Source organism: Trichocoleus desertorum AS-A10 (genome assembly GCF_039962155.1).
GTDB lineage: Bacteria > Cyanobacteriota > Cyanobacteriia > FACHB-46 > FACHB-46 > Trichocoleus.
The window spans coordinates 170,087-285,429 of record NZ_JAMPKN010000003.1; the positions used below are offsets into that span (position 1 = coordinate 170,087).

A 115,343-nucleotide genomic window follows, 5' to 3' on the forward strand; every position below is an offset into this window, starting at 1 on the left:
GTCGGCTTCCCGGGGGAAACCGATGAGCATTTCGAGCACCTGTTGCAGTTCGTCGAGCGGCATGAATTTGATCACGTCGGTGTGTTTACCTTTTCAGCCGAAGAGGGCACTCCTGCCTATAGCCTGCCAAATCAAGTACCGCAAGCTATAATGGATCAGCGTCGTGATGCGTTGATGGCTCTTCAACAACCCATTTCCTTGAAGAAGAATCAAGCTGAGATCGGGAAAACCGTTAACGTTCTGATTGAGCAAGAAAATCCTGAAACTGGCGAGTTGGTTGGGCGTTCGGCTCGCTTTGCTCCAGAAGTTGACGGTGTTGTCTACGTTCAAGGCGAGGCAGCACTGGGAACCTTAGTTCCAGTTACGATTGTCGACGCTGATGTTTACGATCTTTATGGTTGCGTTGCACCCTAACAAAAATTAAGGTTGGACAATTTTGTCACTTAGGTCGTAAAATTTCTTAATATGACAGCTATTGACCAGGTGCTCATAAGCGCTGGTTAGTTACAAGAACCTTGGCAAGACCAAGTAGAGGGTTCTAGCCGCAAGTCTTTAATGGCAATGTACCTGTTTAGGAGGGTACAGCTTGCAAATTGCCGAAGTGGATAAAACCTTCTAGATCAATACGCTCAGTCTTTGGCAGGGTTCAAACGGCGGACGGCATCCCGTCGAAGCTCGTTGAGGGTGAAGTCGACTCGACTCCCTACGATACGAGAAAACTGCGACCAAGCTTTTCATGCTTGGGGCGGGAGTATGCCATGCGATTCATGACCCTTATTTACTAAACTGCATGACTCTTTCGTTTCAAAGTCTCGGCCTCTCTGAAGCCCGCGTTCAACATCTAGAAAAGATCGGTTTTACCACTCCCAGTGCAATTCAAGCCCAAGCCATTCCCCATCTGTTGGCAGGCCGTGACGTAGTAGGCCAAGCCCAGACGGGTACAGGTAAAACTGCTGCCTTCTCGCTGCCCATCCTAGAGCAGATTGATTTGAATGCTGTAGGGGTGCAGGCCTTGATCCTAACTCCCACTCGTGAGTTGGCTGTTCAAGTCAGCCAAGCCATTCGTACCTTTAATGATGAGCGACGACTGCACATCCTACCGATTTATGGTGGGCAAGCAATCGATCGCCAAATTATGCGCCTCAGACAAGGCGTACAGGTAGTGGTAGGAACTCCGGGACGAGTGTTAGATTTGCTCGACCGTGGCGACCTCAAACTCAATCACCTGCGTTGGTTGGTGTTGGATGAAGCTGATGAAATGCTCAATATGGGCTTCATCGATGACGTGGAAAAAATCCTGACTCAGGTGCCCACAGAGCGTCATACTGCTTTCTTCTCGGCCACCATGCCCCCTTCGATTCGCAAGTTGGTCAACCGATTCTTGCGATCGCCCATCACAGTCACGATTGAGCAGCCCAAAGCCGCTCCTTCTCGGATTAACCAAGTTGCTTATATGGTGCCCCGTGGCTGCACCAAAGCTAGAGCTTTGCAACCGATTCTGGAACTAGAAGATCCTGAATCCGCGTTGATCTTTGTGCGGACTCGTCGCGCTGCGGCGGAACTCACTAGCCAACTGCAAGGCGCAGGTCATAGCGTGGATGAATATCACGGTGACCTGAGCCAAAGCCAACGGGAGCGCCTCCTACATCGCTTCCGGGAGACTCAAGTTCGTTGGGTTGTGGCTACCGACATTGCCGCTCGGGGTATCCACGTCGATGACCTGACTCATGTCATTAACTACGATTTGCCCGATAGTGTCGAAAACTATGTTCACCGGATTGGTCGGACAGGTCGTGCAGGCAAAGAAGGAACCGCAATCTCTCTGATTCAACCCCTGGATCGTCGCAAACTGCGCGATATTGAGCGTCACATCCGCCAATCTCTGGAAATTCGCTCGATCCCCACTCGGGCTATGATTGAAGCGCGTCACATTGAGAAGCTGCAAGCGCAATTGCGTGAAGCACTAGCTGGTGAGCGGATGGCTTCCTTCTTGCCTATCGTGGCGCAACTGGGTGAAGAGTATGACTCCCACGCGATCGCTGCTGCTGCCCTGCAAATGATTTACGATCGCAGTCGTCCTACTTGGATGCAATCTGAGGCTTATGAGGATATCGTGACTGACGACAAGCCTCGTCTCAACTCTGGTTCTAAGCCCAAGCCAGTTAAGAAAGTAATCAAGACTTCTCCTGCGCCTCAAGCCTCTGGTTCCAAAAACGGCTAATCTTCTCCGCGTTCAAACATGAATAGATTTCCCCCTTGTCCCAAGTTAGACAAGGGGGTTTCTTTTTTGAAGATATCTCCACAAATTAACCCCGTAGCGTGTGTTAGGCGAAGCCGTAACGCACGAACTCCAAATATGTGGTGCGTGATGCTAGCGCTCACGGCACCCTACGAATTATTTGGTATTGCTTGAACTGCTGATTCAGGGATTAAGGCTGTCTCCTAAGCGAGCTACCATTTCGGTGCGAGTGGAGACGTTGAGCTTTCGGAACATGCGTTTTAGGGCTTGTTTTACGGTGTTCTGAGTGATCCAGAGCTTTTCACCGATCTCTGCATTTGTCAGTCCTTGGGCGACTAGTTCCGCAATTTGTTGCTCCCGCTCGGTGAGGCGATCGCTAATCGAGGGCTGCAAGCGGGGTGGGGTTTGGGGTCGGAAAACGGCCAAACGGGCTGAAAGATGCAAACATAGACCACTCAAGCTAGCCAAATCTTGCAAATTAAAGGCAGGAGCATCACTGGCACGGGTGAAGTAAGCGCCACCAATTAAGCGGCCATGATTGACGATCGGTCCCATCATCACATGCTCTTGGTCGTAGTAGGCGTAGCAATTTTGGTATAGCTCCGATTCTTTCCAATCGTTGCCCGCAAACACTACTCCTTCGTGAGTGGGCGCATGGTGCTCAAACACATAGCGCAACACGGGATCAGTGCTGCGACCAATTTTCTCGTAGCGCTGCACGAAGGCATCTACATTCGGGCCGCCTTGAATATCTACTTCTGCTGCTTGAGATTGCTCATTTAACAAACACAAGCCCCAACATTCGGCATCGAAATATTCCCCTGCTTCTTTCATAAAAAGCAGGCGGAGCGCTTTTTCATCGGAGGCGGCAGCGATCGCTTGAAAGAAGTTATGGGGAGATTTGCCCATTAATCAAGGTGTACCCACTTGAGGTCTATGCAGTCTGAGTGCCTGCCTTCTATCTTAAGAATAAGAAACAAAAGCAGAAGACGTAGGAAAACTCATGACAGTCGCACAAGTATCCGCTCCAGAGCTTTTTAGAGCTGCTTACGAAAATCGCTACACCTGGGATAAGAGCTTCCCTGGCTACACCGCTGATGTCACCCTAAAGCACGACGGTCAGGTATTTACTGGCAAAGCGCGAGTCAGCGCTGGCTTTAAGCCTGAAGTTGAAGGGATCGAGAATGAGGACGCTAAGCAGGCGATTCACGGCCAGTTGTTCGAAATTGCCATCCACCGGGTTCGCCGCACCTTTGAAGAAACCCACGGCAAGAACAGTTTCTCCTTTGGTAATACCGATGAGACGGGTGCTGTGGAAATTCTGATGGGGGGCAAGGCAGAAGGCGACCGCTATAAAGTGCGGGATAACGAGGTGTGCTTGGTGCACCGTCACATCCACGGCGTTGTGGTCACGATCAACACGTTTAGCAGCCACGACACGGGTGAAGGCTACCTGTCTCACCGTTATGACTCGGTTTACCACGATCCCCAGACGGGTGAGCAGAAAGGTGGCAAGAGCCTATTTGAAGATGAATACGAGAAGGTGGGTAACTTCTATATCCTGAGCCGTCGAGCAATTTCTACCGAAACCGATGGTCAGACTTCTGTTCAGGAGTTCCTCTTCTCAAATATTCAACTATTAGAAGCAACTGCCTAAGCAGTCACATTAGGTTGAGGTCGGAAAACCCAACCTACAAAAGCCACAGGAACAACAGATAGGGGCGGGCTGAGTAGAAAAGCGATTAGTAAAATCAGCATTTTAAGCAAAACCCGCCCCTACCACTAATGCAATCGAACGACTGCAATTAAACGGCTCCGTGAGCCTGACGCTTTAAGTTTTTGGTTTGTAAGTAGAGGCGACATGCAGCTCCTTGAGTTGCTTGTCATCCACGCCCGAAGGCGCACTGGTTAGCAGACAACGAGCTTGCTGCGTTTTTGGGAAGGCGATCGCGTCTCGAATCGATTCTTCACCCGACAACAACATCACCAAGCGATCGAGTCCATAGGCAATGCCACCATGAGGCGGAGTGCCGTACTCAAACGCTTCGATTAAGAAGCCAAACTTACTTTGAGCTTCCTCTTCGGGTAAACCAATGGTCTCGAAGACTTGGGCTTGCAAATCAGGTTGATAGATCCGCAGGCTACCACCCCCAACTTCAAAGCCGTTGAACACCAAGTCGTAGGCTTGAGCGCGAGCTGTTTTTAGGTCATCGCGGTCGTCTGGGTGGGGTGCGGTGAAGGGATGGTGCAGCGCTTCGAGGCGCTTCTCGTCAGCATTCCACTCGAACATGGGGAAATCGACGATCCAGAGTAGATTGATCTTTTCGGGATCAATTAGATTCAGTTCTTGGGCAATTACTTGGCGGAGGCGATCGAGGGTTTTGTTTACCAAGTCGGTTGGACCAGCACCAAACAGCAACAAATCACCTGCTTTAGCGCCAGTACGGGCCAGTAACTCTTGCTTTTGCTCAGCAGTTAAGTTGTCCTTAATCGCGCCAATGGTGTCAATTTCGCCATCTTCGCGCACGCGGATGTAAGCTAGCCCCTTAGCTCCAGCGTTGCAAGCTTCTTGGAATAAGTCACCACCGGGTTTAATCCGCACGTTGGAAATAGCGTCGTTGCCACCGGGAATCGGCAGTACTTTGACAATGCCGCCGCTGGCTACCGCTCCAGAGAACACTTTGAAGCCAGAATCCTTGACCAAATCGGAGACTTCTACTAGTTCTAGGTTGTAGCGGGTGTCAGGCTTATCAGAACCATAGCGATCCATCGCCTCTTTATAGGTCAGACGGGGGAATGGTCTAGGCAAATCAATCCCTTTAACGGTCTTAAACAAATGGCAAACTAAGTCTTCGTTTAGGGTCAGAATTTCCTCTTGCGACATGAAACTCATTTCCATGTCTAGTTGAGTAAATTCAGGTTGGCGATCGGCCCGTAAATCTTCGTCCCGGAAGCAACGAGCCACTTGGTAGTAGCGATCGAACCCTGACACCATCAGCAATTGCTTGAACAACTGTGGCGACTGCGGCAGCGCGAACCAATCTCCGGGGTTGACGCGGCTGGGCACTAAGTAATCCCGTGCACCTTCCGGGGTGGAGCGAGTCAGGATTGGCGTTTCAACTTCGATAAAATCTTTGGCATCTTCTAGGTAGCGCCGCAATGTTTTGATGATTTCATGACGTAGCCGCAGATTGCGATTCATGCGATCGCGCCGCAAATCTAAGTAGCGATATTTCAGGCGCAAATCTTCTCGTACAGCCTCGTTGTCTGCCGTAGAAACCTGGAAGGGAAGTTGCTTGCGAACCGCATTCAACAGCTCGACCTGATCAGCGTAGATTTCAATTTCTCCCGTGGGCAGCCGAGGATTGAGCGAGTCATCAGGGCGGCGAGTCACCCGACCCGTGACTTGGATGACATACTCGTTGCGGAAATCACCCGCTGGCTCGTAAGAATTGGGGGTGCGTTCCGGATCGCTGACAATTTGGACAATGCCAGTGCGATCGCGTAGGTCTAGAAAGATCACACCCCCGTGATCGCGGCGACGGTCTACCCATCCACACAGCGTGACAGTCTCTCCAATATTTTCTGCTCGGAGTTGGCCGCAATAATGGGTTCGCATAGCTAATGATTCAGAGTTCTTGCTTTTCAGAATTAATGAAATTGAAGTTGAGGCTCAGGAGAAGCTGCCAAAAGCGCAGTACGTCCTAGGGATGTTTAGCGAAACCTTCCCATTATCCAGCATTTTGCTTGCGCTTCTATCACTGAGTCTGAGCTGAATGAGATGCAGGGTTTGTCTGGAGTGCCCAAGGCTGGATAGCTCAATCAAAGCTAGATCCTGTTCAACCCCATTCATAAAAGTAGGGGCACGAAAAAACCGTACCCCCGAAATTTGCGGAACGTTGGACTGCCACGTAGCAATCCTATCGGTCATGCACCCAAGCCTGAACAGTTCGCTTTACTTAGGACGAGTAGCCATTAAGCTATTCCAAGCGAGTCTAGCTGCATCTGCAAGTTGAAAACCAACGGACTCAATTTCACCTAGAATGACGTGCCAGCTTTTATCAGCTTCTTTTTGTAAGGTTTGAATCGTCTGCTCCAAATGCTGGGGATCGATCATCAATTGGCTTTGTTCGACTGCTGTTCTCGCTTGGCGGACGGCGTTGAGGTAAGCATCACGGCTGAGATCGCCCGCAGATTGCACTTCCGCTTGAGCGCGCTTCCGAATGGCTGCGATCAACGCTTGAGTTTCACGTTTAATTTCGTCATCTTCCTCAGTTAGTTCAACGGTCACGATCGCATCGGTTTGGGAATTGACCAGCGCCGTATTTTCGCCAGAAGTGGATGGAGGATGGATTTCGACAACGACGGTTTCTGCGTTCGTTGGTTCATCAGAACTCATAAAGGGCCTCCAAAGCGGGTAAGGCTAAGTAATTAGGATGGCTGACGCAATTAGTAATGATGCGACAAATCCAATCTAACCAGTTTGGCGAGATTTGGCAGGTAAACAGGACACAGAATCATCAGGCAGCCAATTCATGATGATCGGTCGCTGGGTACCTTGGGACTGTTGCCTTGTTCTAAGTGCCAAAGATGTTGGACCCGTGGTACTCGCTGAGAATGGAATGCTTGCTGGGTTAATGTTTCTCGCAAATTTCGTGAAGGCTCTAGCAAAAAGACATCACTGAACTCTTGGATTACTTGCTGAGAAACGATCGGTTGCTGAGGTTCTAAGGTTAGTCGCAATTTCACGTCCGGTTCTAGAAGATGGCTTAAAGCAAGTACCTCACCAAAACTAGAATCGCTGATCACGAGAGCGTGAGGAGACTGATTAATGACTCGTGCGATCGCTGGATTTGCATTGCTGCTGTATTTGTGCCACCAAGTGGTTGCCGACGTACTAGTAGCGCAAGAGATAATGCCAAGGCCCGCAAGAATAGCTAATAGCGATCGCCAAAAGTAGGGGAAGTCGCTTTTAGGGGCGAAAATCTTGACGCTCAACAAGTAAGTAACCGCAAGTTGAATGGCGATATAGCAAGGAATCAAATAGCGGTTGATCAGCGATCGCCGTCCTCCACCTATCAAATCCGGTGCTGTAAAAGCAAATAAGGTAACACCTAGTAGCGTGACAATAAACAACCAAGTTGGCTTAGGAGCGTTACGGATCACAAAGTAAAGTGAGTAGGCCACTAGTACCAAAATTGGCAGTATCAGGTAGGTAAGCGGGTTTTTTAAGCTAAACTGCACATCTAAAAATAAGCGACTGAGGTTTAAGGCCCAAATTTTAATAAAAGCTGACAAAGGAATAGGTGTGGCAGTCCAGCCTACTCCATCAATTTGCTTAAGGTATGGCAGCCAGGGTAGGAAACCGACAAAGGCTATCAGAGAACTAGCTAAGTAAGCTTTCCAAGTTTTGTTCAGCCGCCAACCCTGGGTAAGCAAGACGTAGAGTCCATGACTCACAACGACTAATCCTTGGAGGATGCATGAGTAGAATCCAAGGACGATGGTGAGGCTATATACTCCCCAACTTACTTTAGTTTGCTGTCTTATAGCACTGAGTAGAGCGGCACTACAGAGCACAACTGTTGCGGTCCATAAGCTATACTCCCTGGCTTCCTGGGCATAAAGCACATGAAAGGGAGATACGGCAAATAAGGCGATCGCAGTCCAGCCTGGAACTGCCGAGCCAAACAATTCTCGACAAAGCCAATAAAGGCTTGGAAAGATTAATAAACTTAGAAACGCAGATAAACTTCTTAAGGTTGCAATGGAAGTGCCAAATATCTTGAGCCAAAACCAACCTAGCAAATAATAAAGTGGTGGATGCTGAGGATCATTTGTTGCAAGTTGTTTGACAGTATCTAAAGCGTTTCTGTCAGGGCTAGAGAATTGATATTTGGAGATATCACTAGCTCTAAGAGTTTGACCATTAAAAATATTTGCAATTATTTCAGTTCGAGAGTGACCTGAAAGCCAAAGCGAAGTGTAAGCCTCATCTTTCCAATAAACTTTTTGTCCTAGATTGACAAATCGGAAGCAAATGCCTAGCACTAGCAAAAAAATACACAAAAATTTTAGCCAGTGGGAAACTGTGCTTGAGTTTGCCCATGTCTGTTTGGTAAAAGGTTTAGCGTTCATTGAGGAGTATTGGATGAAAAAGAACAAAATTGAATCTGAGTTTGCTCGTTATTTCTGTAAGAAAGATGACGGAGTTGCGCTTTAAAGGTTAGATATGGCGCTGACGCAGGTTTGCTCTGACTGCTACACATCCTAATCCTTGTTAAGTGTTTTGCTTCCTTAATAGGCTGACCCGAGAATAGTGTTGACACGAGTGTTGTACTTTATGGGGTTGTTAGTGTTTCAAGACCCTGCACTTCGAACTCCGATCGCAATTAGTTTAGGGGCGATCGCGGGGGCTCTCAGCCGTTACTACTTGACAGTTTGGTTTACCCAACGCTTTGGCACAAGCTTTCCTTATGGAACGTTTGTCATTAATCTAACGGGTTGCTTGGGCATGGGATTTTTCTCGACTCTGGCTTTAGAGCGGATTGTTGCTATTTCGTCCGAGCTGCGCTTGTTAGTGGCCACTGGGTTTCTCGGTGCCTACACCACCTTTTCTACCTATGGTTTGGAGACGGTAAGCTTATTGCGGAACCAAAATCTGTGGTATGCGGGTTTATATGGGGTGGGCAGTGCCGTGCTGGGAGTGATCAGCATTCAGCTAGGTACAGTTTTGGCTCGTGGGCTGAAGTAGAAGCAGGCTATACCGATTGCCTACCACTGACCCGTAGACTGAAGGTAGCAAGTGACGTACTCCTAAGTTGAGGAAATCCGCCTTGACTGAATATCTCTCCTCTCCGTTGCCATCTACTTCGCGAACTGAACTTCGACAGTTGGTGCGATCGCAACTCCAAGCCCTGCTAGAACAAGGAAATTTGCCAGGGGCCAAAGCGTTGTTGGTGCCTGTGCAAGCCCCTGATGCTGCCGAGGCGATCGAGGGTTTACCTGAAACCCTGCAAGTGATCGCCTTTCGCTTATTACCCAAAGGTGAGGCGATCGAAGTTTATGAGTATCTAGATTCTTCGGTGCAGCAAGCTCTAGTTCAGGAGTTTAAGCGTCAGGAAGTCTTAGACATTGTCGATAAAATGTCTCCTGATGATCGAGTGCGCTTGTTCGATGAATTACCCGCTAAGATTGTCACCCGCCTGCTGGAGCAGCTAAGTCCTTTAGAGCGCCAATCCACTGCTTTGCTATTGGGTTACGAACCAGGCACAGCAGGGCGAATTATGACACCTGAGTATATTTCCTTAAAAGAAAGCTTTACGGTTTTCCAAGCCTTAGAACGGATTCGCAGTCTCGCCAAATATACCGAGACAATTTATTACCTTTATGTAACGGATGCAGCCCGCTGTTTGACAGGTACTCTGTCACTGCGAGAATTGGTAGTGGCACAACCCCAACAAACGATTGGGGAGATCATGACTCGTGATGCGCTCTCTGTGCAGACAGATACAGACCAAGAAGAAGTAGCTCGACTGATTCAACGCTATGACTTTTTGGCGGTTCCCGTGGTAGATACGGAGCGGCGGCTGGTAGGGATTGTTACGGTCGATGATGTGCTCGACATTTTGGAGCAAGAGACGACCGAAGACATCTACGCGCTAGGTGGCGTGCAGTCGGATGGCGACAACTATTTCCAAACTAATTTGTTTACCGTAGCGCGGCGGCGAGTTGTCTGGCTCTTTGTCCTGCTGCTCACGAATACGGTGACTGGCACGATTATTAAAGCGCAAGAAGAACTGTTGCAGCAGGTAGTAACGTTGGCTGCCTTTATTCCCTTACTCACAGGCACTGGGGGCAACGTCGGGGCTCAGTCTTCTACGGTGGTGATTCGAGGCTTGAATACAGAGGATATTCGGCTGAAAGAAGCGCTACGAATTATTCGGCGGGAGGCGATCGCAGGGATTTTACTCGGCCTAATTTTGGGGAGTATCACGATCGTCTGGGCCTATTTTCTCCAGGGCAATTTAATGGTCGCCATAGCGGTAGGGATCAGTTTGCTCGCGATCGCGCTATTGGCTTCCGTGTCTGGCTCGGCTCTACCCTTTCTGTTTCGTTCTCTAGGGCTTGATCCAGCTCTGATGTCAGCTCCTTTCATTACTACTGCCGTAGATGTACTAGGCGTACTGATCTACTTCAGTTTGGCGCGGCTAATTTTGCGGCTGTAGAGTGTGCCCGTCAGTAAAGACAAAATAAAAATGAAGGCTGGGTTAGCAAGCCTTCACTTAAATCTCAAGTATTCATGACTATCAACCTTGCAACAAACAGCTCCTGGCTATAAGCTTCCGACTATAAACTAAAGACATCTCAGTTCTCAATCAAATCCACCAGGCAGGCTCTAGTTCGGAGCTGTTGTTTAACAGGTTTGTATCTATGCAGCCTGCTTGGTTTTCCGACGAGATGCTGCTAAAGCTGCAGCAGCGAAACCTAAACCAGCTAAGGTCGCAGGCTCAGGAACACTAGCAGGGGGCTGTTCAACTGGAGGACGACCCACATGGTTGAACTGGCCAGTGCCAGTTAAGCCAGCCGCAACCAGCGTGCCATTCATTTGACCATTATTAAACTCAAACTTGGCTTTGGGAGCTAGGATGCTACCTTCAATTCCTACCGCAGAAGCCGTAATGTTGGTTGCTTCAAAGAAGTTGAATAGAATATTTTGCTTGTCAACGCCTTTTAGCGAGAAACCAAAATTCTGGAAGGAAACATTTTTACCGCTGACGTTAACAATGAAGTTACCGGAGCCTTCGAAGCTCAAACCTGTAGCGTTTGCTAAATCAGTGCCTTCCAAATCAAAGACATTGGTAGAGCCTGTGCCCGCTAAATTAATTCCGCCCCAGGATGTCACTTCTGCATCAGTTGCAGTGCTAGACAAATAGGATTGCGACAGATTCACTAGAGATTGACCCGCTTTGCCAAAGTCGATGGGGTTGCCTGACTTCAGTGCACCACCTTGGAAGTCAACGCTAGTTAGATTTGCGCTGCCACCCACAACGGCATTGCCGTACACTGTGCCATTTTTGAAGTCAAGATCGTCACCCACTACTAGGGCATCGCCACCTTGGTCCTTAAGGCCAACACTATAGTTACGCAGGGTGGCATCACCAGCGATCGCCATTTTGCCTTCAGTGTCTGAATCTAGATTCACATCACCCAAAACAAAAACGTTATATCCGGTTGCAGCACCTAAGTTGACGGTAGCAGCACTGACCTGGGTAGAAAAACCAAGAACTGCAGTGGCTCCTGCAGCCACTACGGGCACCCATGAGAAGAAAGCTTTAGTGTTCATAGCGGTGGACTACGAAAGGTTACGTAAGTTACAAACTCATCCTATTCAGGGAATCTACGGAAAACAATCTCAAAAAACGGTTGTCTATACACTCTTTATAAACAAACGTTGTTTTATAAAGCTGATATAAAAAATGCTGGCCTTTAGAGCTTGTGATATTGCTAGATATACGGTGATATAAGGATTCTCGGGATTCCGGTAGAGGAAAATAGCTTATAAATGCCTCTAATTTTATTAATTAATGTACTTAACCAAACTTGGCTAAAAAGCGAGCTATTTTACTTTTTGAATTTGAATTTTTTCTAACACTTTGGGCGTACTTCTGAAGAAGGAGTAAATAAAAACTTAGATAAGCTGGCGATCGCTGAGTGGATAGAGTTTAATGGCTATTCAGAGAGCGAAGGGCGAATTTTGCCCGGCTAGCTGGTGCTCAACTTGCGATCGCTCAGTCAAAATAGGAAAGAAAACTTTCGATAACCGCTAACACCTAAATCCTGATTAAGATAGGTTGTGGTCGGTGGCATAAGTGCTGGGTTGCCAGTTGAGCCTTTGCCGCCAGCCTGAGCGCTAGATTGCCTCTCTAGAGCTATAGCGTGGGAATTAGGCGCAGTCTATCTCAATACCGCTCTCCCGTGGATTGTGTCCCGCCTGGACTGATAAAAACCTGAATGAGTACCCATACTTCCGTGCTGGAAGCTCTGCTACAAGCCCTGCCCGAACTAAGACCGCAACTATACTTCAAGTCCTCCTTGACAGCGTTGTCTCATGCAATGGAAGACCAAGTTTTGGCGGGAACCGAACGGCCTTTGGTGATTGCTAGCTTCCAGCGAGAGCGTTTCTATCGGCAGGAAGCACATCGTTATCTACGGATTGCTGAACGCACCAATCAGGTCTATGTCTTAGCAGCACCAGAAACCGATTTTGCCAATCGTTCAGGCAGTTACGAAACCATTGCTTTTGAGCCGCCCGATCAACTGACCCATGAGTGGCATTTGGTGGTAATTGGGCAGCAGTATGCTAGCTGTTTGGTTTGTCGCGAGCGTGAAAGCCCGACTACCAATCCAATCAGGCTCCGGCGAGATGCGCTACCGCCACCTGAGCAACCCGCGATGGATCAAACCCGGCGCTTTGAAGGGGTATGGACATTTGACCGTCAAGTGACCTGCCAAGCGGCTGAACTCCTGCTAGATCGAGTGTTGGAGTATCGACCTGAATTAGCAGACAAAGTAGCGCAAGCCAAAGCTGAGTTTTTGGGTAAAAAGCCGTCTGGGTTGCAAGGGATTGACCCTGATCCCTTTGTCGAGCGGCTGTTGACCTATCTGCAAGCGGGCCAGTACAAATTGCTCAAAACCTATCGCTCGATCGCGGCTCAGGAACGCAAAGAGCGGTTGGTTAACTCGATCAGTTCAGCCATTCGGCGATCGCTCAACCCAGACGAAATCTTCAAAGTAGCAGTGCAGGAACTAGGGCAAACCCTCCGCGTTTGTCGCTGCCTAATGTATCGCTGTCGCGCCACAGATGCGACAGCCACAATTCAGTATGAGTTTCTCAGTCCCAATGCCATTTGTGCCGACTCAGCGGTAGATGGGGCAACAGCTACAGCAGCGATTACCGCGCCTTCTTTAAATGGTCAAACTTGGCCGTTGCAAAACAATCCTTTATTTCAGGAAATTGCTCAGAAGGGCGAGTTGATCCACATTGAAGATACGACCAAGGATGCCCGCATCACTGGCAACGCAGACTTGCAGGCACTAAGCGATCGTTGGCAGATTCGTTCTTGGCTAATGGTGCCCCTGCTGTATCAAGATCGCTTGATGGGCATGGTAGAACTGCATCACTGTGGCGCTTTACCTCATCGCTGGGCTGATGATGAGTTGTCTTTAGTAGAGGCGATCGCTACTCAAGTGGGAGTGGCCTTGATTCAAGCGGAAGCCTACGCCAACTTAGAAGATTTAAACCAACAGCTCGAAGCGTTCGATCGCACCCGTAGCAACTTAATTGCCATCACAGGCCACGAACTCCGCACTCCCCTTTCCACGATTCAAGTGTGCCTAGAAAGCCTTGCTAGCGAGCCGGATATGCCGTTGGAACTGCGGCAAGTCATGCTCAGCACCGCCTTAAGTGATGCAGAGCGCATGCGTAAACTGGTACAAGATTTTCTCACCCTCTCGCGCTTAGAGAGTGGACGAGTGCAGTGGAACTTAGAACCGCTGCCTTTGCAGGAATGTGTGGATCTAGCTCTGAGCAGCATTCATTCTCGGCAATCTCAAGAACAGTTGCCCCAGATTGCGGCCCAAGTGCCTCCAGAATTACCGTTGGTACGAGCCGATGGTGAATGGTTAGTCGAGGTACTCTCAAAGCTACTGGAAAACGCTTGCAAATTTACTGAGCCTGAAGGCCAAGTCACCATTGAAGCTCGCCGGAATGGTAGACAAATGCTGGAGGTAACGATTACCGATACAGGCCGAGGCATTGAACCGAATCGGCTGGAAGCGGTGTTCGATCGCTTCTATCAAGAGGAAGGCGCATTGCGCCGCACCACAGGAGGCACAGGTTTAGGCTTAGCCATTTGCCGCCAAATTATTACGGGCTTGGGGGGGCAGATCTGGGCGGAATCAGCCGGAAGAGATCAAGGCAGTCGTTTCCACTTCACGATTCCGATTAGTCGAGAAGGACGAGAGACGCGATCGCCTAATGTCCAAACGGGCAATTCCAAGATGCGGCATAAGCGGATCACTACGCGTCCTTAACAATTTAAAGAATTGTCAAGCCGTAATACTGAAGAACTGTAACAGTTCCTGACAAAGTAGATAGACGGGTTCCGTCTCAGTGATAGGATGCCGTAAAACGTTCAGACGTTCAGAGAGAAATTCATGGCAGAAACCCTTACTGGACAAACTCCTTTATTTGGCGGCAGTACAGGTGGCCTACTAACCAAAGCTCAAGTCGAAGAGAAATACGCCATCACTTGGACTAGCCCCAAAGAGCAAGTGTTTGAAATGCCAACGGGTGGAGCGGCAGTTATGCAGCAAGGTGACAACTTGCTGTACCTAGCTCGTAAAGAGCACTGCATCGCCCTCGGAGGCCAGCAACTGCGGGCAAAATTCAAAATCACTAACTATAAGATCTATCGGATTTTTCCGAATGGCGAAATGGAGTACCTGCATCCTAAGGATGGTGTGTTCCCTGAGAAGGTGAATGCAGGCCGTCCTTACGTGGGTAAGAAAGAACGCCGTATTGGTCAAAACACTGACCCCTCTAAAGTCAAATTTAGCGGTGAGTCAACTTATAGCGTCTAGGGCTAGCTGCTTGAGTTCTCATCTCGAAGCTTGATGGAGTTTTTGAATTTTCAAAAATTCTTTCAAAGTGTTCGGATGGTTGCTTAGTGCAGTTTAATTGATTGACAGGACAAAGACAGTTGAGTCTCGGATGGCTTGCTCCCTCCGAGGCTTTACTTTTTAAATCAATAAAGTGTTTTGATTTATTTGCATCCCTTCAACCTCAACCAGCATGACTCAGGTCAATCCATTTCGCCAGTAAAGTGTTACTTGAGTCCCTCCCAGACTGAACCATACAGCCATGATTTTCCCGGATTTTTCGCAATTTTCAGCCCTCGCTCAGCAAGGTAATTTCATTCCGGTTTACCAGGAATGGGTGGCAGATTTAGAAACGCCTGTTTCAGCCTGGTATAAAGTTTGTGCAGGGCAACCCTATAGCTTTTTGCTGGAATCTGTAGAAGGGGGTGAGCAACTCGCTCGCTACAGTTTGTTGGGCTGTGATCCGCTGTGGATTTTGGAAGCGAGAGGCGATCGCACCACTCAAACTCATCGTGATGGTTCCGTTCAAGAGTTTTCCGGCAACCCATTAGATATTTTGACGAGTTGCTTGCAACCTTACCAACCTGTCAAGTTGACAGAGCTACCGCCGGGTATTGGGGGATTGTTTGGGTTTTGGGGCTACGAATTGATTCGTTGGATTGAACCGCGCGTTCCGGTTTATCCCGCTACAGAGGCAGACCTGCCAGATGGTTTGTGGATGCAGGTAGATAACCTGTTGATTTTTGATCAAGTGAAGCGCAAGATTTGGGCGATCGCCTACGCGGACTTACAGTCGCCAGGGGTAGATCTGGCCCAGGCCTATGAGCAAGCCTGCGATCGCGTCCGGCAGTTAGTCAGCAAGCTACAGCTACCGTTATCTGGCACCGACACCGTTCTTGAATGGACTCCACCTAGCAGTCTCAAAGCCGCTCCGCCGCTAAATTACACCAGCAATACCTCACAAGCTGACTTCTGCGCCAACGTAGAGAAGGCTAAAGAGCACATCAAAGCAGGGGATATTTTCCAGGTCGTCATTTCTCAGCAGTTGGCGACAGAATACCGTGGCGATCCTTTTGCTTTGTACCGCTCCCTGCGTTTAATTAATCCCTCGCCCTACATGGCTTATTTCCACTTCCAGGACTGGCAAATTATTGGCTCCAGTCCAGAAGTAATGGTGAAAGCTGAACGGACCTCTGACCCCCAAGGCCCCTTAACTGCAACTCTGCGCCCGATCGCTGGTACTCGTCCCCGTGGCAAGACTACGGCAGAAGACTCAGCACTAGCCACAGACCTTCTGCAAGACCCCAAAGAGATTGCCGAGCATGTCATGCTGGTCGATTTGGGCCGCAACGACCTAGGGCGAGTCTGTCAAAGTGGTACGGTCAAAGTCGATCAGTTGATGGTGATTGAGCGCTACTCCCACGTCATGCACATCGTCAGCAATGTCATTGGTGAATTGGCCTCTGACCAAACGGCTTGGGATTTGCTCAAAGCTTGTTTTCCCGCTGGAACGGTGAGCGGAGCCCCAAAGATTCGGGCAATGGAAATTATCCATGACTTAGAGCCTTGTCGGCGGGGGCCTTACTCCGGAGCTTATGGCTACTACGATTTTGAAGGGCAGCTCAATACCGCGATCGCCATTCGGACGATGGTGGTTCGTAGCCAAGGCGATGGCAAGTACCGAGTCAGTGTTCAAGCAGGCGCTGGCTTGGTGGCGGATTCGGAGCCAGAACGCGAGTACCAGGAAACCCTTAATAAAGCTAGAGGGCTACTAGAAGCGATTCGTTGCCTCCATGCTGATGTAGGTTGACTGATAAAGTTGACTGACAAAGTTGATGGGCAAGGGCTGGCTGACAAAGTTTGGCTGACAAAGTTTGGCTGACAAAGTTTGGCTGGCAAGGGCTGACCGAGTTAACTCTAGTGTGAGCTAGCATACTTGACCCTACTCTAGGCAGCAGTTAACCTAATTGAGCCATACTGCTGTCTGGTAGTTTGTCTTGTGAGCAAGATCACAAGCGGCATAACCAAAATTTAACCGGGCGTAAACCCAGCAATTAACTTCCCTTGAGCTCGAACCTCTAAATTAAGGGAAAGATTTAGCCTGGGTAATTGGTATGCTCCATTCTTTTGCCTCTGAGGCAGGCTCTCAGCCCGATTTACGTCAGTTGCTGGAGGAGCTTTACGAAGGCCGCAGTTTATATCCATATAGCAGTGGTCAGTCCATCCGCATGGCCCCCCAGGAAATTTGGATTGTCTGTCGCGGGGTGGTGCAGCTCAGTACCCTCTACCCCAACGGCGATGAAGCTTTGCTGGGTTTAGCGGGACCTTCCATGCCTTTTGGGTTGCCATTGACGCTGACCCATCCTTATCAAGCCACCGCTTTATCTAATGTTGATTTAATGCGGCTAACCGTGGCTGATGTGGAGCAATCTTCCACTCTGACGAAGGGAATTCTGCGCCACGTCAACCGCCGCTTACGGCAGACGGAAGCAATTTTAGCTTTGGTGGGGCATCGCCGAGTTAAAGATCGGTTGTGCCATTTGTTGTTGTTGCTGAAGCAAGAAATTGGCTTGCCTACTGCCGAAGGCACTCGCCTAGGCGTCCGGTTGACTCACCAACACTTAGCCAATGCGATCGGCACGACGCGGGTTACTGTGACTCGCTTGCTGGGTCAGCTAAAAGAAGAAGGATGGCTGAATGTAGATCGGAACCACCATATTGTGATTCCGTCCCAGACCACCCTATAAGTCAGCCACCCTATAGGCCAGCTCTAAGTTGTGAATTTGCGGCAATGCTTTGAGGAGCATTGGGTTGCATAATCACTGCTTGGAAGGGAATGACTCCTGCGTCTTCGCTGTTGATTTGGCGAGCGGCTTCGCGCGATAAGTCTAAAATGCGGTTGTCTACATAAGGACCGCGATCGTTAATTCGCACCACTACCGAATGGCCACTGTTGAGGTTTGTCACTTTGAGATAGGTGTCAAAGGGAAGTGAGGGATGGGCTGCAGTTAACTCATTTTGGTTAAATGTTTCACCCGTCGCCGTCAGCCGACCATGAAAATAGGGGCCGTACCAAGAAGCCAGCCCCTGAATCTTTTGGTCAGTTTCCACCAGACCGTACATTTTGGTTTGGGCTTCCGCCAAGGTTAAGGGTGGAGTTGCCAAAGCAATGCGTAAGTTGTTCACCCACTCAACTGCTAACAATTCGCGCGTGCGCTTCAAGTGAGCGGCGATCGCTGGGTCAACCACAAACAGAGTGCGATCGCCGACTTTGCCAGCCGGGTTCCCTTGGGCCATACCAGGCTGCAATTTAGAGGCATCAAAGTGAGGATTCTCTAAGGTTTGTTTAAACTGTGACCCTACCCATTCCGCTTGGTCGCGAGTCGGCAGCTCAGCAATGAGATAGCCTTTCACCCACACTTGAAACACCGTGCGATGAGGAGACTGAGACGAGAAATTTTGGATAAAAGCAGTGTGTCGGAAAGCAGACCACTTCTGCTGTCTTCTAGCGAGGCTACTACCCTCTGGCGTAATAGCCCGATTAGCTCGGACTATCACCACTGCTTTAACGGCATTCAGGCTATTTTCCTGACCTTGCCAAGTAAACAAATCCTTAAATAGCCGCAGGACTTGACCCGGATAGTGGTCCATGAAGTTCTTGCTAGCGGTCGTTGTAATCGCTAGAGAACGAGTAGCCCAAAGTTGAGGTTCTAATTTAATCGCCGCAATACTAGCAGGGGCAGTTCTTAATTTAGGGTGAAAAAGTGAATTTTCGACCGGATTGAACCAACTAGAGGTTGAAGAAGAGATCAAAGCACTCTGGCGCTTGGGCTGCGGTGACACGCTTAGCAACGCTAACTTAGGCGAATAGGTGCTGTAAAGATTGGAGGTGACTGCGGGTTGGAGCCAAGCTGTAGTGGATTTGGAAGGTCTACTCACTGCCGAAAGAATCTTGGCAGGAAAGGTGCTGAATAGACGCTCAGGCGCTTTAAGCAAACCTGGTCCCGAAGAGAAAAAGTACTCAGCTTGGGATGCAACCCAGACAAGACAAAATAGCAACATGTATAGATAAATGCTTGAGAGGATGCACAAAATGTCGTATACAGTAGTGCTGTATACAACCTCTGGTAGCTAGGTAGTAGAGTATACTAACTCTAACCGCGAAATAATCCACCTATAGGGTGAAACCCCCTACTGACCCTAAGTAGAAAGTTTTGTCATGAAAACCTTCCGCTAAGCGCAGCCATTTTTTCTTGGTAAGTTGCCACTACCGTCTAGTGGAATGGAAGTTTTAGGTGGAGTTAAAATCTCGATTAAACCAGCATTTAACTCAAGTCGCTCGCGATCGCGATCCTTACTTAGCCACGGCTGGACACTTTTTTGTTCAACAATACATCCGCCAACAGTTAGAACAATGGGGCCAGGTGGAGGTCCAAGAGTTTCAGGTTCAGGGCATGAACTTGAAGAATTTGATTTTGGATTTGCCAGCGATCACTACAGCAAGGCGCAGCCCCAGACCGCCGATTTTGATTGGGGCTCACTACGATGCTGTAGTCGGTTCACCGGGAGCAGACGATAACGCCACAGGGGTAGCAGTGCTGCTGGAGCTAGCGCGGGCTTTTCACCAGGCACCTGCTCGCTATCCAGTACGGTTAGTCGCCTTCGACTTTGAAGAAACTAGCTACAACCTCGCAGGCAGCACTTATTACGCAACTTCCTTGCAACAAGCGCCTCTGCGCTTAATGCTGGCTCTAGAAATGCTGGGGTATTGCGATCGCGCCCCTGGCTCTCAACAATATCCACCAGGCTTAAAATATTTCTTTCCCAACCAAGGCAACTTTATTGGCCTCATTGGCAATCTGAAAACAATTCCCGACTTAATGCACCTCAGCCATCATTTGCGTCGGGTGGGCGTGCCTTGTCGCTGGTTGCCTGCTGGCAAAAGAGGATTAGTTTTGCCAGATACCCGTCGCAGCGACCATGCTGCCTTTTGGGACCGAGGCGATCGCGCCCTCATGGTGACCGATACGGCACATCTACGGAATCCGCACTATCATAAGCCCAGCGATCGCATTGAAACTTTAGATTTAGATTTTTTAACGGGTGTCTGTCGTGGCCTAGAAATGGGCATTCGTTCTTTATAGATGAGTTGCCCACCCGTTTTTCAGGAATTTAACCATGACCCATAGCCAGCAGCCCACAGAAACTGTTTCCCCAACAGGTGCTAGCGGGGCGATGCCAAATTACTCCGCAGACATTCAAGCAGAACCTGGAGAAGTGACTGACCACACCTCTTTAATTCTGACATTGCTCCTGGCAGAGCGAGCCCCAGAAGCACAAGGTGTCTGGCTGTCAGTGCTCTCGCAACAAAGTGCTAGTCAGCAACAAAACAGCACGCTTGAATTGATTCAATTCTTGGCGACTACAGCTGAGCAATATGAACAGAATGCCAATTGGAAAAATGCTTGGTTGATTCGTTCTTACATTGCCCAATTCCTTCCCAACGATATTAATAATTCGCTAATCCTAATTCGACTTGCTATAGAGTTGAAAATATTTGAGCAAGAGGGAAGACGGTTCTTAGCATCGGCAACCCATTCACTGGCATTTGCCCAAGGCTTTGAACAAGTAAATCTCAACCTTTTAGAAGGAGTGCTACAAAAACTAGCCGCAATTCATCCTTTTCATGAATTGTTTGATATTTGCTTTCTAAACGACAATATTCGCCAGAACCCCCAATTTGATGCCGTCAGAAATCAAGTGGCGATCGCTCATAACAACCTGGGTTTAGTGTTTCATCAGCAAGGATCTTTAGACCAAGCGTTTGGGGCATTCCGTAGATGTCTGGAAATCCAGGCAAGTATTAGTCCTGTCCATCTTTCCAAGATATTTCTCAATTTAGGAGTCACCTCTGCTCAAAAGCAGCAGTTTCAACCAGCAGAAACCTACCTAAAACAGGCTTTAGAGCTAGATGCAAATAGTGCTGATGCTGCAAGAAGATTAGTTGATGCCAGGTATAAACTCCACACTGCGGCCAAAAGCTACACATTTACATCAGATTGGTTTAGCTTCAATATTCCAACGTGGCAAGTACATTTGCAGCAGTTCGTAGGTCAACCCAATTTAACTGTTCTAGAAATTGGTAGCTGGGAAGGCCGCTCCACTTGCTGGCTATTAGAAAATGTCTTGACGCATCCCTCGGCAACCATCACTTGTGTAGATACTTTTGAAGGTAGCTTCGAGCATCAATCTTACGACCCTGACTACATCAAATCTCTCGAAGACCGTTTTGATTTCAATATTCAACAATCTGGTGCTTTTGAAAAAGTCAAAAAGATAGTGGGCTCGTCTCATCAAGTGCTCAAAAGCTTGCCGCCCAATACCTATGACTTCATCTATATTGATGGCTCACATCTTGCTTGTGATGTACTGATTGATGCGGTGTTGAGCTGGCCCTTGGTCAAAGTCAAAGGACTACTGGTATTTGATGACTATGACTTTAGGTTCCCTAACCAGCCCAACCAAAACACCCAGATTGGCATTGACGCATTTGTTAGCAGCTTCTCACCCAAAACTGAAATCATTCACAAGGGTCATCAACTAATTCTGAGAAAACTAGCCGAATAGTAGCCTCTGCAACTGGCGATTTCTTTAAGTGCTTTGGCTCAAAGCGTAGACTTGCGCTGACCAGGGATAAATGGGTTCTCGGCCAATGCGATCGCCTGGCACCCATCGCTCCTGTGTAACTTCTTGCCAGCGATCGCCCTCAGAGATTTTTGGCCAGTTGGGAATAAAATACTCAGCATTCGGTTCGGTGGGGTTGGGGGTGCCGTAGTCGGAGAAGTTGGCTACTACTACAACTAGATTGCGGCCATAGCCTCGTTGCCAAACCATTACCCGCTTATCGTCGCTAAAATCGCTGTGGATAAACTGAATGTCGTTGGAGGCGATCGCGTCAGAAGCCGTGCGCAAGCGTACCAATCGAGCCACATAACCAAAAATTCGCTGTCGCCAATCTTCGCTGGCACGGCTGTAGTTCACTGGGTCAACTTGTTTGTTGGTATCTCCCTGACCTGGGTAGTTGAGGTCTAAATCTTGCTGGTCGGCAAACTCATCGCCAGCCAAAATCATGGGAATGCCCACCGCAGTGAGTAAGCAGGCAAAGGCCAACTTGATGCGCGGTTCTGTGTCGGCGACGCCGTTGTTAGCCAGCCAGTTGTAGAAGCGCTCATTGCCTAAGCCGCCGATGTCGTGGGAGGTTAAATAGTTGACCGCTTGGGCACCATCCGAGAAGCCTAATAAACGGCAGTCAAGCAGTTTGCGAACACTGCCCTCAAAACTAGGATCGCCATACCAGTTACGGCCTAAAATCACCTGGCGAATGATTTGCTTGAACTTCTCATTCCACAAGCCGTCCAGACGGTTTTGCTGCACCAGCTCTAATGGAACGCTGAGTTCTTCGCCCACCACTAAAAAGCGATCGCCTGTCCCGCCCCGTTGTTGCCAAAGCGATCGCGCATAGTCCTTGAATTCTTGCAAAAAGTCGTAATTGGTGACGTTGTTGACGCTGTCTAGACGCAACCCATCCACGCGGTAATAGTCCATCCAGTGAGCAATGTGGGCTTTCATGTACTCACGGGTAGGCACCAAGCGCGATCGCTCTCCGGTGATCGGGTGATAGCCCTCGACGGTGTAGTTGTACTTGAACAAATCGCCACCAAAACCATCTCGATTGGTTTGCTCTGGATCGCTGCTACCAAACTGGATGTAAAAATCAAGGAAATTCATGTTGGCGTAGGGATTGTTGCGAGAAAACGCCATCACCGCGTCGTAAAAGAAGCGCAGTCCGTGGCGATGACAGGTTTTGACTAAGCTCGCTAAATCAGTTGAAGCAGTGGGAGCACCTTGATGATCAGGGCTGCCCAAGTCGAAGTCGGCGGCGAAATAGTTGGCGGTGCCGTAACCCCAATTCAAATTGTCGTCACTGTCGGCAGGAGGCAGCAGTTCTAGGGCATTAACGCCGAGTTCTAGTAAGTGAGCGCGACCTAGTTGCAGAGCTGGCACATCTGGGAAGTCTGGAGCAGCTTCCGCAGGTTCTAAGAGAGATTCCACATCTCGAAAGGCCCCCTTACCCACAGTGATATCCCCACTACTATCTATCCGAGTCCAACGAGTGGGTAGCTCGTAAATCACTAAGCGATTGTTGGGAGGTAGATCTAAGAGTGGGCGATCGCCTGTCCAATCCACCACCTGCCCTTCTGGATCGCAAGGAATTAGTTGTCCAGCTTGATACAGCACGACACTCACCGGATCACCACTGGCTGCACCGTCTGCTTCCTTAGGACTAGGGGCGGCAAAGCGGCGATCGATGGTGTAGGCAGTGGGGTCTGTGCAATAAAGGAGGGGACGGGTGGAGTTGTAGGGATTGGTGTCACGGATTTTGAACCAATAGCCGTAGACCTGCCCATCGCTAAGGTTGCAGTCTTGTGCTTTCACTTCCCATAAATCGGGAAACTGCGGCGATCGCTGGAGCGGGATTTCGCGAAATTGCTCAAACTGAGAGTTTTTAAGGTCAGCATAAGAGCCAATGTAGAGCGCTGGAATCGGGTCAATACTGCCAGGACGCCACAGTAGAAAATGAGTTTGCTTGCGATTCAGCAGATCGGCTTGCATAACCAACTCTCCCAAGATAAGCAATGGTTTTTGTAGCGCAGTAAGAGAGGAATAATGGCAACTGATGGGTCAGCCATTCAATTCACAAAGTATTCACGCTGGGACAGGGCTACCCTCGGTTCTTAATCAATTTCAAATAGTTCTAAACACTAGCCGAGGTCGAAGTGGAACTGGAGTTGTAGTAAGAACTCTGGCTAGGCTGGTAGAGGGCGATCGCTTCGTAGTCAGGCTGCCAAATTCTTGATGCTTCTAGATGGGCTTGGATGGGTCTACCAATATAGCGAGTCACTTTGACGCGATAACCAGGCATCCCATCGGCGTTAGGAGCAGGCGTTTGCTCTAGCGTCTCAGCAGTGACATTCACCGCAAACGGACAGGGTGTAACGCCCCAAACACTTGAAGTTACTTCGGCCCGCTCTGGATCAACGTCTAGCCTTAGTTGCAACGGGATACCACTCGTATTTCTCACCATCAGATCCTTATAACCGTAGGCAACCGTGGCATCTCGCCCTAGAGGAAAGAAACGCTTGCTACCGTAGGGGTCGATGCTGTGGTGATGCCGTTCTAGAATCTCAAATCCAGCCAGCAGAAAAGTATTGAATAAATTCGTAGAAATCAGGCAGAGTCCACCGCCAAAATCCAGCTTGACTTCACCTCTCACAAAAACTGGTCCTTCCCGAAAGCCACTAAAGCGAGTGGGACGCGGGACTCGATGCCAAAAGCTGAAGATTTGTTGGGGTTGTATGGTCAAGCCATGAATTTTTCGAGCCGCCAATTGTAGATTCCACAGCCGATTCTCACTCACCTGCGGAGAGTCAGGACGTGGGGGAATTGGAGTTGTAAATTGGCTCCACAGATACGAATAGCGCTCAGCCGCCTCTGGCTGTTGGAGCCGAGCGTAGTACCAGGGATACCCTTGCTGCCAAGCAGTGCTATATTTCAACCCAGACTTCAACGAAGTTTTGCAGGCTTGCCAGATTTGTTTCATGCTGTTGAGAGGAAGTTTTAGTGAATGCAACGCCCTGAACAAGGCTGATTCCTAAAAATCCATAGAATTTGTCTCTCAAAAACATTCCTAGGGTTCGAAAAGTTAAGCAAAATTACAGCAGCACGAGTGTGGCAATGGCTGGGGGCAGAAATGTCTGGTGAGTCTAATTCGGGTTGGCAATTTTGGATCGATCGGGGTGGCACCTTCACCGATATTGTGGCGCGACGATCAGATGGGCAATTGGTAGTTCACAAACTGCTGTCAGAAAATCCGGAACGCTATGCAGATGCTCCCCTCCAAGGCATTCGCGAGATTCTCGATCTAGCGGTTGAGGCACCCATCCCAGCAGAGCAGATTGCAGCGGTGAAGATGGGAACAACTGTGGCCACCAATGCCCTACTGGAGCGGAAAGGCGATCGCACCCTACTCCTCATCACCAAAGGCTTTCGGGATGCGTTGCGAATCGGCTACCAAAACCGCCCCAATATCTTTGCCCGTCAAATCATCTTGCCAGAAATGCTGTACGAGCAGGTGATTGAGGTGGAAGAGCGCTACACGGCTCAAGGTGAAGAATTAACTCCAGTGAATCTGGCAGCAATTCGTCCTACCTTGCAAGCAGCTTATGACAGTGGCATCCGAGCTTGCGCGATCGCCTTTCTTCACGGCTACCGTTATCCCAACCATGAGAAGCAAGTTGCTGAGCTAGCGCGAGAGATTGGATTTACACAAATTTCGGTATCCCATGAAGTTAGCCCGTTGATGAAGTTAGTAAGTCGAGGGGATACGACGGTTGTGGATGCCTATCTCTCTCCAATTCTGCGGCGCTATGTCGATCGCGTGGCAGGCCAGCTAGGCGATACGCAACTCATGTTTATGCAATCCAACGGGGGACTAACTGACGCAAAATTTTTCCAAGGTAAAGACAGTATTCTTTCGGGGCCAGCGGGAGGAATCGTTGGTGCAGTCCAAACCAGCAAGTTAGCAGGGTTTGAGCAAATCATCACGTTTGATATGGGCGGCACTTCCACCGATGTGGCGCATTACAACGGCGAATATGAGCGCACCTTTGAAACTGAAGTTGCGGGTGTGCGGATGCGATCGCCAATGATGTCGATTCACACGGTCGCAGCAGGTGGTGGTTCGATTCTGCAATTTGACGGGTCACGTTACCGAGTTGGCCCAGAGTCAGCAGGTGCAAACCCTGGTCCTACTTGTTATCGCAAAAATGGCCCCTTAACCGTGACCGATGCCAATGTCATGGTGGGCAAGTTGCATCCTCAGTTCTTCCCCAAGGTCTTTGGCCCGAACGGAGATTTGCCGTTGGATGCCGAAGTAGTGCGAGAGAAATTTGCCGCACTCGCCGCCCAAATTCGCCAAGCCACCGGAGACAAGCGCACCCCAGAACAAGTGGCTCAAGGATTTCTGGCGATCGCAGTAGAGAAAATGGCGAATGCAATCAAGAAAATCTCTGTTCAACGGGGTTATGACGTTTCGGAATACACGCTCTGCTGTTTTGGTGGTGCGGGCGGACAACATGCCTGCGCGATCGCGGATGCTCTAGGAATGACACAGGTGCTTATTCATCCGTTTGCTGGCGTGCTGTCAGCCTATGGAATGGGCTTGGCGGATCTGCGAGTGTTGCGAGAGCGATCGGTCGAGGCGAAGTTGACGGATGGGTTGATGCCTGGGTTGGAAAAGCTGTTGGCTGAGATTGCTGATGATGCTAAAGCTGAACTGATGCAGGCCCTCCTAACCCCCCAAAATTGGGGGGAATCGGAGTTTTCAAATATTCAAGTTCTCTCTAAAGTGCATTTGCGCTATGAAGGAACCGATTCTGCGCTGATTGTAGAGTTTGGCAGTATCCCAGATATAGTAGCTCGGTTTAAAGCGGCTCATCGACAGCGGTATGGCTTTATTACACCAGACAAGGCACTGATCGTAGAAGCCGTTTCTGTAGAAGTGGTGGGAGTCACTGAGATTCCTGAAGAGGCGCTAATTGAGAGGCAGAGAACTGGAGACCTAGAGGCGATCGCGACTGTCCAAATATTTACATCTGATACCTTGCACGATACTCCTGTTTTCGATCGCACTCATCTACAACCTGGCGATCGCATCTCAGGCCCAGCCATCATCATCGAAGCCACCGGAACTAATGTGATTGAACCCGGATGGCAAGCGGAGGTCAACGAGCGGAATCATTTGGTATTAAAGCGCATCCAACCTTTGACGAGGCAGCAAGCGATTGGCACGAATGTTGATCCGGTGATGTTGGAGATCTTCAACAACTTGTTTATGGCGATCGCGGAGCAGATGGGGTTTACGCTGCAAAACACCAGCTATTCGGTCAACATCAAAGAACGTCTCGATTTCTCCTGTGCGGTTTTTGATGGGCAGGGTCAACTAGTGGCGAATGCGCCTCATATCCCGGTGCATTTGGGGTCGATGAGTGAGAGTGTGCAGAGTTTATTAGCTGCAAAAGGAGATCAACTAAAACCAGGCGATGTCTATGCCATCAACAATCCCTACAACGGCGGGACGCATTTACCAGATGTGACGGTGATTACGCCAGTTTTTGCGGCGGAGGGCAATTCAGATCATTCCTCTCCCCTCTTCTTCCTCGCTTCTCGCGGTCATCATGCGGATATTGGCGGAATTACACCGGGGTCGATGCCGCCGAATAGTACTTTGGTGGAGCAAGAGGGAATTCTGATCGATAACTTCCAAGTGGTAGATCAGGGGCAGTTTCGAGAGCAAAAGCTGGCTGAGCTGCTAACTTCTGGGTCTTATCCGGTGCGGAATTTGACGCAGAATTTGGCGGATTTGCAGGCACAGATTGCGGCGAATGAAAAGGGAATGCAAGAGCTGCATCGGATGGTGGAGCATTTTGGCCTGGAGACGGTGCAAGCTTATATGCGCCATGTGCAAAATAACGCCGAAGAGTCGGTACGGCGGGTGATTGCGGTGCTGAAGGATGGCAGCTTCACTTACGAGATGGATGATAGTAGCCAGATTCAAGTGGCGATCGCCATTAACCACACCGCCCGAACTGCCCGAATTGATTTCACTGGCACTTCCCCCCAGCAACCCAACAACTTCAATGCACCTTTGGCTGTGACGAAAGCAGCGGTGCTTTATGTGTTCCGCACCTTAGTAGAGGATGACATTCCCTTAAACGCTGGGTGTCTCAAGCCTTTGGAGATTCATATCCCAGAAGGTTCTATGCTCAATCCACAATATCCAGCGGCAGTGGTAGCGGGAAATGTAGAAGTGTCGCAGGCGATCGTGGATACGCTGTATGGGGCGTTAGGTGTGTTGGCGGCTTCTCAAGGCACAATGAACAATTTTACCTTTGGCAGCGATCGCTATCAGTATTACGAAACGATTTGTGGTGGTTCCGGCGCTGGTCCTGGTTTTTCGGGTACTGATGCCGTGCAAACTCACATGACCAACTCTCGTCTCACAGACCCGGAAGTGTTGGAATGGCGCTTTCCGGTGTTGTTAGAAGCTTTTGCGATTCGGCCTGACAGCGGTGGTGCGGGCAAACATCGCGGTGGCAACGGCGTGATTCGTCGCATCCGTTTTCGGGAAGCTATGACAGCGGCAATTCTTGCTAATCGTCGGCGGGTTCCACCTTTCGGTTTACAGGGAGGTCAACCGGGGGCGATCGCTCGTAACTGGGTAGAACGGCAAGACGGCACCATTGAGCCATTAAACAGCAAAGCCGAGGTCGCAATGAACCCCGGCGATGTGTTTGTGATTGAAACCCCTGGTGGTGGAGGTTACGGTTCGCTTTAACGGCGATTGCGACGGCGCAAACGGTCGATCGTCACAGCCGCGATAATCACCAAACCTTTGACTACCAGTTGCCAGAAATAAGACATATTCAGCAAGGTCAGGCCGTTGTTGAGCACTGCGATAATCAGCGCACCCACTAATGTGCCGACGATGGTGCCAATGCCTCCAGTAAAGCTGGTGCCACCGAGAATCACTGCTGCGATCGCATCTAACTCATAGCCGTTGCCCAACATCCCTGTGGCGCTGTAGAGGCGGCTGGCGCTCATGATGCCCGCTAAACCGGAGAGCAAGCCACTGACGCCATAGACAAACAGCAGTACCCGATTGACTTTAATCCCGGTTAAGCGAGCCGCTCGTGAGTTGCCGCCCACTGCGTAGATCTGCACGCCCAATACAGTACGCCTGAGGACGAACCAGCTCGCCGCCACTGCCAGTAACGCAATCACCACTAGCCAAGGTATAGGGCCAAGATAGTTGTTGCCAATCCAGGCGAAGTTGAGGTCACGGTTGATCACGGTCGTGCCGTTGGCCACTAAATAGGCAGTGCCTCGCCAAGCTGTCAGTGCACCTAAGGTGACGATAAACGGTGGCAGATCCAGGAAGGCAATTAAGGCACCGTTGGCTAATCCCATTCCCAACCCTGCCAGTAGAGCTGCGGGAACAGCCGCCCAACCTAGCGCCGGAATCAGGGAGACTAGCACCGCGACGACCGCAGACACCCCCAGAATTGAGCCGACAGAAAGGTCAATCCCTCCGGTCAGAATTACGAAGGTCATCCCGGTGGCTAGCACAATGTTGATTGAGGCTTGCCGAATGATGTTGACCAGGTTGCCAGGGGTGAGAAAGGTAGGCGTGAGAAACGTAAACAGAATGCCAATAATCAGCAGGATGGGCAGAATCCCTGCCACTTGAAGTAAGTCCTTGGCTCCTTTGCGTTTCTGAGCGTGGGGTCGAGCGCTCGTCTGATCTTTCGGCGGTCTTAATTCTGTTCGGCTCATGATCCTGCTACCTCCGCTGCGCCAGTGGCGTAAGCCATGATGTTTTCTTGTGTAATCTGTCTGCCAGTGGAGCCACCCAGTTCGCCCACCAGCTCTCCTTCTCGCATCACTAAAACGCGATCGCTCATTCCCACCACTTCCGGCAGTTCGCTAGAAACCATAAGGATGGCGACTCCTTCTGCGGCCAAGTCGCTAATAATGCGGTAAATCTCACTTTTTGCGCCGATGTCTACCCCACGCGTCGGTTCATCCAGCAATATGACTCTGGGTTTAATCGCCAGCCACCGAGCTAGCAATAGCTTCTGTTGATTGCCCCCCGATAGGTCTACGGCTCGGATTTCCAAGTTGGCGAGACGTATATTGAAGTTCTCTACCGCGTCCGTCGCCACTTGATTGACTGCACCCCAATTGACCAGGCCAGCATGGGCGTCTTGCTTCAGCCGATTCAGGACGATGTTTTTGCGAGAACTCATCTCTAAAAACAGCCCTTGATCTTTGCGGTCTTCTGGGACATAGCCAATGCCTGCGGCGATCGCATCACCGGGGGAGTTGATGTTCAGCTTCTGACCGTTCAGAAAGACTTCGCCATTGGTTTTAGGGTCAGCGCCAAAAATCAGCCGCGATAGTTCCGTCCTACCCGCACCAACTAGACCAGCCAGCCCCAGCACTTCTCCCGCATGGACCGAAAAACTAGCAGGTTTCACCTTACGCCCATTACTCATGTTTCTCACTTCCAGAACCACCGGACCTGGCGTACTTTGCCGTTGGTGCTCGTAGAAGTCCTGCATGGCACGACCGACCATCATCTGCACTAGGCGATCGGGAGAAATCTCGCTGCGAGTCAGGCTACCAATGTATTGCCCATCCCGCAAAACGCTGACCCGATCGGACAAAGCATAGATCTCTTCCATTCGGTGACTGATGTAGATAATGGCAATGCCGTCACTCCGCAACCGTCGAATCACCTCAAACAGGTGTTCGGTCTCCCTGTCAGACAGAGCTGCTGTCGGCTCGTCCATCACCAAAATGCGGCTGTTGTCCTTGAGGGCGCGGGCGATTTCTACCTGCTGTTGTTCGGCGATCGCCAGATCCCCAACGATGTCGTGAGAGTTAAAACTGGCTCCTAAAGTTCTGAGGACTTGGGCTGCTTCTCGTTCCATACCGTCGCGATCGAGAAATGGCCCTCGCCGCAACTCCCTGCCCATGAACATGTTTTCGGTCACGGTCAAGTTGGGCGCGACATTTAACTCTTGATAGATCAGGTTGATGCCCGATTGTCTGGCGATCGCTGGATCGGTAATGTTGACCGGGCGACCGTTGATCAGGATCTCGCCTTCGTCCGCGATATAAGCGCCCGCCAGGATTTTCATCAACGTGCTTTTGCCTGCCCCATTTTCGCCCATCAGGGCATGAACTTCTCCGGCATAAATGGTGAGGTTCACACCTTGAAGGGCAGGGACACCGTGAAATCGTTTGGTGATGCCTCGCATTTCCAGGACTGGAGTGGCGATCGCTCCTTCTGGGGATGAGGCTCGGATGTCGGTGGTCATCAGTAGCTCCTAAATCAATCTCACTGCCAGCCTGGATATTCGCTGACGTTCTCGCGCGTGATTAGCTTGACTGGAATCAGAATGTCGGGGTTGGCAGGTTTCTTGCCATGCAGAATGTCATTACCAACTTGAACGGCCTTGCGGGTCATGCCTAAGGGGTCTTGAGCCGCCGTCGCGACAAAGAGACTATTGGGGTCTTCGATCGCTTCTTTAGCTTCCGGTGCGCCATCCACGCCCACAATGAAAAACTCACTGCGTTTGGCTTGGCGAGCTGCTAACTCTGCCCCGACTCCCGAAGGATCGTTAATCGCAAACACGGCATCGATTTTGGGGAAAGAGGTGAGCAAGTCACTCATCACCCTCAGCCCACCATCTCGACTGCCTTCAGCGTTCTGGTCTTTGGAAAGAACCTTGATACCGGGATATTTGGCTAAAACTTCCTCACAGCCATCGACTCGCTCAAACACAGAGTTGACCGGGGGGCCATTGACGATGACGATGTTGCCTTTCCCTTTCAGGCGATCGGCAATGTATTGGCAACTCACTTGTCCCGCTTGGACGTTATTAGAGGTGATAGTGGCATCTACACCTCCCTCCGCCCCTGTATCTACCGCAATCACCGCGATGCCCGCTTGTTTGGCCTTCTCTACGGCTGGAGCAATGCCTTTACTGTCACCTGCGTTGAGGACAATCACATCGGTATCGGAAGCAATGAAATTTTCGATCTGGTTAAATTGCTGGTTCAGGTCATAGCCACTAGAGACCAGCGTGACTCTGACATCTTCACCGCCAATTTTTTTGGCTTCCGCTTCCGCTCCTCGCCCCATCAGAACGAAAAAAGGATTACTCAAATCGCCCACGGTGACAGCCACAGATTTCAGCTTTACCGCTTCCTTGCTTGGGTTGCCCTGATTTCCCTCGACCGCTAATCGGTTATTTGGGGTAGTCGGTGAGCAAGCCACAAGCGCACTACTGGCGAGACTCAAAGCGCCAGCAGCGATCGCTACTCTCTTCACGTTCATCTATTTCCACCAACTCACTAAGAGAGCCAACAGAATATAGATCTGCGAATTAATCAAAAGCGTGAGCTAGCTCTAAATCATTCAGACCTAACTGAGAGGCATTTGAGCTTCTGCAATTTCAACTCTTCCTAATATTTTGTTTTTGATTTAGAGAAGAGCGCTATTAGCTCCAACTAACTGAATGCCTTAACTGGATGCAGAATTATCTCTGCACTTCAAAGCATTAAGTTATTTACTTATGTTAAAACACGTTTAGAAGTGTTTAATCTCGAAATAGCCTTTAGCTAAAACTGCTAGAAGATGTTGATATTAAACTGACAGATTTATATTCGAATGACTCTTTACTATGTTTATCCTCCGCTTTTATAAAAACAAACCACATCTATCCAATGGCTTAGTTAGTATCACTAACTCAATTAATAATTTATTTATCTTTAATGTAATTTTATTTAAGCTTAAAGGTAGATCAGTTCAGCAACCGCTCTTTCTTTGAGTTAGAAATCAAGCGATCGCTGAACCTAAAAACAAACTTGAAATCGATGGGGCTAGGTAACATTTTTGCTGCCAAAAATTTTGGTGTTATCAGCTATGGTTCATCAACAGTTACTATGACTTCGCTGTCAACTGTTTCATCGGGTAGAGCAGCGATCGCGGCTAGAACACTTGCGGCATTTCCTTTTGGAGCACTAGCGCCATTCTTAATTATCACGACTTGTACTTCTGTACCCTCCGGTAGCTCAACAGGCTGAGTAAGCCTTAAAACACCTTGCTCATAAATAGCTGTAATTGTTTTCATACTTCTCCAAATTTCTAATTGGCTGTTTCAAGTGGTGGGTGTTCGCCCGTTGTATGTAAAATCCTTCGCAAATCAAAAAGCCCCTCTCGATTCAGCTGCAAAGCTTCTACAAGCACGCTCAAAAATCGCTTGCTTTTGTTGGCTTTAATGCGGTTATCAGACATAGCTAGCTGACTGAACCTCTAAGTCACTCATTAGATTAGCGAATGAAACACCCCAAAGTTTTGCAAGTTCTGCTAAGGCTTCTACTCGTTGAAATTCTAGCTGCTCAAACTGAATAGTTAGGTTTAACAGTTCACCATATTCATCTGATGTTAAGATTTCAGCTTGTCGCCTACCAATTAGCTCGGCATACCGTTCATAAGTTTCTGGATAAAGAATACCATTAATTTGGAGTAATAATTCCATCTCTACCTGAAAAATACTGATAGCTTTACACCATTCTTGCTGTATTAAAACTTGTGCAGCGAAGCATTTTAAGCTAACTGATTTATGATATCCAATAAATCTTCTGAAGATAGCTACACTTCAAGTTTAACGGTTCTCATATCTCACCTACTGCTTGTCATTAAATAGGAATTCTACTTAGACATGAACAGAGCTGCTATACCAGCAATAGCACTAATGAAACTAATGCCGCTGACTATCCAATTCTCTTTGAGAAATTCGCCAACAACATCAGGATAACTACCATAAATATCTTTCAAGTTTGCGTTAGTCTCTAATGAGTCATCATTTGCTCGCTCAGCAATATTTGCAAGAATATTTACTTTTCTAAGAGTGGATTGATGTAATCTTACATAATCTTTATTTGTAAAAGCAGCAGCTTCAGCCTCACCTTCCAAAAAGTCTTTATGATCCATTTTGTTCTTCTCTACTAGTTTTGGTAGTCTTCGATGACCAATATAGTTTTCACCATATATTTCGATCAAGATTCTTGATAGATTAAATAGGTTTGATTCATGAATATATGTGGGCGAACCTTTCAAAGCTTTATAACGGTGAGCAATTGCCTGAAATCCGTAATTTACATCCCTCATATTCCAGTGCAACCACTTGTGATTTATATGAGTTTGGACATAGTCATAGAACAGATCAAGCATTTCTTTTTCAAGAGAGTCGTAGTTTAACTCTATTTGATCCCTAGGAATTCTTTTTATCTCTGCTATTTGATGAATTGAAAAAGAAACAGTTTGTCTTGAACCCAAGTTGCATATGGCAATTGATGTAATTCGAGGAGATGAACCGTCAGCTCTGTCATAAAAACTTTCACAAGAGTAGTGAATAGTAACAACGTGATCTGATTGACTCATTAATTCAGATAGTTGGTTTATTGCCTCTTTTCGTCTCTGAATTCTTTTTAAGGGCTTCTCCATTTATTCTTCTCCTAATTAATCCAAAATTTGGTCGTCCCCGTACTCAGCCATCTTTTGAAATGCTGCCTCCCAGCCTTGTCGTGTAGATCGAGCGGGACGAATGATGAGTTGGTTTTGCTGCACCTCTAGTTCCACTTCGTCACTGAGATGCAACTGCTCTATCAGTAACTTGGGAATCCGAATTCCTTGAGAATTGCCGATTTTGATGATGCGAGTTTTGACAACTGGGTTCACTGAAATACTCTGTTGGCTGTCAGTAAGTACAGTGTACGTACAGAAATAGAGCTACGACAACGCAAGAACGCACCTCAAAAATTAGCGATCGCCCCTCTCCATCAGAAAAGAGCGATCGCCTAATATCACGAACTAATTTAGGAATGAAGTCTTAAGCAGGAATTACAATGTCGGGCTTGGTGCTTTGAACGATCGCAAATAGCTCAGCTTGCTCCGTAGCAGGGACGGCAAATTTGTCTAGCGTTTGTTGAAAATCGTCTAGAAAAGATTCCCATTCTTCTGCCGTAATTTTCAGGTGAGCGTGGGAATCGTGCATCGAGCGACCGCTATATTGTTGGGGGCCACCTGTTGCCCAGCAGACCATTTCCGTCACCAAATATTTGAATCCAGATCTGGAAACGCGATGGTGAGCTTCATCGACTAGTGGGTTGGAGTTGAGGCGTGGATCGTCCATGATGCGATCGATAAAGTCATCTACAACCGTGGCGATGCTGTACACACCACCGAGCCGCTCGTAGAGAGAAGTTGCTTGAGATTGCATAGTTGGTTCTCCTGGGGGTTGATGCTTATTGTTCCCGACAGCAAAGGCAGGTATCCGAACGCTTCAAGCAATGCAACAAGCGATCGCCTTAGGACTGCGGGTAATATTCTCGCTGGATTTCTTCTAGGGCTTGGCGCAGATCATCGGCATGGAGCCAACCAACGAACCCACCATAGAGGCATTGCCCTCTCGGACTGGCGACAAAGACGTGATCCACACCAAAGGGATTTTTCCAGGTGCGAATTGTGGTGCCATCCTCAAAGGTGAAGAGGGTTTGTGATCGCTCAAAGTCGCGACGGTGAGCATCAGTCATACCCGCCACCAAACGCAAGCGCTGAATCAGGTGTCCGCTCAATTCAGATTCCTCAGTTGCTTCGCCCCAGAAGTCACGGATCGCAGCAGCAACAGCAGGGTGATTTTTCAGCGTGGCGTGGGGCAAGCCGTAGATGCAGACAAATTTGGCATGGCGAAATTTACTCGACTCGACGGGAATCGTGCCATCGCTCCCACCGTCATAATCTCCCGCGATCGTCAAAGTCGGAATTACAGCCGCGATCGTCTCAGCAATAGTTCGACGGTTTTTGCCCAAGTCGCGAGCAATGCCCAACCCAAACTCTAACGGATCAAAAATACGGCCTAAATCTGAACCACCCACAGGAGAAGCAACCAGCACTAAAGAATCAACCTGTGACCACCATTCAGGATGACGATTCAGCACTTCTAGCCAGATCAAGCCGCCCATTGAGTGCCCAATAATTCGGATGCGAGTTTCGGGGTAGGTCGCCAACATATCGATCGCAACCTGTTCTACATGGTCAATCAATGGCTCGATCCGCAGCCAAGTTTTCACAAAACCAAGATTCGGCGTGACGACTTTGGTATTGGGCGAGGCGAGGCTCTGAGCTAAAGCCGTAATTTCTCGGCTACTATCGGCCCAACCATGCTGAGCATAGAGAATAAAATCCGGTGTCTCGCTCACCCAACACTCCTATTGCCATTCGGAGAGATTTTTACTAACGCTGCGATCGCACACTCTTACCTGCGTAAAGGCTTACCCACGCAAGGGAAGCGCCAGCAAACAGCCACCCAGTAAACCCAAGGCAGTAGTACCACCAAAAGTCCAAGCGGTTTGCCTCCTACTGTAGCCTGTCCCCAACATCTGGCCCCAAGCAACAGCTCCCAGCCCTGCTCCAGACACTCCCAACAGCAACAAAATCGCGAAGGGAAACTTGCCAGATACCAGGATTGCGCCAGTTCCTTCATTATCCGCAAATAGCCAACTTGCGGTTATAATCGCAACTGCGCCAATCGCGCCCACCCAAAGACTGTCCTTGACAGCCGCTCGCCAACTCCAACCCAGAAATTTGAGCATTACTAACAGAGTGAAGGTGACTACGCCACAGACTGCCAAAAGCACGACCGAAACCCCCGTCGCTGCCATAACTGCGATCGCGCCGACCAACGGTGCAAACCAAGTCAGAGATTCCTCAAACAGCCAGGCGATCGAGCCAAGCCAAGCAATCACCCAAGCCAACCCTGCCCCTGGATGCATACCAATCAAAAAACCAAAGCAACAGTATCCTACCCCCAGCAACAATAAAGAGGGCCAAGGTAAATCAGATTGAAACTCTTTAACCGTGGTTCGTCGGGGTCTTGCAGGAGTTGACAGCGCTGGAGTTGCTACCAGTTCAGGAGTTTCCTTCCCGGCTGCTTCACTGCTCATCACTGCTGCATCTTCTAGTGGTGTGTCGGTTTCAGGCTCAGGAACAGCGATCGCCTCAAACATGCTGCCATCAGGCAAGGTTGCCCCTGTCCAATCAACGGCTTCCAATATCGCCCCTGCAAGAATAGCCCCGGTGAAGTTGGCTTTACGACAGGTAGCTCCTGTGAGGTTAGCCCCGGTTAAATCAACGTTGCTGAAGTTGGCTTTGGTTAAGTTAGCTTGGCTTAGGTTGGCTTGTTTAAGATTCGCCCCTGTCAAGTTGGCTCGGTTTAAATTACTTTGCGCTAAGTTGCTACCTGCTAAATCAGCTCCCTGCAAATCTGCCCAAGCAAAGTCCCGCTTCCCTACCGCATACCGTTGTAGGAGTTCATTTACATCCATACTGCCCCCCGATTCTCCGCGATTTTGGCACAGGAGGCTTCAAGAGAGCGAGAAAGTGTAATTAAATTAATTTTGCTTGGCGGTAATCAACTGGCGAATCATCTGAGCCGTCGCAGGAGCGAGCAAAACGCCATTGCGGTAATGCCCTGTAGCCAGCAAAACGTTGCTGTAACCTGGCAGCGGCCCAATGATGGGGGCAGGACGTCCTTCCGGACGTGGGCGCAAACCAGACCAAGTTTTGAGTACAGTGGCTTTAGCTAAGGCAGGACAAAAGGCGATCGCTTGCTCCAAAACTATTTGCAATTGCGCTTCATCCGCCACCACTTCCTCACCAGCTGCAAATTCGACCGTTGCCCCCACCCAGCAATGATTCGAGCCTAAAGGCACAATATGCACATCGTTGCCTGTAATTACAGGTTGCTTTTCCAGAATATCTAGGGGTTGGTCGAGTTCCAGATGTAGCGCTTGGCCTAAAACTGGACGAATTTCTATTGATTCTTGGAGAGCCGCAGTTAGGGGTGTGGAGCCTAGCCCTGCCGCCACCACTAGCCAATCAATCTCAAAGTTTCCTGCTGTTGTTTGTAACTGAGAGCAAATCTGTGAATTGTTGGAGTCAGGGCTACAAGGGACGGTCTCTACAGCAGCATTAAAGTGAAACGTCACACCGTTGCGTTCGGCAGCCGTGACCAAGGCGTGTGTGAGAGCCACCGGATCGACTTGGCGATCGCGAGGTGAGTAGATGGCCGCGTTGATCGAATCTTGGTTAAGGAAGGGATACTGAGCTTGAAGCTGAGCTGTATCCAGAATCTCTAACTCCCAGCCTTGACTTTTCCGCGTTTCAGCCAAGGTTTGCCATTTAACGAGGTCTTCCTCGGCAAAACACAGCTTCAAAATACCGTTGCGATTCCAGGGAATGGTGCAGCCTGCAATCGCCTCTAGTTCCGGAATCAGAGTTTCGTACCGCTGCATACTGGCAAGCCGCAACTGCCAAGCTTTACCTTTCACTTTGTGGCTAATGATGCCCATCAGCACACCCAAGGCAGCTCCCGTTGCGGCTTGAGCCGGAATTTGGCGATCGAACACAGTGACCGTCAATCCTGGTATTTGGCTGAGTTCGTAGGCGATCGCAGCTCCCACGACCCCACAACCCACCACAGCAACACGACTCATAGATTTCGCTTCAAAATTAAGAGCCTAGGATGCCACATTCAAAACCCCTCTCCCACGGGAGAGGGGTTTGGGGAGAGATCTTTTTTCTAGCTGTTGGGCACGAGTTGGAAGAAAGCGTCAAAGTCTTTCAACGCTTCCGCATAGTTGCGAATCGCTTGACGATAATCGCCGTTCTGAGCCGCTTCATCGATTTCTTCTAGGTGAGTAAAAATGTCTTGAGCAGCTTGCCGCGCTTGCCCTTGAGCATCGGGCAGTAAGTTGCGAGCCAAATTTCCCATTCTGATCCGTAACTCTCCTAGAGGACCGTGAATAAAGCCGCGAACATCGATCCATTCACGATTTTCGATTAGAGTTGCCAACTCTGGCATCCGACCGCGAAGGGCAGTGATACCAGAGGCATAACTTTGGATGCGCTCGACTTGAGTGGGGCTGTAAGTCAGGGTTTTGGTGCTGGTGGGGCTACTGCAACTGACGAGAAACGCTGTGACGAAGGCCAGTGCTAGAGCCAAAATTGACCGATAGTGTCTCATAACTCTACTTGTTTACCACTTGCAAAATTAATTGCCTTGTTGATTAGAACCTATCCCAAAACTCAAATCAGTTTTTAGAGAGGCGCTTAGGGGGCGACCATTTATAATTTTCGTAAAGAAATATATCTCAAGACTGTACTCAAAGTCTTCTTCCTAAATAAAGACTGCGAGATCTTAAGGCAGCGATCGCCTAAATCTAACTAGCATCTCAATCCTAGCTAGGCTCAATGACTTTGACGACGTAGGAAAGGTAAGAGCACCTCATTCACCTTTTCATACCAGTCTTCTTGCGCATAGTGTCCCACCTCTTCTAGTTTTACTAGCTCTGCATCAGGAACCGCTTTAGTAAAGTTTTCGGCCATGCTAAACGGCAACCAAGGATCGGACATGCCCCAAGCTACCAAGATAGGCCGCTCCCAGTTAGCAAAGCCTGGCTCAATTTCTGCGGTGGCTGTTGGCAGTTGTAAGTTGCGTAGCGTATATAGCAGCGATCGCCCCGCATCCGAGCTTTTGAGAAAAGGCCGCCGATACACATCCAAATCTTTGTCAGCTACCTGGTAAGGCCCACCTCCTTCTAGCAACCGATCGACCAGCAAGGGGTCTTGCGTCATCATGTCACCCACCAAGGGTAATCCCATTTGTTGGATCTTCCAAGGCAGCTTTGCAGTGGTAGAGAGCGGCGTATTGAAAATAGCCAAGCGCTCGATTCGGTCAGGATTCTGTAAAGCGTAGCGGAGCCCTACGGCTCCCAAAAAACCTTGCACCACCAGGGAAAACCGTTCAACTTCCAGCGCTTGCACTAGGTCTGCCAAAGCACCGACAAAAGCATCAGGTGTGTAAGCAAAATCTCGCTTATCTGGCTTGGCAGAAAAGCCAAACCCAGGCCAATCTGGTGCGATCGCCCGGAAACCTTGCTCGGCTAAAGCAGGCAACACCTGCCGCCAACTGTAACTTTGGGAAGGAAAACTGTGCAGCAGCAGCACTGGCGGCTTATCCGTTGAGTTCATCGGGTTTGCTTCTCGGCAAAACCATTTCAACGGCCCTACTTCAACCAAACGCTCCTCAACTGCCACAGCTTTTCTCCCACAAGCTCAAGTGGTCTGAGCTTACCGCTGAACGGTAGCCTAAACAAGCTGACGTTCCTTGGAGATGCGCGCTTATCGAAACGCCTCCTAGCCTGCAAAGACTTTTGGTTTCCTCTATTTGTAAAAAAATATTAAAAATATGGCATGTAAAGCGTTTTGTAACTTTAGATACAGAAAATTTTGTTATATTGATTGAACAACCCATAAATGCTCAGATCGATTCATCTAATAGGAGAACTATTTATGTCTGCTCAAGATCAAGCTCGTGCTTTAATGATGCGCCATCACCACTTGATCAAAAATCGTCAGCAATCGATGCTGGGTCGTGCCGCGGCAGAAGTAGGGATGCCTGCTGAAGCATCAGAGTACTGGAACCATATTCAAGGCAAAGCTCATCCCTCTTTCCGAGCTTCCTACGATCGCAGTCACGCTTCCCTCAGTTAATTGACGCCAGACGGCTCTGTTTCCTGTTTATTTGGGCTTTTGTTGATTGTTTATATAAGTAGAAACACTTGGTTGAGGTCTAAGTTGATTAGCCTTCAGCTAGTGAGTTCCTATTAGAATGACTGCATCAAACTTAAAAAGGGCGCTTTCCTCGGTGGGAGAGCGCCCTTAAAACTGTTATAAATTGTAGCTGTAAAGCTGAGCACACAGACATGAATTCAGGAAGGCGATCGCTTCACTCAAAAGCCCGCATCAGAATTCTGCATTTATTAAGGCTGGTCTTGCAGAGCTTTCAAGTCATGCTCTACCATCAATTCCACCAACTCCTGAAAAGAATGCTGAGGCTGCCAGCCTAGTTGATTGCGGATTTTGTCGATACAGCCCATTAACTGGACAGGCTCATCAGGTCTGTAAAAGGCAGGATCAACCGAAACATAATCTTCCCAGTTCAAATTCACACAGCTAAAGGCGCATTCCACCAACTCACGCACGGAATGAGTTTCACCGCTAGCAATAATGTAGTCATCTGCTTCTTGCTGTTGCAGCATTAACCACATCGCATAGACGGCATCTTTGGCATAACACCAATCTCGTTTCGCATCAAGATTCCCCAGCTTCAGCTCATTTAGCAAGCCCAGTTTAACGAGGGCTGCTGCTCGCGTGATCTTGCGAAACACAAATTCTGCTCCCCGCCTGGGAGATTCATGCGTATACGTAATGCCGCAGCAAGTGTAGAGATTGTACTGCTGACGATAATTTACGCTCATCCAGTGAGCATAGGCTTTGGCTACCCCATAGGGATTCCGAGGCCGAAAAGCTGTGCGCTCTGTTTGCGGAGATTCATCCGGTTGCCCGAAGACTTCGCTACTAGAAGCTTGATAAAACCTAGCATCCGGTTTGCAGCGACGAATGGACTCTAGAAGCCGAGAAACGCCTAGCGCCGTATACTCAGCCGTCAAGGAAGGCTGGGTCCAAGAAGTAGGAATATAGCTTTGAGACGCAAGATTATAGATTTCGTCTGGTTGCGCTTCAATAATGGCATCCATCAAGGAGCACTGGTCTAGTAAGTCTCCAGAAAGGATTTTGATGTCATCGGAAAAATGACTAATACGACTAGAATTACCAGAACTAGAACGACGGACCAAGCCGAAAACTTGATATCCCTTAGTTAAAAGTAGCTCGGCAAGATAGGAACCGTCCTGTCCTGTAATGCCTGTGATTAGTGCAGATTTAGAAGACATAAATGAGGCGATTGCTGCTGTTTGTGCTTCAGAATACGAAGAGTGGAGCTGTATTGTTAGTAGCTACTAATCTATTACACAATCTGCAAGGTGCTTAAGTTCAAAGGCGGTAATCTTCATATTCCCTTGTTAAATGAGGGCTATAGCAGGGGTCATGTTTAATGAAGCTTTGCCATTTAGCTCTGAAATAAGCTAAATCTGGTTCGCAAACTTTCTCTTCCTTCGACTCATAATGGTATAGAGAAACGTGAGGCAAATATATGTTTCTATATCCTTGCTCTACCATCTTTAAACATATGTCTACGTCGTAATATTGATGGGTTAATTTTTCATCAAAGCCTCCAATTTGCTCATAAATTTCTCGCTTACACATGAGGCAAGCACCAGAAACAGCAGAGAAATTATTGATGGCTTGAATTTGAAACATATAACCTGAAGCTGTTGCAGGCAGATACTTGTGGTTACAGCCTACAGCATCACGAATGCCGACAATTAAGCCAGCATGTTGAATGGTGTCATCGTCATATCGCAATAAAGCTCCAACTGCGCCAATAGATTGTCTCTGTGCTTGTTCCAGCATGGCACCAATCCAATCTGGAGTAATCACTGCTGTATTGGCATTTAGAAATAGTAAATAGCTGCCTTGAGCTTGACGGGTTCCATAGCGGCTGAGGCTAGAACTAGAATAAGGCTTAGAAAGCTGATGATGTTTGAACTTTGTTGGTTCTTTAGCTTGCCACTGAGCAAGAAGGCGATTTGTATCTTGAGAAACAGTGCGATCGCTAACAACAATCACTTCATAGTTTGGATAAGTACTTTTTGCAAAAATAGATGTTAGACAGTTTTTAATAAAAGTTTGGTGCTCACTGGTTACTGGAATGATAATACTAACTGGATATTGCTCTGGTAGCTGATAACGAACATGATAAATTCCTAAAAAGCCAGGTGCATCTAAAACTTTTCCAGGCTCTCCACGCCGCTCAATCGATTCTTCTAGGGCTTTTTGAGCTGCAATGTAAGCGTAAGGTTTGACACCTTCCTCACCAGTGGCTGTAGATTCGGGATGGATTCTCCAGCAGTAAAGCACCTTGGGAATATGAAAGACTTGATTCGTTTTTTCAGTAAATCGTAGGACTAAATCATAATCTTGGCTGCCTTCATAACCCACACGGAAGCCACCGATTTGATCGAGTAAAGAGCGCCGATAAACTCCTAAGTGACAGGTGTACATGCGAGACAAAAAGGAGTCTGGACACCAGTCAGGTTTAAAGGCAGGTTCTAGCAGTTGGCCTTGCTCATTCAGCTTATTTTCATCTGAGTAGATCATGTCTGCTTCAGGATGCTGATTGAGCAACAGAGCTACTTCATATAAAGCATCTGGCGTTAGCAAATCATCATGATCAAGAAGTGCTACAAACTCTCCTGTGGCTATTTCTAAGGCTGAATTAGAGGAATGAGAAATGTGGCCATTTTCGCTTCTAAAGACCACTTTAATCCTGGGATCTTGAGCAGCATATTCTGCCAAAATCTCTTTTACATGAGGCTGTGTAGAGGCATCATCGGCAATGCACAATTCCCAATAAGGATAAATCTGGTCAATAACTGAGGCGATCGCCTCTCGCAAAAAAGTTTCTGGCGTGTTGAAAACGGGCATCAGCACGCTAATGGTTGGCTGATAACGAAACACCTCGAATGTCTCAGCCATTTTGGTTAGGTCAGCTGCTCGCGGAAAGTTCTTATTCAGCCATTGCTGATAAGTAGGGTTAGCGCTCAGAGGCACTTCTACGGCAGGTTGCTGCGATTCAGCCAAAAGTGAGGTGCTAGCAAGCTTGAAATGAAGCTTCCTAAAAATTCTCGCTAGGACCGGATTCAAGCCTTCAGTTTTGAGCAGGAAGAGTAGGCGGGGAACTCGCTCTAGCACACGTTTAGAACGTAGTACAGAATTTTTTAGCATTGGTCTAACCTCTGCATTTGGTTTATTCCTTCGTCAGGATTTCTTGTAGCTTGGCAGTAAATGCTTCCTTAGAACCTTCTGCTTCGATCCTGCGTAAAATATTAAACCTCAGTTTCTCCCATAACTCAGCGTCGGTATATAACTGGACGCACTTTTGAGCAAACTCATTAGGGTCGTCTGCAACTAGCAACTCTATGCCGTCTTGCCAACCTAGCTGAGCGGCAATCAGTGAGGTCGTGACCACTGGCAGTCCATGAGAAGCGGCCTCATAGATTTTCAAGGGAATTCCGGCAGCAAAGCGAGTGGGGACAACAAAGAGACGAGCGCGGTTGTAATAGCTCTCCAAGTTATTCACTCGGCCCATCACCTGGATGTGGTCATTAGCTAGGTTGAAAACCTTTTCAGAGCTGTTAAACCCAACAATTTTGAACTTTAAGTCTCCGTCTAGCTGCGCTTGAATTTGTGGAAATACTTGATTGGCAAACCAAATCACTGAGTCTGCATTGGGACTGAAATCATCATGAATAGCCCCAACAAATAAAATGTCAGACCGTTGCTTAAAGGAATTTTCAGTGGGACGTAAAGCTACTGTGTGGCTCAATGTATGAACGGTAGGAAATCCACACTCAGCAAATTTCTTACTTTCCGGTTCTGAAACCGAAATAACTGAGCTAACGCCTGCGGCTAACTTGACTTCATCTTGAATTAAAGTGTCAATCTCAGCTTCAGAAACTTCTTGGCCATTCAATCGGCGATAAGCCACTTCACGTAAGGAGAAGAGCGCTTCAGCATCGTAAATAACTTTGGTACTGCTGAATAGTTCAGGATGCCCTGTGAAGATGGGTTGAAAGATTTGCATGTTGTGAGGACGGCTAATAATGATGGCCTCATAGTAGCCAGCTCGTTGCTGCAAAAATTCTGCCAGCTTGGGCCTACCGTGCTCGGTCATCACCTCTACGACTTTAGGGATGTCCCGATAAACTGTATCCCAGTCTCCTTCATCAATTAGATCATTGAGAGGATAAAAAGTGACAGTGTAACCTAGCTCAATTAGAGATAGAAGAATTTCTCTGGCTCTGGGATAACCAGCACCTAAGAAGGCATGGGGAACTCGGTCATCAATGAAAAGGACACGGGGCTGCTTGTTAGCTGTGGTGCGAGCCAACAAGATATTAGCGGGGTCTGGTAAGTGGTGGGTTTGCAAGCGATCGCGATGATTGTTGACAAAAATCTCACGATTTTTAGCCTGTAACTGTAAAGCAGCATCACTTGATTTTGAACTAGCAAATTCGAAGTGTAGGATTACCGCATCGGGGTCGTAAACTACACGTTTGCCTGAGCGCCATAATCGTAAACAGTAATCTGCTTCTTCGTAGTAGGCAGGCTTGTAATCTTCGTCGAAGCCCCCCATTTGCAAAAAGAGTTCTCGACTAGTGAGGAGAAATGCGCCAGAGCAATAATCTACGTCGCGCCCAAACATATACTCGGGAGCAAACGGAGAGTCGCCTCGGCCATAGCCTAAACAAGAGCCATCTTGCCAGATAATACTTCCAGCTTCTTGCAAGCTACCATCAAGCAGCAAAATCTTGCCACCTACAGCGCCAATGTCCTCTGCACTCTCAATCGTTTTAACCGCAGAGGCAATGCTGCCGGGGAGGACTTGGGCATCATTGTTCAGGAATAATATGTATTTTCCTTGAGCGACTTTAGCGGCTTGATTACTTGCTAATAAGAAGTGATGATTTTCACTATTGCGAATAATCCTGGCACCTTGAATGCGATCCAGGAGCACGCTAGTGTCATCAGAAGAAGCATTGTCAACGATGACAACTTCAAAGGAGTTATAAAAGTTTTCGGATAAAGACCGTAAGCACTGGAAAGTTAGCTCGGCTCTATTATATAAAACTAAAATAACTGTAACTAAGGGAGTTTGGCTGGTAGGAAGGTGTAGCTTTGCTCCTGATGCTAAAAAGCTCTTTAAGACATGCTTGTATGTAGTGGTTATAGTCTGTTTGTGGCGTTCTAACTCTAAAGGAACGACTGCTTTTGGTGCGGACTGAGTCGTTGAACCCAAATTTAATCCAGGAAGATTCTCGATCGCGAATTTGAACTCTTCGGAGGGTTCAACCCGCAACGTTTTCTTAAGGTTCATCCAGCGATCACGCAATTTCCAGAACTTGCTGGTTTGCATGGCCGCAATAACGGTCTGGGAGTATTCCAAGCGGCCATGAGTTTGTTGGAGCTGCGATTGTAACTGATCTAAATCAGTTTCTAGCTGTTGAATTTGGGTCTGCGATCGCTGCTTTTCTGCCTCAGCGTCTCGGATTTGAGCCTGCGATCGCACGAGTTCTACTTGAGCTTCTTGAAGCTGAGCTTGGGCCTGCTCTAGTTCAGCGTAAGTGGCTTGTTGTGCTTGTAATCGGCTGAGTTCTGCCTGAGCTTCCTGAAGCTGAGCTTGGGACTGTTCCCACTGAGCATAAGTCTCGTGTAGATGTGTCTGCGATCGCTCTAACTCTGCTTGGGATTGCTCAAGTTCTGCCTGAGTTTGGCGTAGTTGTGCTTGGGACTGTTCCCACTGAGCATAAGTCTCGTGTAGATGTGCCTGCGATCGCTCTAACTCTGCTTGGGATTGCTCAAGTTCTGCCTGAGTTTGGCGTAGTTGTGCTTGGGACTGTTCCCACTGAGCATAAGTCTCGTGTAGATGTGCCTGCGATCGCTCTAACTCTGCTTGGGATTGCTCAAGTTCTGCCTGAGTTTGGCGTAGTTGTGCTTGGGACTGTTCCCACTGAGCATAAGTCTCGTGTAGATGTGCCTGCGATCGCTCCCATTCTCCGTAGGTGTGATGCATCTGAGCTTGCGACTGCTCTAGCTCAATTCGTAACTGCTGTAGCTGAAGTTTTGATTCACTTAGCTGCTCCGTCAACGTAGAACACCTTTGAACCAAAGCTGAGTTTCTACCCTCTAGGGAAAGCGGATATGCTTTCAAAACAAACTGTAAAGTATCTGATTCTTCTGCTTGCTCAACGATTTGTAACGTGCTTTCGTCAAACTCTTCTCTCACTACCTGAGGGATGAGAGGGGACGGAAAGAAAACCGGAAGTTTTGTGCGCTCAAGACAATCTACAAAATATCCCGTATCTTCAAACAATTTTTTGACTGTTTCATGGGTAAAAAATCTAAGATGAGTATCATCCAGGATGCCAAGCTGGCTATATTCAAATCTCCCTTTTAAGAGTGCTAGTCGAATTGCTCCATGACTAATGTTTGGAATCGAAGCAACAATATAGCCATCTGGTTTTAAGAGCTGGATTGTCGCTTTTAGTAATTGCCAAGGATTTCGGAGGTGCTCTAAGACATCTCCAAAAACAGCTACGTCAAACTTCTTTTCAGGCAGAATCTCAGCTAGAGAAACTAGATCTAAATCGGCGACAATAACCTGTTCACAATAATTTTCAGCCGTTTTTGCCGCTTCTGGGTTAACTTCAATTCCTGTGACTTTGCAGCCTCTCTTCGAAAGAAATTGAGCTAAGTATCCTGTGGCACAGCCAAAATCTATAACATGTTTATTGTTGCCAATTAACTGCAACATCTTTTTGTGGCTGTTGTTCTCATCCAAAGCTTCTTCAGTGATCCCTTTCACAGCAGGATAATCTTTCGCCCAACCACTACTCATATAACCTATCACCTTAATTCTTTTAAGATATGAATTTTATGACACAACGACAGGTAGCTTTTTCTGAATAACGCTAACAGCCATTGGTTGATCAACTAAGGCATAAATCTGCTTACCTGTATTGGGAGGTAGTACTTGAAAAACTAGAGCATTATCGATCCAATCAAAAGTGATTGATGAATAGTTTTCTGAGCCTGCCACAGTCAAACTATAAGAGCCTGTTCTCAATGGCAATTTAAAGCGAAACTTGATCTTTAATTCCTCTCCTGCCTCTAGTTTGCCAATGCGTAAATCTTCCTCAAAGGTGTTACTACCGATAATTTCATTGCCATTTTTGTCGCATATATAAAAGCCAACAACACAACCCTGGAGGGGCTCATATACCTTCAATCCGATCAGCAAAGTTACTTCTTCGTTAAAGCCAAGGATAGGAACTTCACCAGCGTATTCTTCAAATTGATCTAACAACTTTATTTCTTCGATCAAAGCTTTGCGATTACCGCGACGCGCTGCTTTCTTCTTGGTACTTTCATTAGCCTCAATTACACTTTCGCTCTCAACCGGAGTACTGCATTCCCTGACTGATTCCACTTCAGGTGGAACCTCTGTAGCTGGTGAGTTATCAAGGTCGGAAGGAAGATCATCTGACCTTAGCTCAGGCTTATCTGGAGCTAGATTCAGCTCCAGCTCAGTCACCAGCTTCATGTAGTCGATAATGACTTGATTAGGAGAACCTGAGGTGTACATCTTGCCATCATGAACCATAATGGCTGAGCTACATAAAGTTTTGATGGCACTGGCATCATGAGAAACGAATAGTGTTGTGATGCCAGATTCCATAAGAGCTCTCATGCGGCGGATACACCGATGCTGAAAGACAATATCTCCCACCGCCAGCGCTTCATCAACAATTAAAATATCAGGGTCAACGTTAACAGCTACTGCAAATGCCAAGCGTACAAACATACCACTAGAGTATGTTTTGACAGGTTGATCAATAAACTCACCAATGTCTGCAAATCTAGCAATTTCATCAAATTTGTCTTCGATTTCCTTCTGACTCAACCCTAGAAGTCGACCATTAAAAAAAACATTTTGTCGGCCTGTGAATTCTGGATTAAATCCACTCCCCAGTTCTAAGAGAGCTGAAATGCGACCATTGACTTGCACAGCTCCGGTTGTTGGAGTCAGTGTCCCAGCAATAATTTGGAGCAATGTACTTTTACCAGAGCCATTGCGCCCGACCACGCCTAAAGTTTCGCCTTTAGGAACTTCAAAACTAATATCCTGTAGGGCCCAGAATTCCTCAGCTTTGCTCTTGCCGGGCAACAAAATCTCTTGCAGTCGGGCTACTGGATGAGGATATTTCTTAAAGCATTTAGAAACATTTTTGACTGAAATTGCAATTTCATTCATCGGGATGAGGGCTGCAAAAGCTACGAAAAGGGTTAGTTAGGTTGGGTACTTTGGAAAGCTGCTTAAGCTTTAAGCGGCCTTAAAGGACATCTGCGAAAGCTGGACGTAGCCTCTGGTAACACCACAGACCTCCCAAAAAAACGACCAGAGACACCAGTGAAGCAGTGCCCCATTCACCCCAGTGATGGACTTCTCCGACTAGGACTAAATCTCGGTAAACCTCAACGATCGCAGTGAAGGGATTTAGCCAAAAAATCCAAGCTCGCCATTGTTCGGGAATAGCAGAGGCTGGATAGATAATGGGTGTTACGTAAAACCAGAGATTGAGGATCACTGCCAGCGTTTGAGGGATGTCTCGCAGAAAAACGGTGAAGCCAGCAAACAGGTACCCCAACCCTGCTGTTAATAGCAGTTGAGGGATCCAAACCAGTGGTAATAGCCATAACGTGCTATGTATCGTCTGAGAAGTTATGGCAACCATCAAGATTAAGGCCATCAGGCCCAAGGTACTCTCCAAGAAGAGGGATAGAACTGGAACCAACGGTAACAGCGCTAGAGGAAAGACGACCTTTTTGACTAGGTTAGGTTGAGTAATCACTGACGCTGCACCTTGGGCGACCCCAGTGGAAAAGGGAATCCAAGGAAGTAGCCCTGCGAACAACCAAAGGCCGAAGGTTAAATTGTTGTCAGGTAATCCTTGTATGCTCAGCTTGACCTTGAGGACAATTGAGAAAACATACGTGTAAATTAGTAGCTGAGAAATTTGGTTCAGCAAAGGCCACAAATTTCCCAAAACAGAACCTTTGTAGCGAGCTTCTAGATCTCGTTGCACCAGTGCTTTAAGCAGGTCTAGCTTGGCCCACCACTTGGGGGCAATTGGTAACCAACGAGCTAGGTTGCTAACTCGTCGAACTACTCCTTTCATTGGTCTGATCAACTTTCACGTCCTCACCCACTGCCTACACACCAAACATTGCTCAGCTCAAGGCTCTCGGTCTGTTTATGTTGCTAACTACGAAGCAATCTGCATTAGATCAAGATCGAATCCGTAATTCACTTCTTACCTATGAAGGTAGATCAAACGTCTGAGTTCCTGTCGCTGCGTGAAACACAGGGCTGGATAATTTGATCTAGGTTCTTGTAGCCTTGATCTGTGGTCCCGATAACATACCTTAAGTTAAGATTTTATTCAAATTCTGCCTTAAGTACATCTAAAATTCTGAGGCCGAGTATGGGCTTGGTGATGCAATTACGCTAAGGCTTGCTGGAGAACCTGCTGAATGACTTGACGCTGCTCCGTGTCATAGCCCCAGCGATCTAAAAAGCTTTGGTATGGGCCTTGGCCAGCAGTGATGCTATGGATCAAGCTTTGGCCTTTGACTTGCACTGCGGGTAATTGTAGTAGCCGAATTAAGCGCTCAGTGCGCGATCGCACGCGGTCAGACTCTTGGGCAGTCGCTTCATTTTGCTGGCGGCGATGGAATACGGCCATTGCAGCAGACATCGCTAAGTTCTTGATCAGCAACTCAGCCACTATTTCTGGGGCAGAGCGCAGAGCCGTCAGAACTGCTGTATCCGGATTATCTGCTATGGTTCCGGAATCGGTGAGATAAGTTACGAAAAAGCCACGAGCCCCTGCTTCGCTGCTGACTAAAGCGGCGATCGCCCGCTCTACTTCTGCGGCTGACAGGGTACCCTGTTCCATATGAGCTAATAGCGATTGTGTCAGGGCGATCGCTTGCTCAAACGTCATTCCTTCGGGAACTGTAAACACAGATGTCATTGTTTTGAGCGAATCTCTGAGTATGATGATACTCAACTATGGCAATTATCTCTTCTAAACAACAGCCATCGGAACCAGATCGGCGAACGGAAGGTAAGCCCCGTTCTCGTCAGGTTGCTGTTAGTAGTGGTCCCCTCTTGGCCACTGCCACGCCAGAGTCGCTGGTGCAGCCTGAAGCTTGTCCTGAAGAAGCTGGCAAGCAGGAAGAACGGTTACGACCTCAGTGCCTGTCTGAGTATGTCGGGCAGAAAGATCTCAAGGAAGTGTTGGCGATCGCGATTCAAGCGGCCAAGGCTCGCGCCGAGACCTTAGATCACTTGTTGCTCTACGGGCCACCTGGCTTGGGCAAAACCACGATGTCGCTGATTTTGGCATCAGAGATGGGAGTCGCTTGCAAAATCACCAGTGCCCCCGCTTTAGAGCGTCCACGTGACATTGTAGGGCTGTTAATCAATTTGCAGCCTGGAGATATTCTATTTATAGATGAAATTCATCGCTTGCCTAGGGTGACAGAAGAGATTCTCTATCCAGCAATGGAAGATTTTCGGCTAGATGTCACGGTGGGCAAAGGCCAGAGTGCCCGAACTCGTAGCATTCCGCTGCCACCCTTTACCTTGATCGGCGCTACGACACGAGTTGGCGCGTTAACTTCTCCGCTGCGCGATCGCTTCGGTCTGATTCAACGACTGCGCTTCTACGAATTGGATGAGTTGACTGAAATTGTGCGTCGAACCGGTCTGATTCTTCGCACGGATATTACCGATGAAGGGGCGGCTGAAATTGCTCGCCGTTCTCGGGGGACGCCACGAATTGCCAATCGACTGCTGAAGCGAGTGCGTGACTATGTAGAGGTCAAGGCAGCAGGCACTGTCACTCAGGCGATCGCGGCTGAAGCTCTGGAACTCTACAACGTCGATCCTTGTGGCCTTGACTGGACCGACCGTCGCCTACTCAGTGTCATGATTGAGCACTTCAATGGTGGCCCTGTTGGGTTAGACACGATGGCTGCTGCGACTGGGGAGGACTCCCAAACTATTGAAGAAGTTTATGAGCCATACCTGCTGCAAATTGGCTACCTAAATCGCACATCTCGGGGTCGCATCGCCACCACTGCCGCTTGGAAGCACCTAGGTTATACTCCTCCCGATAGCCAGCTTCCCCTGTTATCCTGAGCCTTTCATCTCCAAGGAAATCCAAGGAAAAGTTATGTTGAATTTCATCAAGAGAGCCAAGAATCTAGTTCCCAGTTCATCCACATCCCTGGCATCCCCTGAGCAAAATTCAGCATCTCCGACCAATCCATCTGCTTCTGCCCTCGCAGAACCGGGCCTAAAACTGGACTCAGTTAATCCTGGTCAAGTTGCAATTTTAGCGAATATCGATCCGGTAGATAGTCAAGGGCCTGAAGTGGAACAGAAGAGTTTTGCCAAAATCAACCGAGAACTCATTGCCAACAACTATTTGACCGGAACAGGTATTGAGATTGGGGCCTTAAATCATCCCCTTTATGTACCCAGCAACGCTCAGGTCAAATATGTAGATAGAATGTCGGTCCCAGATTTGAGAACTCACTATCCTGAGTTGAATGCGGTAAATTTGGTCGAAGTTGACATTATTGACAACGGGGAATCCCTCACAACTATTGCTGAGGCGAGCCAAGACTTTGTCATTGCCAATCACTTTATTGAGCATTGCCAGAATACGATCGCATCGCTGTGTAGCATGCTGCGGGTGCTAAAAATCGGTGGAGTGTTGTATCTCGCTATTCCAGATAAGCGTTATACGTTTGACTGCGATCGCGCTGTGACCCCAGTTGAACACATCCTGAGGGATTATGAAGAAGGGCCAGAGTGGTCTAGAAGGCACCACTTTGAGGAGTGGACCCGAATCGTCAACAAAATCCAGGATGATCACGAGGCCGAAGTACAAACCAGTCACCTGATGGCGATCGACTACAGCATTCACTATCACGTTTGGACCCAAACAGAATTTCTAGACCTACTTCTGACGATGAAAAAGACGCTAAATCTAGCGTTTGAACTAGAATTATTTTGTAAAAATGGCGATGAGATGATCGTGATTCTGCGAAGGTCTGAAGCGTAAGTTTCAGAGCCCAGAGTTACGAAGAATTGCCACAAGAATTGCTACAAAGTTTACAGAGTCAGTCGAGAGCTACCTCAATGCGATTAATATTGGCTTTGCTGTGCGGGCTATGGATCGGCATCGCTACTTGGTTGGGTAGCGGGGATTTACCAACAGCTCAGGCTGCTACATTGTCTGCATCTAGGCCCGCTCTGGAGATGCCGACGCAGGATGTGCAGGCAGAAGTTAATGATTTGTTTCAGCGGGCGTTTGCTGCTACTAACGTCGGTGACTTTGCAACGGCTGAAACTTACTGGACTCAAATTCTTGATCGCCTGCCCAACAATGCCGCAGCTTGGAGTAATCGTGGCAATGCTAGGGTTAGCCAAAACAAGCTTGAGTCTGCGATCGCAGACTACAACAAATCAATGGAGTTGGCTCCAGACGCTCCAGACCCTTATTTGAATCGGGGCACGGCTTTAGAAGGGTTAGGACGCTGGGAAGACGCGATCGCAGACTACAACCACGTTTTAGAACTGGACCCCAATGATCCAGCGGCCTTTAACAATCGAGGCAATGCTGAAGCAGGGCTAGGCCAGTGGGAAAGGGCGATCGCAGATTATCGCCATGCTGCTGATTTAGCACCAGACTACGCCTTTGCACGAGCCAATTATGCCCTAGCAGCCTATCAAGCAGGCCAAACCGACGAAGCGATCCGTACGATGCGGAACTTGGTGCGGAAGTATCCTAAATTTGCTGATATGCGAGCAGCCCTGACTGCGGCCCTATGGGTGCAAGGCAAGCAGGGTGAAGCTGAGAGTCAGTGGGTTTCAGCAGTGGGTCTAGATTCCCGCTATAAGGACATTCAATGGGTTACGACAGTCCGACGTTGGCCACCCGCAATGGCGACAGCATTAGAAAAGTTTTTGTCTTTGAACTAAAAACTTTTTTGTCAGCTCGTCACGTTACTATGAACCCATCAGCTGGCGGATGGTGTCAGGAGTGAGTTGCTCAACCTGCTCAAAAACCGCGATCGCCCCTGCTTGTTTCAGTGTTGTAGCGTAAGCTTCTCGGGGCTCTGGGGTAGTTTGGACATGAGGCGGTAAAACCCCAACTGCCAGCCAAGTGCGATCGGGTTGAATTTGCTGGGCTTTAGCGATCGTTTGCATGTCTGCAACGGTGTCCCCCACGTAAAAAACAGGCGTTGTTGCTGTAGCGGAGCCTTGGGTTTCCCAGTGCTCCACGGTTTTTAATAACCCAGTGGGGTCAGGCTTTCCGGGGGCATCTTCCATCGCCACAAGTAACGGTGACTTTAACCCCATGCGGGCTTGGAGAACATAGGTTGCGGAAATTCTGGTGGCACCGCTGAAAAAGCCCCAGCCGATATTGGCTTGGCTTAACTGCTCAATGTAAGCCGCACTCATCAGCAAAGGCTCTTGGCAAATATAGCCAGTCAAATGGTTGGGGTCTGGACCACGATAGCGACTCTGGAAAAATGCCACTATTTCTTCGTAGGCACAGTCCAGTTCATTTTGCCCTTGAGTTTGAGAATAGCGACGAATTAGCTCTTGTGAAGCCTCCCAATCGTTATTCCAGATGCCTTCTGACTTGAGGGCATCCATATCCTCCGAAGAAGGGCGATAAGCTCCCTGGGTAAAGTGCTCGACGGTGTCTGCTAAGGCGCGACGGTATGAGCCACTCACGTCCCGCACGACGCCGTCAATGTCGAATACCACAATGGCATTGAATGCTGCTTCAGATGCTTGAGTCAATGATTCGCGCCTCCTAAGGTCAAGTCCCTGCAAGATATCTTGTCAGATACGGGGGACAGTAAGGTAAGATGATCGTTTGTGGAGTTACGCAAATAGTTTAAGGCTGCCTGCTGGAGGTTTGATTGTCGAAGTTTATCTTAAAGATTCTCTGGTTAGAAGAGAACGTTGCTCTTGCGGTTGATCAGGTTGTTGGTAAAGGTACCAGCCCTCTGACTTCTTACTTTTTCTGGCCTCGTAATGATGCTTGGGAACAACTCAAGAACGAACTGGAAGCCAAGCACTGGATTGCTGAAACCGATCGCGTCGAGCTACTCAACAAAGCGACCGAAGTGATTAACTACTGGCAAGAGGAAGGCAGACGCCGTCCCATGTCGGAGGCTCAATCTAAGTTTCCTGAAGTTACTTTTACAGGTAGCGCCTGATTTTTATCGGCTCCTGACTCTTTGGCGCAGCTTAAATCCGTCCAGCACCAACATGGATGGAAAGCGCCTTTTTTTGTGGAAAAAATTCTTGGAGCCGAACTGTGGTGTTTGGTCATGCATCCACAGTCAGCATTAATTGGCCTGTATCAACGTGCCAGAGCTTGATGGTCCTATCATCACCTCCAGTGGCTAATAGTTGACCCTTAGGACTAAAGGCGATCGCGACTACAGGCCACACATGACCCCCCTGGGTATTTTGTAGAACCTTGAAAAAGTGTTCTAAGGCCACCAGCAAATTAGTGCGGCTAGTTGGGTGAAATAGATCGAGCAATCTCCACAGCTTGATTGAGCAATTTAACTGCTTCTTTGGTTTGCCCTGCCTTGGCGTACTGACGAGCGATCGCACTCAGGGCTTCAGCTTTGAGCACCTTACCAAACTCATCTACGCCCATTTGAGCAGCGGTGTTACGTGCCTGAGTAAATTGTTTTGACTCAGTGTATTCACGAGCAATCATCAGCAACAGGCGATCGCGATAAGCAAGGCTATAAGCGCTGGCCTGTAAGCGTTCCTGCATGATTGACTGTGTCGCCTGGGCTTTCCAGTTGAGGTGTAGAGTCGCTTGTCTTGCCCATTCCAAATTGCCAGACTCGATCGCTCTTTCGAGAATGTCGTAAATGACTTCAGCTTTGTTTTGATACCCAAGCTCCTCAATTGTTTCGGCTATCTGAAGTGCTTTAGTATATTGCCCGATTGACATGTATTGCTGAACAATTACAAGCAGCGCCTCGTCTCGATGCCCCCTGTCAAGGCTGTTGGCAAACTGAAGGGCCGATTCAAACTGGCCTGCTTCGGCATAGAAAGCTACGATAAGTGGTGTTAACGTTCCATAGTTAACATAAGATCTATAATCAACCTCAGCAATATCACCAGCGGGTAAATCGATTTTGCCATCTCGCACCATCTGAGCGATTTCGATCGCTCGATCTACTTGTTGTATGTTTAGATAGCCCTTGATAATTCCAGTAAGTGCAGAATTTGCTTCAGAACCATCTTCAACTTTTAAGTTCAGAGCCGCTTTTAGACTTGATAGCGCTTCGTCAAGAAGTTTCGTTGCCTCTACGTCTTTCTTGAGCGATCCGTAAATATTAGCGATCGCAGCTAATTTATCAGCGCGCTTAATCGGTGATGGAATTCTTTGTACAAGCGCAGATATCTCCTGCAAAGCCTGGAAAACCTCATCGTTAATATCTAAGTTTTGTCCAGTAAGTTTTTCCGCCCTACAAAGATCGAGAATTGGTTTCAGCTCCCCTGGGCTTAAAGTATTTCCAATTACCCATCCTGCATTCCGACCAAGTAACTTTGATTTCCTGAAACACTCAAAAAGAGTGCGTTGCGCTTTCTCTTCAGGAGATTGATTGTTCAAAGAGTGATCTTCCGTCGGCTCAATTTTTGAAGCTAAGTTTTGAAACCGATTTGCCTGCTCAAGGTCTCTTGTTTCTTTGTAATGGTTAGCTAAAGCAAGCCAGATTGTTCTAGCTTCGTTAAATTCTTTAGTTCTAAAGTAGAAATCAGCTAATCTCCGCTGGATTGCAATCTTTAATTTGACCAAGCCTGGTTCGTTTGGAAGATTGCTGTCCGACATGATACCCGCAATATATGAAAAATATTGATCGCCAAAAGCGGTTGCAACTTGAAAGGCTGTATCATATCGGCCTACTTGAGCATGTTTGAGGGATGCTACTGCAATCCAAGTTGTAGGGTAACTCCTACTAGAACCAGAGGGTTCTGGCTCGCAATATTTAGTTGCCTTCAGAATGCTTCGAGCCTGGGAAAATATCTCTGAGCTTTTAATCTTTTGTCCGACAAATGCATACTGACCTGCAACACCAGCCAAAAGTCTAAGTTTGGGGCAAGGCTCTACTAGTGATTGATTAAGAGATAAAGAGTCTTCTAGTAGATCAATAGCCTGGTTTTTTTGCCCGATAGTGGCATAATCCCCAGCAAGAGAAATTAACAGCTCAGCTTCGGCGAGAGCTAACTCAGCCTTTTCTTGTGAAAGTGCGATCGCACTTGGATGAATTAAGTTCAGTAATGGAGCTAATACAAGCGAGGATAAAATAAGCCGAAGTCTCATCTCTAATGCCCCTACTGAATCTTAATTAATTTGTTGAGCCTTTCTAGATTCAAGCTTGAGGTAGAAATTTCTCTAACGAAACCTTGAAAATAACTTCAGAAAAGCTTGGTTCGGCAACAGTCTAGCAGCGCAACATAGAAGGAATTTTGTGATTTTATGTGCCTTTGGTGAAGCTCTTATCAAGATTAGTAAATTGCGTAAAAAAACTCCCTCTAGCGCAAGACCAAAGGGAGTTAAGACTGAAAAGTATTTAAGGCTCGATTAAAGCTGCACCACACCACCTGCGGCTTGCAGACGGGCTCGGGCCCGCTTGAGAGCTTGGGTGGCTTGAATTTGTTCTTGACGGGTACCGTTTTGTACTTGGTTGACGCGAGCTTCTGCTTCCGAGTAGGCAGCGCGAGCTTTGTCTAGGTCGATCGCTTCACCGCGTTCTGCACCATTCACCAAAATAGTGACTTCATCGGCTTCGATCTCTGCGAAACCACCCATCAGGGCGATCGCGACCCAATCCTTACCAGGACGGACGCGCATCACGCCAGTTTCCAAGGCGGTGAGTAGGGGAGCATGGCCGCTCAGGATGCCCAATTGCCCAGTAGTGCTAGGCAAAACAACTTCCTCAGCCGTAGAATCCCAAACAGTTTTGTCTGGGGCAATTACACGTACAGTTAATGTCATAGGTTTCTCCAGGGCTAGGGAATAAGAGTGGGGGACTCAAGGCCAAAGAAGCAAAATTTGGATTCGTAGCTCCTCACCTCGCGTCCCTTACCTCTCATCTCGTTGCTATTTGCCGTCTGCCTTCATTTTTTCGGCTTTGGCGATCGCTTCGTTGATGTCTCCTACCAGGTAGAAGGCTTGCTCAGGAAGCGCATCCAACTCGCCACCCAGAATCATCTGGAAGCCTTTAATCGTATTCTCGATCGAGACATACTTACCAGGAGAACCTGTAAACACTTCTGCGACGAAGAAGGGCTGAGACAAGAAACGCTCAATCTTACGAGCCCGCGCTACGATCACCCGGTCGTCTTCAGACAATTCATCCAAACCGAGAATGGCAATGATGTCTTGCAGTTCTTTGTAGCGCTGTAGCGTCGACTGGACTGCACGAGCGGTGTTGTAGTGCTCATCTCCAACAATGCTGGGTTGAAGCATTGTGGAGGTAGAGTCGAGAGGATCTACCGCAGGGTAAATACCTTTGGAAGCGAGACCCCGTGAAAGTACGGTGGTTCCATCCAAGTGAGCAAAGGTGGTTGCAGGTGCTGGGTCGGTCAAGTCGTCCGCAGGCACATAAACCGCTTGAATCGAAGTAATCGAACCTTCGGTGGTAGAGGTAATCCGCTCTTGCAGGTCACCTACGTCAGTACCGAGCGTGGGCTGGTATCCTACCGCAGAAGGCATCCGACCCAACAGCGCTGATACTTCAGAACCCGCTTGAACGAAACGGAAAATATTGTCGATGAACAGCAGTACGTCTTGCTTGTTGACATCGCGGAAGTACTCAGCCATCGTCAAAGCAGTCAGACCAACCCGCATTCTAGCTCCGGGTGGTTCGTTCATCTGACCGTACACAAGAGCAATCTTAGAATCGTTGAGGTTGTCCTTCTTGATAACCCCGGATTCCATCATTTCGTTGTAGAGGTCATTCCCTTCGCGGGTGCGCTCGCCTACACCACCAAATACGGACACTCCCCCATGCTGGGTAGCGATGTTGTTGATCAATTCCATCATGATGACGGTCTTGCCTACACCAGCACCACCAAATAGACCAATCTTGCCACCCCGACGGTAGGGGGTCAGCAGGTCGATCACTTTGATTCCGGTTTCAAATACGGAGGGTGTTGTCTCCAAGTCGGTTAACTTGGGAGCGGCACGGTGGATGGGGAAAGTTTCTTGAGTATCAACTGGGCCTTTGTTGTCAATGGGCTCACCCAGCACGTTAAAAATTCGGCCTAGGGTAGGAGCACCGACGGGCACGCTGATGGGAGCGCCTGTGTCAACGGCTTCCATTCCACGCACCAAGCCATCGGTGGAACTCATGGCGACGGCACGAACTTGGTTGTCGCCTAGAAGCTGCTGCACTTCGCAAGTAATAGCAACGTCTTGTCCCGCTGCATTTTTACCTTCGATCTTTAAAGCGTTATAGATCCTCGGCATCTTACCGTTAGGAAATCTAACGTCTAAAACGGGACCGATGACTTGGGAAACGTAACCAACATTTGTCTTTTCTGCCGTGGTGACCATGCTCGCGCCTATGTTGTGAACAGCTATTTCGAGTACTTAAGGACAGTCTTAAAAGTCGCCATCCTCCAGCTTATCACTGAAGGGGAATCGTAAATCTTTTTGAAGTTGGACTCAGTTTCACACTTCTATAGCCGTCCTAAATGCTTCATAAGTTTATCGGATTGTGAGAGGTACACTCTTCACAACCCAATTGGGATTGCTATATCAAAATTGAAGTTGTAAATGCGATCGCTCTGCAACGGTCAGGAGCAAATTCTGATTGAGAGCGGGATGGAGTTACAGAAACGATTGTTCGGTAATAGCGTTCAGCAAAGGTGTTCAATAACAAGTTGTTCAGTAACGAGGATTAAGTTTAGGGTTGGCGATCGCGCTTTCGCCCTCTTAGCCAAGCTCCAATTCCCAATACGCCCAATCCCAGCAGACTGCCAACAGAACTGGATTCAGGAATTACAGTCGGGTTAGTCGTTGGAAAGAGGTTGCCGTAAATTTGCACATTGATATCTGATGACTTATTCCAGCCACCCCGCCCTGATAAACCACTAGCGCCATAAGTTCCTGGTAGACCCAGGTTATTGGAGTTCCAGGTGCCAACATAATCTGGCGTACCCTGCTTAATCCGCAGTAGCCGATAGAAATCATCTGCTCCTGCTGAGGGGGAGCCACTTAAAGCAGCATTGGATGCATGAAGGACAGGAAAGACATTCCAAGTGTCTAGGCTAGTAAAGCCATTGCCATCGACAAAGAACTGGTACAGTTGGCCTCCCTCAATCGCCCAATTGAGACCCGTAAAATCTATTTGCCAAATCTTACGGTATAGCTGAACTGGTTCTGCCCAATAGTTTCCACCATCCACATAGGTGACTTGAGAAATCTTAATCTGGGGGTCAGAACCATTGGTTGGTCCACTGTGGACTGTGCTCAATCCAGCTGCTCCTGAGTCTACCTGACCACCCCATAAGGTGAAGCTCTGCCAGAAGTTATTAGGAATCGTTGCTGCTGTATTCGCAACTCCAATCACTGCCCACACTCGCAAGGTGTCAACTAGATACTTTTGTCCTGCGATGCCAAACGAAAAGTCGTCGCCCAAGGGGTAAGAGTAGCCAGAGCCTATGCGATCGGCAAATCCCCAACTAATATTGCTACGGTCTGGATCAAAGGCAGGATGATTGGGGGCTGTATTATTGATGTTTTCGTTGGGTAATCCCCGGTCGAATAGTAAGGTTGCCTGAGCATCAGAACCAAAGCCCGTTGCTAGCGCTAGTGCTAGGAATAGAGATTGAAGGGCTGTACCTGTAGAGATCCCCATAAAATTCATGGTTCTCGAAAATGCATGATGGGGTTGGAAGTGGCCCAACCGAACTCTTTCCGCGACTGGGTAAAGCTGGCTAGGAAAGCTATAACTAACTGTGGCTAAACCAACTAACTGTAGATCAACTGAATCTGCTTAGGTTGCGATCGCAAGTACAAACTCTAAACCGAACTTCCAATGTTAAGTTGGCATGTCCTGATTTAAGAGCCCTAGTGTCCCTACGTAGAATTATCCAAAAAAATACATTCCAACTCTGATTGTAAAGGGTGAATGAATTTAAGCTTAGGTTGGATAAAAAGCTTTGGTAGCTAAGGCTACAAGGCTGAAACCTGATTTTTGATCATTCAGACCTATACGAATATTCAGGATTGAATTTCTGAATCAGCCAGTAAAAACACGGTATGTAGGACTTGATACAAAATTTAATTTTGCCCGTTTTTAGTCAAGAGCCAGATAAGAGGCTAAAAGCAGCACGAGCGCTTTAAGTGCATCAGCTCGAAACGATTAACACACAGGGATAGTAGCGATCGCCTATCGGTAAGACTGCAACCAGCAACAAATTTTAAGTTCGGGAACCCGTACAGCCGAATCAGTTGCAATCGTATCTGACCTTGGGTAGATTAGCACTCAGGGATGGAGAGTGCTAACGCCTCAATCCCCCGGATCAGATCGACCTATGACTGTGGACAAAAGCTTAGTGCTACAGCATGGGTTACGACATTTCAGGTTTGGCTTGACTAGACTGGGCCTGCCGAAATTGAACTGGATCTAAACCTGTAGTGTGGAGAATTTTTTATGGCAGCTGTATCTCTAAGCGTTTCTACCGTTAAGCCTTTGGGCGATCGCGTATTTGTTAAAGTCAGCGCGGCTGAAGAAAAAACCGCAGGTGGCATCCTTCTGCCTGACAACGCTAAGGAGAAGCCTCAGGTTGGAGAAGTTGTCCAAGTAGGTCCTGGCAAGCGTAACGACGATGGTGCTCGTCAGGAACTCGAAGTACAAATTGGGGACAAAGTACTGTACTCCAAGTATGCAGGGACCGACATAAAATTGGGTACCGAAGAGTACGTATTGCTCTCTGAGAAAGATATTCTCGCGATTGTTTCATAGTTTAGAAATCATTAGCCATTAACTGCTGAGGGTTGAACAAAGCTGCATCCTAAAGCTGGCACGAGTTAATTGCTAATTGCTAAACGCCAAAGCTTTCAAGATTCCATCTAATTCGTTGTCCTCATTACTGAACTTAAATCCTATGGCTAAGCGCATCATTTACAACGAAAACGCTCGTCGTGCTCTAGAAAAAGGCATGGACATCCTGGCTGAAGCTGTGGCTGTCACCTTGGGTCCCAAAGGCCGCAACGTAGTTCTAGAGAAGAAGTTCGGCGCACCCCAAATCGTCAACGATGGTGTCACGATCGCCAAAGAAATTGAACTTGAAGATCACGTTGAGAACACTGGCGTTTCCTTGATTCGCCAAGCTGCTTCTAAGACCAACGATGCAGCGGGTGATGGTACTACTACTGCAACCGTGCTGGCTCACGCCATCGTCAAGGAAGGTCTGCGTAACGTGGCTGCGGGTTCCAATGCGATTTCCCTCAAGCGCGGTATCGACAAAGGTACAGGCTTCTTGGTGGACAGAATTAGAGAGCACGCTCGCCCTGTTGAAGATTCCAAGGCGATCGCGCAAGTCGGTGCCATCTCTGCGGGTAACGACGATGAAGTTGGCCAAATGATTGCCAACGCAATGGATAAGGTGGGCAAGGAAGGCGTGATTTCCCTAGAAGAAGGGAAGTCCATGACCACCGAACTAGAAATCACCGAAGGGATGCGCTTTGATAAAGGCTATATCTCTCCCTACTTCGCTACCGACACCGAGCGGATGGAAGCAGTTCTAGATGAGCCTTTCATCTTGATCACCGACAAGAAAATTGCTTTGGTGCAAGATTTGGTGCCCGTACTAGAGCAAGTGGCTCGTGCTGGTCGCCCCTTGGTCATCATTGCAGAAGACATCGAGAAAGAAGCGCTCGCAACTTTGGTTGTGAACCGTCTACGTGGTGTTCTAAACGTTGCGGCTGTTAAAGCTCCTGGCTTTGGCGATCGCCGTAAGGCCATGCTCGAAGACATCGCTGTTCTAACTGGTGGTCAACTGATTACCGAAGATGCAGGTCTGAAACTAGATAGCACCAAGCTAGATAGCCTAGGTCGCGCTCGTCGCATCACCTTGACCAAAGACACCACCACCATCGTCGCTGAAGGCAACGAAGCTCAAGTCAAAGCTCGTGTTGAGCAAATCCGCCGTCAAATGGAAGAAACTGATTCTTCTTACGACAAAGAGAAGCTGCAAGAGCGTTTGGCTAAGCTAGCAGGTGGCGTTGCAGTCATCAAAGTCGGCGCAGCGACCGAAACCGAAATGAAGGATCGTAAGCTCCGCTTGGAAGACGCGATCAACGCAACCAAGGCTGCGGTTGAAGAAGGCATCGTTCCTGGTGGTGGCACCACCTTGGCTCACCTCTCTCCTCAACTAGAAGAGTGGGCAAACGGCAACCTCAAGGGTGAAGAACTCACAGGTGCTTTGATTGTGGCTCGCGCCCTAGCTGCTCCCCTAAAGCGCATTGCTGAGAACGCAGGCCAAAACGGTGCGGTCATTGCTGAGCGCGTCAAAGAGAAGGACTTCAACGTCGGCTTCAACGCCGCCACCAACGAATTCGTTGACATGTTTGAAGCTGGTATCGTTGACCCCGCGAAAGTGACTCGTTCCGCTCTGCAAAACGCAGCTTCCATCGCTGGCATGGTGCTAACCACCGAGTGCATTGTGGTTGACAAGCCTGAGCCTAAGGATGGCGCTCCTGCTGGTGCTGGTGCTGGCATGGGCGGCGGCGACTTCGACTACTAAGTCTTTCGCCAATCATTTAAGTCAATTAGTCCCAAGGGTAGGAGTTGGTCATGTACCGCTCCTACCTTTTCTTTTGCAGTTTTTTAGCAACCAAAGTGATCGCGATCGCCCGCATCAAAGCTAGGCTGCTAGTTACCCATATAAGGCTCGCCGGACAACAGGAAGACTAGGAACATACTTATCCAGGCTAGAGCCACCAAATAGATTAGAAGCGCTAAAGAATTTAGTAACAACTGCGATACGCTCTGCCACACCTCCCGCTTCTGCCTCACTGTTGTGATGACCTTCAGAACTCCTGTAATGATTAGTGGAAGAGTCGCGAGTGCTGCTAGAAGCAAGCCACAGAAAAGAGCGAGAGCTGGGAAGAAGGGTATTTTATGGAACGCAGCAGACGCCAACATTATTAAACTAGCCACAACCAGCAAACTGGCACAAGCAAGTTCTCCGATCAGGCATTTTTTATTCAATTTTGCTTGCCTCTGGCCCCTAAGAGCGCCTTTGACAATTAATACCCCATGCAATCCTGGCGATCCTATTAGTATGCCTACAAAGAAGATATTGTGTTGAGCTGCGATCGCTGCTAAAAGCAAACCACAGAGAAAACCGAGGGCTGGGAGGAACGGTCTTAGCTTGGACACAAAAGACCTCAGCATCATTAAACTAGCCAAAACAAGCAAACTAACACAGCCAAGCGCTACATTTAGGCTTTGTCTACCCGTTTTGGTTTGTCTGTGAGACCTGGATCTAATCCACCCCATCTAACTGCTACGTCAACCCTACTCAGAATTCCTCAAATTACTATTCATATTTGAAACAGAGAGTGATTGTTTGTACTAATCAAAGGGATGATCGTTACTAGACCATCCCTTCAAACGCCACAGCAATACCTACTGCTTATTAGTAAGACGATGGGATGTTCTGAGTCATATCTTTTTCGGGCAGGTGTCGTTCTCGCTTATCTATATCTGTTATCAGCTTTATTTTGCTTTTTTCGACTTCTAGGTTAATCATTAATCGACCACTAGTCATTTGCATCGCTGTAATACAGAAAAGTGTAGAAACCCACAGTATGCAGATAGCAGCTATGGACTGCCAATCAAATAGCCCAAGCTTAGAACTTTGACTAATCTCTTTCTTTTGGGCCAGTTGTAGTTCTCTATCAGTTGACAATGCTTGCTTTGAAAGTAAATGTTTGGGCTCTAAAGTGGGGGCGATCGCGTCAGAATTCTTCTCGGCCTTTTTCGATGCAAGGCCATTAGCTGCCACCTTTAGAATCTGGGCCATAAACTTGTTCATTTTCAACTCCACAATTGAACAAGTTCTTCGCAGCCTGTGTAACGGCTAACCTGTCAACATTTTTCTGTGCTATACAAACAAAAGATCAGCATTCAGGCTATTCATTATCGAAAATATTTGAAATTGGACACCTTTTGGTATACACATGTGAGAGTCAAAAGTTAGACTCTTGTTATGCTTGAGTGTATAGGTACCTAAATCCAGGCGTACAACTAAATACTGCGATCGCTTCAGAGCAATGGACTTTGAAGAAAACTTTCCCATGGTGTTTAGTGCACACAGCCAGAGACCTTATCTTCGATAAGGTCTCTGGCTGTGTAGATTGATAGAGATTGAAGACTTAAATTCTCAGTAATATCTAATAGCGATCGCGTCAGAATTCTTCTCGGCTTTTTCGATGCAAGGCCATTAGCTGCTACCTTTAGAATATGAGCCATAAGCTTGTTCATTTTCAACTCCACAATTGAGCAAGCTCACTCTGCCTGTATAACGGCTAACCTGTCAACATTTTTCCGTGACATACAAACAAAAGATTGCATTCAGCTCAAAAGAAGCTTTAGATTACGGGCCAAGAAATATACAAAGCTGACACTATTTCCTTCACTAATAAGCTTTGTAGACGGTGTGGCAGTTAATGCGTTTTATTAGCTTTTATCAGCTCTTCATATAAAGCCGATGAATTTATTGACAGCATTTATCCAGGAATTGATCGCCCCACACAAAGCAGGGCAATCATTTAATTAGAACCAAATTTTTGTTTGGCTTGCTCGTAGACTTCGACCGTGATTTGGTTGATGCCTGCCTCTTGAGCAAACTTCTCGATTTTTTTGCGGGCAGCTGGACGAACAAAGAAAGGAATCTCTTTGAGACGGGCTTCTGCGTCGGCGGTCCACTGAATTGCATCACTCATCGTCTGTATCTCCCATCGGCTCATTGATTTGGGCTTTGCGCCATTTTTAGAGCGTAGACTTGCCTGGAACAGATGGCAAGAAAAAATCCAGACTTAAATTATTTTTATACCGTAAAGTTACCGAGCTCAGCCGACAGAGTGAAAAAGCCGCTAGCTTTAGGCTTGAAGCACCCTAGTATAAAAAATTACAACTCATTATTCTTGGTTTGCGGTTCTATTTTTAATTGGCTAAGTAATTTTAGGGATGACATAGCTTCATCAAAAATTTAGATTTGTGTCGTTAGTGTGAAGTTGACTCCAAAAAGTGTGAAATCAGTCAGAATAGTGCTGAATTACCAGGGTGCTGAAGCTATATCCGTTATCTTGAAAGCCGTTGCGCTAGAACAACGGCCTTCCTTCCCTCAGTTGTGTGCGCTCTGAAGTAATGATCACCTCTGATCACACGAATTCTGTTACCAATAACGTCTACTCGTTCGCGCCGAACGATTGCAGATAATCCGAGTCCAGTCGTAAGGTTAAGCGCTAATTGATGATGTTCGATTGTTGATGGAATTTTTGGTTTAAGTTTTTCTCATTCAAATTAAGGCGATCGCCCCAACTCAATTTAGCTGTACCAGCTATACCAGTCTTCCTTTCTGCATTTTGTGGAAACACTGTTTCCGCTGGCTTTAGTCTTGGCATTGTTCTCTATCCAGTTAAATAAATATCCCTCTGAGCCCTGCTCAGATAGTCACTTGGGCTGACAACATTCACACTGCTTTGGAATTCAACTTTGCCTAACTCCACGCGACATCGTAGAGGAGGCAATCAGATGGCACGTCAAACGACACTGCAACAGCAATCTGCTCAAAGCCAGCTTGTGGCTCAGCGTTCTCGCACCGCTCGCTTTTGGCGGTCCTTTTATCGAGGAGCCTTTGTACTTTCGGTCCTTGGTTTCACCTTACAACCGGGTGCAATGCAAGTTGCCGATGCAGCCACCAATGCTCAACTGCCGCTATCTACGAAAGGATCTCGGATTGTGGATGCTAGCGGTCAGCCAGTCCTGTTACGAGGAATCAACTGGTTTGGCATCGAAACTGAAACCCATGCACCACATGGTCTGTGGGTGCGAGATTACAAAGAAATGCTGGCTCAAATCAAAAGCCAGGGTTATAACCTAATTCGCCTACCTTACTCGGTGCAATCGTTGCGATCGAGCACTGTACAAGGGGTTGATTTCAGCATCGGCAGCAATCGCGAGCTGCAAGGCAAAACTCCCCTGCAAATTATGGATTTGGTGATTCAAGAAGCCAATCGTCAAGGATTGCTGGTGCTCCTCGACAGTCATCGACTCAACGATCAGCAAATCCCTGAACTTTGGTATGGAGATGGCTTTACCGAAGCGGACTGGATCGACACTTGGAAAATGCTGGCCACCCGCTACAAGAACCAGTCGAACGTGATTGGTGCTGACTTGAAAAACGAACCGCACGGTCGGGCGAGCTGGGGCACAAATGACCCTGCAACTGATTGGCGACTAGCGGCAGAACGAGCGGGTAAAGCGATTCAGGCGATCGCACCGCATTGGTTAATTGTGGTAGAGGGTGTCGAGAAAAACGTCGCAGGACAACAACTTGCTAACCATTGGTGGGGCGCTAACTTAGAAGGCGTGAAGAATAACCCGGTACGTTTACCTGTGGCCAACAAGCTAGTGTATTCTCCGCACGAGTATGGTCCTGGTGTTTTCAACCAAGCTTGGTTCTCTGATCCAACTTTCCCCAACAACCTGCCAACCCGTTGGGAAACTGGATTCCACTACATTGCCACTCAAGGAATTGCGCCCATCTTGGTTGGGGAGTTTGGCGGGCGACAAGTCGATAGCACCTCCAAAGAGGGGATTTGGCAACGCAAATTTGTTGAGTTTATTAACCAGAAAAATCTCAGCTTTACCTACTGGAGCTGGAACCCCAACAGTGGTGATACGGGTGGCATTCTGCAAGATGACTGGCGCACTGTTAATGCTGCTAAGCAACAACTTTTAGGTTCGTTGCTCTCACTGGCCACTGGTGTGGTTGGTTCTACCACCAATCAGATTGGCAGCACGATTCCCAGTCCTACGCCCAGCCCAACTCCTACCCCTAGCCCGACTCCCGTACCCAGCCCCAGTCCGAGCCCAACCCCCAGCCCAGCTCCTGCTCCCAGTCCAAGTCCATCTCCAACGCCTACTCCCACACCTACGACTTCCACTGCACTGAAAGCAGAAGCGATTATGCAATCCGATTGGGCTTCTGGCTTTTGTACCAATCTGCGTGTGACCAACTCTGGCACAACGAATAGTAGCTCTAACTGGCAAGTCACCTTCCAGATGAATCAAGCCGCGATCGCCAATAGCTGGAATGGCAATTTGGTGAAGCAAAGCACAGGTTATGTCGCCACGGCTCCAGATTGGGCCAGAGTCATTGCGCCAAACCAAACCCTAGAGATGGGTTTCTGCGCCAACAAACTCGGCACCGACTATAAACCCACTCAAGTAACGGTGAAATAACCAGCGATCGCAATTTGTGCTTCCACTTTTCTCTAGCCAGTAATTGAGTTGCCACGTGCAACATTGTGAGGGCGAATCCCCATTCGCCCCTACCTGCACCTTCACTTGGATTCATTATGCAGAAATTATTTGTTCGGTTGACTATGGCTGCAACTGCTTTACTAGTCACTGCTCCAGCGATCGCCCAAGACAACGCCCCTCGTCCAGCAGCCACAACCAACCCCAGCTCGGATACTCCCGTTTGCTACATGGAAACCGACAGCAACCAACTAATCAACTTAGAAAACTTGTGTGGGCAGCGATCGCCCCAACCTACGGTGGCTGCTTTTAACTGCAACAGCACCGCCCGTGGCAACTACATCAACAGTAACTCCGGAGGTGGCTCAGTCTACGTCCCAGCAGATGTTCGCAAAGGAGAGGCTTACGAACGGCAGAGCCAATGTGGCTAGTTGCAAGCGATCGCTAGAAGCCTTAACTGTTGGGCGTGGTAGAGTCCGACGTCACAATTGCTTTAACTTCTTGCAACAGCGCATCCTGCTCCTGCTTGAGAGCTTCTAGCCGATGCACAATTTCCGTCAGTCTTTGCTGCTTCGATTCAGCTTCTTGCTTTGGACCCGGAGCCAGAACTGCCTGAAATGACTTAGTACTAAAACCAAACAACCATTGGCTGAGCTGCCAAGGCGATCGCAGTAAAGCTAATCCTGCCCGTTGAATTAACTGGGCGATCGCACTAAACAATCCTTGTAACAGTACCAACAACACCAGCAGCAACCCAACTGCAATCAAAGGATGCTGAATTAGCCAAGCCCACAACCGATGCTCCGCCATCCACTGCTGCATCGCCCCACCCAAGGCATTTTGCATCGCGTCAGTCATACCACTACTCAAGCTCTCAGTTTGCTGCACTGTGCCTTCTAGTAAGCTTTTGGCTTGTTCAACTGCATAAGTGATAGACATTTGTGCTTGTTGAGCTGTAGTACTCACAGCATCTGCCGCTCTAACTCTAGCCTGCTCAGCATGCGTCAGAACCTGGTTCGTTGTAGCCCGCAAAGTATTGGAAATAGGATTGAGACCATCAATCTTGATCGTCACCACTCTATTTAGATACGACTGAATAAGACGCCTTACCTTGCCAAGCTACCAACCCAGACCATAACCTGGGGACCTATGAACCAAATTCTTAGAAAACCGACACAGATAGATACAGTCTTACCGTTTGATTCAATGTTTAACTGTTAAGCTCAAAGTCTTTCAAAAACTTTTGGAGGGAGCCTGAGGGACGCAACCGTCCCTCAGCGGGGGTTTGGGGGCAAGTGCCCCCAAGCATTTACTGTTGTTATGCAGCAACAGACTACAAACTCAGGTCAGTCACTGCACCCACACTACTCGAAGCCACCAACTTCGCATACTTCGCCAAAACCCCCTTCGTATATCGAGGCGCACGAGGTTGCCAATTTGCCCGACGCTGCGCCAACTCCTCATCCGACACATTTAGTTGCAACAGCCGCGCATCCGCATCAATGGTAATGGTGTCGCCTTCTTGAACTAGGGCGATCGCACCTCCCACAGCCGCCTCAGGTGCAACGTGACCCACAACCATCCCGTAAGTGCCACCCGAAAAGCGACCATCTGTAATCAGACCTACCGAGTCACCCAACCCAGCCCCGATAATGGCTGAGGTAGGAGCCAGCATTTCTCGCATCCCAGGGCCACCCTTCGGACCCTCGTAGCGGATGACAATTACATCTCCTGCTTGGATTTGCTTCGCCAGAATCGCTTTCAAACATTCTTCTTCGGACTCAAACACCCGTGCAGGGCCAGTGATGCGGCGGTTCTTCACCCCAGTTAGCTTCGCTACAGAACCTTCAGTCGCTAAGTTGCCTTTGAGGATACCCAAGTGGCCTTGAGGATACATGGGATTGTTCCAGGGACGAATCACATCTTGGTCAACGCGAGGTTCAGCCGGGATTTCAGCCAGGACTTCAGCCAGAGTTTGCCCAGTCACAGTCAGCGCATCCCCATGTAGCAGGCCATGCTCCAACAGCATTTTCATCACTTGAGGGATACCGCCCGCCTGGTGCAAATCGGTGGCGACGTATCGACCAGAGGGTTTGAGGTCACACAAGACGGGTACGCGGCCTCGGATGGTTTCAAAGTCGTCAATCGTGAGTTTAACGCCGATGGCATGGGCGATCGCGAGTAAGTGCAGCACCGCGTTAGTAGAACCACCCACAGCCATGATTACCGAGATCGCATTCTCAAAGGCTTTGCGAGTCAGGATTTGCTGAGGCAGAATTTGCTTGCGAATGGCATCGACCAAAACAAAAGCTGACTTTTCAGCACTTTCCGCTTTTTCCGCATCTTCAGCCGCCATCGTAGAAGAGTAGATCAAGCTCATGCCCATCGCTTCGATCGCGGAAGACATGGTGTTAGCTGTGTACATACCGCCGCAAGAACCTGCACCAGGGCAAGCTTTGCGTTCTACTTCTAGCAGTTCGTCTTGGCTGATCTTGCCAGCACTGTACTCGCCCACCGCTTCAAAGGCGCTAACCACGGTTAGATCTTTGCCGTTGTGATGCCCTGGCTTAATCGTGCCGCCATACACAAAAACAGCCGGAATATTCATGCGGGCGATCGCAATCATGGCACCTGGCATGTTTTTGTCGCAGCCGCCCACGGCCAACACACCATCCATGCTTTGGCCCATACAGGCCGTCTCAATCGAGTCAGCGATCACTTCGCGGGAAACCAGGGAGTACTTCATCCCTTCGGTTCCCATCGAAATACCGTCACTAATAGTAATGGTGCCAAACATCTGAGGCATCGCCCCAGCCATTTTTACCCCGGTTTCTGCCCGCTTTGCCAAATCGTTTAGGCCCATATTGCACGGGGTAATCGTGCTATAACCGTTAGCGACCCCTACAATGGGTTTGGTAAAGTCATCATCGCCAAATCCAACTGCCCGAAGCATGGCACGATTAGGCGATCGCTGGACACCTTGAGTTACGACTTGGCTTCTAACGTTATCAGGCATTCTTCTTTCCTGTAAAAGCTGTGAGGATTCGGTTCATTGCTTTCTCTGATTTTGTCAGAATGCAAGACTATTGGTGATGTTGTTTATCGTCAGAGTAATGACCCAATCGCTGGCCTGATTTTTCTCTGACCCTTTTCAGAAAAGACTAATTGCCATCGTCATCAGTGGCGAAACAAGTGGCCATCGCCTCGTCCGCTCGGAAAATTAAACTCTTAAGAATTAAAAGGAATGATGCACCTTGTATCCATTAAGGCACTCTAAAGCTAGTGACAGCAAAAGCGGACTAAGATGACCTGGGTGCCTATGGATTTACTCAAGCGGTATGCAGCAGGCGAGCGAGATTTTCGCAGTGCCAATTTAGCAGGTGCAGATTTAGTCAAAGCCGATCTAAGTGAGGCGAATCTGCGAGGAGCTAATTTGAGCGGTGCCAAGCTGCTGGGTGCTTCCTTAATTGGCACAAATCTGAGAGAAGCCAATCTTCGCAATGCGAATTTACAAGCAAACTTGCAAGAAGCAAATCTCACAGGCGCTGACCTCACGGGTGTGGATTTACGAGAAGCCAAGTTGCAGACTGCCAATCTGCGGGGGGCCAACCTCACTAACGCGATTTGTGTGGCGGCTGATTTCAGTGAGGCGAGTTTGAGTGAAGCAAACTTACGCGGCGCTGATCTAAGTCGAGCCAAATTGGCAGAGGCGGCTTTGAATCGGGCCAACTTAACTGATGCGATTCTCAACGGAGCGATGTTAGAAGCGGCCAATCTCACCAATGCCATTTTGCAAGGGGCCGCCTTAGAGCTAGCTAACCTCACCAACGCCATTATAAATGGAGCCATTTTAGAGTTGGCTAACCTGCAAGGGGCGCACCTCAGCCGTGCCCGCTTAAGCGGAGCCACCTTGATCAAGGCAAACTTGTCAGGAGCAAATCTGAGAGGCGCGAATTTGAGTTGGACTACCTTACGAGGGGCCAACCTCAGTCGCGCCAATCTTTACCGAGCCAACCTGAGTTGGGCTAACCTCAGCGAAGGTAATTTGCAGGAAGCGATTTTGATCGATGCCAAACTCAATCAGGTGAATTTCCGTAACACTAGCTTAGTCGGAGCCATCATGCCTAACGGTAGAACCTATGAGTAGGTTTTGGCCAAATTAAACTGAGCGATCGCCCCTACTTGAGTGGATCGTGGCCCCAGTTCATTAGGGAGTAACGCCAGCGAGTCTGCTCAATATCCCCCGACGGGTGTTGAGCTAAGTGGCGGTGGACATAGCTGATCACTCGCTTCATTTGGGACAAATCACCTTCGCCATAGTCTGCTTGGGATTTGCTAAGCAGCTCAACGATGTGTTTACCAGATTGATGACCGATGGATTCATGTCCTGATTCTTTCTGACCTACCGCTTTTGATTCTTCAGTTTGTAGCCAAGAGTGAAGTTCGCGAGCCGTCATGTTGACAGTTTGCTTAAACTCTTCAACCACTGATTTAGCATCTGTAGTCATTTTTAGTCCTCCGCTTTTTCGAGGGCTTCGGGTTTGTGAGCCGCTTGTTTGCCAGTTTTGTCACTTTCGACTAAATACTCAGGATGCTCCTGAGAGGCTGCAACATGATGCCCTTTGATTTCAGTTGGAGCAGTAAGCTTTTGCTTGACCTCACCTTGGGTTGTTCCCTGAGAGGTCTTCCATTCCACTGAATCGCCCTGCTTAAATTGTTCTGTCATTGCAGTTACCTCGTTTAATCAGTTGCTGAGTTAAGTGATTTTTTAGCTGTAGTTTGGTTTCTTCCGAGAAACTAACTAGCTTTTTAACTATTTGTTAAGTTATGTAAATATAGCCATAAATAACTCTGTCGAAATATGGATCAAGCACCAGTCTGTCAGTTGCGTCTTAAGTAGGACGTCACTTTGGCGATCGCCTAACCAAGCTCCAAAGAACCTTCAGATCCGGTACCTAGCTTGATTAAGAGATCTCAGTAGCAAGGATTATGCCAACTTCATGAATTTAGAGTAGACTCATCTCATTTCAAGCCAAATATTGTTAGTAAAAGTGTGATCTCTGCCTAATCGGAAAGTAGTGTGTAACCACGAACCAAGAAGGTAGGATCAATTAATTTCATCACTATTAAGACGCATAAAAGTTTGTCAGGCTCTACTGATTAGAAGGGCAGCCTAGTGTAAATAGCTGCTATATCAGCAAGCAGCGATCGCTAGCTAAACCGGGATTTGCCTAGAGTTAGGCCCTGACCCTAAGCTGGTTTGAGCAAAAACTCATGGATGAGTGCACCTAGCTGACTTGCTTACTTACAGAATTGCGAGAGGAAATCCTATGGATGCCGCTGAACTGCTGAAACGTTATGCAGCAGGGGAAAGAAATTTTCAAGATGTCAACTTGATGCGAGCATCTTTGAGCGAGGTCAACCTTTGCGGGATAGATTTGACAGGAGCGAACTTATTCGAAGCCAACTTAAGTGGGGCCAACTTGGGAGGAGCGAATTTGAGTCAAGCCAACTTAACGAATGCGACTCTGATTGGTGCCAACTTGATTCGGGTCAACTTTCGCGAAGCCAGCTTGAAGGGAGCGCAGTCGGGTGAAGCCAACTTTCGAGGTGCCATTCTGCAAAATACCAATTTGAGTGAAGCCAATATGGGCGGCGCTAGCTTAATTGAGGCAGATTTGCATGAAGCGAATCTTAGTCGCACCAAGCTAGTAGAAGCAGCACTCAACGGCTCCAACCTGAGTAACACCAACATGACTCATGTCAACCTCAGTCGTGCCTGCTTAGACCGTGCCAATCTCGCTCATAGTATTTTGACCGGTGCCATTTTAGACGCGGCAAAACTTAGTGAAGTAAATTTGAGCAAAGCAGATTTGACAGGAGCGAATCTTCGAGTGGCTCAACTAAAGCAGGCAAACCTCAGAAATGCCAACTTGAGCTGGGCCACTCTCCGGGGTGCCAACTTAAGTAACGTTAACTTGTATCGCGCCAACCTCAGCTGGACAAACTTAACTGAAGCGACCTTAACAGATGCCATGTTGATGGATGCCAACCTGAGACGGGCAACGTTAATTGACACAGACCTAAAAAACGCTAATTTGAGTGGAGCAGTGATGCCTGATGGCACGATTCACAACTAGATAAAGCTTTGTGCTAATAGGCGTTAATTCAGTGTAGCTAAGTCAATTTACCTAACTGAGCAGTAGTATTTTGGGTGTTTCCTAGAGCGAAAAGGTTATAACAGTGGAGGCCGCTTGCTGGCAGCGTAGAAGAAATCGTGAGCTAGCAAACGGTTAGAAGTGAAACGCTTGAAGCAGGAGTCTTGCCCCCATGAAAGGGATCGCGATCGCAGCACTTTTTTCGTCAGCGTTCCTCTTACCTCCGCCCCAGGTGAAGGCCATTGAGCTGAAAGCTTTACCGCAACTTGCAGTTTCTACCTCCATTGCTCAGGTTGCCTATCCTGCTACTCCTTTGGTGAATGCTCCACGCAACATTACAGTGTTGGGGCAAGGACAGGTAACGGCTCCAGCGGATATAGCTCGGCTGGAGATTCAAGTAATCACTCGTAATCCGTTTGGTGCAGATGCAGGAGCGCCAAATCAGTTGGCAGTGGGTAATCGACCGCTACAACCTGCGGTCCTACAACCGGTAGTCACAGCGTTACAAGCCATCGGTGTTCCAGCCGAGGCCATCACAGTGCAAGTAACTTCTAGCGAAAGCGCTGACGTAATTGTTTTACTCGAAAAGCCAACTCGTCCCCGGGTCCAAGAAGTGGTTTTAACCGTGAACAATGCAGCCCAGAAAACCAATCGTCTTGCCGTTCAAAGCATTGGGGCGGAGTATGCTGTCAGAAACTGTAAGCCTTTAGAAAATGCTTCCCGGCGAGCCGCTTTAAGCGATGCCCAAGATCGTCTGCGAGCTTTAGCAACAGCAGTGCGAGTTCGGCTCGGAGCCGTTTTGCAAATTACAGAATTGCCTGTCCTAGGCTCGCCCTCTGCTTTTTCTAAATGCGGTTCTAAGGTGGGGGGGCCTGCCAATCCTCTCAGTCCTCCCAGTACAGGTGCACCTCCCTACGATCCTGCGGCCTCTACAGAGGTAAGAGTTTTGAGCCAGATCAGCATCACTTACACAATCGAGTAATTTCAGGCACTAGCCTTGGTAGACAGCTTTGCTCAAAATTTGCTCAAACTCAGGTGAGCTGGGACTCAAGGATGTTGAAGCTGTATAACGCTTTGTGTCAATAGATACATTTATTTTGAACTTGTTTTTGGTTTGGGCAGTTTAAACCTATTACCCGCCCAGAGCGATCGCGAGGTCATAGTATGAATGCGGATGAATTACTGAAACGTTATGCAGCAGGGGAAAGAGACTTTAGGGGCCTCAATCTGATTGGGGTAAACCTGGAAAGAGCAAATCTGGCAGGTGCTAACTTTACAGGTGCCTCGTTTGCGTCTGCCAACCTGAGTCGGGCTTCCTTAACGGGTGCAAACTTAGATGGGGCATTTTTCTATTCAGCAGATTTGAGTTTCGCCAAACTGGGGTACACCCGATTAACGAATGCAGACTTAACCAAAGCCAATCTCAAAGGGGCATTTCTCGTTAAAGCAGACTTAACAGGCGCTAAAGTGAGCGGAGCCATCCTGACAGCAGTTAACTTACGAGCCGCGAACTTGCAAGAAGTTAACCTCTGTGGAGCCGATTTGCGAAATATCAATCTTCGCTCCGCTAATCTCAGCAAGGCGAATCTTAGCTGGGCTAACTTGACCGGGGCACGGCTGAGTGGCGCTGCTCTCAATGGTGCGTTACTTAATGGCGTTAAACTCAGTGCCGCCTTTTTGAATGGTGTGGATTTGAATGGAATTGACTTAGATGGCGTGAATCTAAGTGCTGCCAAGCTAGGCGGAGCCAATCTGAATGGAGCCACCCTCACAGCCGCAAACTTGAGTGCAACCCAATTACGAGTTGCGAGTTTGATTCGAGTGAACTTACATGCTGCTAATTTGAGTGAAGCAGATTTACGCCGAGCCAACTTAAGCGAAGCAACTCTGAGTAAAGCAGACCTCAGTGCTGCGGATTTGACTGAAGCAGACTTAACGGGCGCAAACCTGAATGCAGCGAATCTCTGCGAAGCCAACTTAACCGCAGCTAGTTTTTACCGCGCTTACCTCTGGGGGGCTAAGCTGATGCAAGCAAACCTGTGGCAAACTAACCTGGCAGAAGCGAGCCTCCGAGGAGCAGATATCGCTGATACCAACCAAGCCGAAGCAATTCTAGTAGGTGCCACCATGCCCGATGGCAGTTTGTATCGCTAATTCTTCAATAAACCTTTTCTGAATAGAGCGATCGCTTCCTGAGCTTCCTGGAATTTCTGCGCCTACTGGAGAGGCGATCGCTGCTAGAAACTTTAGCGGCCTTGCGCCGTTAGACTAGCTTGGCTACAAATAGTAGACCAGCGGGTGACATTTGCTTCCGCCCCGATCAACCCTTGTAGCCGACTACGATACGCCAGCAGTTCAGCTCGTTTTAATGAATTGGCAGGCAACAAAGGGGTTAAATTATCGATCACCGCCACTGCACATTGCCAATCTTGCCCTGCGGTTGCTTGTTGTAACGTTTGACCCAAGGCATCTGCACGCTTTTGCCGCGCCACGTTAGCAGCCCTAATTAACTCGTTGCGTCGTACAAACCCTCTAACGTTACGTAGAGCTTTCGTGGCATAAGGATCGCCAGGACGGATTCTGAGCGCAGCTTGAAAACTCGATTGGGCGGTTTGGTAGTCTCGCTGTTTATTCGCAGCGTACCCTAGTCGCATGTAACGACGATAACTGGCAGCCTTAGCCCTTTGTTCTTTAGCTCTTTGTTGCTGTTGCGCCTGTTGAGCTGCGGCTGTGGGGGCAGCACTAGCAGGCGTGAGTTCAAAAACTGAACCCGTCAGAGTGAGAGGAATGCAGGCAAGGGCAGCTAGAAATCGTTTCATAAATTGTCTCGCGCTTGGGTGAGCGATCGCATCCAACTATAGCAGGCACAACCGTTCTGGAGCGCAAATTTGGAGCGCAACGGTTGATCACAGGCTACTTGAGTCGCGATCCGCTATGACGTTACCAAACGATGACGTAATTAAACTCAAAAAGTTCCGGAAACTCAAATTTTCTGCTGTAGGATTTTGCCTGAGTTAAGGCATAACTGCCCAAGCGTAAGTGAGCACACTCAGCAAACTCACGCCCATAATCATTTCTCTTTGCTGATGCCACAAATGGCGCATATTTGCGATCGTGAAGGCGATCGCGGCCCGTCGCTCTTGCCCCAACTCGCTCATCAGCTCGGCCACCCTAGCATCTACTTCGGGCAGTGACACTTCTCCCCGTTGGTAAGCCGCTTGTAGCTCGTTTAACTTGCGCCAATAGTCTTGAGTGGCTGCTAGTAAATTAGGCATGATAAAGGCACTCTCATTAAAATATTTAACTTTTGTAAACATGTTAACGAGGGTGCCTATGGGGTGAGTTCTGTAAATAGGAAGAACCGCGATCGCACGTTAGAGAGAGCTTGTCACTCTTCCTCAAGATGAAACTTCAACCTTTAGCGGCGATTGGAATATTAAGGATCTGCACTAAGAAAGCCCAGCGATCGCTCACTTCCTCAATTACTTTGGCTGTGGGTTTGCCTGCACCATGCCCTGCTTTAGTCTCGATCCGAATCAAGACTGGAGCAGGACCTTGGTGGGCAGCTTGAAGCGCTGCGGCAAACTTAAAGCTATGGGCAGGAACCACGCGATCGTCATGGTCCGCCGTGGTGATTAGAGTGGCAGGATAAGCAGTCCCTGGCTTCAGGTTGTGCAGCGGTGAGTAGCCGTAAAGCGCCTTAAACTCTTCTAGCTCTTCCGGAGAACCATAGTCCGAAGTCCAAGCCCAGCCAATGGTGAACTTGTGGAACCGCAACATATCCATCACACCAACTGCGGGCAATGCTGCGGCAAATAAATCTGGGCGTTGAGTCATGCAAGCGCCGACCAACAAGCCACCATTACTCCCACCGCCGATCGCTAACTTGTTAGGAGCGGTGTATTGGTTAGCAATCAGCCACTCGGCTGCGGCAATAAAGTCATCAAACACATTTTGCTTGTTGAGCTTTGTCCCTGCCTGATGCCATTCCTCCCCGTACTCACCCCCGCCGCGCAGATTTGGCATGGCATACACACCACCTAGTTCCATCCACACCAAGTTGCTAACTGAGAAGCTAGGTGTCAGCGACACGTTAAAGCCACCATAGCCATAGAGGTAAGTGGGATTGTTGCCGTCTAGCTGCAAGCCTTTTTTATGAGTAATAAACATGGGCACTTGAGTCCCATCTTTACTGGCGTAAAAAACCTGTTTGGTTTCATAATCGTCAGGGTTGAAAGCGACAGTTGGCTGCCGGAAAACGCTGCTTTCCCCATTCACCATGTCGTAGCGATAGATGGTCGGCGGAGTGGTAAAACTCGTGAAGCTATAGAACGTTTCTGTATCCTCTCGTCGTCCGCCAAAGCCCCCGGCTGAGCCAATTCCGGGGAGTACTACTTCTCGAACAAAAGCACCCCCTAAGTCAAAAATTTTGATTTGACTGCGGGCGTCTTTGAGGTAGGAAGCTACAAACTGATGATTGAGTAGACCCACACCTTCTAGGGTTTCAGCGGCTTGGGGAATCAGTTCCCGCCAATTTTCCCGGTCTGGAGCCTGAATATCGATTGCGATTACGCGACCCCGTGGTGCTTCTAAATCAGTCTGAAACCAAAAGGTTGAACCGTCATTATCAATAAAGCTATAGCTAGCTTCAAACTCAGAAATCAGTTCAACCACGGCGGCATTAGGGTTCGACAAATCCTTATAGAACACTAGATTCTTGGGATCGGTGCCGCGCCAAACTGAGATGATTAAATAACGGCCATCTTCGGTGACACCGCCATTAAAGCCCCATTCTGGTTGATCAGATCGTTGATAGATCAGCACGTCTTCAGCTTGAGGCGTGCCTAAACGATGGTAGTAGAGCTTCTGGAAATAATTAATGGCTTCCAGCTTAGTCGCTTCGTTGGGTTCGTCGTAGCGGCTGTAGAAAAACCCTTGATTGTCATGAGTCCAAGCAGCCCCAGAAAATTTAATCCACTCCAGGCGATCGCTTAGGTCTTGCCCCGTTTCAATATCTCGAACTTGCCATGCCTGCCAATCGGACCCAGATGTGGAGAGACCATAAGCCATGAGCCTAGCGTCTTCACTAATCACCAGCCCAGAAAGAGCCACTGTGCCGTCTTCGGAGAGTTTATTAGGGTCCAGCAAAACTCTAGGTTCAGCATCAAGCGAGGTCAGCGTGTAGAGGACGCTCTGGTTTTGCAGACCATCATTCTTGAAGTAGAAATAACGCTCCGGGACGCCATACTTTTGGGCATCACCACCCCGAAAAGGAATGCCATATTTTTCATAGTCCCAGAGCTGGGTCAAGCGTTGCTGTAGGCGATCGCGAACCGCAATTTGATTGAGAAATTGAAAAGTGACTTGGTTTTGGGCTTCTACCCATGCCTGAGTTTCCTCGGAATCCGGGTCTTCTAACCAGCGATAGGGATCGGGGACTTCAACACCGTGATAGGCGTCAACTTGAGACCCTTGCGGGCTGGAAGGATAAGCGAAAGATTCCTTGGAGTGGGGCATGGTGGCAAGTCAGAGAAGAATAGGGGCAAAAAATATTTTCCGTGAGACTGAAAAGGAGGGAACCCGTCAAAAGCGTGATTCCCTCCTTGAAATGGCGCGATCGCTCCTAGGTCTGAGTAAGTGAGCTAGAGCTTACGCATGGCTCCCACTACCAGCAATCAAGACTTCACCTTTTAGCATTCGCTGAGCGGCATCTAGTAAAGCTTCTTCTAGATAAGGCTTAGTGAAGTAGCCCTTGGCACCGAGCTGGACAGCCATCTGTCTATGGCGATCGGCACCCCGCGAGGTCAGCATCGCGATTGGGATGTGGTTGAGGGTGGAATCCTTCTGAATCCGAGATAGCAACTCTAGGCCGTCCATTCTAGGCATTTCAATGTCGCAGAACACCATATCGCAGGGCAGACCAGAGCGCAGTTTTTCCCAAGCTTCTTGACCGTCACGCGCTTGTTCAACTCGGTAGCCCACTTTGTTGAACGTCATGGACAACAGCTCACGTACTGTAATCGAGTCATCCACAATCAGAACCGTCGGGTCAGTTTTGGCAACGGCTTCCGCTACAGGAGGTTCAGCGTTTTGATCCCATAGCGTCGTGCTAGCTTCTCGGCGAATCCGACCCATAGACAGGTCGATTAGCTCTAAAACGTCCGCGATCGGCATAATCCGACCATCCCCTAGAACTGTCGCACCAGCAACCCCGATTGGTTTAGGTACAGGGCCTTCAAGCTGCTTAATTACAATTTCTTGCTCGCCCAAGACCTGATCGACCTGCAAAGCAATGAAGTTGCCAGCACTACGAAGCACCACAATGGAGACGATGTCATCTTCTTGGTTACCGCCGTAGACGCTACCACGACCGAGATAACGGTTGTACTTGAGAATGTCAGATAACGGTCGGAAGGGTAGCAGCAAATCGCGCCACAGAATACAAGGCTGCCCATCAGGATTAGCTTGAATCCGCTCCTTAGGCACATCTAGCATGTCTTCTACCCCATCCATCGGGAAGGCAATGCGAGCCCGATTACTGATGCAGCAGAGAGCTTTGGAAATGCTCAGGGTAAGGGGAAGGCGAATAGTAAACGTCGTTCCCTTCGCGACGGCAGAGTCAGTAGTGATAGCACCACGAATCTCACCTAAGCTAGTGCGGACAACGTCCATGCCGACTCCACGGCCTGCATAATCTGTAACTTGATCCTTGGTCGTGAAACCGGGATGGAAGAGCAAGTCATAAACGTCCAAGCGCGAGAGAGTCCTGGCTTCTGCGGGCGTAACCAGACGTTTCTCGATCGCCTTTGTTTTCACTCGATCTGGATCAACTCCTGCCCCATCATCCGAGACAGAAATCACCGTTTGGTTCCCCTGGTGGAAGGCCCGAATTGTAATGCGACCAATAGGAGGCTTGCCTGCCGCTTGCCGTACATCTGGCGTTTCAATCCCGTGGGCGATCGCGTTGTTGACCAAGTGAGTCATGGGGTCATAAAGCTGCTCCAAAATCATCTTGTCGATTAAGGTTTCTCGACCTTCGACATGCAGCTCAGCCTGCTTGCCACACTTGAGGGCAATATCCCGCACTGCTCGCGGCAAGCGATCGGCAATTTGGGCGAAGGGGACCATTCGGGAGCGGGTCAGACCTTCTTGCAGTTGAGTTGTCACCTGCCGGAACATCCGGGTGACCTGATCGGTTTCATCCACGATGAATTCGATGTCAGAAGCAGACTCTCGAACTCGGACAATCAACTCGATCATCTCTTGAGATAAGGTATGGAACCCAGTAAAGCGGTCCATCTCTAGGGCATCGAAGCTAGCTCCTGTGGAGTGGCTGTTCTGGGCATCACCATTGGTACCATGTACCGGGGCATGATGACTTTGGCGGCTGGCTAAGAGTGAGCTTTCCAGCAGCGATCGCTCGTACAGGTCACGCATCCGCTGCCCAACATCGCTGAGTTGCTGCACTTGATAAAGCAAATTATCTAGGAACTGCCGCAACCGTTCTTGGTCTTGCTCCAAGCTATTCCGATTGACCACTAGTTCCCCAACCAAGTTGCTGAGGTTATCTAAGTGCTTGACCGGAACCCGCATCGTTTGCTCCGCAAAACCTGCTCCGCCTCGACGCCCTGGCCGACGGTTAGCCTGAGGAGCAGCACCGCGGCTCGTTTTAACGGTCGGAGGACCACCCAAGGTTTTGTCAGCATCCTCTAGAAGCTTCTCTAAATCATCGAATTCACCGTCAAAAGCTCCAGCACCACTGGCAGTAGCACTAAACGCAGACGCTCCTAGCCCATTAACAGAACCAAAAGATTCTTCGTCCAGCAACGCTTCCAATCCTGAAAAGTCCGCGTCGTCTTTGCCTACCTCTGAGATGGAGGGTGGCGCAGCAAAATCATCCTCACTCAGTAAAGCTTCGAGGTCATCAAAGTTATCGAGAGAATCAGCGGGCGCTGTATTGCGCTCAAAGTTACCGTCAAAGCCATCATCCTCACTAGCGATCGCTAGGAAGTCATCTAAGTCAGAGCCACCAACATCGGCAGTATCGGGGCTAGTCTGAGCTTGACCCAAATCTAACCCATCGGAAAAATCATCCGTTGAATCTAGAGCAAATAAATCAAAGTCATTGAGATCTGCTGCTTCGGAATCTTCTAGGCCAAAGCTGGTATCCGTCACGTCCGCAGCTTCTGGAATTGCATCTGTTCCTAAATCAAACAGATCGAGATCAACCTCATCAAAGTCAAAGCTTGATTCTGTGGTCAGGTTTGGTGCTGATTCAGTGCTAGTAGTGACGTCGTCTTCCAAGCCGAGTTCTGCATCAACCTTTGTAAAGGCATCTCCAAGCTCAGTCGTTTCGGCAACTGGTAAGCCAGAGAGGTCTAGCGCATCAAAGCCGAATTCATCAGTTGATTCAGTAGTGGGGGAGTCAGCAAAAAGATCGACCGTTTCCTCCTCTGCTGTATCGACGCTTTCCGTTTGGAAGAAGTCCCCAAACTCATCGCTGTTATCAGAGTCTAGGTCAGGAGCTACCTCAGAAGTGATAGCTGCATCAGCCTCATCTGCATCAAAGCCTTCAAGCCAACTTTCGGAATCTATGCTCTCAGAAATGCTGGCTTCGCTGAGGCTATCTGATGTTTGTTCGTCAAACAGATCCACTTCACTGAGGCTATCTGCCTCTTCTTCGTCAAACAAACTTGCTTCACTGAGGTTATCGGAGGTTTCTTCGCCATCAAATAAGTCTCCTAACGCTAATTCGTCGCCAAAATCTAGTTCGCTCTCAGCACCTAGAGATGGTTCTACAGGCGCTAGAGACTCGGTTAAATCAAGCTCAGAATCATTCAGTAAGCTATCGAATCCTAACTCGCTTTCGTCCAGGCTAGTTTCAGGAGTGTCTAAGTCGAAGGCAAAGTCAGCCTCTGAAGACTCATCAAGTTCAACATTGGATAAAGCATTAAGTTGAGTGTGATTGCTTTCGGAATCTAGGTTAAGAGCTAATTCGTCGCCAAAATTCAACTCATCAGAAGTGTCTGCCACTGACTCAAAACTAAAGTCTTCAGTTGCTTCTGGTGCTTCAGTCGGTAAGCTATCTAACGAGAAATCATCAAAGCTACCCAAGTCGAGAGCGATCGCCTCTACCTCTGCCTTTGCCTCAGGCTCCGAAGGCTCATCGAACAAGCCTCCTAGATCTGCTGCTGGAGTGAGTTCGTCGCCAAAATCCAACTCATCAGAAGTGTCAGCCGCTGACTCAAAACTAAAGTCTTCAGTTGCTTCAGGTGCTTCAGCAGGCAAGCTATCTAACGAGAAATCATCAAAGCTACCCAAGTCGAGAGCGATCGCCTCTGCCTTTGCCTCAGGCTCCGAAGGCTCATCGAACAAGTCTCCTAGATCTGCTGCTGGGGTGAGTTCGTCACCCAAATCCAACTCATCCGAAGTGTCAGCCGCTGACTCAAAACTAAAGTCTTCAAAGGCAGATGTTTCCTCAGTAGGCAAGCTATCTAGTAGCAATTCATCTGATGGATCATTCAGCCCACCAAAATCTGAGTTGGCATCTCTCGCCTCTAGAGACTCACTCATGAAGTCTTCTAAATCACCTAAATCAGCATTGGATTCTACTGTTTCCGGTGACAAGTCCTCATCAAAAAGCGAGGATTCTGCCACTGTGGTTTCAGAAACTTCATTCAAGCTTTCGACAGACTCTAGCATCCAAGATTCATCAGCCTCATCAGCTCCCATGAGATCAAAGTCGAGCTCATCTGAGCTGGCGTTTAATTCGTCTGCATCAGTGGTGAGATCAGCAAAATTAGCTTCTACCGAAAAGTCGGCTAGTGGATCGTCAGCGGAGCCACCTAAGTCAGACGTTTCTTCTACGTTTAGCGCTGCCAAATCGGTTTCGGCTGTTACGGCTTCAGGCCATAGATCTGTAGCTTCAGAGTTGGCTAGCTCAAAATCAAATTCTTCAGGGGTGACACCGAATTCGCTGGATTCGGTGAGGAGATCGGCTAGCTCGGCATCATCTGCAAAAGATTCTGCCAACCCAAGATCATCAACGCTTTCGGTAGCTGCAATTGGTGTAGCGAGTGATAGCTCCTCTAGATCAACCCCAGATGACAAATTGTCTCCCCAGAGGTCGTTAGTTTCATCACTGCTCAGGTCAAAGCCCAGATCGTCACTGCGATCGCTCAGCTCAGACTCAGCCAATAAGTCTGCAAACTCGGCATCATCAGTAGGTTCTTCTAGGAGTAACGATTCGTCAAGCTCACTGTTGAGATCAGTGTCTGCTACCACCTCCTGGAGGTCTGTCTGATCGAAAGCTTCTGAACTCCACAGGTCTAGGGATTCATCTGCACCAAGAGCTAGGTTTAGCTCGTCGCTTGTATTGCGATCGCTAACCTCAGTCAGCGACCAGTCAGATGAGGCGGCACTGTCGGTCAGTTCTTCTAGCAGAAGCTCTTCATCAGCATCTGGAGCGAGAGTGAATGCCTCTTCAGAATTCTCAGTTTCTAGATCAAAATCAAGACTTTCTAACTGCTCAGCGATCGCAAAGGGATCTTCTCCGTCAGCTCTCGTTGTTTCAGGAGTCGTTAATAGATCCTCATCTAAATCTAAAGCGTCTAAGTTCCAACTCGCTTCAGGCTCAGAATCGCCACCTGCCAGCCCTTGTTCCTCCCAAGGGTCGGCGATCGCAGCCACAGGCTCCTCGGAAGCCAGGTCTAGTACTGGTGCGTCCGCATCAACATCAGGTTCATCTCTCTCGTTAGAGGAAGTGGCAAACAAATCATCTAAATCAGCCTCTGCTGACGTTTTCAAGGAAAAATCTAGGCTTTCTGGCTCAGCCGCTAAGTCTGCCTCTGCCAGTGATAGATCGAGTGGAGTGTCATTTACCTCACTCATGGGAGCGTCTAACCAAGAAGTCCCGGGCTCGGCTGAGTCGGTTGTCTCCTCTGACCAGAGGTCATCTGACACATTGTCTTGATCATCGCTGGCTACGAACAGGTCAGCTGCATCTAGAGAGGAAGGTTCCTCGGAGACACCAAATAAATCAGTCAGATCTGCCTCATCTTCAGCTAGAATCCCTGGTTCTAAATCGCTAGGAGATTCCTCACCAAATAGTCCAATAGATTCTGAACCCTCTAAAGCGGCCTCTAGCTCTGCATCAGGCTCAAAGGTTGGCTCAGCGCTGAAGAAATCAGGTTCGCTATCACCCAGTCCCTCAAGAGAGGTTTCTGGGGCAGGCTCATTGAAGAAATCAGTGAAATCATCTGAAACAGCCGCGTTAGTTAGCTCCTCAGAGGAAGTTTCTAGAGAGAGTAGCTCGTTTTCATCAGACTCAGTAAATAAGTCAGGGAACTCTCCCAAATCGTCAGAAGGAACCTCAATGACAATCTCATCAGCGACCACTTCAAATTCGGATAATTCAAAGCTTGACTCCGATAGTTCAAAGGCTAAGTTGTCTGCTGAGACGTCTATAGAGTCTTCCACTGCTTCTATGCCGAGACTATCAAAAGCAGGCTTGTCTGACTCAAGATCTCCGAAAAAGTCTAGATCAGGTTGCTCTTCAGATTGATCTTCAAAGGCAATCGCTGTCGCAGAATCCAGTGAGGTATCAGTAAAATCTTCTAAGCCTTGAAAATCTAAAGATTCATCATTGAGCAAGTCATCACTGCCAAACAAGCTAGCGAGGTCATCTCCTCCCCTGGCCTTAGAACTGGAATTCCCAGAACTCTCTGCATCAAAGAGTAAATCTGAGAAATCATCTGAGTTGACATCACTTTCTAGAGAACCATCTGCTGACTCAGCAGTCTCTCTGATAATTTCTTCTTCCTGCCAAGTCACGCCTAAATCAAGAACTTCCCCTTCAAACAGATCGGCCAAGCTGTTTAGCTCCGCCATTCCTACCTCAGGGCCATTGCGATCGCCTGTAGCTTGCTCAGCCGTAACCAAGTCTGCATTGAGGTCGGAGGATAAATCTAAACCGAGGTCTGCGTCGCTAGTGACTGCGTCTGGTTCTAGGGCAGGGCTACTAAACCAATCCTCAAGCCCATCTGACGGACTATCTTCAGTGAGGTCTACAGCAAAAATGTCATCAGAAGTAGGCTCTTCTGCCGTTTCAAATAAATCAAAGGCTTCAGTCAGAGACTCTTCCGGCTGATTAGTGAGTTCAAAGAGATCTCCAGCCAGAAGGTCATCAAATGTAGGTTCTGTTGCAGCTTCGGCGGCGGAAATAGGCACTAGAACGGTCAGAGCGTCCCCAGCTAAAATTGTCGCTGCTTGGTTAGCTAGAACCAACTCCTGTGCTTTTTTGATTTCTTTAATGACAATGGGAGCTAGAGTTCGGTAGGCATTATCAGGGCAGGCGATCGCTTGACGAGACACCTCAAGCAAGTTACACCAATTCGGCAAATCGAATGGTTCACCTAGTTGCCCCAAGCTACGGCAAAGGTCTTGCAGTTGTTTTCGATTCTCTGAGCTTTCCGACTGCTTGAACAACTGCAACATTTCGCGTAAGCGGGTTGGCACATCGCTTTGAAAAAGCAATAGCAACGCACTTTCTTCTTGATGCAGAGGAGCCGCTGCAACTGGCGTTGGGATTGTTTCAACCACAACAGGGATAAAGCTAGACCCTTCTTCGACTGGAATTACACCGCCCGCTTGAGTGATCAGTCCTTCCAAGTGATTGGTGAGCTCGGTAAAGATCGGCTCAATGCCTGACATGATACCGTTAGCAATATCTTCAGTCAGACCAAAAGGTCCTTGAAGTTGCTCTAGGAGTTCGTGCAGAGTATCGAACACCCTGAGAAATAAAGATTCTAATTTTTGATCAACTTTGATGGGGCACTCTTTTAAGAGTTTGAAGCAATCCTCTAAACGGTGCGAAACCTGCTGAATGCTATTGATTCCTAGCATGGCTGCCCCGCCTTTGACAGAGTGAGCCGCTCGGAAGACTTCATTCACCATTTCCGAGTCTTCGATGGTGCTTTGCAGATTCAGCAAACCTTGCTCAATGGTGTTGAGGTGGTCTTTGGCCTCCTCAATGAAGTAACCCATGATCCGCTGCTGTTGTTCTGACTGCATAGCAGTGCCCCGTTCCTTTGGAAAACGTTATTTCTTCTAAATGCTTGCTATCGAAGCGTAGCCTGAGGCCAAGGAGCACCCAAAACTATAGCGTTTGGGTTGTGTTTGACGGAATTTGAAGGCAGGGAGCCGCTCTAGGGCTATGCCATCAGCATCAATTAGCTTGTTTCCTGCGCTCAGATGGGCTTCTACCTAAGATTGTTTTAATGTACCCGATCCTTTTAAAATCGACATCAAAACAAATTAACTTCGAGTTATTCCGCGACATCCAAGCGTTAAAAGTTGCCTTTACTGCCGCTCCCCAGCCTCTACACGGAACCGTTCTACGGAAGTCAAGAGGTCGCGTGCAACTCCTACTAAGTTTTGTAGAGAACCCGAAACTCTTTGAGCTTCCTGAGAGGTTTCTTGTGCAGTTAGTTCAACCGACTGCATTACCTGAGCCACCGCTCTCGAAGTTTCCGTTTGCTCTACCGTATCGGCAGTAATGGAACGGACAAGGGCATCAATGCGGTTAGACACTTGAATGATGTCTTCGAGCGATCGCTTCGCTTGTTCTGCTAGGCGAGTTCCCTCAATTACCTGTTGAGTTCCTTCTTCCATTGCTGTCATTACGGAGCCTGTCTCGCTCTGAATTTGCAGCACGATCTGCTCAATTTCCTTCGAAGCTTTCGCGGCCCGGTCAGCCAACTGTCGGACTTCATCAGCCACAATGGCAAAACCACGTCCAGCTTCACCCGCCCTGGCTGCCTCAATACTAGCGTTAAGTGCCAGGAGGTTGGTACGAGAAGCAATTTGGGAAATCAACGCCACAATTTTTGAAATTTCTTGTGACGACTCGGCCAGCCGCTTCACCTTTCGGGTGGTTTCTGCCACTGTTTCGCGGATCTTGAGAATACCGGAAACCGTGCTTTCTACTGCCTCACCTCCTTTGAGCGCTGTCGCAGAGGCTGAACGAGCCACCTCTTCTGCTTGGCGGGCACTTTCAGCTACCCGTTGAATGGAATCAGTCATGACCTGGACAGAATTGAGGGTGACCGCTAGCTCTTCTGCTTGCCGCAAAGCGTCAGACGATAAGCTGCGAGCGAACATTTCACTGTCGGAAGCGCCTTTGTTTACCTGTCGGGCTGCCAACTTCACCTGCTGTACAATCTCGCGCAGGTTTTGAATCGTTAAGTTAAACGAATCGGCAACTGCTCCCAGTACGTCAGCGGTGACTTCTGCCTGAACTGTCAAGTCACCCCGCGCTGCCCCTTCCACGTCATCTAGGAGGCGAATTACTTGGCGTTGTAGGTCTTCTTTGGCTTGCTCTTGCTCTTCTGCCTTCCGTTGCGCCTCACTTGTAGTCGTGAGGATCACCCGTGCCATTTGGTTAAAGCCAGCAGCTAATTGGCCAAACTCATCTTCTGAATAGACCGAAGCCCGAGCATCTAAATTCCCTTGAGAGACCGCTTGAAATTGAGCTTGCAAGTTATCAGTTGCTCGCTGAATTTGATTGGCGGTTTTGCGACCCATAAAGTAAGCCACACCACCGCTAGTGACACCAGCCACAACAGCCATGATTAGACCCGTTTGTCGCAAGCTAGTGATGACTTCAGGCCGCTTTTGCTCTACGGCACCCCGCGCTGCCACCCAACTAACCGTTGCCACTGCTAAAGCTGAAATCACTCCCACTGCACCTGCTGTGATCAGGTGCTTGGTTTTGAGCGAGGCGTTGTCTAAGAACGACAACATTCCCTGCTCGGAGGTGACGGTAGGCTCTACGTTGAGGCTGTCACTTTGGGTGAAGATGGGGACTTGCTCAGAGTTGCCAGCAATCCCAAATACTTCATCGTCCCGAATAATGGAGCGATCGCCGCTATCGCTGAAATCAACTTCTCCCATATTGGAAAAGCTCAGTCCTGCGCCTGCCTCTGGGGCAGCGCTCTCGTGGCCGCGACGGCTATTTAATCCAGAAACTGTACCACCCATGCCTCCAAAAGCAGCTGAGCCAACCGAAGGACTAGTGAAACCCGCAGAGCTTTCAGAAATATCAAAGTCGGGTAGGTTGCCTAGATCATCAAATTCATCGAACTCATCTAGAAAATCGATGCTGCTCTGGCGTCCACCTGCTTCACTAGAGGAGCCTCCGGTCACGGGAGATTCTGGATCTGAGAAGGCGTCATCAAAGGTGCTAACGTTGTTGTCTTGGGCGTCAAAGCCGTTCCAGTTAGAAGATGAGACGAAAGTTTGCTCATCTTGCTCGTAGTTGCTGGAGTTGTAGCCAGTTGAATCTAAGTCTGTGTAGCCAAAATTATCAGCATTAAAGTCATCTAGTTCCTCATCAGCCATGAAGAGAGTTTCGTCTTCTCTCAAAGGAGGATTAGAGCTGTATGAACTATTGGCAGAAATGTTGCCGCCAGGAAAAGAGTCTAAAGCTGATGGGCGATCGCTAGGGAGGCTTTCCTCCTCAGCCGCATACAACTGAGCATCTGGACTCAGATCATCTTCTGGAAAATCTAGAGGTTGAAAGACATCGTCAAACTGATCGAGCGATGCATCAAACTCACTCTGCCCCAAACTAGAGTCGTGGCCAAAGGGCGAAAACTCCTGGGAAGTCCCAGATTGAGGCTGTGGATGAGTTCCTGGATCTTGAGCATCTAGATATTCGTCAAAGGCAAATGGATCGGCAGTATTGTCTAAAGGCTCAGAACTTGCATAAGAACTATTAGCAAATGGATCGGAGAAAGGTGTTGCTGTCGCAGGCGTGTCAACAGGCTCATTAAAAGCCATTGGCATTTCTGTCAAACCCAAGCCAGAGTCAAAATCGTCGAAGCTTTCTAACTCAGCATTGTTAAAGTCAAAGGCGGGTTCTTCCGGGGCATGCCAGCTTTCTGCGGCTCCATAGTCAGAGCCACCTGAAAAACTATCTAGCTCTTGAACATTATGAGAGCCATCAGCCAAATTAGCTGCTGAAGCGGCTCCTGCATCCGCATCAGATTCGTTAGTGTAGGCCAATCCACTATTCGCGTAGTCAATAAATTCAGGATCAGAGGTCAAGCCCAGCACCCGTTGATATTGCTCGCGCGCCACATCATACTGCTGGAGTCCGTAGCAGTAAATATGACCCTTTAGAAGATGGACACTGGGGTCATCAGGAAAGTCTTGAGCCAAGCGATCGACAATCGCCGCCGCCTCTTCATAACTGCCCTGATAATATGCCTTCTGGGCTTGTTGATAGTCTTGCGCGTACTCAGTGCTGGATGCCATTTGCCTCCTCCTGCCATTGCACGTATCCCATTTGCTCGAAGCTCACCCTACTTGTGTGGATTGGTTTACAGCGGGTGATTGAACCACCTTGCTCAACCCTAAATCTAACTAATTCATGAGCTAACTCATGCTGCCCACCGCGCTGATCGAAGAATTGCAATTTGATCGAGTAGTCGGAGCAATTTGTCGTCTTTATTGTCCGTCATCCATTCGCCCCGCAAAAACGGAGCCATACTATCCGGAACATTAGCTGGCATCTGTACCTCGTCAATGTCTAGCCAATCCATGCCCACAATTCGATCAACTGCTAACCCTAACATGGTGTCTTGATCTTCGACTGCAATGACAGGAATCTCTGGTCTATCTGTATTGAGAGGATTAGCATCGCCTAGAAATTGGCCTAAATCAGCCACCCAAATAACGCGCCCACGCACATTCAGCGTACCCAAAAGCAAAGGGGAAACGTTCGGAATGGGAGTGATCCGATCCGGCGAAGGTGAAATAACTTCCCGAATTCCTGTAGCAGGTAGAGCAAACTCGTTGCCTGAAGATACATAGAATCTTAGGTGCAACTCACCTTCAGGACTTTCTAATTCCTGAAATTCTGGAGCTTGGTCTTGGCCTCTACCTGTTAAAAAATCTGGGTTCCCAACCATTCACGCCTACCTATCCTCGTAGCAGCTGTTTGACTGTTCCAACTAACTCTGTGGGTTGAAAGGGCTTCGCAATATAAGCATCTGCACCTTGTTTCATGCCCCAGTAGCGATCGAACTCCTCACCTTTGGAAGAGCACATTACTACAGGCACATTTTGGGTTTTGGGATCTGCTTTCAAACGACGACAAACCTCATACCCGTTCATGCGAGGCATCACAATATCCAAGACCACTAAATCAGGGCAATGTGCTTGGATGCGCTCTAATGCCTCAACCCCATCGCTAGCTACAGTAACAGTTAGGCCACTTCCTTTGAGAAGGTCTGTGATCATCTCCCGTTGCGTGACACTATCTTCCACAACTAGAACTGTACTCATAACCACCCTACCTGCTAACTGCAAAGGTTAACGGGAAAGATCGACCGCGTACACTCTTAAACTTAATCTTTAGATTTGTGTTAGTCACCTTAATCCTTGATTTTTAGAATAATCACTAATTAATCACTAAAATACCCTCAATGCTTAACTAAAAGGCGCTGAGGAAGCAGAAGCTGGATCGCCAAGGTCAATTTCTAACTCATCTTCTAGCGCATCAGCAAGTAGCCTGTCTGGCTTGGGGCGATCGGGGTCGCCTGAGCCAGCATACTTTTCCACTAGCATGAGTAACTCGTTTTCACCGAATGGTTTGGTCAGGTAGTCAGTCGCCCCGACCATACGAGCCTTGACCCGATCAATAAATCCGTCTTTCCCAGTCAACATCACAATAGGAGTTTGCCGGAAAGCCGTTGATTTGCGTAGCATGGCACAAATTTCGTAACCATCCAACTCCGGCATAGCAATATCACAAAGAATTAGATCTGGCTTGAGTTGAAATACTAAGCTCAGTGCTTTAAGAGGATTCCCAATGGATGTAACTTCATAACCATGTTGACTTAACATGTACTCCACAGTTTTACGAATGCTTGCCCCATCGTCGATACAAACCACTCTGGGAGTTCGAGCCATCTGTAGGGAAAACGGCTGTTTGCTAGCAATTGTTTCTTTGGAGGTGGGATATAGCAGTTGTACTAGCCCCTGCTGCACGTAGGGGTAAATAGCTCTGGCAACAGTGAGAATATCTCGGTTGAGATAACGGGCCATCTGCCGGACTGAGGTTTTGCCATCTGCCCACCGGTGCAGGCTGTTAAAGGCGTTTTCCGGTAAAGCCTCTTGTAGCTGCTTGGCATCAGCAATGATGGGACATTGATCAGGTGATTGAATGTGAGGGTGAAACTGTTTCCACTCTTGAACTTGCTTCATGATCTTGGCCACCAGCGGATTAATCTCCAGAGTGGTGAGTTGAGGAGACAAAGCGGAGCCAATTTCGAAAATAAATGAACCTTGATGAAGACTCAGCAAGTCGAAAAGTGTTTCATGCACCATGCTCTGAATGATGCTACGTCCCTGAGCAGGTGTTAAAACATGATTTTCTAGCAGTGCCCACAAGTAGCCATATTCAGGGGCGTTGATCGCAGCGACCGAGGGGACGGTGACGTTATCGAGTGCGGCTTCTACTTTGTAGCGGCGGAGATAGTCACGCAGGCGAAGTAAACTGTCATCCCCTTCTGCGGCATAGACAATTTGGCCATTGAGAAAAAAGACAAACCAAGACTGGGTAGATAGCGATCGCCCGAGACGATCACTGCTAATCAGGCTTGGCAGAGAACCATAGGCTTCAACACAAAGCTCACCCGTTCTTTGACCTAGCTCAATCAGTTGCAGAATGCTGCGGATGTCTATCTCGTTTAACTTGCCTTGCATGATGCAGCTATGATGCTCTCCTAAGAACAGCTTCGACGCTTGTCAAGTGGAACCCTGGCTCAAATCACTTCAAACTTCTGGCTTACCGCAGGTGTTCCTACACAAAATAATAACGATCAGTAAGAAATTAAACTTGTGTTAAAACTTTTACCAACCTCCTACGAGTTTTCTTTTATGGCAGCCCGTTACTGATAGAACTAAACATTGAGCGATTTTCCTCGTTCGTAACATTAAAGATTTGCTTATCAATAAACCAAAAAAAGTTTTTTGGTGGTACTTGGAAATGCCATAGAAGTTACTGCTTCCGCATCACTACTAAAAATGATGCTAAATTGTGGTGATGGGATGAGTCCACTGAAGTATATATTTCAGTTTAGTTTAAGACTTCAGCAGGTCTACTGGCATCTTCAATTCTTGGCCTGAAGCCAGAATCGGAACTGTGGATTCTAAATTTGTTGCTTTTACGACAAAAATTTGATTATTCAGATCCAATAGCTTTTTCTCACCGTAACGTGGGTTGTAGGGGTTAGTATGATGGCGCTAGGCTTTTACTTCGAGTGAATAGCTCTACTGCTTCATCTTTAATGGAGCTTTATATAGCGCTACTCACTGTAAGAGTCCTTAGTAAAGTCAATGTACATTGACTTCAGGTGGCAGCAAGTTGAGAGGCAAAACAGTCTAAGGATACGATGACGCTAAGACCGCTGCGTTTTCGGGTTGCAAAAGTGTTTGAGGATATGCCCCTCCCCAGAGACTGCTTGCAGCGAGCAACAGGTAAAAACCAATAAACTAGAGACGGTAGGAGTAGTAGACTCATCATGAACCTCTCATATTTATGTAGGTGGATTCAGTAGCGTTCCCAGCAAGAACCCCAGTGTTAAAGAATATTGCTCAACCAATGTTCTCTTCTTAAACTGGGTTTAGCAGGGCGAATGAAACTGCTGGCAGAAGGCTTATCTGACACAAGGAACTGGGCATCGACACGGAAGAGGACGATTGGCGTGCTGTATCTAGCAGAAGTACAAAAAAAGACCGGATTCATTGGTAGTGGTAAGGCAGAGCTAAAGTTGCTGGCTTGTCAGCGCTCTGAGCAGAGTTGGGCTGCTGTCCCTGGGGAAGAAGTTATTCCTTCAGATGAGGCGAATAGCTTTAACGCAGGAGCCTTAGTACTAGCTGACTTGACTGCGAATAAGCAGGTGCAGCGGCTACAGGAAGCCTCCCGCCAGCTAGTGACTATTCTGCAAAATTTCTCTCGGCTGCAAGAAAAGTTTAAGACCCAGGAAGAAGAAATTGAGCAGTGGAAGCAGTCTCTGACTTATCAAAGCCAAGAGCTTAATCGCCGTGAAATGGAAATGGAAGCACGGCGGGAGCAGCTTCAGCAAATAGAAGAAGATTTTGAGCAGCTAGAGCAGCAGCGCCAAGAAATTGAGCGATCGCGAGAAGAAGCCAACCGACTCCGGGAAGAATTAGAGCGCCGCAACCAGGAACTGGAGGGAGCTTGGGCTCACCTACATGGTGAAATGCGACGCTTAGAGGAACGCCAATCCGAGATTCAGCAATCGGCGGTTCTAGATGATGAACAGGCCGGTAAAATTCAGGATCTATTGAACCGCTTATCTGGCTCAGTGGCTCCGACTGAATCGGCTCGTGAGCAACTGAATTTAGCGGTTGAAATCATCAATGGCCAACAAAACATTCTGACCGAGCATTGGCAGCGACTAGAGCAACAACGGGCCAGCGCTCAACAGCTACAACAAGAAGTCGATCGCCAAGCCCAAGATCTACAAACTCGCTGGAGTGAGTGGCAACAAGCTCAGACTTCTTTGGAGCAGGCCAAAGCTGAGTTGAAAGCACAGCAAAACGCTCTAAACCTCAAGCAAGACTATGCCCAGACGCTAGGTCTGCAACTGCAAAACCAGGAAGAGCTCCATCAGCAACTGTATCGGCTATCGGAAACTTCTGACAAAGTTAAGATTAGCCCTAAAGTTGACGTTGAAGCGCTAGAAACGATGCCGCTGGGCGAGCTTCAAGGAGTCCTTCAAGATCTCCAGCGTGACTGGGAAAAAATCCTCCGTTTCGTTAATGACCAAGAAGAAGAGTTAGGTTTTCAGCAGCAGACGATTGAAGAGGTGCAAGCGCAGATTCAGCAAGCCAGCGAGTATGACCGTCTCCGGCTAGAGACCGAGCTAGCGGATGAGCAAGACCGCTATCAAATGCTGAACGAAACCTTGGTGGGACAACGACGCAACCTCAAGGAACGGGAAGAGATTCTAGCGCAACACCAAGCTGTTTTACTGCGACGAGAAGGCAAATCAGAAGCGGTGAAACAGGAGAGTGAAATTGACCTAGCACCTGCCTTAATTCAGATCGAAAACATTAAGCAGCAGCAAGCGGAAGAACTGCAAAAGTTAGAAAGCCAGATTGAACAAATGCGGGGGGCGATTCAACAAGCCCAAAGCATGGTTGATCATCAATCTAATGAGCAAACCCAGAAACAGAACGAGTTGAAGCAGCTAGAGCAAAATCTGCAAACCCAGCGAGCTAATTTGGCGGAACTGTCGGGTAAGGTCAGCCTCTACCAAGAGATGATGCAACCTGTGCAAGACCATGTAGATGGAGTACGGCAAAAGCTAGAAGCGATCGCGGGTGTCTTGAACCAAGTGCAAGAAGCCAGTGGTTACCAACTGCAAGCGATCGCTGAAATGCGACAACTGCTAGTCAGCTTGATGAATACGCCAGAGTTAGCGGCCCCTTAACTTGTACCGTTTAGATGAGTGTAGGTGGATGGATTAGCACAGACCTAAAGCTGTTTTAACCAAATCCATTCACCTTCTACTACCGCGATCGCCCCTCCCGGAAACGGATCAGTTTGCGATCGGTTGGGGGCTGTAATCAGGTTGGTTACCTTTTCAATTTGTTCAAAATTAAGCGCCTTGGTCAGGGCTGCTTGGAGAAACTGCCGAACTACTCGTCTTTGCAGCGCGAGAGGAGCAGACCCTAGCACCAATCGATTCAAACCTCTTTGAGAGGGGTGTTGGGCTTGCTGGCGTAGCGCGATCGCAGCTTGCTCCAAATATTCCACATCTGCCTGGAGCAACTCGGTCGCTTGTGCCAAAGCTTTTTCTACTTGCGGATTAAAGTGCTGCTGTAAGTAAGGCAGTAATTCTTGCCGAATCCGATTGCGGGCATACTTCAAGTCTTGATTGGTCGAGTCTTCCCAAACGGGTAAGTTAAACACTTGGCAGAATTGAGCAGTTTCTGGCCTCGTCAAATTTAGTAGAGGCCGCACCAGCATAATTTCTGGGCTTGAGGCTCGTTGCCAGGTTAGAGCTTGCAACCCATCGGCTCCACTGCCCCGCATCAAGTTGTAGAGCAACGTTTCAGCGCGATCGCTAGCAGTGTGACCTGTCACTAAGCACTGGTAGGCATGAGCCTGAGCAATTTCGGTGAGTGCTTGATAGCGCCAGGCTCTTGCAGCTGCTTCGCTGGGTAAAGCTTGAGTGGCAGTACGTTGATAAAACTCAACTTGCCAACTTTGCGCTAACTGTTGCACATGAGCAGCATTCGCCTCTGAGTCGGCTCGCCAGCGGTGGTCACAGTGCGCGATCGCGACCTGCCAATTCCACTTGGGCTGCAAGTCTAAAAGTAATTTTGCTAGGCAGAGCGAATCTTGCCCGCCAGAGACGGCAATTAATAACCGCCGTTGTCGGGGTAGTAACTGCCGCGATCGCAGAGTTTGATGAACTTTGGCATGTAGAGGTGTCCAAGTAGAAGGAGCACTCATAGACCCTAGTACGGCTAAATCATGTCAAAAAATAAGCAGCCAGCTCTTCAACTGAGAACTGACTGCAACTGCAAAATAACTTGCGGTTTAGAAGAACCAGCCGTAGCTGTGGAGTCCTTTACCCAGCAGGTTAACTCCTAGATAGCAGATCCAGACGACCACAAAACCGCTAGCTGCTAAAATTGCTGGACGCCGACCTTGCCAACCTTTAGTGATCCGCGCATGGAGATAAGCTGCGAAAACTAGCCAGGTAATTAAGGCCCAAGTTTCTTTCGGGTCCCAGCTCCAGTAGGAACCCCAAGCTTCATTGGCCCAAACTGCACCCGCGATAATGCCGATGGTGAGCAGAGGGAAGCCCAAACCAATAATCCGATAGCTGATGTTGTCTAAGGTTGAGGCCAAGCTCAGGCGCTGAGGCGAAAGGAGTTCGCTAGTAGCTGTTTCAGCACCAACCGCATTCAGGACTGCGGTGCCGCCACTACCGTTGCTGTCAGCAGCATAAGCTAACGCGGGTTCAGTGCTCACTTCTGAGTTCACCGCTTCTCCCGCCCGACGTAAGCGATAGGCTCCTTCGCGGAAGCCACCTGTGCCGACCGAACTGCCGTGTAACTCAATTTTTTGGCCTCTTGTGGCAATCAAAAAGGCGATCGCCAACAGTGCTCCCACCATCAAAGTGGCGTAGCTGAGCATCATGACACTAACATGCATCATCAGCCAGTTAGACTTGAGGGCGGGTACCAACGGCGCGGAAGCCTGCATTTCGTCTGGTAGGGTCAAGGCGGCAAAAGCAGTAATCCCCATCGTCACCGGAGCGGTGATAGTCCCCACCCAGCGGCTACGGCTCATGTTCTCCGCGATCAGGTGGATGGTTGTCAAACCCCAAACTAGGAAAAACAAAGATTCATAGAGATTACTGATGGGAAAATAACCTGCTTCTAGCCACCGAGCTGCTAGAAGGGCTGCTGTGCAGAGGTTAGCGATCGCCATCCCAGTAGTACCTAATGCTGGCAAGAGCGGAATCTTGGGAAACGCTGCCCCGATCCAGTAGATCAGCATGGTGACAAATAAAACGGCAAACGAGACATTGTCTAACTTGCCTTGAAGTTCAACCAAATCCATCGACGCTCTCCCAACAGTTTTGCAGACTGGATGCTAATAAGGCTGATCCTATCCTATCGACTCCTGGGTCTTGTCGGTAGCCTACCTATCAAGCGGCTCCTAAGGAGATGGACTAGGAGCCGCGTCTGGAGCAGGGGTCGGTGATGCTGTGGGGCTAGAAGTTGCATCAGGGCTGGCATCAGGACTTGGTAGTGACCCTGGCTTATTACCTTGACGCAAACGCACAAACACATCGTAGCGAGTCGTGCGTTCGTCGCTGATGGCTCCTGTGACTCCGATCGCCTGAATTGCTTTTGCCCAAACCTGACTGCTGGGGGCCAGCCGAATCAAAGCTAGGTTGCTGCTAAGCGTGCGATCGACATCAATAAAGAAGTGTCCGTTATTTGGTTTTAGCTCTGCGGGTACAGTGGACTGGAATAATTCACTGGTGGCTAAAGGAGTTGCAGGCTTGGGGATAATGCTGGTAGCAACAGGCGCACCCACTGTCAAAAAGGCAACATTACTATCTAACCAGCCATGACTGGCGATCGCGCCTCCTAAAGCAGGTGACCACGTAATCGTGGATTGATTGCCAACTTTGACTTCATTGACTTTGAAGTTGTAGCGCTTGGCCATCACCTCATCGAGTTGCTTAAAAGCTTTTTCGGCGGCTCGGCGATCGCTTGCTTGCACCATAAACATTAAGCCAGCGGGTAAATCTGTCGGCGCTTTCTGTAGATTGGAAATTAAAGCCAGGGAAAACTCGCCATCCATCCACTTCAGCAAATCTTTGTCTAGGTCCAAACCCGTCTGAGTTTGCAGCCCCTCTCGTAGAACTTGGGGATTGGTCAGGTTAGGAGAAGTCGCGGTGTTGGCTCCCTGAATGTACTGCTCCCAAAGCTGCTTGAGATTGCCGCCCGAAGCCATAACCAAAGTTTCCGCAGGCAAGCGGCTAGTCATATTCTTGGCCGCATTCGCAACCGTGTACTTTTTCTTGCTGTCTGGCTTCAACCAAGCAACACTCTGAACCTGAATGCCCTGTGGCTGCAAACTAAAGGCAGCAGTCAAGCCTTGAATTTGCTGGCTGAGGCTTTCTGGTGCAACCGGAACGGCTGAACTGGTGGAGGCTACCGCTGCTGCTGCTGGCACATTGACATATAGGTTGGCAAAGGCTTGATTCGTACCAATCTTGTTGAAGGCGGCGGTATATCCAGGAGCGTTGAGGAGAGAAGCACCACCTTTATAAGTGTCGATCGCTTGATCGGTGATCTTGGGATCGGTCGTAACCACCAAGAAGCGTCCATCTAGAACAGTAGCGGAGTAATTCTGGGTCGGTGCTCCCTGGGTTTCTCGGATCTGAAAGCCTTTGTAGTCCCGCTGCGTCCACTGAGTCCCCCCTCCAGTTTTGGGCTGAGAGAGTGCTTGCTGCGCTTGCCCTGGATTGGTGATGGGTAGAACCAATACTACCGATTGTTGGCCTCCCGGAGTGGGAGCAGGCAGGGTAGGGGAGGGGCTGGCGGGTGTGGCTGTTTGGGAAGGTAGGAAGGCGAAAGTTGCTTGTCTGCCAACCCAGGGTTGGATATCTTTTTGGTAGTTATAGCCGTTGGCGGTTAGCAAGCGATCGCGCCACTGAGCCAAGTTTTGGTCTACCAAGGCTTGGGTTTCTGGCGTGCCAAATTGTCTGAGGGTTTGCCATTGCCCTGGATCAGTCGAGACCGAAACTGCCATGAGCGCTGTTTGCGGAATGATGTTGGCTCCCACAGGTAGCTCGCCTGACCCAGTGTTTCTCTGAGTGATAAACCAGTAGGTTGCTGCTCCCCCTGCAATCAGTAAGCCTGCTGCTCCTAGCGTAAGCGGTAGAGCAACCTTATTTTTCTTCTCGATCATGACCCCAAGCTCTCTTAGCCAGACAGAATACGCAACGCCGTTGACACTCTAGCAAAGTATTATCGGCCTGTGGCTTGCTAGATCCGGACAGCTATCTAAGGGAAATCGAGTAGTTATTGGTCAGCTTTGCCCAACTCCCTACCGAAATCAGAAAGATTCAGTCTATTTAATTTACCTAAATCAGCGTGTATTGCGGAAAAATTCCAGCTATCTATTCAATTTAGGGTGTTATACAAAAAGTTTCTATCTAATCACTCTTAATAAGCATGTTATCTAAAAATCTTCCGTCTAATAATAGTTATATAGTCAGACACACCAACTTTGATTCTCGAAGGTCTTAGCTTATGTCTTTTGACAATAGCAAGCCACCAATTTTTGGTGAAATACGTTTTGAATTACCAATTGCTCCTGTGTCACAGCAAGCAAACGCCGCTGCAAAAAGTGCAGTAACAAATGAAATTCGCTCCATTACTCGATTATTGGAATATATTCTGACTGGCGATGTCAAAATAGAAATTGAGTGGCTAGTTCATGAACAATTGCGCTATGAATCTGATCAAGCACCTGATGTTGATAACATAATCAAACCTTTGTTAGATGGTTTATGTGGTCCAGAGGGTTTGCTAAGAGATGACTGCCAGGTTCAATCTGTTTCCTGTTACTGGATAGATTGGACAAGGGAGGATCAGCAAATTGCTGTGAGAGTAAGTTATATGCCTGATGATTGGCTCAAAAAGAAGAACCTATTTTTTGTTCAATACCCTAAAGGCTTATGTTTCCCTGTTAATAGAGATCTGCCGCATAAGGCTCTGAACTTAATAGTGAATAGAGTCGAGACAATGCTGGCTGATCGAGAAGAGTTACAGCAGCTTTCAAATGATTACTACTTTTCTAAAACTCTTTTACCAATTCAAAGATTTTTTCATCGGACTCGCATAAACGGCTTCTCTGTTGTCAAGATTGACGAGATACGAGATCGAGCAAATGATCCTGTCTAACAACTGTGGTGCAGAGGATGTTAGTTATTTACTGACAAGTCATAAATCTGTTTGTAACCGCTGACGACTACCATTAGACTTTTTCAGGTATTGGTTAGGGCAGTTTTGAAAGCTTCTACGTAGATTAGTCAGGATGCAGTTTGACCAAGTAGCAGAATACAGTGGAAGGATCTTGCTTCGAGCGATCGCTTCCCTCCCACCTGCTTCTTGCAGCAAACAATCAGTTAAGAATTGGTTTAAGAAGTTACTAGAGTTGGAGTTGCGATCGCGTTGTACAAGGTATCTCGTTGCTGATGTGGTCGGCCTAGAGAACTAATCGCGGCTTGTAACGTATCAACTTCCATACAGGTGCCACCTTGTGCTCCCGCCATTGATGTGATGTGTTCTTCCATCAAAGTGCCGCCGATGTCGTTGCAGCCCCAAGTCAGAGCTTCTGTTGCCCCTGCTAATCCGAGCTTGACCCAACTGGGTTGGTGATTGGGAATCCAACGACCTAAGTAGATGCGAGCCACCGCCATTAGCAACAGAGCATCCGCCAGAATCGGTTGATCGCGTCCCACCCGACGACGTAATGGTTTCGGGGCTTCCTGACCGACAAATGGCAACAAAATGAACTCAGTGATGCCGCGATCGCCTCGGTCTTGAGCAGATTGCTGGAGCGATCGCAGCAAATTCAGATGCTTGATCTGTTGCTCTGGGGTTTCGATATGCCCGGAGAGCATGGTGCTAGTCGTCGGCATTCCCAGACGGTGAGCCGTGGCAACAATTTCCAACCAGGTTGCACTATCAGTCTTTTCTGGGCAGAGAACGCGACGCACTTCATCATCTAGCACTTCTGCGGCGGTTCCAGGCATGGAGCCAACGCCCGCTGTCTGTAAAGCCTCGATGACTTCGGCATAACTTAAATTATCTTCCCGCGCGATGAACTGCACTTCTTGAGGTGAAAAAGCGTGAAGATGCAGGTGGGGAAATTGGCGAATAATCGTTTCTACAACTTGGCAATAGTAGGCTAGGGAACTGCCATTAAGTTTGGCTTCCAGATTCAGCCCGCCTTGCATACAAATTTCGGTGGCACCCCGTTGCACTGCATCTGTAGCTTTTTCGAGAACCTTGGCATTATCCAGCCAATAAGCACCCTCATCTCCTGCATCCCGGCGAAAGGCGCAAAAGCTACAGTGCTGCTCGCAGATATTCGTGAAGTTGATATTGCGGTTGATGACGTAAGTAACAGTGTTGCCTGCTTGCTGCTGGCGCAATTGGTTTGCCGCTTCTCGAATGGCAGCGATCGCAGCGGGTTCTGTTTGTTGCAGCAGCGTCACCCCTGCCTCTGGAGAAATGTCGTCACCCGCTAAAGCGCGGTGCAAAATCGCGTCAACTCTGTTGTTAGCCACAAGAAATTCTTAAAGAAGGATTCAATCTTTGATCCATTGTGGCAGGGAACACTGGAATCAAGCCGAAGAATTGTGTTTCCTCTATCAAGCCCAGCGCTCATTTGGTCTTAGCTTTCGCCCCATTTCACATTAGAGCTTAAAATCCCACGCTACTAGGAGAACTTGGTTCCCATGTCTGCTTTCAAAAAAGTACTATTGCCTGTTGCTGCGATCGCGGTTGTCGTTGGGGGTGCTGCTTACTGGTTCATGAAAGGCGGCCCGATTGATTCATCCAGTCCCGCTGCGAGTGCGGAAGTGGTGCCTGATGAAGCGCTGATGGCTACTTTCATTGCGAGTGATGCCAAAGGTTGGGACCAACTGCAACAGTTTGGCACCCCAGAGGCTCAGAAGTTTGTGGGTCAAGGGGTGCAAAGCTTCCAAGCTTCATTACTCAAAGGCAGCCAACTCAACTATGACAAAGACCTCAAGCCTTGGGTCGGCAATGTCATGGTGGCAGTGCTACCGAGTGCGTCTGAAGGCACCCAGCAGTCAGACACTCTGCTGGTCGTAGGCATTAAGGACAAAGTTCGAGCTTTAGCCTTTGCCAATCAAGCCAAGTCCCAGCCCGGAGTTCAAACCCAAGAGAGTGATTACAAAGGCATCAAAATCTCAGCCACTACGCAAAAAGATCAGCCCAACAGTACGATTTACAGCGCCGTTCTCAGCGATCGCCTCGTGCTTGCTAACAAAAAAGCCACGGTAGAACAGGCGGTGGATACGTTCAAGGGTGCGCCTTCCTTTGCCGATAAATCCGGGGCGGCTCGACTGATGGCAACGGGCGTAGATGTAGAAAATCCGATCGCGCAGATTTATTTACCGAACTACGGCACTTCAGTCAAACAACTGATCGCCAACAGCCCGCAAGCGTCCCAAATTCCGCCGCAAAGCATGCAGCAGCTAGACCAGGTGGAATCCTTGGTCGTGGGTGTGGGCGTAGATGATTCTGGGCTGCGGGTGAAAGCCAAGGCGAAAGCGAAACCCCAAGCCACTGCCATGCAGTACAAACCCGTTCCAGGCAAAGTAGTCGCTGCCTTTCCGACAGACACGATCGCCTTAGTGACTGGGCAAGGCTTGAAAGCTGCCTGGACGACGATGGTAGAGCAGGCGCAAAACGTGCCCCAGAGTCAGATAGTGGTTGACACCGTGAGGCAACAGCTACAGGCTGTCAATCTGGATGCTGATAAAGAAGTGTTTGGCTGGATGGATGGGGAATTTGGCCTAGGAGCGATCGCACTCAATCAAGGCGTACTGTCTTCGGTTGGGTTTGGCGGTGTACTAGTACTAGAAACCAGCGATCGCGCGACTGCCGAGGCCACTTTGACCAAACTAGATGCGATCGCCCAAAAGAACTTTATGCAGGTGGCGCAACGCAATGTGGATGGCAAAACTATTACTGAATGGAAATTGCCACAACAGGAAAGCGTTTTGGGTCACGGCTGGCTAAACCAAAATTCTCTCTTTATCGCTGTGGGTAGTCCTCTGATCGATGGCATGACCGCACCAGCCAAGCAGCCTCTAGACCAAAGCGCTGCCTTCAAAACAGTGACAAGTTCTTTGGCTAAGCCGAATGCAGGCTACTTTTATCTCGACATGGACAAAATCATGGCCGTGATGAATACCAGCCTGTTAAAAACTCAAACCAGCAGCATCACACCCGAAACAACTGCCATGCTGAACTCTATTCGTGGCCTTGGTATCACTGTGACGCAACCAGACAAAACCACCGCTCAGGTCGAGATGCTCTTAGCCCTCAAACCCAAAGCGGTGAGCCTAAAGTAGCTACTTGCTTTTCGCACTGCCACGAATCTGGTTGAGTTGGTCTTGAAGCTGCGATCGCAAGGCTTGGGCTTGTTGGTAAGCATGCGATCGCTTCGGCTGATCTGGTGCTGTAACTCCTGCTTCCTGCCAAGGTTGGTAGAGCGGTTGCAGCGTGTACTTGAGCCGCGATCGCATCGCCCACACGCCCATTGAGGGAAAGAGCACAAACGCTACCATCAGCAACGAAATGGGAAACAGCGGTAGTTTGATCCAACGAGCTAAGGTTTTGAAGTTCCAAGCCCAAGGGTGCAACGACTCATTGCCGACGCAGGTCACGGGCAAAATCGGCACTTGGTGGCGATCGCTAATTTGAATGAAACTCGGGTCAAACGTAGTCAACTGATAGCGATGTCGCCACCCCTTAATTAAGCCGCGCCAGCCCTCCGGGGCATAGAGTACCGCTGTTTCTGTCTCTGCGTTCGCTACGGCTGCTTCAAAACTTTGACGCTCCGCCCGCACTCCCCCTAGAACTTGAGGCCATTTGGGTGGGAGCCACCACTTCAACCAAGGATGATCAAAGAAAATGGTGTGAGCTAGTGGCTGGATCACCCAATTCCGTTTTTGCTTGAGTAACCAACCTAAACTGATAAAATCCCAGGGAAAAGCCATACCTGCGTGATTCATCACCACGACCAGTGGGCCTGTGGCAGGCAAATGCTCTAGCTGGTGCAACTCTGCCCGGAAGTAGTGTTGCACAATTGGACCCAGAATTTCATCTTGAAATGCTTGTTGATAAGTAGGGTCAACCTTGCCTCCTTCAGATTGGGGTGCCCGACCACCGAGTCGCAACCAGCGGATAAGAGAGGCTAGGTAAAAGCCTCCCGGAATCAGAAACAGCATGTAATCCAGCCAATTCCAGCCTTCAGGATCGTCATGGTAATGCTGCCAGTGGCGATTAAACAAAATCAGCCAGCCCGGTGGATACCAGAGGCAAAACCAGTCAAACCAAATAAAACGATAAGTAGAAGGCGACTTAAGCGCAGGTGAACAATGCTGCTCCGTAGAATTGGGGCACGAATCGTAGGGAGAGTCGCTGGCATCGTTGTAGGCCGTATGATTCCCATTCATGCTGTGTACAAAGAGCAATTGGGGAACCTGCCTAATTGGTTCGCTTCAACGATCGCATTGCGGCACTCCATCAAACTGGCTCCAGTGCGTCGGGAAAGTTCCTGTAGGTTAATGCCTGGATGACTTGCTTGGGGTGCTTCTAAATACAGTTCATAGGCCACCTCTAGCACTTTAGAATTCAGTTGTAGTGGCCGAATAGTGGTTTCTAATAAGCTAAACATAGTGACATACCAGATAGCCGTATTGTCTGATATGCCACTCTCTGCTTAGCTTTAGCGTCTACCAGAAGGCCAGTCTATAGCGCTTGGTAGGGCAGAAACTTAATGCCGATTGTTAACATTGCTGCTGCCGTTGTTCGAGGCGAGCACCTTTTCCGCCAGCTTTTCTGGAACTTCTTGTAAGTTATGTGCTTCCCAGTGGAAGTAACCCACGCCCATCGTCAGCGATCGCAGCTCCACAATTAGGTCGTGCATTTCCGCCTGGGGTAAATGGGCAGCAACCTCATCCCAGCCATGCCAACCATCTTTGGCGGCATAACCCAAGATCTGGCCCCGTCGCCCGCTCACCAGCTTCAGCACTTTGGAGGTGAAGTCAGTCGGCACAGAGATAGCGATCGCCAGAATCGGCTCTAGCAAGGTAGGTTCACACTGAGTCATACCTTCCTGCATGGCAATCCGCGCCGCTTGCTTAAAGGCTTGCTCCGAGCTATCGACGTTGTGGTAGGAACCATTGGTGAGCGTTACTGCCACATCTACTACCGGGAAACCCAGCGGTCCATGTACCAAGAACTCCCGCACGCCTGTTTCCACACCCGGAATGTATTGCCGTGGCACCACACCACCCACGATCGTTTCCTTAAAGTTGAAACCTTCTCCCCGTGGCAGCGGTTTGATGTCTAGGTGAACATCTCCAAATTGCCCATGCCCTCCGGTTTGGTGCTTGTAGCGCCCATGAGAAGAGGTGGGTTTGCGAATCGTTTCCTTGTAGGGTACTTGGGGCAGATGCGTGCTCATGGGCAAGTTATACTTCCGCCGCAGGCGATCGAGCGCCACCTGCAAGTGAATGTCGCCTTGCCCCCACAGAATAACTTCGTGGGTATCTCCGTGTTGCTCCCAAGCCAGAGAGGGGTCTTCTTCTAAGAGCTTGGTTAGGGCACCACTGAGCTTCACCTCGTCGTTGCGCTTCTCAGGAGTAATCGCAAGCGCAAACACAGGAGCCATGTGTTCGGCTTTCGGCAGTTCGGCAGTGGGCTGAGAATCAACTGTGGTCAGCGTATCCCCGGTCTTCACACCTTCCAAGCGGCTAATGGCAATAATTTCGCCTGCCTGAACCGTGGTCGTGCTGTGGGTTTGTTGTCCCATCAGGCGATACAGACCGCCCACGCGCACGCCGTTTAGCGCCATACCATCGGTAATTGTGCCTTGCCAAACCCGCACGAGAGAGAGCTTGCCGCCTTGGGGAGTGTAGTAGGTTTTCAGCACTTGAGCCAACGGAGCCTTAGCGCTGAGAACCGTGCCTCTGTGTTCTGCCGTGGTCTCGGCATCGGGGGCTTCTCGCAACAGCGCTTCTAACAGTGGCCTGACGCCATAATCTTGCTCAGCCACGCCAACGAAGACAGGCACAATCAAATCGGCACCCAGATCCATTTTCAGATCTTGCAGAATTTCTTCTTCGGAGGGATTAATTTCTTCCAGCAGTTCTTCCAACAAATGATCATCAAAGTCAGCTAGAACTTCTAGCATTTCCGCTCGGGCAGCCTGCTCTTCGCTCCGAAGTGCTTCTGGGAGTGGCACGGGGTCAGCAGGTGCACCCGGATGATAGTGATAAGCTTGCTCAGTTACCAAGTCGATAAAGCCCACAATCTCTTCGCCCTGGGCAATCGGATACTGGTGCGGCACTAGGGGCCGACTGGAAACAGATTTCAGCGCCTGGAGCACGTCCATGTAGTGAGAGGTGGCGCGGTCCATTTTGTTGATAAAGACTAAGTGAGGAATTTCCCAGTCATCCAAAAACTTAAATAAGGGTGCGAGGGTGAGGACGCGATCGCTCACTGCTTCACAAACCACGATCGCAGCATCAACACCAATCAAGGCGTTGTAGGTTTCTTGAGCAAATTCAACGGAACCGGGACAATCTACAAACGTAAAACGAACGCCGCCATATTCAGTACTGGCGGCGTTTATTTCCACACTCATTTGGCGATCGCGGGCTTCAGCGGCACTGTCCCCCACGGTGTTACGGTCTTGCACTCGACCTTTACGATTAATTGCTCCTGTAACCGACAAAAGACTTTCGAGAAGCGTGGTTTTTCCACTCAGATAAGGACCAACAATAGCTACATTGCGCGAACCCACCTCTACTTTGTTGTTCATAGGTCGCTCTCCTTATTTAATTATGTGAAAAAGTAAAGCGGCAATTGAGATGACTGCTCAGCTTTCAACACAGAAATCTTAACTGCTTCAAAGATTAGATTAACGCGCTTGGGATTGCAAATAGAGGTTTGTTAGTAAAATTTTATGTAACAGTTATCTTGATGAGTCTTTACAGTTCTCAAGCTATTAATTCACAACTCTATGACTTGGTTTAATCTGTATGTTGCTAGCAATTCGGCAGGAATAGAATCGGGTGAATTTTAATAGCTTGTCTATAAAAAACTCGAATTTCGCTAAAAAGATGAGTTAGCTGCCGTATCTTCTCATCTGGCGATCGCGGCTCAATGGGCTAAAGAAAACTCATTGCAGGCAGGTGTTTTGACTGTGCAGATGCTTGAATTAAGGCAGAGTTGAGCCTTTAATTTGACTATGTGCAATAACAGCTATAAATTTGAAGATTGCTTTAACTTTCTTCAAATTGTTGCATAGCCCTGCCGAAACTGCATGCCCCTTCCCCTACTTCAAGCTAGAACCCTAATTGCAACTACCAAACTTAACTGGGAACTTCTAAATAGTAAAAATTTTTGGTTGATTTTAAGCTTGGCGGTAACAGTTTATTTCAGTTTGATTTCATTAACCTATTCACTGAGTCAACCCTATCTTATTCAAGATGATGCTCGTTTGCATGTAGTTTGGCTGGAAAGATTTTCTGATCCAAATTTATTTCCTAATGATTTAATTGCTAATTATCTAGAATCTATTGCTCCTATGGGCTACAAAAGTTTCTATTGGGCGATGAACCAACTAGGAGCCGAGCCTTTAGTTATAGCTAAGTTTCTACCTTTATTTTTGGCGCTAGTTGCTAGTGCCTATGGCTTTGGTACAGCTCTGCAATTATTTCCAGTTCCTATTAGTGCTTTTTTATCCACGCTCATTCTTAATCAGTCCTGGTGGCTTAATGACGATTTGATTTCTGCCACTTCTCGCGCCTTTTTGTATCCAATTTTCTTGGCATTCTTGTATTACTTGCTAAAACGATCGCTCGTTCCCTGCCTGATCGCGATCGCGCTACAAGCCCTGTTTTATCCCCAAATGGCCTTGCTCCAAATTGCCATTCTTACGGTACGACTGTGGCACTGGCACAAAGGTCAATGGCGTTGGGTAGGCGATCGCCAAGCTTGGATCTTGTGGAGCTTGAGCTTAGTCATCACCCTTTTCGCCTTGTGGCCTTTTGCCCAGCAAGCTGCCGAATTTGGCCCCATTGTCACAGCGGCTCAGGCTAAACTCATGCCTGAGTACGGTGTAGATGGTCGTGCCCAGTTCTTCATCCCAAATTTGCTCGCCTTTTGGTTTGTGGGGGATAGCGGCATCCGGTTGCCGTTGCATCCACCTGTCATTTGGGCTGGAACGTTCCTGCCATTCTTACTGCGCTATCCGTCGGCGTTAGTGCGTCAAGTTTCCAGCCAAATTAAGCTACTGGTTCAAGTGCTCATCGCCTCAGTAGGACTGTTTGGCTTGGCACACGTGGTTTTCTTGAAGTTGCACTTTCCCGGTCGCTATATGGAGTACAGCCTCCGGATAGTCATGGCTTTAGCCGCAGGGATTACCTTAGTGCTACTTGCAGAAATAGGTCTACGCTGGCTGGTTCAGATGCGACGAAGCCGAACAGCTTTGAACCTGTGGCAGCGAGGTTGTTTAGGGTTGGTGGCAATCTTGGCGATCGCTTCCCTTGTGGTTCCAGCCGTACCCAGTATTTTTTTGAGCACTCACTTGCAAGTTAAAGGTTGGGTGCCTGAGATATACGAGTTCTTGGCTCAACAGCCCAAAAATACGCTGATTGCCTCTTTGTCAGAAGAAGCTAGTAATCTGCCTGCTTTCGCCAAACGCTCTATTTTAGTGGCCCGAGAATTTGCTTTTCCTTACCACTTGGGTTACTACAGCCAAATTCGCCAACGAGCAATCGATTTGGTGCAAGCCCATTACAGCCCTGAGCTTCAGGACGTGCAGCGCTTCATTGCGAAGTATGGGGTTGATTTTTTCTTAATTGAGCAGGATGCTTTTACACCAGCATACTTAACGCCAGGACCAAGGTGGCAGCGTTGGCTGCATCAATACCAACCTGTTGCATCAGAGGCGATCGCTCGTTTACAACAAGGACAAACGCCTGCCTTAGCTCAATTCATGGATCAATGTTCCGTTCTTCAAACCAAGCAGTTTACAGTGCTAACAGCAGCATGTTTGATGGGAGTTCAGCCCGGATGAAAAACCACGATCAATTTGTCTATAAGTTGGGTTGGCTGGGTGTGGCTGTGCTGATCCAGCTAGGATTACTGCACAGCAATTGGGATGGGCAGATGAGGCCATCATTAGTCGCTCAAGCTCAATCTACCCAAACAGCCGAGGATGTAATGCAGCAAGGGTTGCGAGCGATTCAGCAAGGTCGGGTAGAACCCGCGATCGCAGCCTTTCAGCAAGCGGCTCAGCTCAACCCTAGCTTGGCAGCAGCTCACTACAACTTGGGGTTGGCACTCCGACAAAAAGGTGAGTTGCAACCTGCTGCTAATGCGTTTTATCAAGCGGCTCAAGTAGACCCCAAATTTGCTCTGGCTTATGCCAATTTAGGCGCAGCGTTGTTGGAAGGTAACAACTTACAGCAAGCTAAAGAATATTTGCAGCGATCGCTAGAAATCGATCCCAAACTCGGCTTGGCTCATTACAACTTAGGCTTGGTGCTAGAACAACAAGGCGCTTTAGATCAAGCGATCGCGACATTCAAGCGGGCACAACAGCTCAGCCCCACCGCTCCCGAACCTGCCTATCATCTCGGCGTGGTGTACATGCAGCAGGGCAAGATGTTTGAGGCGATCGCAGCTCTGCGTGAGGCGATTAAAATTAGCCCTAAGTATCCAGAAGCGCATTACAACTTAGGGTCTGTTTTGCTGAAGCAAGGGCAGCTATCAGAAGCTTTAGTGGCTTTTCGCCAAGCGGCAGAAGCCAATTCCAACTACGCTAATGCCTACTATGGCGCTGGCTTAGTATTTCTGCGGCAAGGGCAGTACAAAGATGCCCAACAGGTCTTGCAGTATGCTAAGGACCTCTACACCGCTCAAAACAATACTGCCTGGGCTGCAAATGCTGAAAAGCAACTGCAACAGGCTCAGGCAGGTAGTGCATCAGCACCTTGAAATAGAGATTAAGGCTGAGGCGGAGTTAGTTGAATGAATCTAGATCCAGCGCTTGTGAGCCACCCTGCTCTAGCTGGATCAAAATCTTGCCCAACTGCGACCAAACTAGCCAACTCGTGAAAATTGATAAGGGAAGAGAGAGGGCGTAGGACAATTTGGTGCTAAAACCAAAAATTTCCATCCCAGAGCCTAGAAAGAGACAGGCACCTGCGGTAATTCCCAAGAAAGGCACAAACAGCTGCATGCCTTGCAAAGCGGCTAGGGTGCGAGTGGAGCGATTCTTGGCCCAATCTTGCACCGCTTGCTTTAGAGTTGCTTCAAACGCGACCCCAGAAGTAATGCTGATCAGGAGGCCAGCAACCAGTAAGAAGTAGGGAGGGTCAGGGAAAGTAAACACAGAAAACTCCTAATATGCAGTTGCTGACGCTCAATTGTATCAATCTATGGATATTCCTCAATTTTTAGTGATTTTGAGGAGTCTGCCAACTAGCAAAGGGAATCGTGGGTAGCAGCGCCGCCGCTCCTTGCATGGAGGCTCCAGCTAATGCTCCCCAAGCCGCACTAAAAAGGCGGGCAGGTTTGAGTTCGTCTTTAATTAAGTTCCAGAGCCGCTGAACTTCCTCGGTGTGCAAGCGATCGTCCTCAATCAGAGCGAGAATTAGCTGTTGGCGTAGGAAGTTGGCTTCTGGCGACAGCAAATATTGCAGACCGAGTTGAGCCGTCGGTAGTAAATCAAAGTTGGTATCAGAGCGGGCGATCGCGATTAGATCTTCCAGTCGCTGCCACTGAAATCTACCATCCTTGAACAGCACATCAATTAGCCTACGCCGCAGCTCAGGTGATTCTCCCTTCAACAACCGCTGAGCCACATAGGGATAAGCTACATCCACAATTTTGAAGCCAGCATTGAGGCTCAGCGCCAATCCTTCTTGTGTCACCAACGAACGAATAATCAGAGCAAACTTGGCAGGCACCCGGAACGGATAGTCGTACATCAGTTCCGAGAATTTGTCCGTGATGGTTTTGAAGTTGAAGTCGGCTACGCTTTCGCCCATGATATCGCCCAACACACTTTCTAGCGCTGGGACAATCGGCCAGATATTGGTGTTGGGAGCGAGAAAACCGAGTTTAACAAAGTCTGCGGCTAGCTCCACGTAATCTTTATTGATCAGATGCACCACCGCGTCCACCAAGGTTTCTTTGTTGGTTTCGCTTAATTGGTCCATCATGCCGAAGTCAATGTAGGCCATGCGACCATCGGGCATGGCAAACAAGTTGCCAGGGTGCGGGTCGGCGTGGAAGAAGCCAAACTCTAGAAGCTGACGTAAACCAGAGGTCACGCCAATACGGATTAAGGTATCTGTATCTAAACCTGCGGCTTTAATGCTTTCCGTGTCAGTAAGCTTAAAGCCGTGAATCCACTCCAGGGTCAAGACATGGGTATTGCTGTAGCTCCAATAGATACTGGGAACTTTTACCGTGGGGTCGTCACGGAAGTTATCAGCAAACTTCTCAGCGTTGTAACCCTCGTGTAAATAGTCAATTTCCTCAAATAGCTTGGTGCCGAACTCATCCACAATTAAGGTGAGATCATGGCCTAAATTGAGAGGGAGCCAAGGGCCGAGCCAAGTTGCACCCCAGCGCATCAAGTACAGATCTAGCGTCAGCGTAGGCAGCAAATTGGGCCGCTGCACTTTGACTGCAACTTCTTCTCCGCTGTAGAGCCGTGCCTGGTAGACCTGGCCTAAGCTGGCAGCCGCAATCGGTTCTGGTGAAATCTGAGCGTAAATCTCGTCAACTGCGTAACCTAGTTCTTCCTGGATAATGCCAAAGGCGATCGCGGTTGGGAAGGGTGGTAACTGGTCTTGTAGCTTCACCAATTCTTCTAAAAAGTCTTTCCGTACTAGGTCGGGTCTAGTAGAAAGCGCTTGCCCTACTTTGATGAAGGTGGGACCCAAGCGAGTTAGCAGAATTCGCAACTGAGTCGCTCGCTTGAACTTGTTGGCTTCGGTGCGGTGCTGCCATTCATCCCACTTCAAACCGAGCACAAACCAGGCAAAAGACCAAAGAATATTAAGAGCACGCCAGATAGCTTGGAGAGGGCGATAGCGGTAGTGACGGGCGATCGCCTGAGCGTCATACTTGCGAGTGGAGAGCGGTTTTTCGCGGTGAGCCCGCCAGCTAAGGTCGGTGGAACGCGGTTGTGTTTCTGCTGTAGAAACCAGTTGATGCTGACTCACGCCTCTTTACGCCTCTTTTGTGCGGGATTAACGTCTCAAAAGCCTGACAGTCGCCTTAACATCTACATCTTGAGCTGTCACTCGGCCTGCCCAGTACCTACTGATCCTCGACTGGAATTTACGGGTAACTTCCCAAGCTTGCGATTAGGTCAGACCCCTAAATCTTCTTATCTTTTTATTAACTATAGTATAGGAAACTACAAACAACTGGGATACAACTGTAGGCAGAGTTAAGTTTTGTGTCGCAGATCACTGCAATTAGCGTGAACCTCTGAGTAATAAAAGTTTAGCAACCTCGACATTACAAGCAGTAGACAACCCAAACTATGACTAGCCAAAGCCTAAAGATTGTGAATATTACTGTAGTTTTGTATTGAATCGCTGATAGCAGGGAGCTTAGTAAACGGCGAAGCGATCGGTAGCAGCACAAGCAGACTTAAGGCTTTCGCTTGTAGTCTTCCCGATTAACTTTGACTCTCAACAGCAGTGGCCAAGCAATCTTTCAAGCTGTAAATCACTTGGTCTTGCTCTTCAGCCGAAAGCTCAGGAAACATGGGCAGAGACAAAACTTCGTGGCACATTTGCTCGGACACAGGCAGTTGCCCTGGCTGATAGCCTAAATCTCGATAAACCGACTGCAAATGCAACGGTAAAGGATAGTAAACAATCGAGCCAACGCCACGGCTTTGCAGCTCATTTCGCACCCAATCCCGCAAGGCTCCAGGTTCACGGCTCAGGTGGCTGGGTGCATCTGGCGAATTCACCAGGCGGATTGTGTATTGATTCCACACCGATCGCCCCCCACCTATTTCTTGCGGCGGAACGATGTGCGGAATACGGCTAAGTAATTGTTGGTAGCGCTCAGCAATCTGCTGCCGTTGTTGGTTCCAGGTATCCAAAAACCGCAGCTTAATTTGCAGCACTACGGCTTGTACCGCATCCAGGCGACTATTCATCCCGATCGCCTCGTGATAGTAGCGCGCTCGACTACCATGCTCTTTCAACATTCGAATATTGGCTGCGATCGCTGGATCATTAGTAGTGATTGCGCCCCCATCTCCAGCTGCGCCTAAGTTCTTGGTGGGGTAGAAGCTAAAGCAACCGATGTGGCCGATACTGCCAACTTTTTTGCCAGCCCATTCGGCTCCGGTGGCTTGGGCACAGTCCTCAATTACGGCTAAGTTGTGGGCTTCCGCGATCGCCATCAGTCGAGTCATATCCACAGGCTGACCAAACAGATGCACTGGAATAATGGCGCGGGTTTTCTCAGTAATCGCCGCTTCAATCAAATTTAGGTCGAGATTGAAAGTATTCGCATCAATATCGACAAAAACCGGGGTAGCTCCCACCGCACTGATCACTTCTGCGGTCGCGAAAAAGGTAAAGGGAGGCGCAATTACTTCGTCTCCAGGGCCAATCTCTAAGGCCCGCAGGGCTAAGAAGAGGGCGTCAGTCCCAGAGTTGCACCCAATACATTCCGAGGTGCCTGTGTAGGCGGCAAACTGCTGCTCAAAGTTTGAGACGGCGGGACCACCAATGTAACCACCAGAACCCAAAACCTGGAGAACGGCTGCATTTACTTCTTCGCTGATGGTTTCAAATTGCCGCGTCAGGTTGAGCAGAGGGACTTTATTCACTCGTTTACACCACAAGTCTTGCTAGGTTAATAAAATCAAACTTTGTTAAAAAATGGAATCCGCCATTCCTCGGCTTTACCAGTTTCTAGAATAAAGCTGCCCTCAGATTGTTTCAGCTCTGGCAAAATCAGGAAAACACGTAGGCAGGTCAGAGCTTGTGGATACGTTGATAAAGTTAGACACCCTGGATCTAGCTTGGGCCTTGGGAATGATGGCGATCGCGATCGGCTTATCGGCTTGGCAACGGGTTGGTTTGGAGTGGAATCTGACCGTGGCGACAGGCCGAACGGTGATTCAATTGGTCATGGTTGGGTATCTGCTAGAGCTAGTTTTTGCTGTAGACAATCCTTGGGTGGTGTTAGGCATTATTGCGGGCATGCTGACCATTGCTACCATTGTGGCTCGTAACCGCATCAGCAAGAAGATTCCACAATTGCTGCCACTGCTCTGGGGTTCAATCTTTGTTGCCGCCACTTTGACCTTGAGCTATACCAATCTGCTGGTGATTCGCCCTGACACTTGGTACTCGCCCCAATATTTGGTGCCCCTAGCAGGGATTGTCTTGGGAAACGCCATGAATGGAGCGGCGATCGCAGGAGAACGTTTAGCCAGCACCATCAGTAACAGTCGCCTAGAAATTGAAACGTATTTAAGTTTAGGAGCAACTCCAGAGCAAGCAGTGGCTCAGTACCGTCGAGATGCGATCAAAGCAGGCATGATTCCCACGATTAACTCGATGATGGCAGTTGGGTTAGTTACCCTACCAGGCATGATTACGGGGCAGTTGCTCAGCGGTGTCAGTCCTTTAGATGCCGCCAGTTACCAAATGCTAATTATGTTTATGTTGGCATTTACGACATTGGTGACAACAATTTTGGTCACCAGAGGTCTCTGTCGTGTGTTTTTTAATCAAGCCGCTCAATTAACTTTGTATTGAGTTGCAATTTAGCTAACAAAAATAGTAGAGGCGATCGCCGCTTCCGAGCAAAAACGATAAAATTTATCCGCTCTACATCTAGGCCGACT

Annotated in this window: 89 protein-coding genes (1 of these 89 cut by a window edge); 31 read left to right on the forward strand and 58 right to left on the reverse strand. The window is 48.6% G+C overall.

Annotated features, from left to right (window positions below; genetic code table 11):
• Together rimO and NDA01_RS07615 are read left to right on the forward strand one after the other, a co-directional pair.
• A protein-coding gene (rimO, locus tag NDA01_RS07610; RefSeq protein WP_348227461.1) for a 30S ribosomal protein S12 methylthiotransferase RimO crosses the window boundary here: on the forward strand, window positions 1-414 show its 3' end. Its footprint begins 903 nt before the window's first position; only the last 414 of its 1,317 coding nucleotides appear in the window; its start codon lies off the left edge, out of view; the stop codon is at window positions 412-414.
• 376 nt (window positions 415-790) lie between these two features.
• Window positions 791-2,221, forward strand: a complete 1,431-nt coding sequence (locus NDA01_RS07615) for a DEAD/DEAH box helicase (protein ID WP_190436852.1) — start codon at window positions 791-793, stop codon at window positions 2,219-2,221.
• A gap of 201 nt (window positions 2,222-2,422) precedes the next feature.
• Here the strand turns inward: NDA01_RS07615 and NDA01_RS07620 are convergent, their stop codons facing one another.
• Window positions 2,423-3,148: a LuxR C-terminal-related transcriptional regulator gene (locus tag NDA01_RS07620; RefSeq protein ID WP_348227462.1), complete on the reverse strand. Its 726-nt coding sequence runs from the start codon at window positions 3,146-3,148 to the stop codon at window positions 2,423-2,425.
• Window positions 3,149-3,242: 94 nt separating this feature from the next.
• Between NDA01_RS07620 and NDA01_RS07625 the strand changes: the two genes are divergently transcribed.
• A complete protein-coding gene (locus NDA01_RS07625; protein WP_348227463.1) occupies window positions 3,243-3,896 on the forward strand; it encodes a DUF3386 domain-containing protein in 654 nt (217 codons plus the stop codon).
• Window positions 3,897-4,070: 174 nt separating this feature from the next.
• Here the strand turns inward: NDA01_RS07625 and aspS are convergent, their stop codons facing one another.
• The 3 genes from aspS to NDA01_RS07640 form a co-directional block, all read right to left on the reverse strand.
• The gene (gene aspS / locus NDA01_RS07630) at window positions 4,071-5,858 is read right to left on the reverse strand and encodes an aspartate--tRNA ligase (RefSeq protein WP_348227464.1); all 1,788 of its coding nucleotides are present in this window, start codon (window positions 5,856-5,858) and stop codon (window positions 4,071-4,073) included.
• A gap of 336 nt (window positions 5,859-6,194) precedes the next feature.
• Entirely contained in the window at window positions 6,195-6,638 is a 444-nt protein-coding gene (locus tag NDA01_RS07635; RefSeq protein ID WP_199295764.1) for a hypothetical protein, read from the reverse strand.
• A 134-nt stretch (window positions 6,639-6,772) separates the two neighbouring features.
• Window positions 6,773-8,308: a glycosyltransferase family 39 protein gene (locus tag NDA01_RS07640; protein WP_348227465.1), complete on the reverse strand. Its 1,536-nt coding sequence runs from the start codon at window positions 8,306-8,308 to the stop codon at window positions 6,773-6,775.
• Window positions 8,309-8,558: 250 nt separating this feature from the next.
• On the opposite strand from NDA01_RS07640, the gene crcB reads away from it, so the two are divergent.
• Together crcB and mgtE are read left to right on the forward strand one after the other, a co-directional pair.
• Window positions 8,559-8,993 carry a fluoride efflux transporter CrcB gene (gene crcB, locus NDA01_RS07645; protein WP_431193343.1) on the forward strand — a complete coding sequence of 145 codons (435 nt, stop codon included), beginning with the start codon at window positions 8,559-8,561 and terminating at the stop codon, window positions 8,991-8,993.
• 82 nt (window positions 8,994-9,075) lie between these two features.
• Window positions 9,076-10,467 (forward strand): magnesium transporter, encoded by a 1,392-nt coding sequence (gene mgtE / locus NDA01_RS07650; RefSeq protein WP_190436865.1) that lies wholly within the window; start codon window positions 9,076-9,078, stop codon window positions 10,465-10,467.
• 203 nt (window positions 10,468-10,670) lie between these two features.
• On the opposite strand, the gene NDA01_RS07655 is transcribed toward mgtE, so the two are convergent.
• A complete protein-coding gene (locus NDA01_RS07655) occupies window positions 10,671-11,585 on the reverse strand; it encodes a choice-of-anchor A family protein (protein WP_348227466.1) in 915 nt (304 codons plus the stop codon).
• Window positions 11,586-12,253: 668 nt separating this feature from the next.
• On the opposite strand from NDA01_RS07655, the gene NDA01_RS07660 reads away from it, so the two are divergent.
• From NDA01_RS07660 to NDA01_RS07675, 4 genes are all read left to right on the forward strand, one after another.
• Window positions 12,254-14,335 (forward strand): DICT sensory domain-containing protein, encoded by a 2,082-nt coding sequence (locus NDA01_RS07660; RefSeq protein WP_348227467.1) that lies wholly within the window; start codon window positions 12,254-12,256, stop codon window positions 14,333-14,335.
• A gap of 123 nt (window positions 14,336-14,458) precedes the next feature.
• On the forward strand, window positions 14,459-14,884 hold the full coding sequence (psaD, locus tag NDA01_RS07665) for a photosystem I reaction center subunit II PsaD (RefSeq protein ID WP_190436875.1): 426 nt from the start codon (window positions 14,459-14,461) through the stop codon (window positions 14,882-14,884).
• A gap of 280 nt (window positions 14,885-15,164) precedes the next feature.
• Window positions 15,165-16,712 carry an anthranilate synthase component I gene (gene trpE / locus NDA01_RS07670; RefSeq protein WP_348227468.1) on the forward strand — a complete coding sequence of 516 codons (1,548 nt, stop codon included), beginning with the start codon at window positions 15,165-15,167 and terminating at the stop codon, window positions 16,710-16,712.
• 304 nt (window positions 16,713-17,016) lie between these two features.
• Window positions 17,017-17,649, forward strand: coding sequence for a Crp/Fnr family transcriptional regulator (locus NDA01_RS07675; protein ID WP_190436881.1), 633 nt, complete (start codon window positions 17,017-17,019; stop codon window positions 17,647-17,649).
• A 10-nt stretch (window positions 17,650-17,659) separates the two neighbouring features.
• Here the strand turns inward: NDA01_RS07675 and NDA01_RS07680 are convergent, their stop codons facing one another.
• Window positions 17,660-18,841 carry a septal ring lytic transglycosylase RlpA family protein gene (locus NDA01_RS07680; RefSeq protein ID WP_348227469.1) on the reverse strand — a complete coding sequence of 394 codons (1,182 nt, stop codon included), beginning with the start codon at window positions 18,839-18,841 and terminating at the stop codon, window positions 17,660-17,662.
• A 356-nt stretch (window positions 18,842-19,197) separates the two neighbouring features.
• Between NDA01_RS07680 and NDA01_RS07685 the strand changes: the two genes are divergently transcribed.
• Together NDA01_RS07685 and NDA01_RS07690 are read left to right on the forward strand one after the other, a co-directional pair.
• Window positions 19,198-20,046 carry a M28 family peptidase gene (locus NDA01_RS07685; protein ID WP_348227470.1) on the forward strand — a complete coding sequence of 283 codons (849 nt, stop codon included), beginning with the start codon at window positions 19,198-19,200 and terminating at the stop codon, window positions 20,044-20,046.
• 34 nt (window positions 20,047-20,080) lie between these two features.
• Window positions 20,081-21,529, forward strand: a complete 1,449-nt coding sequence (locus NDA01_RS07690) for a class I SAM-dependent methyltransferase (protein ID WP_348227471.1) — start codon at window positions 20,081-20,083, stop codon at window positions 21,527-21,529.
• Window positions 21,530-21,553: 24 nt separating this feature from the next.
• Here the strand turns inward: NDA01_RS07690 and NDA01_RS07695 are convergent, their stop codons facing one another.
• Window positions 21,554-23,575, reverse strand: coding sequence for an alpha-amylase family glycosyl hydrolase (locus NDA01_RS07695; RefSeq protein ID WP_348227472.1), 2,022 nt, complete (start codon window positions 23,573-23,575; stop codon window positions 21,554-21,556).
• Window positions 23,576-23,717: 142 nt separating this feature from the next.
• Window positions 23,718-24,563, reverse strand: a complete 846-nt coding sequence (locus tag NDA01_RS07700) for a VanW family protein (protein ID WP_348227473.1) — start codon at window positions 24,561-24,563, stop codon at window positions 23,718-23,720.
• A gap of 126 nt (window positions 24,564-24,689) precedes the next feature.
• On the opposite strand from NDA01_RS07700, the gene NDA01_RS07705 reads away from it, so the two are divergent.
• Window positions 24,690-28,358, forward strand: a complete 3,669-nt coding sequence (locus NDA01_RS07705; protein ID WP_431193344.1) for a hydantoinase B/oxoprolinase family protein — start codon at window positions 24,690-24,692, stop codon at window positions 28,356-28,358.
• Here the strand turns inward: NDA01_RS07705 and NDA01_RS07710 are convergent.
• From NDA01_RS07710 to NDA01_RS07775, 14 genes are all read right to left on the reverse strand, one after another.
• Entirely contained in the window at window positions 28,355-29,356 is a 1,002-nt protein-coding gene (locus tag NDA01_RS07710) for an ABC transporter permease subunit (protein ID WP_348227474.1), read from the reverse strand. The genes NDA01_RS07705 and NDA01_RS07710 overlap by 4 nt on opposite strands.
• Entirely contained in the window at window positions 29,353-30,906 is a 1,554-nt protein-coding gene (locus tag NDA01_RS07715; RefSeq protein ID WP_348227475.1) for a sugar ABC transporter ATP-binding protein, read from the reverse strand. Before NDA01_RS07715 ends, NDA01_RS07710 begins: the two co-directional genes overlap by 4 nt.
• Before the next feature lie 20 nt (window positions 30,907-30,926).
• On the reverse strand, window positions 30,927-31,928 hold the full coding sequence (locus NDA01_RS07720; RefSeq protein ID WP_348227476.1) for an ABC transporter substrate-binding protein: 1,002 nt from the start codon (window positions 31,926-31,928) through the stop codon (window positions 30,927-30,929).
• 586 nt (window positions 31,929-32,514) lie between these two features.
• Entirely contained in the window at window positions 32,515-32,724 is a 210-nt protein-coding gene (locus tag NDA01_RS07725) for an antitoxin family protein (RefSeq protein ID WP_348227477.1), read from the reverse strand.
• Window positions 32,725-32,738: 14 nt separating this feature from the next.
• Window positions 32,739-32,888 (reverse strand): hypothetical protein, encoded by a 150-nt coding sequence (locus NDA01_RS07730; RefSeq protein ID WP_348227478.1) that lies wholly within the window; start codon window positions 32,886-32,888, stop codon window positions 32,739-32,741.
• Window positions 32,881-33,132, reverse strand: coding sequence for a hypothetical protein (locus tag NDA01_RS07735; RefSeq protein WP_348227479.1), 252 nt, complete (start codon window positions 33,130-33,132; stop codon window positions 32,881-32,883). Before NDA01_RS07735 ends, NDA01_RS07730 begins: the two co-directional genes overlap by 8 nt.
• Before the next feature lie 173 nt (window positions 33,133-33,305).
• On the reverse strand, window positions 33,306-34,100 hold the full coding sequence (locus NDA01_RS07740; protein WP_348227480.1) for a hypothetical protein: 795 nt from the start codon (window positions 34,098-34,100) through the stop codon (window positions 33,306-33,308).
• 15 nt (window positions 34,101-34,115) lie between these two features.
• Window positions 34,116-34,334, reverse strand: coding sequence for an AbrB/MazE/SpoVT family DNA-binding domain-containing protein (locus NDA01_RS07745; RefSeq protein WP_348227481.1), 219 nt, complete (start codon window positions 34,332-34,334; stop codon window positions 34,116-34,118).
• A gap of 151 nt (window positions 34,335-34,485) precedes the next feature.
• The gene (locus tag NDA01_RS07750; protein WP_348227482.1) at window positions 34,486-34,875 is read right to left on the reverse strand and encodes a group I truncated hemoglobin; all 390 of its coding nucleotides are present in this window, start codon (window positions 34,873-34,875) and stop codon (window positions 34,486-34,488) included.
• 88 nt (window positions 34,876-34,963) lie between these two features.
• Window positions 34,964-35,854 carry an alpha/beta hydrolase gene (locus NDA01_RS07755; protein WP_348227483.1) on the reverse strand — a complete coding sequence of 297 codons (891 nt, stop codon included), beginning with the start codon at window positions 35,852-35,854 and terminating at the stop codon, window positions 34,964-34,966.
• 72 nt (window positions 35,855-35,926) lie between these two features.
• The gene (locus NDA01_RS07760) at window positions 35,927-36,979 is read right to left on the reverse strand and encodes a pentapeptide repeat-containing protein (protein WP_348227484.1); all 1,053 of its coding nucleotides are present in this window, start codon (window positions 36,977-36,979) and stop codon (window positions 35,927-35,929) included.
• A 66-nt stretch (window positions 36,980-37,045) separates the two neighbouring features.
• The gene (locus NDA01_RS07765; protein WP_348227485.1) at window positions 37,046-38,149 is read right to left on the reverse strand and encodes an NAD(P)/FAD-dependent oxidoreductase; all 1,104 of its coding nucleotides are present in this window, start codon (window positions 38,147-38,149) and stop codon (window positions 37,046-37,048) included.
• 86 nt (window positions 38,150-38,235) lie between these two features.
• Window positions 38,236-38,679, reverse strand: coding sequence for a photosystem II protein PsbQ (gene psbQ / locus NDA01_RS07770; protein WP_190436934.1), 444 nt, complete (start codon window positions 38,677-38,679; stop codon window positions 38,236-38,238).
• Between the two features lie 224 nt (window positions 38,680-38,903).
• A complete protein-coding gene (locus NDA01_RS07775; protein ID WP_348227486.1) occupies window positions 38,904-39,752 on the reverse strand; it encodes an alpha/beta fold hydrolase in 849 nt (282 codons plus the stop codon).
• Window positions 39,753-40,007: 255 nt separating this feature from the next.
• Here NDA01_RS07775 and gifA point away from each other — a divergent pair, with 255 nt between their 5' ends.
• Window positions 40,008-40,208, forward strand: coding sequence for a glutamine synthetase inactivation factor IF7A (gene gifA / locus NDA01_RS07780; RefSeq protein WP_190436937.1), 201 nt, complete (start codon window positions 40,008-40,010; stop codon window positions 40,206-40,208).
• Between the two features lie 269 nt (window positions 40,209-40,477).
• On the opposite strand, the gene NDA01_RS07785 is transcribed toward gifA, so the two are convergent.
• The 6 genes from NDA01_RS07785 to NDA01_RS07810 all read right to left on the reverse strand — a co-directional run bounded on the left by NDA01_RS07785 (window position 40,478) and on the right by NDA01_RS07810 (window position 50,275).
• Window positions 40,478-41,449 (reverse strand): GDP-mannose 4,6-dehydratase, encoded by a 972-nt coding sequence (locus tag NDA01_RS07785; protein WP_190551412.1) that lies wholly within the window; start codon window positions 41,447-41,449, stop codon window positions 40,478-40,480.
• Between the two features lie 100 nt (window positions 41,450-41,549).
• Entirely contained in the window at window positions 41,550-43,403 is a 1,854-nt protein-coding gene (locus tag NDA01_RS07790) for a glycosyltransferase family 2 protein (protein WP_348227487.1), read from the reverse strand.
• A gap of 22 nt (window positions 43,404-43,425) precedes the next feature.
• Complete coding sequence (locus NDA01_RS07795; RefSeq protein WP_348227488.1) at window positions 43,426-47,076, reverse strand: glycosyltransferase; 3,651 nt, start codon at window positions 47,074-47,076, stop codon at window positions 43,426-43,428.
• A 36-nt stretch (window positions 47,077-47,112) separates the two neighbouring features.
• Window positions 47,113-48,492 (reverse strand): ABC transporter ATP-binding protein, encoded by a 1,380-nt coding sequence (locus NDA01_RS07800; RefSeq protein WP_348227489.1) that lies wholly within the window; start codon window positions 48,490-48,492, stop codon window positions 47,113-47,115.
• A 79-nt stretch (window positions 48,493-48,571) separates the two neighbouring features.
• Window positions 48,572-49,417: an ABC transporter permease gene (locus tag NDA01_RS07805; RefSeq protein WP_190436952.1), complete on the reverse strand. Its 846-nt coding sequence runs from the start codon at window positions 49,415-49,417 to the stop codon at window positions 48,572-48,574.
• A gap of 324 nt (window positions 49,418-49,741) precedes the next feature.
• Window positions 49,742-50,275 (reverse strand): hypothetical protein, encoded by a 534-nt coding sequence (locus NDA01_RS07810; protein ID WP_348227490.1) that lies wholly within the window; start codon window positions 50,273-50,275, stop codon window positions 49,742-49,744.
• A gap of 38 nt (window positions 50,276-50,313) precedes the next feature.
• Here NDA01_RS07810 and ruvB point away from each other — a divergent pair, with 38 nt between their 5' ends.
• The 3 genes from ruvB to NDA01_RS07825 all read left to right on the forward strand — a co-directional run bounded on the left by ruvB (window position 50,314) and on the right by NDA01_RS07825 (window position 53,298).
• Window positions 50,314-51,447, forward strand: coding sequence for a Holliday junction branch migration DNA helicase RuvB (gene ruvB / locus NDA01_RS07815; protein WP_190563708.1), 1,134 nt, complete (start codon window positions 50,314-50,316; stop codon window positions 51,445-51,447).
• A gap of 34 nt (window positions 51,448-51,481) precedes the next feature.
• A complete protein-coding gene (locus NDA01_RS07820) occupies window positions 51,482-52,378 on the forward strand; it encodes a methyltransferase domain-containing protein (RefSeq protein ID WP_348227491.1) in 897 nt (298 codons plus the stop codon).
• A 77-nt stretch (window positions 52,379-52,455) separates the two neighbouring features.
• Window positions 52,456-53,298 carry a tetratricopeptide repeat protein gene (locus NDA01_RS07825; RefSeq protein WP_348227492.1) on the forward strand — a complete coding sequence of 281 codons (843 nt, stop codon included), beginning with the start codon at window positions 52,456-52,458 and terminating at the stop codon, window positions 53,296-53,298.
• 27 nt (window positions 53,299-53,325) lie between these two features.
• Here the strand turns inward: NDA01_RS07825 and NDA01_RS07830 are convergent, their stop codons facing one another.
• Entirely contained in the window at window positions 53,326-54,129 is an 804-nt protein-coding gene (locus tag NDA01_RS07830; RefSeq protein ID WP_348227493.1) for a TIGR01548 family HAD-type hydrolase, read from the reverse strand.
• Window positions 54,130-54,251: 122 nt separating this feature from the next.
• Here NDA01_RS07830 and NDA01_RS07835 point away from each other — a divergent pair, with 122 nt between their 5' ends.
• Window positions 54,252-54,551 carry a 30S ribosomal protein PSRP-3 gene (locus NDA01_RS07835; protein ID WP_190436966.1) on the forward strand — a complete coding sequence of 100 codons (300 nt, stop codon included), beginning with the start codon at window positions 54,252-54,254 and terminating at the stop codon, window positions 54,549-54,551.
• Between the two features lie 112 nt (window positions 54,552-54,663).
• On the opposite strand, the gene NDA01_RS07840 is transcribed toward NDA01_RS07835, so the two are convergent.
• The 5 genes from NDA01_RS07840 to NDA01_RS07860 all read right to left on the reverse strand — a co-directional run bounded on the left by NDA01_RS07840 (window position 54,664) and on the right by NDA01_RS07860 (window position 60,239).
• On the reverse strand, window positions 54,664-54,840 hold the full coding sequence (locus NDA01_RS07840) for a WD40 repeat domain-containing protein (protein ID WP_348227494.1): 177 nt from the start codon (window positions 54,838-54,840) through the stop codon (window positions 54,664-54,666).
• A gap of 16 nt (window positions 54,841-54,856) precedes the next feature.
• Entirely contained in the window at window positions 54,857-56,686 is a 1,830-nt protein-coding gene (locus NDA01_RS07845; RefSeq protein WP_348227495.1) for a tetratricopeptide repeat protein, read from the reverse strand.
• A 261-nt stretch (window positions 56,687-56,947) separates the two neighbouring features.
• Complete coding sequence (gene atpC, locus NDA01_RS07850; protein WP_348227496.1) at window positions 56,948-57,361, reverse strand: ATP synthase F1 subunit epsilon; 414 nt, start codon at window positions 57,359-57,361, stop codon at window positions 56,948-56,950.
• A gap of 105 nt (window positions 57,362-57,466) precedes the next feature.
• Window positions 57,467-58,924, reverse strand: a complete 1,458-nt coding sequence (gene atpD / locus NDA01_RS07855) for a F0F1 ATP synthase subunit beta (protein ID WP_190436974.1) — start codon at window positions 58,922-58,924, stop codon at window positions 57,467-57,469.
• Window positions 58,925-59,276: 352 nt separating this feature from the next.
• A complete protein-coding gene (locus NDA01_RS07860) occupies window positions 59,277-60,239 on the reverse strand; it encodes a hypothetical protein (RefSeq protein WP_348227497.1) in 963 nt (320 codons plus the stop codon).
• A 789-nt stretch (window positions 60,240-61,028) separates the two neighbouring features.
• On the opposite strand from NDA01_RS07860, the gene groES reads away from it, so the two are divergent.
• Window positions 61,029-61,340: a co-chaperone GroES gene (groES, locus tag NDA01_RS07865; protein WP_190436980.1), complete on the forward strand. Its 312-nt coding sequence runs from the start codon at window positions 61,029-61,031 to the stop codon at window positions 61,338-61,340.
• A gap of 142 nt (window positions 61,341-61,482) precedes the next feature.
• A complete protein-coding gene (gene groL / locus NDA01_RS07870; RefSeq protein ID WP_190436983.1) occupies window positions 61,483-63,123 on the forward strand; it encodes a chaperonin GroEL in 1,641 nt (546 codons plus the stop codon).
• Window positions 63,124-64,020: 897 nt separating this feature from the next.
• On the opposite strand, the gene NDA01_RS07875 is transcribed toward groL, so the two are convergent.
• Window positions 64,021-64,419: a hypothetical protein gene (locus NDA01_RS07875; protein WP_348227498.1), complete on the reverse strand. Its 399-nt coding sequence runs from the start codon at window positions 64,417-64,419 to the stop codon at window positions 64,021-64,023.
• A 736-nt stretch (window positions 64,420-65,155) separates the two neighbouring features.
• The gene (locus NDA01_RS07880; RefSeq protein ID WP_190563729.1) at window positions 65,156-65,329 is read right to left on the reverse strand and encodes a PCP reductase family protein; all 174 of its coding nucleotides are present in this window, start codon (window positions 65,327-65,329) and stop codon (window positions 65,156-65,158) included.
• An 811-nt stretch (window positions 65,330-66,140) separates the two neighbouring features.
• On the opposite strand from NDA01_RS07880, the gene NDA01_RS07885 reads away from it, so the two are divergent.
• Together NDA01_RS07885 and NDA01_RS07890 are read left to right on the forward strand one after the other, a co-directional pair.
• Complete coding sequence (locus NDA01_RS07885) at window positions 66,141-67,853, forward strand: cellulase family glycosylhydrolase (protein ID WP_431193345.1); 1,713 nt, start codon at window positions 66,141-66,143, stop codon at window positions 67,851-67,853.
• Window positions 67,854-67,996: 143 nt separating this feature from the next.
• Window positions 67,997-68,302, forward strand: coding sequence for a hypothetical protein (locus tag NDA01_RS07890; RefSeq protein ID WP_348227499.1), 306 nt, complete (start codon window positions 67,997-67,999; stop codon window positions 68,300-68,302).
• 22 nt (window positions 68,303-68,324) lie between these two features.
• Here the strand turns inward: NDA01_RS07890 and NDA01_RS07895 are convergent, their stop codons facing one another.
• Window positions 68,325-68,945: a hypothetical protein gene (locus tag NDA01_RS07895; protein ID WP_348227500.1), complete on the reverse strand. Its 621-nt coding sequence runs from the start codon at window positions 68,943-68,945 to the stop codon at window positions 68,325-68,327.
• A 259-nt stretch (window positions 68,946-69,204) separates the two neighbouring features.
• On the reverse strand, window positions 69,205-70,887 hold the full coding sequence (ilvD, locus tag NDA01_RS07900; RefSeq protein ID WP_348227501.1) for a dihydroxy-acid dehydratase: 1,683 nt from the start codon (window positions 70,885-70,887) through the stop codon (window positions 69,205-69,207).
• 288 nt (window positions 70,888-71,175) lie between these two features.
• On the opposite strand from ilvD, the gene NDA01_RS07905 reads away from it, so the two are divergent.
• A complete protein-coding gene (locus NDA01_RS07905) occupies window positions 71,176-72,018 on the forward strand; it encodes a pentapeptide repeat-containing protein (RefSeq protein WP_348227502.1) in 843 nt (280 codons plus the stop codon).
• A gap of 31 nt (window positions 72,019-72,049) precedes the next feature.
• On the opposite strand, the gene NDA01_RS07910 is transcribed toward NDA01_RS07905, so the two are convergent.
• Together NDA01_RS07910 and NDA01_RS07915 are read right to left on the reverse strand one after the other, a co-directional pair.
• Entirely contained in the window at window positions 72,050-72,379 is a 330-nt protein-coding gene (locus NDA01_RS07910) for a DUF3140 domain-containing protein (RefSeq protein ID WP_348227503.1), read from the reverse strand.
• Between the two features lie 2 nt (window positions 72,380-72,381).
• Window positions 72,382-72,597: a hypervirulence associated TUDOR domain-containing protein gene (locus tag NDA01_RS07915; protein ID WP_348227504.1), complete on the reverse strand. Its 216-nt coding sequence runs from the start codon at window positions 72,595-72,597 to the stop codon at window positions 72,382-72,384.
• A gap of 604 nt (window positions 72,598-73,201) precedes the next feature.
• Here NDA01_RS07915 and NDA01_RS07920 point away from each other — a divergent pair.
• From NDA01_RS07920 to NDA01_RS07930, 3 genes are all read left to right on the forward strand, one after another.
• Window positions 73,202-74,011: a pentapeptide repeat-containing protein gene (locus tag NDA01_RS07920; RefSeq protein WP_348227505.1), complete on the forward strand. Its 810-nt coding sequence runs from the start codon at window positions 73,202-73,204 to the stop codon at window positions 74,009-74,011.
• Window positions 74,012-74,201: 190 nt separating this feature from the next.
• Window positions 74,202-75,011 (forward strand): SIMPL domain-containing protein, encoded by an 810-nt coding sequence (locus tag NDA01_RS07925; protein WP_348227506.1) that lies wholly within the window; start codon window positions 74,202-74,204, stop codon window positions 75,009-75,011.
• A 182-nt stretch (window positions 75,012-75,193) separates the two neighbouring features.
• Window positions 75,194-76,183, forward strand: a complete 990-nt coding sequence (locus NDA01_RS07930; RefSeq protein WP_348227507.1) for a pentapeptide repeat-containing protein — start codon at window positions 75,194-75,196, stop codon at window positions 76,181-76,183.
• A gap of 92 nt (window positions 76,184-76,275) precedes the next feature.
• Here the strand turns inward: NDA01_RS07930 and NDA01_RS07935 are convergent, their stop codons facing one another.
• The 8 genes from NDA01_RS07935 to NDA01_RS07970 form a co-directional block, all read right to left on the reverse strand.
• The gene (locus tag NDA01_RS07935; protein ID WP_190551368.1) at window positions 76,276-76,848 is read right to left on the reverse strand and encodes a hypothetical protein; all 573 of its coding nucleotides are present in this window, start codon (window positions 76,846-76,848) and stop codon (window positions 76,276-76,278) included.
• 195 nt (window positions 76,849-77,043) lie between these two features.
• Window positions 77,044-77,304 (reverse strand): hypothetical protein, encoded by a 261-nt coding sequence (locus NDA01_RS07940; protein ID WP_348227508.1) that lies wholly within the window; start codon window positions 77,302-77,304, stop codon window positions 77,044-77,046.
• A gap of 136 nt (window positions 77,305-77,440) precedes the next feature.
• Entirely contained in the window at window positions 77,441-79,546 is a 2,106-nt protein-coding gene (locus NDA01_RS07945; RefSeq protein ID WP_348227509.1) for a prolyl oligopeptidase family serine peptidase, read from the reverse strand.
• 132 nt (window positions 79,547-79,678) lie between these two features.
• Window positions 79,679-87,100, reverse strand: coding sequence for a response regulator (locus tag NDA01_RS07950; RefSeq protein WP_348227510.1), 7,422 nt, complete (start codon window positions 87,098-87,100; stop codon window positions 79,679-79,681).
• 288 nt (window positions 87,101-87,388) lie between these two features.
• The gene (locus NDA01_RS07955) at window positions 87,389-90,346 is read right to left on the reverse strand and encodes a methyl-accepting chemotaxis protein (protein ID WP_348227511.1); all 2,958 of its coding nucleotides are present in this window, start codon (window positions 90,344-90,346) and stop codon (window positions 87,389-87,391) included.
• Between the two features lie 125 nt (window positions 90,347-90,471).
• A complete protein-coding gene (locus NDA01_RS07960; protein WP_190433052.1) occupies window positions 90,472-91,002 on the reverse strand; it encodes a chemotaxis protein CheW in 531 nt (176 codons plus the stop codon).
• 10 nt (window positions 91,003-91,012) lie between these two features.
• Entirely contained in the window at window positions 91,013-91,378 is a 366-nt protein-coding gene (locus NDA01_RS07965; RefSeq protein WP_190433054.1) for a response regulator transcription factor, read from the reverse strand.
• A 144-nt stretch (window positions 91,379-91,522) separates the two neighbouring features.
• On the reverse strand, window positions 91,523-92,800 hold the full coding sequence (locus NDA01_RS07970; RefSeq protein ID WP_348227512.1) for a response regulator: 1,278 nt from the start codon (window positions 92,798-92,800) through the stop codon (window positions 91,523-91,525).
• A 932-nt stretch (window positions 92,801-93,732) separates the two neighbouring features.
• On the opposite strand from NDA01_RS07970, the gene hmpF reads away from it, so the two are divergent.
• Entirely contained in the window at window positions 93,733-95,556 is a 1,824-nt protein-coding gene (gene hmpF, locus NDA01_RS07975) for a pilus motility taxis protein HmpF (RefSeq protein WP_348227513.1), read from the forward strand.
• Window positions 95,557-95,600: 44 nt separating this feature from the next.
• Here hmpF and tilS read toward each other — a convergent pair whose 3' ends face one another.
• The 3 genes from tilS to NDA01_RS07990 form a co-directional block, all read right to left on the reverse strand.
• Window positions 95,601-96,584, reverse strand: coding sequence for a tRNA lysidine(34) synthetase TilS (gene tilS / locus NDA01_RS07980; protein ID WP_348227514.1), 984 nt, complete (start codon window positions 96,582-96,584; stop codon window positions 95,601-95,603).
• Between the two features lie 87 nt (window positions 96,585-96,671).
• Window positions 96,672-97,703 carry a c-type cytochrome biogenesis protein CcsB gene (ccsB, locus tag NDA01_RS07985; RefSeq protein WP_190551354.1) on the reverse strand — a complete coding sequence of 344 codons (1,032 nt, stop codon included), beginning with the start codon at window positions 97,701-97,703 and terminating at the stop codon, window positions 96,672-96,674.
• A gap of 99 nt (window positions 97,704-97,802) precedes the next feature.
• The gene (locus tag NDA01_RS07990) at window positions 97,803-99,569 is read right to left on the reverse strand and encodes a DUF3352 domain-containing protein (protein ID WP_348227515.1); all 1,767 of its coding nucleotides are present in this window, start codon (window positions 99,567-99,569) and stop codon (window positions 97,803-97,805) included.
• Between the two features lie 344 nt (window positions 99,570-99,913).
• Here NDA01_RS07990 and NDA01_RS07995 point away from each other — a divergent pair, with 344 nt between their 5' ends.
• Window positions 99,914-100,567 (forward strand): RusA family crossover junction endodeoxyribonuclease, encoded by a 654-nt coding sequence (locus tag NDA01_RS07995; protein WP_348227516.1) that lies wholly within the window; start codon window positions 99,914-99,916, stop codon window positions 100,565-100,567.
• 236 nt (window positions 100,568-100,803) lie between these two features.
• Here the strand turns inward: NDA01_RS07995 and cofH are convergent, their stop codons facing one another.
• Complete coding sequence (cofH, locus tag NDA01_RS08000) at window positions 100,804-101,958, reverse strand: 7,8-didemethyl-8-hydroxy-5-deazariboflavin synthase subunit CofH (protein WP_348227517.1); 1,155 nt, start codon at window positions 101,956-101,958, stop codon at window positions 100,804-100,806.
• Between the two features lie 171 nt (window positions 101,959-102,129).
• Here cofH and NDA01_RS08005 point away from each other — a divergent pair, with 171 nt between their 5' ends.
• Window positions 102,130-103,776 (forward strand): DUF3352 domain-containing protein, encoded by a 1,647-nt coding sequence (locus NDA01_RS08005; RefSeq protein ID WP_348227518.1) that lies wholly within the window; start codon window positions 102,130-102,132, stop codon window positions 103,774-103,776.
• Here the strand turns inward: NDA01_RS08005 and NDA01_RS08010 are convergent, their stop codons facing one another.
• The 3 genes from NDA01_RS08010 to NDA01_RS08020 all read right to left on the reverse strand — a co-directional run bounded on the left by NDA01_RS08010 (window position 103,777) and on the right by NDA01_RS08020 (window position 107,255).
• On the reverse strand, window positions 103,777-104,883 hold the full coding sequence (locus tag NDA01_RS08010) for a 1-acyl-sn-glycerol-3-phosphate acyltransferase (protein WP_348227519.1): 1,107 nt from the start codon (window positions 104,881-104,883) through the stop codon (window positions 103,777-103,779).
• Entirely contained in the window at window positions 104,880-105,104 is a 225-nt protein-coding gene (locus tag NDA01_RS08015) for a UBA domain-containing protein (protein WP_348227520.1), read from the reverse strand. The genes NDA01_RS08010 and NDA01_RS08015 overlap by 4 nt, the downstream gene beginning before the upstream one ends.
• 99 nt (window positions 105,105-105,203) lie before the next feature.
• Window positions 105,204-107,255 carry an elongation factor G gene (locus NDA01_RS08020; protein ID WP_348227521.1) on the reverse strand — a complete coding sequence of 684 codons (2,052 nt, stop codon included), beginning with the start codon at window positions 107,253-107,255 and terminating at the stop codon, window positions 105,204-105,206.
• 768 nt (window positions 107,256-108,023) lie between these two features.
• Here NDA01_RS08020 and NDA01_RS08025 point away from each other — a divergent pair.
• Window positions 108,024-109,517, forward strand: a complete 1,494-nt coding sequence (locus tag NDA01_RS08025) for a hypothetical protein (RefSeq protein WP_348227522.1) — start codon at window positions 108,024-108,026, stop codon at window positions 109,515-109,517.
• Entirely contained in the window at window positions 109,514-110,440 is a 927-nt protein-coding gene (locus NDA01_RS08030) for a tetratricopeptide repeat protein (RefSeq protein WP_348227523.1), read from the forward strand. The genes NDA01_RS08025 and NDA01_RS08030 overlap by 4 nt, the downstream gene beginning before the upstream one ends.
• 25 nt (window positions 110,441-110,465) lie before the next feature.
• On the opposite strand, the gene NDA01_RS08035 is transcribed toward NDA01_RS08030, so the two are convergent.
• The 3 genes from NDA01_RS08035 to NDA01_RS08045 form a co-directional block, all read right to left on the reverse strand.
• Window positions 110,466-110,837 (reverse strand): hypothetical protein, encoded by a 372-nt coding sequence (locus tag NDA01_RS08035; protein WP_190433085.1) that lies wholly within the window; start codon window positions 110,835-110,837, stop codon window positions 110,466-110,468.
• Window positions 110,838-110,901: 64 nt separating this feature from the next.
• Entirely contained in the window at window positions 110,902-112,680 is a 1,779-nt protein-coding gene (locus NDA01_RS08040) for an ABC1 kinase family protein (protein ID WP_431193346.1), read from the reverse strand.
• Window positions 112,681-113,144: 464 nt separating this feature from the next.
• Complete coding sequence (locus tag NDA01_RS08045) at window positions 113,145-114,317, reverse strand: DegT/DnrJ/EryC1/StrS family aminotransferase (protein WP_348227524.1); 1,173 nt, start codon at window positions 114,315-114,317, stop codon at window positions 113,145-113,147.
• Between the two features lie 157 nt (window positions 114,318-114,474).
• Between NDA01_RS08045 and NDA01_RS08050 the strand changes: the two genes are divergently transcribed.
• The gene (locus NDA01_RS08050) at window positions 114,475-115,254 is read left to right on the forward strand and encodes an ABC transporter permease (protein WP_348227525.1); all 780 of its coding nucleotides are present in this window, start codon (window positions 114,475-114,477) and stop codon (window positions 115,252-115,254) included.
• Window positions 115,255-115,343: the final 89 nt, after the last annotated feature.

Excerpts from the sequence above, each read along its gene's own strand:
- NDA01_RS07615 (WP_190436852.1), top strand. The coding sequence starts at position 791 with ATGACTCTTTCGTTTCAAAGTCTCGGCCTCTCTGAAGCCCGCGTTCAA.
- NDA01_RS07620 (WP_348227462.1), bottom strand. The coding sequence starts at position 3,148 with ATGGGCAAATCTCCCCATAACTTCTTTCAAGCGATCGCTGCCGCCTCC.
- NDA01_RS07625 (WP_348227463.1), top strand. The coding sequence starts at position 3,243 with ATGACAGTCGCACAAGTATCCGCTCCAGAGCTTTTTAGAGCTGCTTAC.
- aspS (WP_348227464.1), bottom strand. The coding sequence starts at position 5,858 with ATGCGAACCCATTATTGCGGCCAACTCCGAGCAGAAAATATTGGAGAG.
- NDA01_RS07635 (WP_199295764.1), bottom strand. The coding sequence starts at position 6,638 with ATGAGTTCTGATGAACCAACGAACGCAGAAACCGTCGTTGTCGAAATC.
- NDA01_RS07655 (WP_348227466.1), bottom strand. The coding sequence starts at position 11,585 with ATGAACACTAAAGCTTTCTTCTCATGGGTGCCCGTAGTGGCTGCAGGA.
- NDA01_RS07660 (WP_348227467.1), top strand. The coding sequence starts at position 12,254 with ATGAGTACCCATACTTCCGTGCTGGAAGCTCTGCTACAAGCCCTGCCC.
- psaD (WP_190436875.1), top strand. The coding sequence starts at position 14,459 with ATGGCAGAAACCCTTACTGGACAAACTCCTTTATTTGGCGGCAGTACA.
- trpE (WP_348227468.1), top strand. The coding sequence starts at position 15,165 with ATGATTTTCCCGGATTTTTCGCAATTTTCAGCCCTCGCTCAGCAAGGT.
- NDA01_RS07675 (WP_190436881.1), top strand. The coding sequence starts at position 17,017 with ATGCTCCATTCTTTTGCCTCTGAGGCAGGCTCTCAGCCCGATTTACGT.
- NDA01_RS07690 (WP_348227471.1), top strand. The coding sequence starts at position 20,081 with ATGACCCATAGCCAGCAGCCCACAGAAACTGTTTCCCCAACAGGTGCT.
- NDA01_RS07695 (WP_348227472.1), bottom strand. The coding sequence starts at position 23,575 with ATGCAAGCCGATCTGCTGAATCGCAAGCAAACTCATTTTCTACTGTGG.
- NDA01_RS07700 (WP_348227473.1), bottom strand. The coding sequence starts at position 24,563 with ATGAAACAAATCTGGCAAGCCTGCAAAACTTCGTTGAAGTCTGGGTTG.
- NDA01_RS07710 (WP_348227474.1), bottom strand. The coding sequence starts at position 29,356 with ATGAGCCGAACAGAATTAAGACCGCCGAAAGATCAGACGAGCGCTCGA.
- NDA01_RS07715 (WP_348227475.1), bottom strand. The coding sequence starts at position 30,906 with ATGACCACCGACATCCGAGCCTCATCCCCAGAAGGAGCGATCGCCACT.
- NDA01_RS07720 (WP_348227476.1), bottom strand. The coding sequence starts at position 31,928 with ATGAACGTGAAGAGAGTAGCGATCGCTGCTGGCGCTTTGAGTCTCGCC.
- NDA01_RS07725 (WP_348227477.1), bottom strand. The coding sequence starts at position 32,724 with ATGAAAACAATTACAGCTATTTATGAGCAAGGTGTTTTAAGGCTTACT.
- NDA01_RS07730 (WP_348227478.1), bottom strand. The coding sequence starts at position 32,888 with ATGTCTGATAACCGCATTAAAGCCAACAAAAGCAAGCGATTTTTGAGC.
- NDA01_RS07735 (WP_348227479.1), bottom strand. The coding sequence starts at position 33,132 with ATGGAATTATTACTCCAAATTAATGGTATTCTTTATCCAGAAACTTAT.
- NDA01_RS07740 (WP_348227480.1), bottom strand. The coding sequence starts at position 34,100 with ATGGAGAAGCCCTTAAAAAGAATTCAGAGACGAAAAGAGGCAATAAAC.
- NDA01_RS07750 (WP_348227482.1), bottom strand. The coding sequence starts at position 34,875 with ATGCAATCTCAAGCAACTTCTCTCTACGAGCGGCTCGGTGGTGTGTAC.
- NDA01_RS07760 (WP_348227484.1), bottom strand. The coding sequence starts at position 36,979 with ATGGATGTAAATGAACTCCTACAACGGTATGCGGTAGGGAAGCGGGAC.
- NDA01_RS07765 (WP_348227485.1), bottom strand. The coding sequence starts at position 38,149 with ATGAGTCGTGTTGCTGTGGTGGGTTGTGGGGTCGTGGGAGCTGCGATC.
- psbQ (WP_190436934.1), bottom strand. The coding sequence starts at position 38,679 with ATGAGACACTATCGGTCAATTTTGGCTCTAGCACTGGCCTTCGTCACA.
- gifA (WP_190436937.1), top strand. The coding sequence starts at position 40,008 with ATGTCTGCTCAAGATCAAGCTCGTGCTTTAATGATGCGCCATCACCAC.
- NDA01_RS07785 (WP_190551412.1), bottom strand. The coding sequence starts at position 41,449 with ATGTCTTCTAAATCTGCACTAATCACAGGCATTACAGGACAGGACGGT.
- NDA01_RS07790 (WP_348227487.1), bottom strand. The coding sequence starts at position 43,403 with ATGCTAAAAAATTCTGTACTACGTTCTAAACGTGTGCTAGAGCGAGTT.
- NDA01_RS07795 (WP_348227488.1), bottom strand. The coding sequence starts at position 47,076 with ATGAGTAGTGGTTGGGCGAAAGATTATCCTGCTGTGAAAGGGATCACT.
- NDA01_RS07800 (WP_348227489.1), bottom strand. The coding sequence starts at position 48,492 with ATGAATGAAATTGCAATTTCAGTCAAAAATGTTTCTAAATGCTTTAAG.
- NDA01_RS07805 (WP_190436952.1), bottom strand. The coding sequence starts at position 49,417 with ATGAAAGGAGTAGTTCGACGAGTTAGCAACCTAGCTCGTTGGTTACCA.
- NDA01_RS07810 (WP_348227490.1), bottom strand. The coding sequence starts at position 50,275 with ATGACATCTGTGTTTACAGTTCCCGAAGGAATGACGTTTGAGCAAGCG.
- ruvB (WP_190563708.1), top strand. The coding sequence starts at position 50,314 with ATGGCAATTATCTCTTCTAAACAACAGCCATCGGAACCAGATCGGCGA.
- NDA01_RS07820 (WP_348227491.1), top strand. The coding sequence starts at position 51,482 with ATGTTGAATTTCATCAAGAGAGCCAAGAATCTAGTTCCCAGTTCATCC.
- NDA01_RS07825 (WP_348227492.1), top strand. The coding sequence starts at position 52,456 with ATGCGATTAATATTGGCTTTGCTGTGCGGGCTATGGATCGGCATCGCT.
- NDA01_RS07845 (WP_348227495.1), bottom strand. The coding sequence starts at position 56,686 with ATGAGACTTCGGCTTATTTTATCCTCGCTTGTATTAGCTCCATTACTG.
- atpC (WP_348227496.1), bottom strand. The coding sequence starts at position 57,361 with ATGACATTAACTGTACGTGTAATTGCCCCAGACAAAACTGTTTGGGAT.
- atpD (WP_190436974.1), bottom strand. The coding sequence starts at position 58,924 with ATGGTCACCACGGCAGAAAAGACAAATGTTGGTTACGTTTCCCAAGTC.
- NDA01_RS07860 (WP_348227497.1), bottom strand. The coding sequence starts at position 60,239 with ATGAATTTTATGGGGATCTCTACAGGTACAGCCCTTCAATCTCTATTC.
- groES (WP_190436980.1), top strand. The coding sequence starts at position 61,029 with ATGGCAGCTGTATCTCTAAGCGTTTCTACCGTTAAGCCTTTGGGCGAT.
- groL (WP_190436983.1), top strand. The coding sequence starts at position 61,483 with ATGGCTAAGCGCATCATTTACAACGAAAACGCTCGTCGTGCTCTAGAA.
- NDA01_RS07875 (WP_348227498.1), bottom strand. The coding sequence starts at position 64,419 with ATGAACAAGTTTATGGCCCAGATTCTAAAGGTGGCAGCTAATGGCCTT.
- NDA01_RS07880 (WP_190563729.1), bottom strand. The coding sequence starts at position 65,329 with ATGAGTGATGCAATTCAGTGGACCGCCGACGCAGAAGCCCGTCTCAAA.
- NDA01_RS07885 (WP_431193345.1), top strand. The coding sequence starts at position 66,141 with ATGGCACGTCAAACGACACTGCAACAGCAATCTGCTCAAAGCCAGCTT.
- NDA01_RS07890 (WP_348227499.1), top strand. The coding sequence starts at position 67,997 with ATGGCTGCAACTGCTTTACTAGTCACTGCTCCAGCGATCGCCCAAGAC.
- ilvD (WP_348227501.1), bottom strand. The coding sequence starts at position 70,887 with ATGCCTGATAACGTTAGAAGCCAAGTCGTAACTCAAGGTGTCCAGCGA.
- NDA01_RS07905 (WP_348227502.1), top strand. The coding sequence starts at position 71,176 with ATGACCTGGGTGCCTATGGATTTACTCAAGCGGTATGCAGCAGGCGAG.
- NDA01_RS07910 (WP_348227503.1), bottom strand. The coding sequence starts at position 72,379 with ATGACTACAGATGCTAAATCAGTGGTTGAAGAGTTTAAGCAAACTGTC.
- NDA01_RS07915 (WP_348227504.1), bottom strand. The coding sequence starts at position 72,597 with ATGACAGAACAATTTAAGCAGGGCGATTCAGTGGAATGGAAGACCTCT.
- NDA01_RS07920 (WP_348227505.1), top strand. The coding sequence starts at position 73,202 with ATGGATGCCGCTGAACTGCTGAAACGTTATGCAGCAGGGGAAAGAAAT.
- NDA01_RS07925 (WP_348227506.1), top strand. The coding sequence starts at position 74,202 with ATGAAAGGGATCGCGATCGCAGCACTTTTTTCGTCAGCGTTCCTCTTA.
- NDA01_RS07930 (WP_348227507.1), top strand. The coding sequence starts at position 75,194 with ATGAATGCGGATGAATTACTGAAACGTTATGCAGCAGGGGAAAGAGAC.
- NDA01_RS07935 (WP_190551368.1), bottom strand. The coding sequence starts at position 76,848 with ATGAAACGATTTCTAGCTGCCCTTGCCTGCATTCCTCTCACTCTGACG.
- NDA01_RS07940 (WP_348227508.1), bottom strand. The coding sequence starts at position 77,304 with ATGCCTAATTTACTAGCAGCCACTCAAGACTATTGGCGCAAGTTAAAC.
- NDA01_RS07945 (WP_348227509.1), bottom strand. The coding sequence starts at position 79,546 with ATGCCCCACTCCAAGGAATCTTTCGCTTATCCTTCCAGCCCGCAAGGG.
- NDA01_RS07950 (WP_348227510.1), bottom strand. The coding sequence starts at position 87,100 with ATGCAGTCAGAACAACAGCAGCGGATCATGGGTTACTTCATTGAGGAG.
- NDA01_RS07955 (WP_348227511.1), bottom strand. The coding sequence starts at position 90,346 with ATGGCATCCAGCACTGAGTACGCGCAAGACTATCAACAAGCCCAGAAG.
- NDA01_RS07960 (WP_190433052.1), bottom strand. The coding sequence starts at position 91,002 with ATGGTTGGGAACCCAGATTTTTTAACAGGTAGAGGCCAAGACCAAGCT.
- NDA01_RS07965 (WP_190433054.1), bottom strand. The coding sequence starts at position 91,378 with ATGAGTACAGTTCTAGTTGTGGAAGATAGTGTCACGCAACGGGAGATG.
- NDA01_RS07970 (WP_348227512.1), bottom strand. The coding sequence starts at position 92,800 with ATGCAAGGCAAGTTAAACGAGATAGACATCCGCAGCATTCTGCAACTG.
- hmpF (WP_348227513.1), top strand. The coding sequence starts at position 93,733 with ATGAAACTGCTGGCAGAAGGCTTATCTGACACAAGGAACTGGGCATCG.
- tilS (WP_348227514.1), bottom strand. The coding sequence starts at position 96,584 with ATGAGTGCTCCTTCTACTTGGACACCTCTACATGCCAAAGTTCATCAA.
- ccsB (WP_190551354.1), bottom strand. The coding sequence starts at position 97,703 with ATGGATTTGGTTGAACTTCAAGGCAAGTTAGACAATGTCTCGTTTGCC.
- NDA01_RS07990 (WP_348227515.1), bottom strand. The coding sequence starts at position 99,569 with ATGATCGAGAAGAAAAATAAGGTTGCTCTACCGCTTACGCTAGGAGCA.
- NDA01_RS07995 (WP_348227516.1), top strand. The coding sequence starts at position 99,914 with ATGTCTTTTGACAATAGCAAGCCACCAATTTTTGGTGAAATACGTTTT.
- NDA01_RS08005 (WP_348227518.1), top strand. The coding sequence starts at position 102,130 with ATGTCTGCTTTCAAAAAAGTACTATTGCCTGTTGCTGCGATCGCGGTT.
- NDA01_RS08010 (WP_348227519.1), bottom strand. The coding sequence starts at position 104,883 with ATGAATGGGAATCATACGGCCTACAACGATGCCAGCGACTCTCCCTAC.
- NDA01_RS08015 (WP_348227520.1), bottom strand. The coding sequence starts at position 105,104 with ATGTTTAGCTTATTAGAAACCACTATTCGGCCACTACAACTGAATTCT.
- NDA01_RS08020 (WP_348227521.1), bottom strand. The coding sequence starts at position 107,255 with ATGAACAACAAAGTAGAGGTGGGTTCGCGCAATGTAGCTATTGTTGGT.
- NDA01_RS08025 (WP_348227522.1), top strand. The coding sequence starts at position 108,024 with ATGGGCTACAAAAGTTTCTATTGGGCGATGAACCAACTAGGAGCCGAG.
- NDA01_RS08030 (WP_348227523.1), top strand. The coding sequence starts at position 109,514 with ATGAAAAACCACGATCAATTTGTCTATAAGTTGGGTTGGCTGGGTGTG.